This window comes from Pseudomonas sp. DE0157 (assembly GCF_007678615.1).
Taxonomy (GTDB): Bacteria; Pseudomonadota; Gammaproteobacteria; order Pseudomonadales; family Pseudomonadaceae; genus Aquipseudomonas; species Aquipseudomonas parafulva_B.
In genome coordinates this window covers 173,015-286,813 of the sequence record NZ_VEJN01000003.1, presented here as the reverse complement: position 1 = coordinate 286,813, position 113,799 = coordinate 173,015, and the positions used below count along the sequence as shown (strand labels likewise).

General features: G+C 62.3%; 104 protein-coding genes and 2 pseudogenes (1 of these 106 running past the window's edge). 58 read left to right on the top strand and 48 right to left on the bottom strand.

Annotated elements, in window-relative coordinates:
* Window positions 1-17 precede the first annotated feature (17 nt).
* Both FS777_RS06725 and FS777_RS06720 read left to right on the top strand, forming a co-directional pair.
* Complete coding sequence (locus tag FS777_RS06725; protein ID WP_100851348.1) at window positions 18-695, top strand: RraA family protein; 678 nt, start codon at window positions 18-20, stop codon at window positions 693-695.
* 70 nt (window positions 696-765) lie between these two features.
* A complete protein-coding gene (locus FS777_RS06720) occupies window positions 766-1,998 on the top strand; it encodes an MFS transporter (RefSeq protein WP_145254595.1) in 1,233 nt (410 codons plus the stop codon).
* A 50-nt stretch (window positions 1,999-2,048) separates the two neighbouring features.
* On the opposite strand, the gene cyoD is transcribed toward FS777_RS06720, so the two are convergent.
* From cyoD to cyoA, 4 genes are read right to left on the bottom strand one after another with little or no spacing between them, the layout of a single operon-like run.
* Entirely contained in the window at window positions 2,049-2,390 is a 342-nt protein-coding gene (cyoD, locus tag FS777_RS06715; protein WP_371921600.1) for a cytochrome o ubiquinol oxidase subunit IV, read from the bottom strand.
* A complete protein-coding gene (gene cyoC, locus FS777_RS06710; RefSeq protein WP_058639365.1) occupies window positions 2,387-2,998 on the bottom strand; it encodes a cytochrome o ubiquinol oxidase subunit III in 612 nt (203 codons plus the stop codon). The genes cyoD and cyoC overlap by 4 nt, the downstream gene beginning before the upstream one ends.
* 3 nt (window positions 2,999-3,001) lie before the next feature.
* Window positions 3,002-4,975, bottom strand: coding sequence for a cytochrome o ubiquinol oxidase subunit I (gene cyoB, locus FS777_RS06705; RefSeq protein ID WP_145254592.1), 1,974 nt, complete (start codon window positions 4,973-4,975; stop codon window positions 3,002-3,004).
* Between the two features lie 4 nt (window positions 4,976-4,979).
* On the bottom strand, window positions 4,980-5,861 hold the full coding sequence (gene cyoA / locus FS777_RS06700) for a ubiquinol oxidase subunit II (RefSeq protein ID WP_178091249.1): 882 nt from the start codon (window positions 5,859-5,861) through the stop codon (window positions 4,980-4,982).
* Window positions 5,862-6,130: 269 nt separating this feature from the next.
* Here cyoA and FS777_RS06695 point away from each other — a divergent pair, with 269 nt between their 5' ends.
* On the top strand, window positions 6,131-7,453 hold the full coding sequence (locus tag FS777_RS06695) for an APC family permease (RefSeq protein ID WP_145254586.1): 1,323 nt from the start codon (window positions 6,131-6,133) through the stop codon (window positions 7,451-7,453).
* Window positions 7,454-7,553: 100 nt separating this feature from the next.
* The gene (locus tag FS777_RS06690; RefSeq protein ID WP_058639361.1) at window positions 7,554-7,739 is read left to right on the top strand and encodes a DUF1289 domain-containing protein; all 186 of its coding nucleotides are present in this window, start codon (window positions 7,554-7,556) and stop codon (window positions 7,737-7,739) included.
* 123 nt (window positions 7,740-7,862) lie between these two features.
* Here the strand turns inward: FS777_RS06690 and FS777_RS06685 are convergent.
* The 7 genes and pseudogenes from FS777_RS06685 to FS777_RS06655 all read right to left on the bottom strand — a co-directional run.
* Window positions 7,863-8,372, bottom strand: a pseudogene (locus tag FS777_RS06685) (LysR family substrate-binding domain-containing protein); the annotation flags it as partial.
* A gap of 94 nt (window positions 8,373-8,466) precedes the next feature.
* Window positions 8,467-8,625, bottom strand: coding sequence for a hypothetical protein (locus FS777_RS21640; protein ID WP_230379465.1), 159 nt, complete (start codon window positions 8,623-8,625; stop codon window positions 8,467-8,469).
* A gap of 51 nt (window positions 8,626-8,676) precedes the next feature.
* Window positions 8,677-9,285, bottom strand: coding sequence for a His-Xaa-Ser repeat protein HxsA (gene hxsA, locus FS777_RS06675; RefSeq protein ID WP_058639360.1), 609 nt, complete (start codon window positions 9,283-9,285; stop codon window positions 8,677-8,679).
* Window positions 9,282-10,517 carry a His-Xaa-Ser system radical SAM maturase HxsC gene (hxsC, locus tag FS777_RS06670; protein WP_058639359.1) on the bottom strand — a complete coding sequence of 412 codons (1,236 nt, stop codon included), beginning with the start codon at window positions 10,515-10,517 and terminating at the stop codon, window positions 9,282-9,284. Before hxsC ends, hxsA begins: the two co-directional genes overlap by 4 nt.
* Window positions 10,517-12,004: a His-Xaa-Ser system radical SAM maturase HxsB gene (hxsB, locus tag FS777_RS06665; RefSeq protein ID WP_058639358.1), complete on the bottom strand. Its 1,488-nt coding sequence runs from the start codon at window positions 12,002-12,004 to the stop codon at window positions 10,517-10,519. The genes hxsC and hxsB overlap by 1 nt, the downstream gene beginning before the upstream one ends.
* Window positions 12,001-12,300, bottom strand: a complete 300-nt coding sequence (gene hxsD, locus FS777_RS06660) for a His-Xaa-Ser system protein HxsD (RefSeq protein WP_058639357.1) — start codon at window positions 12,298-12,300, stop codon at window positions 12,001-12,003. The genes hxsB and hxsD overlap by 4 nt, the downstream gene beginning before the upstream one ends.
* Window positions 12,301-12,646: 346 nt before the next feature.
* Window positions 12,647-13,561, bottom strand: a complete 915-nt coding sequence (locus tag FS777_RS06655) for a LysR family transcriptional regulator (protein ID WP_058605121.1) — start codon at window positions 13,559-13,561, stop codon at window positions 12,647-12,649.
* A gap of 204 nt (window positions 13,562-13,765) precedes the next feature.
* Between FS777_RS06655 and FS777_RS06650 the strand changes: the two genes are divergently transcribed.
* The 14 genes from FS777_RS06650 to ureG all read left to right on the top strand — a co-directional run bounded on the left by FS777_RS06650 (window position 13,766) and on the right by ureG (window position 29,140).
* Complete coding sequence (locus FS777_RS06650) at window positions 13,766-14,788, top strand: zinc-dependent alcohol dehydrogenase family protein (protein ID WP_145254583.1); 1,023 nt, start codon at window positions 13,766-13,768, stop codon at window positions 14,786-14,788.
* Window positions 14,789-15,402: 614 nt separating this feature from the next.
* Window positions 15,403-16,782, top strand: coding sequence for a hypothetical protein (locus FS777_RS06645; RefSeq protein ID WP_058639356.1), 1,380 nt, complete (start codon window positions 15,403-15,405; stop codon window positions 16,780-16,782).
* Complete coding sequence (locus FS777_RS06640) at window positions 16,782-18,110, top strand: GntR family transcriptional regulator (protein ID WP_058639355.1); 1,329 nt, start codon at window positions 16,782-16,784, stop codon at window positions 18,108-18,110. Before FS777_RS06645 ends, FS777_RS06640 begins: the two co-directional genes overlap by 1 nt.
* A gap of 131 nt (window positions 18,111-18,241) precedes the next feature.
* Window positions 18,242-19,891 carry a VRR-NUC domain-containing protein gene (locus FS777_RS06635; RefSeq protein ID WP_145254580.1) on the top strand — a complete coding sequence of 550 codons (1,650 nt, stop codon included), beginning with the start codon at window positions 18,242-18,244 and terminating at the stop codon, window positions 19,889-19,891.
* On the top strand, window positions 19,888-22,149 hold the full coding sequence (locus FS777_RS06630) for an ATP-dependent DNA helicase (protein ID WP_145254577.1): 2,262 nt from the start codon (window positions 19,888-19,890) through the stop codon (window positions 22,147-22,149). Before FS777_RS06635 ends, FS777_RS06630 begins: the two co-directional genes overlap by 4 nt.
* A gap of 243 nt (window positions 22,150-22,392) precedes the next feature.
* Window positions 22,393-23,307 carry a tyrosine recombinase XerC gene (xerC, locus tag FS777_RS06625; RefSeq protein WP_145254575.1) on the top strand — a complete coding sequence of 305 codons (915 nt, stop codon included), beginning with the start codon at window positions 22,393-22,395 and terminating at the stop codon, window positions 23,305-23,307.
* Window positions 23,308-23,587: 280 nt separating this feature from the next.
* Entirely contained in the window at window positions 23,588-24,421 is an 834-nt protein-coding gene (locus FS777_RS06620; RefSeq protein ID WP_145254574.1) for an urease accessory protein UreD, read from the top strand.
* 11 nt (window positions 24,422-24,432) lie between these two features.
* Window positions 24,433-24,735 (top strand): urease subunit gamma, encoded by a 303-nt coding sequence (locus FS777_RS06615; protein WP_003253929.1) that lies wholly within the window; start codon window positions 24,433-24,435, stop codon window positions 24,733-24,735.
* A 19-nt stretch (window positions 24,736-24,754) separates the two neighbouring features.
* Window positions 24,755-25,072, top strand: coding sequence for an urease subunit beta (locus tag FS777_RS06610; RefSeq protein ID WP_028687722.1), 318 nt, complete (start codon window positions 24,755-24,757; stop codon window positions 25,070-25,072).
* Window positions 25,069-26,772 (top strand): urease subunit alpha, encoded by a 1,704-nt coding sequence (gene ureC, locus FS777_RS06605; RefSeq protein ID WP_058639350.1) that lies wholly within the window; start codon window positions 25,069-25,071, stop codon window positions 26,770-26,772. Before FS777_RS06610 ends, ureC begins: the two co-directional genes overlap by 4 nt.
* A 10-nt stretch (window positions 26,773-26,782) precedes the next feature.
* The gene (gene ureE, locus FS777_RS06600) at window positions 26,783-27,268 is read left to right on the top strand and encodes an urease accessory protein UreE (protein ID WP_145254571.1); all 486 of its coding nucleotides are present in this window, start codon (window positions 26,783-26,785) and stop codon (window positions 27,266-27,268) included.
* A gap of 17 nt (window positions 27,269-27,285) precedes the next feature.
* Window positions 27,286-27,831 (top strand): HupE/UreJ family protein, encoded by a 546-nt coding sequence (locus FS777_RS06595; RefSeq protein WP_058639348.1) that lies wholly within the window; start codon window positions 27,286-27,288, stop codon window positions 27,829-27,831.
* On the top strand, window positions 27,831-28,505 hold the full coding sequence (locus FS777_RS06590; protein WP_058605132.1) for an urease accessory protein UreF: 675 nt from the start codon (window positions 27,831-27,833) through the stop codon (window positions 28,503-28,505). The genes FS777_RS06595 and FS777_RS06590 overlap by 1 nt, the downstream gene beginning before the upstream one ends.
* Window positions 28,506-28,516: 11 nt before the next feature.
* Window positions 28,517-29,140 (top strand): urease accessory protein UreG, encoded by a 624-nt coding sequence (gene ureG / locus FS777_RS06585; protein WP_027915537.1) that lies wholly within the window; start codon window positions 28,517-28,519, stop codon window positions 29,138-29,140.
* Window positions 29,141-29,209: 69 nt separating this feature from the next.
* Here the strand turns inward: ureG and FS777_RS06580 are convergent, their stop codons facing one another.
* The 11 genes and pseudogenes from FS777_RS06580 to FS777_RS21845 all read right to left on the bottom strand — a co-directional run.
* The gene (locus tag FS777_RS06580; protein ID WP_145254568.1) at window positions 29,210-31,411 is read right to left on the bottom strand and encodes an LTA synthase family protein; all 2,202 of its coding nucleotides are present in this window, start codon (window positions 31,409-31,411) and stop codon (window positions 29,210-29,212) included.
* Window positions 31,412-31,545: 134 nt separating this feature from the next.
* Entirely contained in the window at window positions 31,546-32,826 is a 1,281-nt protein-coding gene (locus FS777_RS06575; protein ID WP_058605135.1) for a hypothetical protein, read from the bottom strand.
* Between the two features lie 45 nt (window positions 32,827-32,871).
* A complete protein-coding gene (locus FS777_RS06570; RefSeq protein WP_058639346.1) occupies window positions 32,872-33,630 on the bottom strand; it encodes a hypothetical protein in 759 nt (252 codons plus the stop codon).
* Window positions 33,631-33,675: 45 nt separating this feature from the next.
* Entirely contained in the window at window positions 33,676-34,356 is a 681-nt protein-coding gene (locus tag FS777_RS06565; RefSeq protein WP_145254565.1) for a C39 family peptidase, read from the bottom strand.
* Between the two features lie 60 nt (window positions 34,357-34,416).
* Window positions 34,417-35,835 carry a hypothetical protein gene (locus FS777_RS06560; protein ID WP_058639345.1) on the bottom strand — a complete coding sequence of 473 codons (1,419 nt, stop codon included), beginning with the start codon at window positions 35,833-35,835 and terminating at the stop codon, window positions 34,417-34,419.
* Window positions 35,836-35,884: 49 nt separating this feature from the next.
* Window positions 35,885-36,463 (bottom strand): adhesin, encoded by a 579-nt coding sequence (locus tag FS777_RS06555; protein WP_145254562.1) that lies wholly within the window; start codon window positions 36,461-36,463, stop codon window positions 35,885-35,887.
* 1 nt (window position 36,464) lies between these two features.
* Window positions 36,465-36,899 (bottom strand): hypothetical protein, encoded by a 435-nt coding sequence (locus FS777_RS06550; protein ID WP_145254559.1) that lies wholly within the window; start codon window positions 36,897-36,899, stop codon window positions 36,465-36,467.
* Between the two features lie 299 nt (window positions 36,900-37,198).
* The gene (locus tag FS777_RS06545; protein ID WP_145254556.1) at window positions 37,199-37,753 is read right to left on the bottom strand and encodes an AAA family ATPase; all 555 of its coding nucleotides are present in this window, start codon (window positions 37,751-37,753) and stop codon (window positions 37,199-37,201) included.
* Complete coding sequence (gene pnuC, locus FS777_RS06540; RefSeq protein ID WP_058605142.1) at window positions 37,750-38,316, bottom strand: nicotinamide riboside transporter PnuC; 567 nt, start codon at window positions 38,314-38,316, stop codon at window positions 37,750-37,752. The genes FS777_RS06545 and pnuC overlap by 4 nt, the downstream gene beginning before the upstream one ends.
* Before the next feature lie 112 nt (window positions 38,317-38,428).
* Window positions 38,429-39,163, bottom strand: coding sequence for a methyl-accepting chemotaxis protein (locus tag FS777_RS21850; RefSeq protein WP_372239212.1), 735 nt, complete (start codon window positions 39,161-39,163; stop codon window positions 38,429-38,431).
* A 138-nt stretch (window positions 39,164-39,301) separates the two neighbouring features.
* A pseudogene (locus tag FS777_RS21845) lies at window positions 39,302-39,973 on the bottom strand (cache domain-containing protein); the annotation flags it as partial.
* Window positions 39,974-40,360: 387 nt separating this feature from the next.
* Here FS777_RS21845 and FS777_RS06530 point away from each other — a divergent pair.
* Both FS777_RS06530 and FS777_RS06525 read left to right on the top strand, forming a co-directional pair.
* Window positions 40,361-41,191 carry an undecaprenyl-diphosphate phosphatase gene (locus tag FS777_RS06530; RefSeq protein WP_058639374.1) on the top strand — a complete coding sequence of 277 codons (831 nt, stop codon included), beginning with the start codon at window positions 40,361-40,363 and terminating at the stop codon, window positions 41,189-41,191.
* The gene (locus FS777_RS06525) at window positions 41,184-41,597 is read left to right on the top strand and encodes a DUF1294 domain-containing protein (RefSeq protein ID WP_058639340.1); all 414 of its coding nucleotides are present in this window, start codon (window positions 41,184-41,186) and stop codon (window positions 41,595-41,597) included. The genes FS777_RS06530 and FS777_RS06525 overlap by 8 nt, the downstream gene beginning before the upstream one ends.
* Before the next feature lie 74 nt (window positions 41,598-41,671).
* Here FS777_RS06525 and FS777_RS06520 read toward each other — a convergent pair whose 3' ends face one another.
* Window positions 41,672-42,574, bottom strand: a complete 903-nt coding sequence (locus tag FS777_RS06520) for a LysR substrate-binding domain-containing protein (protein WP_058639339.1) — start codon at window positions 42,572-42,574, stop codon at window positions 41,672-41,674.
* Between the two features lie 129 nt (window positions 42,575-42,703).
* Between FS777_RS06520 and FS777_RS06515 the strand changes: the two genes are divergently transcribed.
* From FS777_RS06515 to FS777_RS06505, 3 genes are all read left to right on the top strand, one after another.
* Window positions 42,704-43,315, top strand: a complete 612-nt coding sequence (locus tag FS777_RS06515; RefSeq protein WP_058639338.1) for an FMN-dependent NADH-azoreductase — start codon at window positions 42,704-42,706, stop codon at window positions 43,313-43,315.
* Window positions 43,316-43,507: 192 nt separating this feature from the next.
* Entirely contained in the window at window positions 43,508-44,392 is an 885-nt protein-coding gene (locus FS777_RS06510) for an EamA family transporter (protein WP_058605147.1), read from the top strand.
* A gap of 131 nt (window positions 44,393-44,523) precedes the next feature.
* On the top strand, window positions 44,524-44,823 hold the full coding sequence (locus FS777_RS06505; RefSeq protein ID WP_058639337.1) for a hypothetical protein: 300 nt from the start codon (window positions 44,524-44,526) through the stop codon (window positions 44,821-44,823).
* Between the two features lie 41 nt (window positions 44,824-44,864).
* On the opposite strand, the gene FS777_RS06500 is transcribed toward FS777_RS06505, so the two are convergent.
* Entirely contained in the window at window positions 44,865-45,197 is a 333-nt protein-coding gene (locus FS777_RS06500; protein ID WP_058605149.1) for a hypothetical protein, read from the bottom strand.
* A 297-nt stretch (window positions 45,198-45,494) separates the two neighbouring features.
* On the bottom strand, window positions 45,495-46,637 hold the full coding sequence (ampC, locus tag FS777_RS06495) for a class C beta-lactamase (RefSeq protein WP_145254553.1): 1,143 nt from the start codon (window positions 46,635-46,637) through the stop codon (window positions 45,495-45,497).
* A 114-nt stretch (window positions 46,638-46,751) separates the two neighbouring features.
* Here ampC and FS777_RS06490 point away from each other — a divergent pair, with 114 nt between their 5' ends.
* The gene (locus FS777_RS06490; protein ID WP_058639335.1) at window positions 46,752-47,744 is read left to right on the top strand and encodes a bile acid:sodium symporter family protein; all 993 of its coding nucleotides are present in this window, start codon (window positions 46,752-46,754) and stop codon (window positions 47,742-47,744) included.
* 50 nt (window positions 47,745-47,794) lie between these two features.
* Here FS777_RS06490 and FS777_RS06485 read toward each other — a convergent pair whose 3' ends face one another.
* The 3 genes from FS777_RS06485 to FS777_RS06475 all read right to left on the bottom strand — a co-directional run bounded on the left by FS777_RS06485 (window position 47,795) and on the right by FS777_RS06475 (window position 50,056).
* Window positions 47,795-48,340, bottom strand: a complete 546-nt coding sequence (locus tag FS777_RS06485; RefSeq protein ID WP_027915556.1) for a cupin domain-containing protein — start codon at window positions 48,338-48,340, stop codon at window positions 47,795-47,797.
* Window positions 48,341-48,479: 139 nt separating this feature from the next.
* Window positions 48,480-49,007, bottom strand: a complete 528-nt coding sequence (locus FS777_RS06480) for a cytochrome b (RefSeq protein WP_145254550.1) — start codon at window positions 49,005-49,007, stop codon at window positions 48,480-48,482.
* Window positions 49,004-50,056: a catalase family peroxidase gene (locus FS777_RS06475; protein ID WP_145254630.1), complete on the bottom strand. Its 1,053-nt coding sequence runs from the start codon at window positions 50,054-50,056 to the stop codon at window positions 49,004-49,006. The genes FS777_RS06480 and FS777_RS06475 overlap by 4 nt, the downstream gene beginning before the upstream one ends.
* A 126-nt stretch (window positions 50,057-50,182) precedes the next feature.
* Here FS777_RS06475 and FS777_RS06470 point away from each other — a divergent pair, with 126 nt between their 5' ends.
* Window positions 50,183-50,704, top strand: a complete 522-nt coding sequence (locus FS777_RS06470; protein WP_058605153.1) for a sigma-70 family RNA polymerase sigma factor — start codon at window positions 50,183-50,185, stop codon at window positions 50,702-50,704.
* On the top strand, window positions 50,701-51,450 hold the full coding sequence (locus FS777_RS06465) for an anti-sigma factor (RefSeq protein WP_058639333.1): 750 nt from the start codon (window positions 50,701-50,703) through the stop codon (window positions 51,448-51,450). The genes FS777_RS06470 and FS777_RS06465 overlap by 4 nt, the downstream gene beginning before the upstream one ends.
* 32 nt (window positions 51,451-51,482) lie before the next feature.
* Here the strand turns inward: FS777_RS06465 and xthA are convergent, their stop codons facing one another.
* On the bottom strand, window positions 51,483-52,295 hold the full coding sequence (gene xthA, locus FS777_RS06460) for an exodeoxyribonuclease III (protein WP_145254547.1): 813 nt from the start codon (window positions 52,293-52,295) through the stop codon (window positions 51,483-51,485).
* Window positions 52,296-52,451: 156 nt separating this feature from the next.
* On the opposite strand from xthA, the gene FS777_RS06455 reads away from it, so the two are divergent.
* The 3 genes from FS777_RS06455 to FS777_RS06445 are packed head-to-tail and all read left to right on the top strand — an operon-like array spanning window position 52,452 to window position 58,565.
* On the top strand, window positions 52,452-53,099 hold the full coding sequence (locus tag FS777_RS06455; RefSeq protein ID WP_145254544.1) for a GNAT family N-acetyltransferase: 648 nt from the start codon (window positions 52,452-52,454) through the stop codon (window positions 53,097-53,099).
* Window positions 53,100-53,151: 52 nt separating this feature from the next.
* Window positions 53,152-54,894, top strand: coding sequence for an autotransporter assembly complex family protein (locus tag FS777_RS06450; protein WP_058639330.1), 1,743 nt, complete (start codon window positions 53,152-53,154; stop codon window positions 54,892-54,894).
* On the top strand, window positions 54,891-58,565 hold the full coding sequence (locus FS777_RS06445) for a translocation/assembly module TamB domain-containing protein (protein ID WP_145254541.1): 3,675 nt from the start codon (window positions 54,891-54,893) through the stop codon (window positions 58,563-58,565). Before FS777_RS06450 ends, FS777_RS06445 begins: the two co-directional genes overlap by 4 nt.
* Before the next feature lie 62 nt (window positions 58,566-58,627).
* Here the strand turns inward: FS777_RS06445 and FS777_RS06440 are convergent, their stop codons facing one another.
* The 4 genes from FS777_RS06440 to FS777_RS06425 form a co-directional block, all read right to left on the bottom strand.
* Window positions 58,628-59,227, bottom strand: coding sequence for a DUF2589 domain-containing protein (locus tag FS777_RS06440; protein ID WP_145254538.1), 600 nt, complete (start codon window positions 59,225-59,227; stop codon window positions 58,628-58,630).
* 85 nt (window positions 59,228-59,312) lie between these two features.
* Window positions 59,313-59,948: a DUF2589 domain-containing protein gene (locus FS777_RS06435; protein ID WP_145254535.1), complete on the bottom strand. Its 636-nt coding sequence runs from the start codon at window positions 59,946-59,948 to the stop codon at window positions 59,313-59,315.
* 57 nt (window positions 59,949-60,005) lie between these two features.
* Window positions 60,006-60,386 carry a Mor transcription activator family protein gene (locus tag FS777_RS06430; protein ID WP_078478675.1) on the bottom strand — a complete coding sequence of 127 codons (381 nt, stop codon included), beginning with the start codon at window positions 60,384-60,386 and terminating at the stop codon, window positions 60,006-60,008.
* 239 nt (window positions 60,387-60,625) lie between these two features.
* The gene (locus tag FS777_RS06425) at window positions 60,626-61,084 is read right to left on the bottom strand and encodes a hypothetical protein (RefSeq protein ID WP_058639325.1); all 459 of its coding nucleotides are present in this window, start codon (window positions 61,082-61,084) and stop codon (window positions 60,626-60,628) included.
* A 149-nt stretch (window positions 61,085-61,233) separates the two neighbouring features.
* On the opposite strand from FS777_RS06425, the gene FS777_RS06420 reads away from it, so the two are divergent.
* The gene (locus FS777_RS06420) at window positions 61,234-61,422 is read left to right on the top strand and encodes a hypothetical protein (protein ID WP_023533551.1); all 189 of its coding nucleotides are present in this window, start codon (window positions 61,234-61,236) and stop codon (window positions 61,420-61,422) included.
* Between the two features lie 31 nt (window positions 61,423-61,453).
* On the opposite strand, the gene FS777_RS06415 is transcribed toward FS777_RS06420, so the two are convergent.
* Window positions 61,454-61,828, bottom strand: a complete 375-nt coding sequence (locus FS777_RS06415; RefSeq protein WP_058639324.1) for a hypothetical protein — start codon at window positions 61,826-61,828, stop codon at window positions 61,454-61,456.
* A 246-nt stretch (window positions 61,829-62,074) separates the two neighbouring features.
* On the opposite strand from FS777_RS06415, the gene FS777_RS06410 reads away from it, so the two are divergent.
* Entirely contained in the window at window positions 62,075-64,378 is a 2,304-nt protein-coding gene (locus FS777_RS06410; protein ID WP_372239211.1) for an acylase, read from the top strand.
* 111 nt (window positions 64,379-64,489) lie between these two features.
* Here the strand turns inward: FS777_RS06410 and FS777_RS06405 are convergent, their stop codons facing one another.
* Both FS777_RS06405 and FS777_RS06400 read right to left on the bottom strand, forming a co-directional pair.
* Complete coding sequence (locus FS777_RS06405; RefSeq protein WP_078478673.1) at window positions 64,490-65,212, bottom strand: UDP-2,3-diacylglucosamine diphosphatase; 723 nt, start codon at window positions 65,210-65,212, stop codon at window positions 64,490-64,492.
* Entirely contained in the window at window positions 65,209-65,709 is a 501-nt protein-coding gene (locus tag FS777_RS06400) for a peptidylprolyl isomerase (protein ID WP_058639321.1), read from the bottom strand. Before FS777_RS06400 ends, FS777_RS06405 begins: the two co-directional genes overlap by 4 nt.
* 248 nt (window positions 65,710-65,957) lie before the next feature.
* Here FS777_RS06400 and FS777_RS06395 point away from each other — a divergent pair, with 248 nt between their 5' ends.
* Both FS777_RS06395 and cysS read left to right on the top strand, forming a co-directional pair.
* Entirely contained in the window at window positions 65,958-67,661 is a 1,704-nt protein-coding gene (locus FS777_RS06395; protein WP_058639320.1) for a glutamine--tRNA ligase/YqeY domain fusion protein, read from the top strand.
* Between the two features lie 9 nt (window positions 67,662-67,670).
* A complete protein-coding gene (cysS, locus tag FS777_RS06390) occupies window positions 67,671-69,053 on the top strand; it encodes a cysteine--tRNA ligase (protein ID WP_058605167.1) in 1,383 nt (460 codons plus the stop codon).
* A 1,169-nt stretch (window positions 69,054-70,222) separates the two neighbouring features.
* On the opposite strand, the gene FS777_RS06380 is transcribed toward cysS, so the two are convergent.
* From FS777_RS06380 to FS777_RS06360, 5 genes are all read right to left on the bottom strand, one after another.
* On the bottom strand, window positions 70,223-71,377 hold the full coding sequence (locus FS777_RS06380) for an HlyD family secretion protein (RefSeq protein WP_058639207.1): 1,155 nt from the start codon (window positions 71,375-71,377) through the stop codon (window positions 70,223-70,225).
* Window positions 71,374-73,023: an MFS transporter gene (locus FS777_RS06375; RefSeq protein WP_145254526.1), complete on the bottom strand. Its 1,650-nt coding sequence runs from the start codon at window positions 73,021-73,023 to the stop codon at window positions 71,374-71,376. The genes FS777_RS06380 and FS777_RS06375 overlap by 4 nt, the downstream gene beginning before the upstream one ends.
* Before the next feature lie 75 nt (window positions 73,024-73,098).
* The gene (gene uvrA / locus FS777_RS06370; protein ID WP_145254523.1) at window positions 73,099-75,612 is read right to left on the bottom strand and encodes an excinuclease ABC subunit UvrA; all 2,514 of its coding nucleotides are present in this window, start codon (window positions 75,610-75,612) and stop codon (window positions 73,099-73,101) included.
* Window positions 75,613-75,730: 118 nt separating this feature from the next.
* A complete protein-coding gene (locus FS777_RS06365; RefSeq protein ID WP_058639210.1) occupies window positions 75,731-76,309 on the bottom strand; it encodes a hypothetical protein in 579 nt (192 codons plus the stop codon).
* On the bottom strand, window positions 76,293-76,979 hold the full coding sequence (locus FS777_RS06360) for an HAD family phosphatase (RefSeq protein ID WP_058639211.1): 687 nt from the start codon (window positions 76,977-76,979) through the stop codon (window positions 76,293-76,295). Before FS777_RS06360 ends, FS777_RS06365 begins: the two co-directional genes overlap by 17 nt.
* A gap of 93 nt (window positions 76,980-77,072) precedes the next feature.
* Between FS777_RS06360 and lexA the strand changes: the two genes are divergently transcribed.
* From lexA to FS777_RS06340, 4 genes are read left to right on the top strand one after another with little or no spacing between them, the layout of a single operon-like run.
* The gene (lexA, locus tag FS777_RS06355) at window positions 77,073-77,690 is read left to right on the top strand and encodes a transcriptional repressor LexA (RefSeq protein WP_058639212.1); all 618 of its coding nucleotides are present in this window, start codon (window positions 77,073-77,075) and stop codon (window positions 77,688-77,690) included.
* Window positions 77,690-78,310 (top strand): translesion DNA synthesis-associated protein ImuA, encoded by a 621-nt coding sequence (gene imuA, locus FS777_RS06350; RefSeq protein ID WP_058604651.1) that lies wholly within the window; start codon window positions 77,690-77,692, stop codon window positions 78,308-78,310. Before lexA ends, imuA begins: the two co-directional genes overlap by 1 nt.
* Before the next feature lie 6 nt (window positions 78,311-78,316).
* Window positions 78,317-79,732, top strand: a complete 1,416-nt coding sequence (locus tag FS777_RS06345) for a DNA polymerase Y family protein (RefSeq protein ID WP_078478668.1) — start codon at window positions 78,317-78,319, stop codon at window positions 79,730-79,732.
* A complete protein-coding gene (locus tag FS777_RS06340; RefSeq protein WP_145254520.1) occupies window positions 79,732-82,812 on the top strand; it encodes an error-prone DNA polymerase in 3,081 nt (1,026 codons plus the stop codon). The genes FS777_RS06345 and FS777_RS06340 overlap by 1 nt, the downstream gene beginning before the upstream one ends.
* 21 nt (window positions 82,813-82,833) lie before the next feature.
* Here FS777_RS06340 and FS777_RS06335 read toward each other — a convergent pair whose 3' ends face one another.
* Window positions 82,834-83,655 carry an aldo/keto reductase gene (locus FS777_RS06335; RefSeq protein ID WP_078478667.1) on the bottom strand — a complete coding sequence of 274 codons (822 nt, stop codon included), beginning with the start codon at window positions 83,653-83,655 and terminating at the stop codon, window positions 82,834-82,836.
* On the bottom strand, window positions 83,643-84,548 hold the full coding sequence (locus FS777_RS06330) for a LysR family transcriptional regulator (RefSeq protein WP_058604648.1): 906 nt from the start codon (window positions 84,546-84,548) through the stop codon (window positions 83,643-83,645). The genes FS777_RS06335 and FS777_RS06330 overlap by 13 nt, the downstream gene beginning before the upstream one ends.
* A gap of 141 nt (window positions 84,549-84,689) precedes the next feature.
* On the opposite strand from FS777_RS06330, the gene FS777_RS06325 reads away from it, so the two are divergent.
* The 8 genes from FS777_RS06325 (at window position 84,690) to FS777_RS06295 (ending at window position 92,473) form a co-directional block, all read left to right on the top strand.
* Window positions 84,690-85,388: a CoA transferase subunit A gene (locus tag FS777_RS06325; protein ID WP_058604647.1), complete on the top strand. Its 699-nt coding sequence runs from the start codon at window positions 84,690-84,692 to the stop codon at window positions 85,386-85,388.
* A gap of 33 nt (window positions 85,389-85,421) precedes the next feature.
* A complete protein-coding gene (locus FS777_RS06320) occupies window positions 85,422-86,078 on the top strand; it encodes a CoA transferase subunit B (protein WP_023535443.1) in 657 nt (218 codons plus the stop codon).
* A 152-nt stretch (window positions 86,079-86,230) separates the two neighbouring features.
* Window positions 86,231-87,649: a short-chain fatty acid transporter gene (locus FS777_RS06315; protein ID WP_058639215.1), complete on the top strand. Its 1,419-nt coding sequence runs from the start codon at window positions 86,231-86,233 to the stop codon at window positions 87,647-87,649.
* Between the two features lie 321 nt (window positions 87,650-87,970).
* A complete protein-coding gene (eppA, locus tag FS777_RS21380; protein WP_167339149.1) occupies window positions 87,971-88,147 on the top strand; it encodes an EPS-associated small membrane protein EppA in 177 nt (58 codons plus the stop codon).
* Window positions 88,148-88,375: 228 nt separating this feature from the next.
* Entirely contained in the window at window positions 88,376-88,933 is a 558-nt protein-coding gene (locus FS777_RS06310) for a polysaccharide biosynthesis/export family protein (RefSeq protein ID WP_058604644.1), read from the top strand.
* Window positions 88,934-88,958: 25 nt separating this feature from the next.
* Window positions 88,959-90,074, top strand: a complete 1,116-nt coding sequence (locus tag FS777_RS06305) for a hypothetical protein (protein ID WP_058604643.1) — start codon at window positions 88,959-88,961, stop codon at window positions 90,072-90,074.
* A gap of 19 nt (window positions 90,075-90,093) precedes the next feature.
* Window positions 90,094-91,656, top strand: coding sequence for a Wzz/FepE/Etk N-terminal domain-containing protein (locus tag FS777_RS06300; protein WP_058639217.1), 1,563 nt, complete (start codon window positions 90,094-90,096; stop codon window positions 91,654-91,656).
* 10 nt (window positions 91,657-91,666) lie between these two features.
* Window positions 91,667-92,473 carry a CpsD/CapB family tyrosine-protein kinase gene (locus FS777_RS06295; protein WP_058604641.1) on the top strand — a complete coding sequence of 269 codons (807 nt, stop codon included), beginning with the start codon at window positions 91,667-91,669 and terminating at the stop codon, window positions 92,471-92,473.
* Between the two features lie 40 nt (window positions 92,474-92,513).
* Here FS777_RS06295 and galE read toward each other — a convergent pair whose 3' ends face one another.
* From galE to FS777_RS06280, 3 genes are all read right to left on the bottom strand, one after another.
* Window positions 92,514-93,491, bottom strand: a complete 978-nt coding sequence (gene galE / locus FS777_RS06290) for a UDP-glucose 4-epimerase GalE (RefSeq protein ID WP_058639218.1) — start codon at window positions 93,489-93,491, stop codon at window positions 92,514-92,516.
* Between the two features lie 106 nt (window positions 93,492-93,597).
* Window positions 93,598-96,195 (bottom strand): cellulase family glycosylhydrolase, encoded by a 2,598-nt coding sequence (locus FS777_RS06285; protein WP_145254517.1) that lies wholly within the window; start codon window positions 96,193-96,195, stop codon window positions 93,598-93,600.
* Window positions 96,192-97,727: an O-antigen ligase gene (locus FS777_RS06280; protein WP_058639220.1), complete on the bottom strand. Its 1,536-nt coding sequence runs from the start codon at window positions 97,725-97,727 to the stop codon at window positions 96,192-96,194. Before FS777_RS06280 ends, FS777_RS06285 begins: the two co-directional genes overlap by 4 nt.
* 95 nt (window positions 97,728-97,822) lie before the next feature.
* On the opposite strand from FS777_RS06280, the gene FS777_RS06275 reads away from it, so the two are divergent.
* The 12 genes from FS777_RS06275 to FS777_RS06220 all read left to right on the top strand — a co-directional run bounded on the left by FS777_RS06275 (window position 97,823) and on the right by FS777_RS06220 (window position 109,901).
* On the top strand, window positions 97,823-99,199 hold the full coding sequence (locus FS777_RS06275) for an oligosaccharide flippase family protein (protein ID WP_145254514.1): 1,377 nt from the start codon (window positions 97,823-97,825) through the stop codon (window positions 99,197-99,199).
* 40 nt (window positions 99,200-99,239) lie between these two features.
* Window positions 99,240-99,452, top strand: a complete 213-nt coding sequence (locus FS777_RS06270) for a twin-arginine translocation signal domain-containing protein (RefSeq protein ID WP_145254511.1) — start codon at window positions 99,240-99,242, stop codon at window positions 99,450-99,452.
* Window positions 99,449-100,915: an FAD-dependent oxidoreductase gene (locus tag FS777_RS06265; protein ID WP_078478663.1), complete on the top strand. Its 1,467-nt coding sequence runs from the start codon at window positions 99,449-99,451 to the stop codon at window positions 100,913-100,915. Before FS777_RS06270 ends, FS777_RS06265 begins: the two co-directional genes overlap by 4 nt.
* Window positions 100,916-101,019: 104 nt before the next feature.
* The gene (locus FS777_RS06260; RefSeq protein ID WP_027916342.1) at window positions 101,020-101,637 is read left to right on the top strand and encodes an acyltransferase; all 618 of its coding nucleotides are present in this window, start codon (window positions 101,020-101,022) and stop codon (window positions 101,635-101,637) included.
* On the top strand, window positions 101,630-102,583 hold the full coding sequence (locus FS777_RS06255) for a glycosyltransferase family 2 protein (protein WP_058639224.1): 954 nt from the start codon (window positions 101,630-101,632) through the stop codon (window positions 102,581-102,583). The genes FS777_RS06260 and FS777_RS06255 overlap by 8 nt, the downstream gene beginning before the upstream one ends.
* Window positions 102,584-102,589: 6 nt before the next feature.
* The gene (locus FS777_RS06250) at window positions 102,590-103,114 is read left to right on the top strand and encodes a serine O-acetyltransferase (RefSeq protein WP_058639225.1); all 525 of its coding nucleotides are present in this window, start codon (window positions 102,590-102,592) and stop codon (window positions 103,112-103,114) included.
* Window positions 103,111-104,097 carry a glycosyltransferase family 2 protein gene (locus FS777_RS06245; RefSeq protein ID WP_241493171.1) on the top strand — a complete coding sequence of 329 codons (987 nt, stop codon included), beginning with the start codon at window positions 103,111-103,113 and terminating at the stop codon, window positions 104,095-104,097. Before FS777_RS06250 ends, FS777_RS06245 begins: the two co-directional genes overlap by 4 nt.
* A gap of 9 nt (window positions 104,098-104,106) precedes the next feature.
* Complete coding sequence (locus FS777_RS06240; RefSeq protein ID WP_145254508.1) at window positions 104,107-105,111, top strand: DUF535 family protein; 1,005 nt, start codon at window positions 104,107-104,109, stop codon at window positions 105,109-105,111.
* Window positions 105,112-105,160: 49 nt separating this feature from the next.
* Complete coding sequence (locus tag FS777_RS06235; protein ID WP_078478661.1) at window positions 105,161-106,363, top strand: glycosyltransferase; 1,203 nt, start codon at window positions 105,161-105,163, stop codon at window positions 106,361-106,363.
* A complete protein-coding gene (locus FS777_RS06230) occupies window positions 106,360-107,547 on the top strand; it encodes a glycosyltransferase family 2 protein (protein WP_145254505.1) in 1,188 nt (395 codons plus the stop codon). Before FS777_RS06235 ends, FS777_RS06230 begins: the two co-directional genes overlap by 4 nt.
* Window positions 107,547-108,305: a WecB/TagA/CpsF family glycosyltransferase gene (locus tag FS777_RS06225; protein WP_078478659.1), complete on the top strand. Its 759-nt coding sequence runs from the start codon at window positions 107,547-107,549 to the stop codon at window positions 108,303-108,305. Before FS777_RS06230 ends, FS777_RS06225 begins: the two co-directional genes overlap by 1 nt.
* A gap of 174 nt (window positions 108,306-108,479) precedes the next feature.
* The gene (locus FS777_RS06220) at window positions 108,480-109,901 is read left to right on the top strand and encodes an undecaprenyl-phosphate glucose phosphotransferase (protein ID WP_078478658.1); all 1,422 of its coding nucleotides are present in this window, start codon (window positions 108,480-108,482) and stop codon (window positions 109,899-109,901) included.
* 32 nt (window positions 109,902-109,933) lie between these two features.
* Here FS777_RS06220 and FS777_RS06215 read toward each other — a convergent pair whose 3' ends face one another.
* Window positions 109,934-110,887: a LysR substrate-binding domain-containing protein gene (locus tag FS777_RS06215; RefSeq protein ID WP_058639231.1), complete on the bottom strand. Its 954-nt coding sequence runs from the start codon at window positions 110,885-110,887 to the stop codon at window positions 109,934-109,936.
* Window positions 110,888-111,033: 146 nt separating this feature from the next.
* On the opposite strand from FS777_RS06215, the gene FS777_RS06210 reads away from it, so the two are divergent.
* Window positions 111,034-112,410 (top strand): L-serine ammonia-lyase, encoded by a 1,377-nt coding sequence (locus tag FS777_RS06210; protein WP_078478657.1) that lies wholly within the window; start codon window positions 111,034-111,036, stop codon window positions 112,408-112,410.
* 12 nt (window positions 112,411-112,422) lie between these two features.
* On the opposite strand, the gene FS777_RS06205 is transcribed toward FS777_RS06210, so the two are convergent.
* A protein-coding gene (locus FS777_RS06205; RefSeq protein WP_078478656.1) for an acyltransferase family protein crosses the window boundary here: on the bottom strand, window positions 112,423-113,799 show its 3' portion. 543 nt of this gene lie beyond the right edge of the window; the window shows 1,377 of its 1,920 coding nt (coding positions 544-1,920); its start codon lies off the right edge, out of view; it ends in the stop codon at window positions 112,423-112,425.

The window sequence follows — 113,799 nt, the reverse complement described above, 5'->3', positions numbered from 1 at the left end:
CAAGAGAGGAAGGTCACATGAGCATTGGTTTCCAGGTGCTTGAACGCACGCGCAAAATCGGTGATGAATGGGTATCGCGCTACCGTGAGGTGCCGGTGGCCAACGTCAGCGATTCGATGAATCGCATGACGGCCGGTGGTGCGCGTTTGCGTCCCATGCACCGGGAAGGTGTGCTGTGCGGCGCGGCGCTGACAGTCAAGGCCCGCCCTGGTGACAACCTGATGCTGCATTACGCCATCGACATCGCCGAGCCAGGGGATGTGATCGTGGTCGATGCTGGCGGCGACCTGACCAATGCACTGATCGGCGAGATGATGGTGGCGTACGCTGTAAAGCGTGGTGTAGCCGGCATCGTCATCAACGGTGCAATCCGCGATGCCGGAAGCATCAAGGCCGGTGACTTCCCCCTTTTCGCTGCCGGTGTTTCCCACCGCGGCCCTTACAAGGACGGACCGGGTGAGATCAATGTGCCAATCGCCATCGATGGCATGGTGATCGAACCTGGGGACCTGATCATCGGTGACGATGACGGCTTGCTGTGCGTACCCTATGCCCATGTCGCAGAGGTTTACCAACGCGCCACGGCCAAGCACGCTGCCGAAACGGCGCAAATGGAACATATCGCTCAAGGTACCAATGACCGCACCTGGGTCCTGGAATCCTTGAAAAAGAAAGGCTGCCTGCTGCCAGGCTGAGGATCGACCCGCACGTGGTACGAGCAAGATCCTTCAATGGCGGCGGCTTCTCACCTGAGGACTTGCTCACTTGTCAGACCTGACGCCGCCCCCTCGTACCCGTTGGCCCTCTGCGGTACGCGCATTGGGCCACCGCAACTTCCAGGTTTACTTCGCAGGCCAGGGTGTTTCCACCCTGGGCAAGTGGGTCCAGCAAGTCGCGCTGTCCTGGCTGGCCTATCACCTGACCGGTTCAGCCGTATTGCTGGGGCTGATCACCTTCCTTTCCCTCGCCCCGCAGCTGGTCATCGGTCCTCTGGCAGGCGCCTGGATCGATCGCCATGACAAGCGCCGATTGCTGATCGTCGTCCAGTCGATACTGGTGGTGCAGTCAGCCGTGCTTGGGCTGGCCACCTGGACGCATTGGGTAGATGGCCCTTTCATCGCCGCCATGGCGTTGCTGCTGGGCTTGCTCAACGCCGTCGAAACGCCACTGCGCCAAGCCCTGATTGCTTCTTTCGTGGATGACCCGGCAGACCTGCCCAATGCGCTGGTGCTAAACGCGATGCTCATCAACGCGGCCCGCTTCGTCGGCCCGCCATTGGCCGGTGGCTTGATTGCCGTGGCAGGGGAGGCGGCGTGCTTTGCCTTGACCGCCGTTGCTTTCACCGCCTTGCTCGTTGGGTTGCTGAAGGTGCAAGCCAAAGCCAGCCCTCGGGCTACAGGTTCCACCGCCCAAGTGTTCCGTGAGGGCCTCGCTTATCTATGGCGCGAGCAAGGCGTCAGGCAATTGCTGTTCAACGTCATCATGGTCAACCTCCTGGCATCCTGCTATGCAGCGCTCTTGCCGATCCTGGCCAAGAGTGTGTATGCCGGTGACGCACGGGTGCTGGGCTGGCTTTGGGGCGCGGCGGGCGCGGGCGCGTTCGTGGCCACGCTGGTGCTGGCGGTGGGCGGAGCCTTGCCTCGCCTTCGCCAGTTCATCGAAATGGGCGCAGGGCTTTGCGCCCTGGCACTACTGGGGTTGTGCTGGGCAGGTCAGTTGCAGCTGGCATTGTTTGCCCTGGTGGTGCTGGGTTTCGGCATCACGCTGAGCAACGTGAGCACCAACATGCAGCTGCAGAGCCAAGCGCCAGGCCATTTGCGCGGACGTGTCATTGCGTTCTACATCGCCATGCGCTTCGGCTTCGAGGCACTGGGCGGAATGGCCGCCGGGCTGCTGGCTGCTCGGGTTGGCGCCCCGGCTACCTTGGGTGCAGCCGGGGCAGTGTTGCTGTTGGGTGTGGCGGGGACTTGTGCATGGCGCAACCGTCGGGCTGCATAAACGCGCCGGGCTGGCCTGCTGTTGGCAGACCAGCCTGAATGGGAAGAACGTCATAACCCGAGCATGTTGTAGTGCACGTAGTACATGATCCACAGCGACAACCCCACCAACAGCGTGATGATCACCACCGTGAACACCAGCGCGACCAGGTTCCAACGCTGCTCTCGTGCTGTGGTCAGGTGCAGGAAAAACACCATGTGCACCACGATCTGAACCAGGGCGCACACCAGCACAGCGATGAAGGTCAGGTGACGCGGCAGGCTGGGGTACATGGCCAGCCCGAAGGGGAGCAGGGTGAGCAGGGCGGCCAGGACGAACCCAGTGTTGTAGGAACGGTGGCTGCTCTGGCTAGCGCCGGCACTGCTAGGCACATGGCTTTGACGATTCATCAGATCACCCCGAACAGGTAGACGACGGTAAACACGCATACCCACACGATGTCCAGGAAATGCCAGAACAGGCTCAGGCAGCTCAAGCGTGTGGCATTGGCACAGGTCAGGCCGCGTTGATGGACCTGCATCATCAACAGGGCCATCCAGATCAATCCCACCAGCACATGCAGGCCGTGAGTGCCCACCAACGTGAAGAACGCCGTCAGAAACGCGCTGCGTTCAGGGCCTGCGCCCTCGCTGATCAGCTGATGGAATTCGTTGATCTCCATGGCGATGAAGCCCAGGCCGAGGAGAAACGTGACGCCCAGCCAGCGCAATACCCAGCGCTTGTCCCGACGGTGGTTGGCGAGCATCGCATAGCCGTAGGTGATGCTGCTCAACAGCAGCAGGAACGTCTCCACCAGCACATAGGGCAGTTCGAAGATGTCCGCCGCGCTGGGCCCACCTGCCACAGACTGGCCCAGCACCGCGTAGGTAGCGAACAGGGTGGCGAACAGAATGCAGTCGGTCATCAGGTAGACCCAGAAGCCGAACAGGCTCAGGGAGCCTGCGTCTTCGTGGCCATGCTCCTGCTCGCGGGCCGTTTCGTTGTGCACGACATGGGACATGATTCAGGCCTCCGCCAGCCGTTGGCGCCGCTCGGTTTCCATCCGTTCGACCTCTTCGGCCGGGATGTAGTAGTCGGTATCGGGGTCGTAACTGCGCACGATCAGGGTGGCGATGACTGTCAATGAACTGGCGATGACCAACCACCAGATGTGCCAGATCAACGCGAAGCCCAGCGCCGTGGACAGAACGCCTAGCACCAGGCCCAGGCTGGTGTTGCAAGGCATGTGAATCTTGCGAAAATCCATCTCGGCCAGGGTTTTCACGCCTTTCTCCTTCATGCCCCAGTACGCGTCGATGCCGCCCACGACCGGTTGTTCGGCGAAGTTGTAGAACGGGGGCGGCGAAGCGGTCGCCCATTCGAGCGTACGCCCGTCCCAGGGGTCGCCTGTGGTGTCGCGGTTCTCATGACGTTTGCGGATACTCACCACCAGTTGCATGACCTGGCAGGCCACGCCGCACAGAATGATCAGTACCCCGAGCATTTCCAGCAGCAGCAAGGGCCGCCACTCGGGTACGTCGAAGTGATTCAGGCGCCGGGTCATGCCCATGAACCCCAGGAAGTAGGACGGCATGAAGGCAAAGTAAAATCCAGCCAACCAGCACCAGAAGGCAGCACGCCCCAAGGGGTCGTAGAGCTTGAAACCGAAGGCCTTGGGGAACCAGTACGTCAGGCCGCAGAGGTAGCCGAAGACCGCGCCGCCGATGATCACGTTGTGGAAATGGGCAATGAGGAACAGGCTGTTGTGCAACAGGAAGTCCGCCCCAGGCACCGCCAGCAGGACCCCGGTCATGCCCCCGATGCTGAAGGTGACGATGAAGCCAACCGTCCACAGCATCGGCGTCTCGAAACGTACTCGGCCCCGGTACATGGTGAACAACCAGGTAAAGATCTTCACCCCGGTGGGCACGGCGATGATCATGGTCATGATGCCGAAGAACGCATTCACGTTGGGCCCGGCGCCCATGGTGAAGAAGTGGTGCACCCAGACGATGAACGACAGCACCGTGATGACGATGGTCGCCCACACCAGGGAGTAGTAGCCGAACAGCTTCTTGCGCGAGAACGTCGAGGCCACCTCCGAGAAGATACCGAACGCTGGGAGTATGAGGATGTACACCTCGGGGTGGCCCCAGGCCCAGATGAGGTTCACGTACATCATGGGGTTGCCGCCCAGTTCATTGGTGAAGAAGTGCATGCCCAAGTAGCGATCGAGCGTGAGCATGAACAAGGTGGCAGTAAGGATGGGAAAGGCAGCCAGGATCAGGATCGAGGTGCACAATACCGTCCAGGTGAACACTGGCATGCGAAACAGCGTCATGCCGGTGGTACGCATCTTCAAGATGGTGACGAAAAAGTTCAGCCCGGTGAGCAGGGTGCCGACCCCGGATATCTGCAGCGCCCAGATGTAGTAGTCCACCCCCACCCCGGGGCTGTACCCGATGCCCGACAACGGGGGATAGGCCACCCAGCCTGTGCGGGCAAATTCGCCAATGCCCAGCGAAAGGTTCACCAGTACAGCGCCGGAGACGAACAGCCAGAAGCTGACGGCGTTCAGGAATGGATAGGCCACGTCGCGTGCGCCGATCTGCAGGGGTACCACAACGTTCATCAGCCCGACCACGAACGGCATGGCCATGAAGAAGATCATGATCACCCCGTGGGCGGTGAAGATCTGGTCGTAGTGCTCAGGTGGCAGGTAGCCGGGCGAGCCGTCCGAGGCCATGGCCTGCTGGGTGCGCATCATCAACGCGTCGGCGAAGCCGCGCAGCAGCATCACCAAGGCGACGACGATGTACATCACGCCGATGCGCTTGTGGTCCACGGTGGTGAACCATTCTTGCCACAGGTATTTCCATTTGCCCATGTAGGTAATGGCCCCCACGACCGCCAGGCCCAGCAGCCCGACGACGGCCAGCGTGTACATGATGATCGGCTCGTGGAGGGGAATGGCATCCCAGGTCAGTTTTCCGAACATGGTCTTACTCCTTGCTGCCTTGGGTGCTCTCGCCCTGGGAATCGCCAAGCCGGCGCTCGACCTCGCGGGAGCGGTTGACGCCCTGGTACTTGTCGATCAGCGACTGGAACAGGTGCGGCTCGACCTGGCCATAATGTTCTACCGGGTGGGCAATACTGGGCTTGGCCAACTGCGTGTAGGCAGCCCCATCGAGCTGGCGCCCGGCAGCGCGTGTGCGTTTGACCCACTCTTCAAAGCCTGCCGGGTCGAGGGCCAGCGCCCTGAAGTGCATGTCCGAGAACCCCGGACCGTTGTAGTTGGCGGCGATCCCCGTGTAGTCGCCTGCATGGTTGGCGATCAGGTGCAGCCGTGTCTGCATCCCGGCCATGGCGTAGATCTGGCCGCCCAGGGCTGGGATGAAGAACGAGGTGATGGCCCCGTCGGAAGTCACCCTGAAGTCGACGGGCGTGTCCACAGGCATCGCCATCTCGTTGACCGAGGCAATGCCGAGTTCGGGGTAGACGAACAGCCACTTCCAGTCCATGGCGATGACCTGGACCTTGAGCGCCGGGGTATCGGATGCCAGCGGCCGGTACGGGTCCAGCGCATGGGTCGAGCGCCAGGTGACGACGCCCAGCACGATGATGATGGCCAGTGGTACGCCCCATACCACCGCTTCGATCAGCCGCGAGTGGCCCCAGTCGGGGGTATAGCGGGCCTTTTCGTTCGAGGCCCGATAGCGCACCGAAAACACCAGCGCCATGATCATCACCGGTACCACCACGATCAGCATGAGCAGGGTGGCGAGGATGATCAGGTTGCGTTGCTCGAGCCCCACCTGCCCCTTGGGGTTGAATAACACCATGTCGCAGCCCGAGAGCTGGAGTGCCACAGTGCCCAGCGCCATTATCCAAAGCAGTCGGCTTGCCGTTTTCGGTTCCCTGGCCATGTGAGCGTCCCATATTTGTTGGCAGATGTTTCGGCTATCACCTGTGAGAGGAAACCCGTGCTAGCAAGGTTTTTTGGAATGTTCGATTAGTCGACGAATGGCAGCGCAGGCCAGGGAACTTAAGTCCATGGGACGGTGGGGTTGGCGCGCCATTTGGGCAAGGGCACTGAACCTTGCGCGCGGGTACTCAGTCACAGCGCCATTGCCCAGACGAATGGAGCGCCATGATGGCCAGTGACGCAACTGCCTCACTCAAACGCGTGATCACCCTACCGTTGCTGGTGTTCTTCATCCTCGGGGACGTATTGGGCGCTGGCGTATACGCGCTGGCAGGCGCCATCGCCGACCGGGCCGGTGGCGCCATCTGGGCCCCGCTGGCCCTGGCACTGTTCTTCGCCCTGTTGACGGCGGCGTCCTACGCCGAGCTGGTCAGCAAATACCCCCGGGCCGGCGGTGCGGCCGTGTTTGCACGGCGTGCGTTCGGCTCGCCCTTGCTGGCTTTCTTGGTGGGGTTCGCCATGTTGGCGGCAGGCATCACCAGTGCTGCCGGGCTGGCGTTGGCGTTTGCAGGGGAATACCTGCGCGTATTCATCGACTGGCCTTCGGCGGTGCTGGCGCCCCTGTTTCTGGTGCTGATGGCCATGCTCAACGCCCGGGGTATCAAGGAGTCGCTAAGCGCCAATCTGGTCATGACCCTGATCGAACTCAACGGCCTGGTGCTGGTGATCATCGCGGTGGCGGTGTTGAGCGGCCAAGGGCAGGCCGAGCCTGCCCGCTTGTTGGACTTCGGTGATCAGGGCCCGGCAACTGCGATACTGGGCGGCGCCTTGCTGGCGTTCTACTCGTACGTGGGGTTCGAGACTTCCGCCAACCTGGCCGAGGAGATCAAGGACGTACGCCGGACGTACCCGCGCGCGCTGTTCGCGGCCTTGCTGGTGGCCGGCCTGGTTTACCTGGCTGTCGGCGCCGGCGCTGCGTTGGTGATGCCAGTGCAAGCACTGATCGACGGCAAGACGCCCTTGATGGACATCGTGCACAACGCAGAACTTGGGCTGCCCCACGGCGTATTCGCCATCATCGCCCTGGTGGCGGTGGCCAACGGCGCCATGTTGACCATGATCATGGCCAGCCGTCTGACCTGGGGCATGGCCCGCGATGGCATGCTGCCGCGCATGCTGGGCCAGGTGCTACCCAACCGCGGTACCCCTGGTTATGCGATAGCCGCGACCACGCTGCTGGCCATCGTGCTGACCTTTACTGGCTCGCTGGAAGTGCTGGCTGAAACCGTCGTGCTTTTGCTGTTGTTCGTTTTTTTGAGCACGAACGTGGCCGTGTTGGTGCTAAAGAAGGACAAGGTCGATGCCGAGCATTTCTCGGTGCATCCGGTGGTGCCTGTGTTGGGTATCCTGTCGTGCCTGCTGGTCCTGGGTCAGCAGCCCTTCGAAAACTGGCTGAGGGCAGGGGCGCTGTTGGGACTGGGTGCGGTGTTGCACTGGCTGGCGGGCAAGGGCTTTGGTCGTACCGTCAGCGAGGGGGATGCGGGGCAGTGACTGGAGCATGCGATCATGTGCGAGCTTTGGATGTCCAACCGCTATCTGGCGAACCGCGCCCTCGCGCAGACGTGTGCAGCCAATCATCAGGAACTCTTCAATGGCCAAAGAGATTGAAAGCCCTTGCGTGTCGAGCTGCAAGCTCAAGCATGAAGTGTGCACGGGCTGCGGGCGCAGCAAGGAGGAGATTAAAGGCTGGCGAAACATGAAGCGCTCTGAGAAGAAGGCGACGGTCGAGAGAGCAGCTGCTCGCTTGAAGAAGATCAAGAAGAAAGGGAAGGGTTGAGCGGTGTGCAGGGTTGGCTGAAAGCAGGTAACGGTCGGTAGATGCCATTCACTGGACGACCGATCCGCGAATATCAACCGGATAGTCTCTTGCCGCTTGGTCCCAGAATTATCAGCTGGCGCTCTAACTGACCTGAGCGGCCAGCATCCCCTCGAGCTGAGGAGCGACGTTGAAGTCGAGCATGGAAATGAAGCTGTCCATCAACGGTGATTCGTTGTGGGTGTTCCAACTCATGTACAGGCCGATGGCCGGGTTGGGGGAGGCGGTCACGGGGTAGAGACGGCGGAACACTACCTTGTCGCGCATGATCGAATTGGCAATCGACTCAGGCACCAAAGCAACGCCGAAACCGCAGGCCACCAGGCCCATCAAGGTATGAATCTGCGCGGCCTCCTGCACCACCTTGGGGTGAAAACCGGCGGCTTCACACAAGGCGGTCAGCTGGCTGTGATAGCCAGTGCCCAGCGCTTCAGGGGTAAATACGAAATCTTCCCCGGCAAAGTCCCTCAAGTCGATGTGCCCTCCCTTTGCCTTCGGGTGCTGGGCGGGCAGGGCCATCACGATCTCTTCGTCCAGCAACAAGCGTGACTCGACGTTTTCCGCCGAGATCGGCAACTTGCGCATGAAGACAATGGTTGGAGCTGATTTCCACAGCTTGTGCTTGGCCGAAATGATTGTTACCGGGGAGGTAGTCCAACGTTTGCTGGAAAGCTGCTCGAGTCAGCGCCTACTGCGAGTCTTCCGATCCGGTCTCAATCACAACGCGATTTGCATCAACAGTCGCGACACGGAAGCGGGCGCTACGCGACGGTGTTTGCATTTCCTTGCCTTGCGGGCGGCTGACCAATGCCCAGACAGTGTTGTCGACTTGAGTGATGCGCTGCATGGGATAATTCCTTCGTTGCTGAACGGACGCTAGCTCTAGCCTCAAAGCGACTTATGGAATCTTGATCCCCAACGCATTCAGCGAGGGCGTATCCATCCGACCATTCACGGTCAGCCCACTGTCCATCTGAAAGGCCATCAGCGCACCGCGTGTCGCTTTGCCCATCACCCCATCAACGGCGCCTTGGTAATACTGACGCACCATCAGCGCGGTCTGCACACGGGTGACCAGGTTGCTTTTCTGCTCATTGGTCGCGCGGCGCTTTGAAGTGCTCGAATTTGTCCCGCTGGTGGTGCCAGACGACTGATAAAGGCTGTTGCTGCTTGAGTTGCTGCTCGAAGCACTCGGCGCGCTGTAGCTTCGGGTATGGGTAGCGGGTGGGCTGTAGTAGCGCGGTGCGCTATAGCCACCCGAGCCGCTGTAGTGAGAACTGTGCGAACTGTGGGACCGGTGTGAACTGTGCGAGCGATGTGCTGCATAGATGTTCACGGTATCTGGCGCATTGAGCGTATCGGCAAATACCGGGGGCTGTAGCTTGTCGTTGGGTTGCCAGTTCGCATCGGCGAGCGACAGATGGCCCGCCTGGGCCAGGGTGGTACCTGCCATTGGCAGCAAGCTGATCCCACTAATCAGGACTTTCCAGCGGTCGAGCAGTTTCACTGTGCACTCCTTGCATAGGCGCTAAAGGCCTCGGTCGATAGTAATTGTACGCCGCGGCTTTGCCAGCGGTCGGTGTGGGATTTGAAGAAGCCAGAGCAATGGTTGACGGCAGCGCATTGCTGGCAAGTATCAATGAACAGGTTTTTCCAGTCCGAGATGCTCTGACGGGCGAAACGCGAGAGGTCGGCCGGAATCAGGCACAGGGGTAGGTTGTAGATCGAAACCGGCACGCCGCGGTTGAACAGGAAATAAACGGCCTGGCTCAACGACTCTTGATAGTCTAGCGGGTCAATCCACAATTCTTCGTAGTGCTTCCTGGCCAGGCCTGTACTTTCGATACCCATCAGCGCAACATGCCGCACGAAGGGCAGGTTCCTGAACACGTAGTGAGCGAGTTCGGGCAAGCGTGGTGTGGTCAGGCGATTGAGCACCACGCGTACCTCGATGATCTGGTTGGCGCGTGCCAGGTTGTAAAGACCTTGCAAGGTTTCGCTGAACGCGCCTGGAGCCTGTACCACATGGTCATGGTCTTCGGCATTGTCGGCATACAGCGGGATGCCCCAGCTCAACTGAGGGTGGCCGATGGCTGAGAGCGCCGCGATCCAGCTCGGGTCTTGGAACAGACGGCCGTTGCTGAGCACATGAATGGATTTCTGAGGCAAAACGGCTTTGCACTTGGCCAGGATTTCCAGCAGGCCGTCGCGATAAAGCGTTGGTTCTCCGCCGCTGATTCCCAGATTTTCCTCGCTCGAGTCCATCAGGTCGATCAGCCGTAGGTTCTCTTCGACATGCCAACGGTCATCGATATCTTTGGGGGGCTGCGAGCACATCAGACAGAAGCTGTTGCAACGATCGGTCATAAACAGCAGGTTGCTGTCTGAGCCTCGTCGATAGAGCACTCGCACCAACGTGTTACCTGGTGTGATGGCAATGACATCGCCGGGCTGCACGACATCAGCATCTTTGGGGGTGTGCAGATGTGGCCGCGCGCTGTCGAGGTCGCCGATCAATGGCTCCGGGATCAGGAATCCACCCACTGGTAATGAGAGCAGATGCGGGCTCCGTAGCCGTTCTTCGTTTGGCAACCAAAGCAGCAGGTCACCGAACTCAGCGCTTCCGGCACAAACAGCCAGGCCTTGTTCGATGAACTCATCCAGAGTGATGACCTTGAGTAGCTTCGGCTCATCCAGGTGATGGATTTCAAAGTGGGTATCTTTACGCAGCATCACCATCAGCCCCTGTAACCCGGGAACCGGACATCGTTGTAAGAGCGCTTGTTCAACCAAGACAGCAGCACCCTATGCACATTGTCGTCGCCATCGCAAAGCAGGCCGAAAAGATGCTTCAGCAGTCCCATGTTCTTCTTGCAGAAGCTACTGAATACTCGGTGTCCGATCGGGTCAGCTTGGCGGGCATAGTGTTCGACGGGGTCAGCACCACAGTACGGGACAAGTGCGCAGTCGGAACAGCCCGGCAGCGCTTCTGCCACGCCACTGGCGAACAACGCATTCATGACGGGCGATGCGAGTAATTCAGACAAGGGTTGCTGTACGGTGCCGAGCCTCAAGCCGTCCTCACCCATCTCCAGCAACATTCGGGCTTCGTCCGAGGGATAGACATAACCGTCATAGTTGTAAACCAGCGCCGCAGTGCCTGCGCCAGCAGGGGAGCGCAGGTCTACATAGCCAGAGGAGAAGGGTGTCAGGATATTCTTCAGCAACAGGCTCGTATAACTCTCTGACAGATATACACCCTGTTGGTTGATATGCAGCAAATAGGCCAGTGCCTTCTTGTAGAAGGCCAGGTATCGTTCAATAGGGTAATCAAGTCGATGTGCACTCTTGGTGGCAAACCCATAAGGGCTCAGAGGTCGAAGCGAGACGCTGGAGAAGCCCTGACTTACATACTCATCGATGATCGCTTCAGGTTGTTCGAGGCTTCTTGAAGTCAGCGTGGTCAGCGCGGAAACCGCATCATGGCCAAGGCGCTCACGGACCCACTGGATACCTTTTACAGTGCGTTCGTAGGAGTCTCGTGACGGGGTAGGGCGGTTGGCATTGTGTAAAGGCGCCGGCCCATCGAGCGAGGTCGAAAACTGGATGCGGTTTTGTTCTGCGAAGTCGAGTATTTCGTCCGTCAGATGGTGCAGCGTGGTGGTGATGACGAACTGGATATCCCTTTGTTCGACCACGTTCCGTTCAACGACCCATTCAACAATCTGGCGGACGCGCTCGAAGGCCAGAAGCGGCTCGCCACCCTGGAACTCCACAGTCAAAGCGGGAGCGTTAGATTCGAACAGGCGATCGACCGCCGCCTGTGCATCTGCTTCAGACAGGTCGTGGCCGGATCCTCCCAGAGGGGCCCTCGATACCTGGCAGTACTGGCAGGTATGGTTGCAGCGCAATGTAACTACGAACAAGTGCAGTGCAGGGCCCTGGAGGAGGAAGTCCTTTCGGCTCCGATATTGCGCGGCCATTTCCGGGAACGGGTCGTGGCGGCCTGGTTCGTAGATGAAGTGGCGGGCCAGCAGGTCCTTGTAAAAAGGTGTACTTGCTTTAACGTGGAACTGACTGAGGGCTCGTAATTGCGCGTCGTTCACGTGCATGTACTCACCGGTATCGGAGGTGAGCAGGATGTCACGGTCATTTCCCGTGTTCATGCGCATGAATCGAAAAGGTAGCAAGCGGTAGTGCTTGGCGTCTGTCGCGATCAGTGTCACTGAGAAATCCCACATCCAGCGAGCGCGGCTCGGGCCAGGACTTCGCGCAACCCTGCTGTTTCGCGGTTGATATGGTCGCGTAGGGCGAAGTCGTTCAGATGCTGGAGGATCAACGAGTGAGCTTGCTCCGAGGAAAGCGTTAGCCTTGCTTCAGCGGGGTGGGCCGTGAGGCTTATCTGATTGGCTTCAATACCGACCTGGATCGTGACAGTGTCGGCCAGGGAATAAGCGGCGCGTTGCACCACGCTGAGCGGGTAGGCTGCACTGTCGAGTTTCAGCGTGACTGGCCATGTCATCGGAACCGGTCCTTCAAATCTGTTGGGAGCATGTGGATTTTGCCGGCTGAAGAGGCATTATGCCATCATAATTTTTACATTTGCACGCATTTGTCCAGTGTGGCGGGTGGTGAGCTCGCTACGGCTCGGTCATTGAGGCGGGGTAGGGTCGCGGGTTCATATCTCCCTCAGTCCACCCATCACCATCTATAACCTGCTTGGCCTCAGGCTGGGGGCATCCTTTTCAAACCATTCATAGCATGCCCTCAAATATGCCTCCCAATGTAGCAATCCACTGGAAGTAAATAGAGCTCCATGGTTTGTGGAAAGGCAGGAATGATCAGCCGAACAGCCTATCCGGCGGCGACTAGAGACTCTCAGGATCCCCAAAAAACATCTGAATCCTAGACCTCAACCACCGCTCCGCCGGATCATTGTCCTGCGCCCCACGCCAGGCCATGTGCAATTCAAAACTGCGCACCTCCAGCGGCAGCTCTTCAGCCCGCAACCCACCGGCCGCTGTCAGGGCATCGGCCGTGTAATCGGGCACGGTGGCCACGATGTCGGTGCCGGCCAGCAGGCTGCCCAGGCCATTGAACTGCGGCACGGCCAGGACCACGTGGCGCTTGCGTCCAAGCGCCTGCAGGGCTTCGTCGATGAAGCCCGACAGGTCCCCGGCGAACGACACCAGGGCATGGGGCCTTGCGCAAAAATCATCGAGGCTGATGCTGCCCGGTACGCTGTCGGCCCGCAGCAGCTTCGGCCGGCTGCGGCGCAGCACCTTGCGTTTGGCATTGGCGGGCAGTTCGCTGGTGTAGCTGACGCCGACCGAAATTTCACCGGAGGCCAGCAAGGTGGGCATCAGCAGGTAATTGACGCGCCGTATCACCAGCACGATACCTGGCGCTTCGGCGCGTACGCGCTTGAGCAACTGGGGCAGCAGGCCGAATTCGGCATCGTCCGACAGGCCGATGCGAAACACGGCGTTGCTGGTGGCTGGATCGAACTCGGCCGCTCGGCTGACGGCCGTGGAAATCGAATCCAGCGCAGGCGAAAGCAGGGCGAAGATTTCGTTGGCGCGGGCCGAAGGCTCCATGCTGCGGCCGGTGCGCACAAAAAGCGGATCATCGAACAGGTTGCGCAGGCGCGACAGGGCGGCGCTGATGGCGGGTTGGCCGAGGAACAGCTTTTCCGCTGCACGGGTCACGCTTCGCTCGTGCATGAGCGTTTCGAACACGATCAGCAGGTTGAGGTCTACGCGACGCAAGTCGTTTCGATTCATCGGGGCGCTTCGCCAGAAAAGGAGCAGGGGTGAATATTAAGGCCAAAGGCTGGTAACCTGCACCCATCCAGGGGGCCAATTGCAGGGAAAATGCAGGGCCCAATCGATGACAGGCATGTCGACTATTAATGACCGCGGCTGGTCTGATGGGTAAAGCCCGGATAGAGTCAGTGGTAATTGATGTTTCACGAGGCGAGGTAGGCGATGTCCCGCATGATTCGGTTCCACAAGTTCGGCGCTGCGGATGTGCTCCGTTGCGAGGAGCAGGCCGAGCCGATGCCCGCCGCCGGTGAGGTGCAAATCCGCGTCGAGGCGATCGGTGTCAGCTGGTACGACGTGCTCTGGCGCCAGAACCTGGCGTCCTCCCGTGCACGGCTGCCAGCCGGTATAGGTCATGAAATGGCCGGCGTGGTGACGGCGGTGGGCGAGGCGGTCGACGACATCGTGGTCGGTGACAGGGTCGCGAGCTTCCCGGCCACCAGTGCCAACGATCACCCGGTGTACGGTGACGTCATCCTCTTGCCCCGTTCAGCCATCACCCGCTATCCCGAGGTGCTGACACCGATCGAAGCGAGCGTGCACTATACGCCGCTGCTGATCGCCTATTTTGCGTACGTCGATCTGGCCCGTGCAAAAAGTGGGCAGACGGCACTGGTCACCGATGCCAGTCATTGCGCGGGCCCGGCGTTCGTGCAGCTGGGCAAGGCGCTTGGGCTGACGGTGTTTGCCGCGACTAAGGATGGCGAGCAGCGTGACTATCTGCTCGGCCTGGGCGCTGACAAAGTGATCGTCACCGAGGAGCAGGACCTGGTGATGCAGGTAGGCAAGTACACCGAAGGTCGCGGTGTAGACATGGTGCTCGATGGCCTGGGTGGGCCACAGATGTCGTTGCTCGGTGATGTCTTGGCCCCGCGTGGCAGCCTGGTGCTGTATGGCCTGCAAGGCGGCAACCAGACCCCATTCCCGGCCTGTGCTGCATTCCAGAAGAACATTCAGTTCTACGTGCACTGTATTGGTAATTTCACAGGCAAGCCTGAATTGGGCATCAGCCAGGACCAGGTGGCCTTGCACAGGGCATTGCGCGACATCAACCAGTTCACGGCCGATAAGCTGCTCACGCCGCAGATCATCAAGGTGTATCCGTTCGAGCAAGTGGTCGACGCCCATCGGTACATGGACCAGTGCCCTTGCGGCGGGCGCGTGGTTCTGGACCTCACGCCAGCCTGACAAGCCACTTGCTGATGGCTCGCTTCACTGGGTGGGCATCTACAGGTCGCTGCCGGCCACATCTGGCTTTACCCGCACATACTCCTCCCAACAGTCAGCCGTCGCCGGCGTGATCCCCGGCGACGGCTGACTGTTCCTGGTTGTTTACTCGCTTCGACCCGTGGCCGGGGGCCTGTGCATGAATTTATAAAAGGATAAGTCCTACAATGGACGAAGACTGATACTACATAAAGTTTCAGTGTTCTCGAGTTGCAGAAATATTTCGCCTCTTATCTTTGATTGAAGTCTTTAAGTTTCAACGTCAAGCTGTCGTTTCATCACTGCTGACTACTTTTTTTCCCCTGATCTGTATCTTTAATTCTTCTGTTGCATATCGATAATGGCGCAATGACAGTTTACGCAAGGAGCGTGATATGAGCAGGGCTGAGCTGGCTGGGCAATGGCGTGAAGGTCCGGTGTGCCATGGGCATGCGGTGAGGGTTTCCGATGTGTGTCGACAGTGAAGGTGAACTTCGTTGTGCGTGAACTGTAACGACCTTTCGGAGTACCCCGGGCCGGTGGATGCCAAGTGCTTTGTGCATCGACTGACCGCATGAACTGGACGAGGTAATATCGTGACGGCTATTCACGATCAGGCTATGCATCATATCTATCGGCAAGTGCTGGAGCGCTTGTTGAATCATATGTCCCAATCACAACGTGCGTCCTTGCAGTTGTTGATTCAGCGATTGCTAATAGCTGCCGGAGGTGCTGAATATATCGGGACATTCCGTGTATTGGTCCTGCATGGCAACGACCGCCGTAGTGCAAGGTTACTGGCCATGCTTCGGGCTGCGCAATTGAGCATCGCCGCACGCGGGCCGGTCACCTTCCAGTTGCGCGTGTTGGTGATCAGTCAACCCGCTCCCAGTTTCAACACCCTGATAGCTCACGAGCGTGCGTTCAATGCCTTGTTCCTGCAGGATGATCCACGCGTTGAGTTGCTTATGGTCCAAGGCCGGGCGGTCAGACCCTTTTCGCGAGACTGGGTGCCCAGCAGAGACGACGCCCCTGCGGCCAGTACTGCCATGCTGATGTTGGGGCATCTGGCACGGACCAGGCCCGAGGGGGTGCTAGGCGCTTGGCTTTATCTGGACCTGGCAACCACATTCAGTGAGGCCGTGCAGTCCCAAACACCTGTCGACGTGATGATCACGGCAATACCGGCGCGAGAGCGGCATCGTTTTCTGGCCTGGTTCCGGCGCATCCTGCACCTTGCAGGCGAAATTGGCTTGCCCGAGGCGCAGCATTGCCTGGCTGCGTTGGCTGACGGCCTCAGTCAACTGTCACGGCGGCTGGAGGGTGCTGGCGGCCAGGAAACCATGCCGGCAGGCCGGGAGGTGCAGGCACGTACACCACTGCGAGTCATGGCGATCGATGAGCTTCTGGCTGACTTGCTTGAAGGGCAGAAACTCGAATCGATGCTCGGCAATGCGTGTGCAGTGCCAGAGGATGCCTATCCATTGGGGGCTTTCGTGGAGCCTGAGGCGTTGGCGCAGGTGCGTCAATTGCAGGGCCGCGCTGAGCAAACCCTGGGGTGCAGGCCTGCATTGTCGCTCAAAAATCAGGTAGACAAACCGGGCCGGGGCCGCGCCGCGCAGGCGGGCGGCGTGCTGGGTTTGAGTCACGATCAGTTGATTTGCCTGCTGTTTGCACCTTTCGCTCGCAGGGGTGAGCATTTGGAGCGCTACCTCAAGTGCCGGCATACCGACATGCTGGTGGCATTGCCCTATTTGCACTACGCCTTACGCGGCGAGCCTTGTCCACAGGCCGTGAAGGCTTGGCTCGTCAATGTCAGTGGCTTGCCTGTTGCACAGCTGCGGGCCGTGTATGAAACCAGCTTGCCTGCCTCGGCCATGCGCGTGTTGAGGCACCTGGCCAGGCGTGACATCAACCTGCGTCTGCTGTGTCAGGCGCCATTGCCGGCGCAGGGCAGTGACGTGGAGTGGTCGTGATGCCGCAGGCCCCGCATCGCGAGTTTGCCTACCGCAAGGTCTACCGGTACATCGAAGCACTCATCGATCAATCGCCGCCCGGCCAACGACAGCGTTTGCCCTCGCTGCGTGGCCTGGCTTCGAGGCTGCGGGTGTCGTTGGGCACTGTTCAGCATGCCTACAACCTGCTGGAGGAAGCCGGCCGTGTTCAGCGCCTGCCCAGATCGGGCTACTTCGTGCACGGTGCGTCAAGCAGCGAGCTGGCCATCGTGCCCCGGCAGCTGCCGGTATTCGAGCCATCGCTGTTCGAGCTGAACTTGCACAACCATGAACGCCGGCTGGCGCGTCAGCGGCTGCGAGCCGTGGGCAGGGGGCAGGATCCGGGGAGCGTGAGATTGCGTCAGGCGCTTGCAGAGCGCTACACCCATTCCAGCAGCCGTTACTGGTGCGCCAAGGATGTGCACGTGGCGCCGGACCTCACTGCGTTGCTCGATACGGTGTGGGCAGCGCTCGAACTTCGGCATGCGACAGTACTGGTTCATTCACCGTGCTGCTGGCAGCTACTGCAGGCGCTCGCCCGGACCGGGGTGCCCGTGCTGGAGGTGCCAGTGGATACTCGGGGTGATCTGAATCTGTATGCGCTGACCTGTCTGTTGGAAAGCGAGCCAGTGGGGCTTGTGGTGTTGCCCTCATGTCTGAGCACGCCACAAGGGCGGTTAGTGTCCTCGGCGGGCCAGCAGCAGTTGGGCCATCTGCTTTCACGCTATCGGGTATGGGTGCTGGAAAGCGACCTGGACAGCGAGCTCTGTCACGCAGGCCCGCCTGTCATACGCCAGCGAGACTGGGTGGATGTCAGGCAACTGTTGGTGGTGGGTGGGTTCGAGGCAGTGCTTGGGCCCGAGGCCCCGTATGCCTACGTACTCGGACCAACCGGTGCACTGACCAGAGGCTTTGGCGAACGGGCTTTCCGCTTGCCACCCTTACGCATGCAAGCGCTGGCCTGCATGTTGGACAAAGGGGAGGTGGACGCACAATGGGCCTGGCTTCGCCAGGCGCTGCAACGCCGTACCCGAACATTGGCACGCGTGCTCGCGTTACGCTTCGGGCCACAGCTGCAACTGCGTTTGCCCGACGGCGGCGGCTTGATCTGGGCAAGGTTGCGCCAGCCTGTGCATTGGGAGTCCATCAGCAAGGCGCTGGCAGGCACGTCGCTGCATGCCATGCCTGGCAAGCACTTCAGCTTGCAAAGCCGCTTTCAGCACCACCTGGCCCTGGGCTGGACCGGCGATGACCCGGTAGAGCTACAGATTGCCGTCGATCGACTGGCTCGGATCGCCGGGCATCCCTGATGACCTTACCAGCCGGCATCGGCCGTGCTGCCACGGTGCGAAGGTGCACGGCCCGACCCGCGGCACTTGTCACATGGGCCAATCTGTATGTATAACCAGTACCCCGTAAAGCTGCCGTCCGACCGATTTCCGTGATTGCCCATTCTGTCGAAGATCCCCTGTATTACCTGCATAACTTCCGCCAGGTCCTGTGCTGGGTGGGGCAGCGCTATGCAGACCTGCTCGATCTGAGCGAGCAGGCGTTCATCGCTGCGTTCGCCGAGTTGGATCCTCCTGCACAAGCGATCATGGTGCGCATGGTCATGCGCAAGGGTGAGCTGTTTCGCGATGATCGCCTGCAGTATGCCGAAGTCGGTGATACCGGGCAGGCTTTGGCACCTCTGATCGGCCTCGGCTGGGTGTGCGAGCCCGAGCACTTGACCCTCGAGCAGTTGTTCACGCTCTTGCGCAAGGATGAACTGGCGCAGTGCTTTGCAGCGCAGCTCAGCCGGCCGCGGGCGGCCAAGCATGAGCTGCTGGCCGAGTTGCAAGCATTGGAACTGGCTCCGCGGTCGCTGCGCCAATGGTTCGCCGACAGTGAGCTGCGTATCGTGCAGTGGTGTCGACAGCCGGTCTGTGACCGAATTCGGCTGCTGTTTTTCGGCAATCTTTATCAAGACTGGTCGGACTTCGTGCTCGCCGACCTGGGGGTGCTGCGCTTCGAGCAAGTAGCGTTCAGCGCTGACTCGCGGGCCTTGCACCAGCGCTCGGAGGTTGATCTGGCCCTGGCGCTGCACCAGTGCGCCGAGCGTCTTGAGGAGGGCGCCGATACCGCTTCGATCCTGGCGACACTGCAAGGCTTGCACAGTGGCAATGCATGGCTAGCCAGGCGCCGGGCGCGGTTGCTGTTCGCGCTGGGCCAGCAGTGCGAACGCAGGGGCGAGTGGGATCAGGCCATGGCGGTGTACGCCCAGTGCGCCCACCCCCAGGCGCGCATTCGTCAAGTACGCGTACTGGAGCGCACACAGTCCTGGGAGCAGGCCCATGCCCTGGCTCTGCAACTGGCAGCAGCGCCGGCCAATGCGCTCGAGGTACAGGCGCTGGAGCGCATGTTGCCGCGCCTGGCGCGCAAGCTCGGCGGGCCACCTCAGCGTCGCCAGCGCCTCAAGCCCGTCGAAGTGATGGAGCTGGAACTGCCCAGAGCCCACGCCGAGCTTGGCGTCGAGGAAGCGGTGCGACAGCATCTGGCTGCGGCGGGTGGGGAGGTTCACTATGTGGAAAACACTCTGTTCAACAGCTTGTTCGGCCTGCTGTGCTGGGAGGCCGTGTTCGCCCCGGTCCCAGGAGCCTTCTTCAACCCGTTCCAGTCGGCGCCACAAGACCTGCACGACAGCGACTTCCAGCATCGGCGCAGCCAAGTGTTCGAGCGTTGCCTGAGCCGGCTGGACGACGGGACACATCGGCAGGCCATTCTGGACTGCTATGCCACCAAGCGCGGCCTGCAATCGCCTTTCGTGTTCTGGGGCATGCTCAGTGAAACCCTGCTGGACCAAGCCTTGGGCTGCTTGCCGGGCGCCCATCTGAAGCAGTGCTTTTTGAGGTTGCTGCAGGACATTCGCAACAACCGCACCGGTATGCCGGACCTGATCCAGTTCTGGCCGGAGCAAGGCCGCTACCGCATGGTGGAGGTCAAGGGGCCAGGTGATCGCCTGCAGGACAACCAGCTGCGGTGGCTGGAATTCTGCCGCCTGCATGGCCTGCCGGTCGCGGTGTGTCATGTGCGCTGGAGCGAGGCGGCGTGAGCTACAGCGTAGCCGTACGGGCGTTGTGTGAGTTCAGCGCCAAGGTGGGTGACCTGGACCTGCGCTTCACGCCGTCGCCCACAGCCCAGGAAGGCATTGAAGGCCATCGGCGCGTGGTCGCCCGCCGGGGGGCGGGCTATGAGTCGGAAATCGCCCTTGAAGGGCAGTTTGAAACCCTGCGTGTTCGCGGACGCGCCGACGGCTATGACCCGGCCTGCAACCGCCTCGAAGAAATCAAGACCCACCGCGGTGACCTGGCCCGCCAGCCTGACAATCATCGCCAATTGCATTGGGCTCAGGCCAAGGTCTATGGCTGGCTGCTGTGTCAGGCGCGTGGCCTGTCAGCCCTTGATGTGGCCCTGGTGTATCTGGACGTCGACAGTGACGGGCAGACGCTGATCACCCAGCACTGCACGGCGACTGATCTGCAGGCCTTCTTCGACGACCAGTGCCAACGGTTTCTGGCCTGGGCTCACCGTCAGCAACGACGCCTTGCGCAGCGCGACCAAGGGCTACTGGCGCTGCGCTTTCCCTATCCGCAGTTTCGGCAAGGGCAGCGGCAGCTGTCTGAGACCCTGTACAAGGCCGTGAGCACTGGCCGCTGCCTGATGGCCCAGGCCAGTACCGGCATCGGCAAGACGCTTGGCACGCTGTTTCCCTTGCTCAAGGCCATGGTGCCGCAGCAGTTGGACAAGCTGTTCTTCCTGACAGCCAAGACACCGGGGCGCGCGCTGGCCCTGGATGCCCTTCGCCAACTGACCGATACCCAGGCCCAGCCCGGCTTGCGCACGCTGGAGCTGATCGCCCGCGACAAGGCCTGCGAACACCCGGACAAGGCCTGCCACGGGGAGTCATGTCCGTTGGCGGCGGGCTTCTACGACAGGCTGCCTGCCGCACGCGAAGCCGCCGCTGCCCAGCCCATGCTCGACCGCAGCAGCCTGCGCGCAGTGGCGTTGGCCCATCAGGTATGCCCTTATTACCTGGGGCAGGAAATGGCGCGCTGGGTCGATGTGCTGATTGCCGACTACAACTACTACTTCGATGCCCACGCCTTGCTCTTCGGCCTGGCCCAGGCCAACCAATGGCGTACTGCCGTTTTGGTGGATGAAGCCCACAACCTGGTCGAGCGCGGCCGCAGCATGTACAGCGCCAGCCTCGATCAGGGCCAGTTGCAGGCATTACGTCAACGTAAGCCGGCCGGGCTGACCACGGCGCTGGACCGTTTGAATCGGCAGTGGAATGCGCTGCACAAGGAACAGCGCGCGCCGTACCAGGCCAGTGACGCGTTGCCCCAAGCGCTGCTACGCGCGCTCCAGCAGTGCACCAGCCTGATCCAGGAGCAGATGAACCAATCCCCGGCGCATACCGATCCGCACCTGCTGCAGTTTTTCTTCAACGCGGTGCAGTTCAACCGGGTGGCTGAACTGTTCGACGAGCATTTTCTTTTCGACATCAGCGTGCGCAACGGCCCACGCAATAAGCGCTATTCCACCTTGTGCCTGCGTAACGTCAACCCGGCGCGGCTGCTCGCGCCCCGTATGCAGGCGGCCCGCAGCGTGACCTTGTTTTCAGCCACCCTGAGCCCCCGGCGCTTCTACCACGACCTGCTGGGCATGCCGGCGGACACCGCTTGGCTCGAGGTAGCCGCGCCGTTTCGCGCCGAGCAGCTGGAAGTGCGCATCGCAAGTCAGGTTTCCACGCGTTATCAGCAGCGCAGCGCCTCGTTGGCGCCGATCGTCGAGCTGATTGCGCAGCAATACCAGCGCCTTCCGGGTAACTACCTTGCTTTCTTCAGCAGCTTCGAATATCTGGATCAGGTGGCCGAGCTGCTGGCGCGCCAGCACGGGCAAATCCCCCTCTGGTCGCAAGCCCGAGGGATGGACGAGGGCGAGCGTCAGGCGTTTCTCGACCGTTTCGTCGAGGGCGGCCGCGGCGTAGGGTTTGCGGTGTTGGGCGGGGCCTTCGGTGAAGGGGTCGATCTGCCGGGGACGCGCTTGATCGGCGCGTTCGTGGCCACTTTGGGCCTGCCCCAGGTCAACCCGATCAACGAGCAGTTCAAGCAGCGGCTTGGTCGCCAGTTCGGCGCTGGGTTCGACTATGCCTACCTGTATCCAGGTGTGCGCAAAGTCATCCAGGCAGCAGGGAGGGTCATCCGGGGCGACCAGGACCGCGGGGTACTGGTACTTATCGACGAGCGCTTTGCCGAACCCCGTGTTCAGCAGATGTTTCCAGGCTGGTGGCCGCCAGCGATTGCTTGACACTGCAGCGCGGGCCCTTTGCCGCTACTGATGAAAAGGCAGCTTTAAGGCCCTGCGTTCGTTCTGGTGGGCCCTTTGCGGTAAGATCAGCGGCCACACCGTTCCACAATCCGTTGTATTTGAGGGCGGTTGAGCGTGTCAGGTTCGCAGTGGCTTGGCCCGTGCGCTGTCTCCGAGGCCTGAGAATGAGTAGCTTGCACTCATCGTCCGCCTGCGCTGCAACACGGCTACAGGATTTATGTTTTGTCCGAACTTTCGAAAAACCCGCTCTTGCAGTACATGGACCGGCTGGCGCCCTCCAGCCAGCAGACCATGCGCTATATCCTCCAGGACGCTGCCGACCGGCTAGGGTTCGTGGACTGCAACCTGGTCGATGTGCCGTGGCATCAGCTCGAGCCTGGTCATGTGATAGGGCTGGTCGCCGCGCTGCGCAGCGATGGTTTTGCGCCCAATAGCTCGTCGCTGTACGTCAACGCCATCCGCGGCGTGATGAACGAGGCCTGGCGACAGGGCCTGATCGACCACGAGCACCTGCTGCGCATGCGCGAGGTCAAACCTGCCACTGGCTCGCGACTACCGCCTGGTCGCAACCTGCGGCGCAGCCTGATTCGGGAACTGATGGACGTCTGCGCCGCTGACCCGCGCCCGCAGGGCGTTCGTGATGCGGCCATCATCGCCCTGTTGTACGGCACCGGCATGCGCAAGTCGGAATCGGTGGACATCGACCTGAATCAAGTGGATTTCGAGGCGCGCAGTTTGCAGGTGGTGGGTAAGGGCAATCACCAGCTGATCAAGTACGCACCGCCCTGGGCCTTCGAAAAACTGCAGGCCTGGCTTGACCTGCGGCGCGCTGGCTTGCCTGCCGGCGCAGAGGACGATCCGTTCCTGTTCAACCGAATTCGGCGGGGCAACCACATCACCCGGGCTCGCATCACCAAGCATGCGATCTACTACATTGCCCGCCAACGCGGTGCGCAGGTCGGTGTGAAGATCATGCCGCACGATTTTCGTCGCGCCTTCATCACGCGGGTCATCGAAGAGCATGACCTGTCCATCGCTCAGAAGCTGGCGCACCACGCCAACATCCAGACCACGGCCATCTATGACCGGCGCGATGACAACGAACGTCGGCGTGCCGTGGACCGTTTCGACTACTGAACACGCCTGTCCCTTGTCGCAAGACAGCCCACCCCATGCCTAGGCCCACGAGCACCTCAATGGCGCTCGTGCATGCCCTCGGCTAGTGCGCGCACCAACCAGCTGCCCAATGCGGGCGCAGCGCTTTGATTCAAGCATCTACCGCTGAGCTGCCGAATTGGCCCATTCCCTGCTATGTCCACCTCGAGAATTTGATCGAGTGGTCAGGCAGGAACGCGTAGTCGTCCCCGCCCGGTCCCCTCGCAACGGCCATCAGGCCACGCACTACAAGGGCTGCAGGATGATGCTCGCAGAGCCGCTAAAAGCATTGGACGACCCGACCGGGTGGAGCGCTTGTCTGCAATTGCGTTTTGTCGTACGCGAGGATGTGACCCGCCTTGGTGCGCGCCGGCATTTCGGACCTCTTTTGGTGCAGCGGCCTTTCTATCCGGAAGGCGCGCCATGCCACGTCTATGTCCTGCACCCGCCAGGCGGCATCGTCGCCGGTGACCGGCTAGAGTTGGACATCAGCCTGGGGCCCGGTAGTCACGCGCTGCTTACCATGCCGGGGGCGAGCAAGTTCTACCGCAGCGTGGGCCCGACGGCGCGCCTGACCCAGCGCTTTCACCTGGCAGCGGGCAGCACACTGGAGTGGCTGCCTCAGGACAGCATCTTTTTCAATGGTGCCAAGGCAACGCTCGAGAGCCGCTTCACCCTCGAAGCCGGCGCTCGACTACTGGCCTGGGAAACCTTGTGTCTGGGTAGGCCGGTCATGCAAGAGCGCTTTGAGCAAGGCGCGCTCGACAGCCTGCTGAGCATCGAGCTTGCAGACCAAATCGGCCTGCACGAACGCTTGCGGGTGCGCGGTGGACGTCTGGAGAAGCTCGGTGGTCATCCGTTGCTGGCAACGTTCTGCGCTGCGCCCGCCAATCAAGGCACGCTTGAGGCCATACGCCCGCATCTGGACGCGCTGGGTATCCCGGCAGGCCCGACGCTGCTCGGCTCGCTGCTGGTGATCCGCCTGCTCGATCACGACAACCAACACCTGCAACACACCCTGCAACGCCTTTGGCAGGTGCTGCGTCCGGCCATCCTGGGGTTGTCCGCCTGCCCGCCACGAATCTGGGCCACCTGAAGAGAGTACCAATGGAGCTGACCCCTAGAGAGAAAGACAAACTGTTGCTGTTCACCGCCGCATTGCTGGCCGAACGGCGCCTGGCCCGTGGCCTTAAGCTCAACTACCCCGAGGCGGTGGCGCTGATCAGCGCGGCGGTGCTCGAAGGGGCACGTGACGGGCGTACGGTCGCCGAGTTGATGAGCCTTGGCCGTGAAGTACTGACCCGCGAGCAGGTTATGCCCGGCATCGCCGAGATGCTGCACGACGTGCAGGTAGAAGCAACGTTTCCCGATGGCACCAAGCTTGTGACGGTGCATGACCCCATTGTCTGAAATCCCACCGGAGCCCCTGATGATTCCAGGTGAAATCCAGGTCGCCCTTGGCGACATCGAGCTCAACAGCGGCCGTGCCACCGTCAGCGTGAGCGTTGCCAACCACGGCGACCGCCCCGTGCAGGTCGGGTCGCATTACCATTTCTACGAGGTCAACGCGGCCCTGGTCTTCGAGCGTGGCCCCACCCGCGGGTTTCGCCTGGACATCCCGGCAGGTACCGCCGTGCGTTTCGAACCAGGCCAGGCCCGTACCGTGCAGTTGGTCGCCTATGCCGGCAAGCGCGAGGTGTATGGGTTTCAGGGCAAGGTCATGGGGCCTTTGGAGCGTGAAGCATGAGCCGACTGTCTCGCCAGGCCTATGCCGACATGTTCGGGCCCACGGTAGGGGACCGGGTACGCCTGGCCGACACCGAGCTGTGGGTGGCCGTCGAAAAGGATTACACCCTGTACGGTGAAGAGGTGAAGTTCGGCGGCGGCAAGGTCATCCGTGACGGCATGGGCCAAGGGCAGATGCTGGCCGCCGAGGCCATGGATCTGGTCTTTACCAATGCGCTGATCATCGACCACTGGGGCATCGTCAAAGCTGACATTGGCATCAAGCATGGCCGCATCGCCGGCATTGGCAAGGCCGGCAACCCTGACGTCCAGCCAGGCGTCACCTTGCCGATCGGCCCTGGCACCGAGGTGATTGCGGCCGAAGGCAAGATCGTCACAGCTGGCGGCATCGATTCGCACATCCATTTCATCTGCCCCCAACAGGTGGATGAAGCGCTCAACAGCGGCGTGACGACCTTCATTGGCGGTGGTACCGGGCCCGCCACCGGCACCAATGCCACCACCTGCACCCCAGGCCCCTGGTACTTGGCGCGCATGCTCCAGGCAGCCGACAGCTTGCCCATCAACATAGGGCTGCTGGGCAAAGGCAATGCATCGCGTCCCGAGGCACTGCGCGAGCAGATCGCCGCCGGCGCCGTGGGACTCAAGCTGCACGAGGACTGGGGCTCGACCCCAGCGGCCATCGACTGTTGCCTGGGGGTGGCCGAGGAGATGGACATCCAGGTGGCCATCCATACCGACACTCTTAATGAGTCCGGCTGCATCGAAGACACCCTGGCCGCCATTGGCGAGCGCACCATCCATACCTTTCACACCGAAGGGGCTGGCGGGGGCCATGCGCCGGACATCATTCGGGCAGCGGGGCAGGCCAATGTACTGCCGTCCTCGACCAACCCCACGTTGCCTTACACGGTCAATACCGTGGATGAGCACCTGGACATGCTGATGGTCTGCCACCACCTGGACCCGAGCATTGCCGAAGACGTCGCCTTCGCCGAGTCGCGTATCCGGCGCGAGACCATCGCGGCCGAGGATATCCTGCACGACATGGGCGCCTTCGCCATGACATCTTCCGATTCCCAGGCCATGGGCCGGGTCGGAGAAGTCGTGCTGCGCACCTGGCAGGTGGCGCACCAGATGAAAAAGCGGCGCGGGCCCCTGGCGCCCGACACGGCGTACAGCGACAACTTCCGGGTCAAGCGGTACATCGCCAAATACACCATCAACCCTGCAGTCACCCACGGCATCGCCCATGAGGTCGGCTCGGTCGAGCCGGGCAAACTGGCAGACCTGGTGTTGTGGTCTCCGGCGTTTTTCGCGGTCAAGCCGGCGTTGGTGATCAAGGGCGGAATGATCGTCACTGCGCCGATGGGCGACGTCAACGGCTCGATTCCAACGCCGCAACCGGTGCACTACCGACCGATGTTCGGCGCCCTGGGCGCGGCCCGCCATGCCACCCGCATGACCTTCCTGCCGCAAGCCGCAATCGACGATGGCCTGCACCAGGCGTTGAACCTGCGCAGCCTGATCGGGGTGGCCCACGGCTGCCGACGGGTGCGCAAGGCCGACATGATCCACAACACCCTGCAACCGGTGATCGAAGTCGATGCCCAGACCTATCAGGTCAGGGCCGACGGTGAACTGCTGGTGTGCGAACCGGCCACCGAGCTGCCGTTGGCGCAGCGCTATTTCCTGTTCTGAAGGAGCCCCGATGTTAGTTCTGTCCCGTCGTATCACCGACCCCGGCACCCATGCCGTAACCGGCACTGTCACCCTGGATGTGGACAGCCGCATCAAGAGCCGTTTGCGGGTAACCCTTGACGATGGCCGCGAAGCGGGCCTGATGCTCGAACGGGGGCACTTGCTGCGCGGCGGAGAACTGCTGACGGATGCTACCGGCAGCCAGTTGATCCGGGTGCAGGCCGCGGCCGAAGCAGTCTCGACCGTGCGGTGTGCAGACCCGCACCTGCTGGCACGCGCCGCCTACCACCTGGGGAATCGACACGTACCTCTGCAGATCGAGCCTGGCCTGCTGCGCTTTCAGCATGACCATGTGCTCGATGACATGCTGCGCGGCCTGGGCCTGACCGTGGAGGCCGAACAAGCGCCTTTCGAGCCTGAGGCCGGTGCCTACCAGAGCACACCCCATACCCATGGCCATGGTCACCCCTTCGTGCGCCTGCCTGCTCATTCCTGACCCTACTGGAGCTACCTATGAAAAAGACGTTCGCGCTGTTGTTACTGATGCTGGCGTTGCCCGCTTTCGCCCACCCTGGTCACGATACCCACCCGCTACAGGACGGGCTGTTGCACCCGTTGACCGGGCTGGATCACCTGTTGATGCTGCTGGGCACTGGCGTGTTGGCGGCGCTCACTGGCCGCACGTTGCTGCTGCCCTTGGCGACATTGGCGGCGATGTTCGCCGGTGCTGTAGGGGGACACTTGTTCGGCAATGTACTGGGCATGGAAACCCTGATTGCAGGCTCGCTGGTGGTGGCCGGTGCGGCCATGCTGCTGCCAGCACGGCAACTGCTGCTGGCGCTGGCCATGCCGGTGTTTGCGCTGTTCCATGGCTGGGCGCATGGGGTAGAGGCGACGCCCAGCGCGTTCTGGCAATTCAGCGCAGGCTTCGTTGCAGTGAGCGGGCTGTTACTGGCCTGTGGCTACGCAGCAGGCTTGCTGCTGCGCCGCCATGCACGGCTGCAGAAAGCGTTCGGCGGTGGGCTGCTGGCCGGCGCAGCACTGGTGCTGGCCGGTTGATGAGCACCGATCTGGCGTTGCTGCGGTTGCTGCAGCTGGCAAGCCCCGGCTTGCCGGTCGGGGGCTTCACCTATTCGCAAGGCCTGGAATGGGCAGTCGAGGCAGGGTGGGTCAAGGACACAGATGGTTTTGCCGCCTGGCAGCGCGAACAGATCCAGGACACCTTGGCGTACCTGGACTGGCCCGTGCTTGTCCGCCTGTACAACGCCTGCCTGGCCAGCGATGCCCAGGCCTACGCCCATTGGTGCCAGTTCTTGCTGGCCAATCGCGAAACGGCAGAGCTGCGCCTGGAAGAGCAACAGCGTGGGGCCGCCCTGGCGCGACTGCTCGACGGTTGGCAGCTGGCCCAGGTTCCGGCTTGGCGTGACAGCCTGGGGCTCACCCAGCTGGGTGGCATGGCCTGGCTGGCCGTGCATTGGGCGATCCCCTTGCGGCAACTGGCCATGGGCTACGGTTTCGCCTGGCTTGAAGGGGCGGTAATGGCCGGTGTCAAGCTGGTGCCGTTCGGCCAACAGGCTGCCCAGACCCTGCTGCACGCGCTGAGCAATGACTTGCCCGAGGCATTCGACCACGCCCTGACCCTTGGCGACGACCAGCTTGGCGGCGGCTTGCCACTGCTGGCCATCGCTTCATCGCGTCATGAAACCCAATACACCCGTTTGTTCCGTTCTTGAGGACTGCCTGAATGCAAAGCTATCAACAACCCCTGCGTGTCGGTGTGGGTGGCCCCGTGGGCTCCGGCAAGACCGCATTGCTCGAAGCGCTGTGCAAGGCCATGCGCGACCATTACCAGATCGCGGTGGTGACCAATGACATCTATACCAAGGAAGACCAGCGCATCCTGACCGAAGCCGGTGCACTTGAGCCTGAGCGCATCGTAGGCGTCGAAACCGGCGGCTGCCCGCACACGGCCATCCGTGAAGATGCGTCGATGAACCTCGCAGCCGTCGAGGAGCTGGCACGCAAGTTTGGCAACCTTGAAGTCATCTTTGTCGAAAGTGGCGGCGATAACCTGAGTGCGACGTTCAGCCCCGAGCTGGCCGACCTCACTATCTACGTGATCGACGTAGCCGAAGGCGAGAAGATTCCGCGCAAGGGTGGACCCGGCATCACCAAGTCGGATTTCCTGGTCATCAACAAGACCGACCTGGCACCGTACGTTGGGGCTTCACTCGAAGTAATGGAGCGTGACACCCAACGGATGCGGCCCGAGCGGCCCTGGACGTTCAGCAATCTGAAAAAGGGGGAGGGGTTGCAGGCGGTGATCGACTTCATCATCGAGCGGGGCATGCTGGGCGTGCGAACCTGACCCCCGCTTGATGGGCAATACCCAGCCAGGCGGGCATGCCAGGCTGGGTAGACGCGACCCGGCAGCGCATCAGCCTGAGTGCGCGACGTGCTCCGGCGTCAGCTCATCCTGGAAATCCTCCTCGCCAGGCAATGCGGTGATCACGCTGAAGTCACTCACCTCGACCTGCCCACCGCCATAGCCCAGCAGGTGGAAGGAGAAGGCCTTGCGCTCCACCGGGTTGTCGAAACCGAACTCCATCTCCAGCGGCTCGTCAGCGGTGACCCTGACTTCCTCGGGCAAGCCTAGCGGCACATCCTGCTCCAGTTGCTTGGCCTTGAGCTGGATATACGCGGCGTGCCTGGCGTCCAGCGCACGCACCTTGACCCTGACCCGCGTGCGCGAGCCCTCGGGCATTTCCAGGTACTGCGCGCCGATCAGGTTATCGGCCCAATCGTCATGGATGCGCTTGCGCAACTGGATGGGTGAAGGCCCGCCAAATTGATAGCGCAGGTTGAGGGGGCTTTGCATCAGCGACTGGTCCAGTACGCCGGCCAATGCCCCCATCTGCTGGCCCAGTGCGCTGTCGCCCTGGTCCAGGTAGCGGGCCTGATCGGCAATGAAACATTCGCTGGCGTAACGGCGACAGCGCTGCTGGAAATCGCACTCGGTAAACACGCCCTTGCCGTTGTGGTAGCGGAGCATGCCATTGGTGAACGAGATCATTTCACGACCGGTGTCGTAGTCTCGGTACATCGACCGCCCGCCAAGGGCCAGCGGGATGGGCAGCGCGAAATAGTCCAGCAGCGAAGTGGCCAGGTCGACATGCCCGTAGGTGCCGCCCTTGAGGTGAGGTAACTGGGCCTGATCGGGTGCGAGGGTCAGGTTGAAGCCCCAGGAAGAGGCCAGACGCACCCCATCGATGCCGTGGGATTCATCCGAGGTGATTACCACCAAGGTGTCCTTGAGCACGCCCCGGCGCTCCAGGTTATCCAGGAAGGCCCCCAGGGCATCGTCCAGATAGGCCACGGCGGCCTGCTTGGGCGTGTCGAAGCGCGCCAGGTAATCGGCAGGGGCGGAGTAGGGCTGGTGGGTGCCGACGGTGAGCAGGGTGAGCATCCACGGTTTGTCTTGCTTGCGCAGTTGCCCGACGTAATTCAGTGCGCCCTCGAAAAAGGCTCGGTCATCCTTGCCCCACGGGAAGTCCAGGTAATTGCGGTTGGCGAACCACTCCACGCCATGTACCGAATCAAAACCTATGTGGGGCATGATGCGGTCCTTGGCCATGAAACGCAGCCCAGCGCCCTGCAGGTAATGGGTGGTAAAACCAGCCTGGCGCAACTGTGCCGGCAGGCAGGCCTGGTTGCGCTCGGCCTGGGTCAGCAACTCCACGCCCTTGGGCGTACCGTTGGCCAGCTTGTCGTAGTCGCCACAGAGCATTGCATACAAGCCGCGTATGGTCTGATGGCTGTGCAGGACATAGTCCGGGGTGTTCATGCCCCGCGCTGCCCATTGGCTCAGACGCGGCATCAGGTCTTCGTCGAAGCGGCTGTGCAGCGCCTCGCGATTGGGGCGCAGGTAGGCACCCGGTATGCCCTCGAGCGTGATGACCAGCAGGTTGCGTGCGCTGCCTGGGCCATTGAGCAGGCGTTGGCCGTTGAGGTCCGACTGGGTGAGGCCGGCGCTCGGCAGGGGGGTGAACGGCGTCGCCTGGCCGCTCCAGCGTTGCACCTGGCGCTGCACATCGCCCACCGCCGCAGAGACGAGCTGATGGCCCAGGTTGTATTGACGCCACTGTTCGGCATCGGAGGGTGCCAGGTGTTGGCTGGCCCAATGCACGCCGAACAACGCCAGGACCGCCATCCACGCCTTGCGTGGCAGCGATCGGCCAGGCTGTGTACGCGTCTTCCACGCCCAGGCCAGCCAGGCCAGCAGCCCGGCACCCAAGGACCAAGGCAGCCAGGCGTGGGCCAGACCGCCCCCGGTGGAGTTCTCCATAAACTGCGGGTCGACCAGATAGGCGAGGTCTGCGCTGGTGGGCAACCGTCCCACCGCGCTGACCAGTTCGGCCGAGGCGACCCAGAGGAGGACCCACGCCAACAGCACCGGCAGCGCCAGCCACCAAGGCCGGCGGTGCAAAAGCAGCACCAGTGCGCCGCCCAAGGCCAGGTCGGAGAGATAGCCAAGCGGGTTGGACCAGCCCAACACGGCACGTGCGCCCAGAGGTAGCACCAGCACCAACACGGCCAAGGCGGCGAGCCGCTGGTGTGAGGGGTCTGAAAGGCTCTTCACAAAAATCTTTCCTTTGCCATTAAATCGTCATCAAACTGTGGCTGATGATAACAGGCCGAGGCCGGGCAAGGCGGGCGTGCAAAGCGCGGGCACACAAAAGGAGGCCCGCGTAAGCGGGCCCGGTGCGTCGTTCATCAGAAGTAGTAAGGGAATTTGAGGCTGAACGAGAAATCGGGCGCATCATCTGTCAGCCCAATGGACAGGTTGGGCACGATCGTGAGGTTGTTGGTCGCCGCAAACGTCATGCCGACGTTGAAGTTGGCCGCGTTGTAGTCGCTGTTGGAGACCGATTGCCAGTCACCACCGTCGGGCTTGATCTTGCTCTTGCGTCCGAACTGGTCGGAGACCGAGAACGACATGCTCATCTTCTCGTTCAGCGCGAAGGCAATACCCGCACCGATCTGCCACGAGTCGCCCAGCTTCACGTCACCTGGGACCTTGCTGTTGACCTGCGGGCTGATGTCGCTGAAGGAGTCTTGCAGGTTGTATGTGTAGGACAAGCTGCCGAACAGCACGGCCGGATCGAACGTCTTGACCAGCGAGATACCCGGCGTGATGGACCAGACCCCATTGCCGGTCGGCAGGCTCTCGGGCACGGAAAGATTGTCGTTGCCCGCCACTTCGCGCAGCTTGATCCCATAGGGGTCCTTGCCGGTCGGCGCCTTGACCCGCAGGGTGGCCACGGCGTCTGGCCAGGTCTCGGATTCGTCCAGGAACTTGTAGGCGACACCTACGTTGATATCGCCGATTTCCGGGTCCCGCGTGACCGTGGCGTCCGAGGTGCTCGGCCCGGCACCGCCTGCGCCGCCAGACGAATAGGTGGACTCGCGGTAGATGACCGGGACGTTGATGTCGAACTGCCAGCGCTGGTCCAGGTTGTAGCGTGCCGTCAGGTCCAAGGTCCAGTTGTCGGCCTTGATCCGGTCCAGGTTGATATTGCCCAGGAAGATCGAATCCAGCGCCAGGAAGCCGTTGAGGGTCAGGGCGCGGGTGTCGTAGTGGGTGTAGGTCAAGCCGGTTTCGAGGCTGAACTTGCCACCCCCGAAGAACCCGCTGGCCTCGTCGTACAGGTTGGAGACGCTTTGCGCAGGCTCGGAGTCTGCGGCCAGCGCCTGTCCATACGAACTGCCGGTGGTCCCAGGCGCCCCGGCAGCGACGGTCTGGGCCCCCTTGACCCGTTCGCTGGGCGATCGCACCAGGCGTTTTGGCGGGGGCGCGGCCGGGGTTTCTTCGACCTGGCGAACCCGCTGCTCCAGCACCATCAGCGCCTGCTGCTGGGCTTCATAGCGGCGCTTGAGTTCGGTCAGTTCCTGTTTGAGTGCTTCTACTTGCGGATCTACAGCGGCGTACAGCGATGTGGCGGGTGCCAAGGTTGTCAAACACACAACCGCTTTGAGTGCTAACGATCGTTGCATGAAGATGCCGTCCCTTCCGACTGCTGTGATGAGACTGAGCGTAGATCAGTATCCGACAGAGCGAAGCCCTTTGAGCTGGTCCAGGCTGCCATTTAGCGAAGCGGCAGTCGGCAGGTTCTGGCGCATGACCACGTTCAGGGAGGTGACGTTGTTCACCAGGTTGCCATTGCCAAGCACGGTGGTGTTCTGCATCAACCCGCCCTGGGCCAGGCGCTGCACGCTGCTGCCCTGGTTGGCGTTGGCGTCTATGTTCATTTGTACGCCCACGCCTGTGGACGATACGCTCAGCGCGCCGGCACCGTTCTCGGCCATCAGCGTCTGCCCAGCGGCCAAGACCTGGCCATGGGGCTGCACGGCGGGGGCCTGATCGGCCTTGGTCACGTTGACGTTTACAGTGTTGTACGCACTGTTGTCGTCGCCGGCCGCGCGGACCACCTGGGTCACCCCCTGGGTGGTGCCGAGCCCGGCACCGCCGCTCACCGTGCCGCTGCCTTGGGCGACCGGCTGGGCGCCTCCCTGGGCCGTCGGCGCGCCGTGCTCATCGATCAGCGAGACATAGAACTGCGGCTTGATCGTGGCCTCTTGCACCTGCAAGGTGCTGCTGGCGCCTATCACTTCACCGCGCGCGTTCTGCCAGGTGCTGCTCATGACGATGCCAAAACTCACGATTCGGCCCGGCATCACGTAGCGCCCACGCAAGCTCGCCAGCTCCTGGTCCTTGAGCTCGATGGGGTGCAGCACTTCAGCGTGGACAGGCAGGCAGGCCGTCATGCAGGCCAGCACCAACCAGGTAGGGGTCTTCATGCAATGCTCCCCGGCGCATCATGCACCTTGTTCTTGGAAGAGGCGTTAGAAGAAATCGCTTCGAATGAAGCCGTAGTCCAGCAGATCGGCATCCTTGACCGGCGTGAAGCCGTCCAGGCGGCCTTTGGCCGTCAGCGGCAACGGAGGGTCGAGCAGGGCGTTGTGCTTGTCGTAGCCCTGGCCGATCACCGCGAAGATGATGCCGTTCCAGCCCTTGAGGAAGTCCTCGGTTCTGTAGCGCTTGTGCCCCAACACCGGATCGCCGATGTAGACCCAGCCGCGGTCGACCTTCTGCATGACCACAAAATGCTTGTAGCCGCGGATGTCCATCAGCACCACCACCGGGATTCGTACGCTGTTAAGGGTCTCGGGTGTCACCCGGTATCCCCGGGCGCGCATGCCCAGGCTTTCCACGTAGCGCTTCATGTCGAGCATCGAAAACCCTTGGGTGCGGACCAGGTCCTGGTCGGCATGGGTCAGCATGCCTTCGATGATCTGGTGTTCGTCCACGTCCAGCCAGTAGGCCTGACGCAGGATGGTTGCCAGCGCGGCAGCGCCGCAGCTGAAGTCGGTCTTCTGTTGCACCAAGTCGGCGAACTTGCGTTCGCGCATGCTCTGGATGGGCTTGAACACCACCGCACCGCCGGGCAGGACGGACAGGGGCATCTGGGCTGCTTGACCCATGCTGGCCAGGCACAGCAGGAACGCCAGGGCGAATACGCGCATGATCGACGCCTTTGGATGCGTTGAAGATAGGCCCCCTGAAAGGGGGCCTTGGGTCTGGCATCAGAACGAGGTATTGGAGATAGCCAGCGAGTTGCTCTGCTGGTTGCCGACACCGGCCGCCACGTTCACGCCCAGGTTGCCGCTGCCGCCATTGACCGAACCGCTAAGGGTTGCAGTGTTGGTCACAGGGTTGGCCCAGCCGGTCGGGGTCAGCACTTGGAAGGACACGGTATTGCTCAAGTCGTAAGCGCTGCTTTCGCTGTAGCTCTTGGCCACGTCGTTGGAGGACTGACTGGAGGTTTCGCCAGACTTTTCAAACGCCGAAGCCGAAGCGTTCTCGTAGGACGAGTCATGGGACTTGGTGTACGACGAGTCCCGCGAATGGTTATAGGCCGACTCGCTCGACTTGTCGTAGTTGGAGTCGAAGGCTTTCTCGAACGAAGAGTCGTAGGCACTTTGCTGCGAGGTGTTTACCGAGGCATCCAGGGATGCATTGAGTGAACCGTCGACGCTGCTGGTGCGGGTGCGCTCGCGATCACCGTTGGTCAGGGTCAGGGTACGCGTGGCATCGGCAGCCGCTGCCAGGCTGGCACTGAGGCTGGCGCTGTTCGAAGCGCTGGCGCTGCCGCTGGCCGAACCGTTCATGCCCCAGCTGTTGGAGCCACTGGCACTGGCACTGTTGGAGCCGCTGGCGTTATTGGCACTCGAACCACTCGCATTCCAGCCGCTGGAGCCGCTGGAGCTGGCACTTTGCGAGCCCGCCAGGTTGAAGCTGGACGAGGCACTGCGGTCATCGGTCGAGTTCAGCGTACCTTCACGCGAGCTGGAACCGGTGGCCGAGGTGGTGAAGGTCAGGGTATCGACACGGTAAGTGCGGTCGGCCCCATTGTTGACCACAAGCCCAGGACCGTTCTGGTCGGCCTTGGCCGTAGCCGTGGCGTTGCCGATACCGGCATTGGTATTGGCGATGGCCATGCTGTTTTTCTGCTGGTTCAGGTCGCCGCCGGCAATGTTGATGCCTACGTTGCCCGAGCTGCCTTCGCCAGAGCCGCTCATCACCGCCGAAGACTGGGTCGACCAGTTGTCGACACGGTTGTTGTTGCTGTACTGGCTGACGTCAGCATTGGCTTGCGCGGTGCCGAAGACGAAACTGTTGTCCAGGGTAGAGTCGGCAGCGGCGTTGGCGATGGCCGACGCGTTGCCCTGCTGGTTACCGTTACCAGACGCCACGTTGACACCCACGTTGCCACTGGCGCCAGTTGCCGAGCTGCTCATTTCAGCTTCGTTCACGGTGCCCTGGTTGGTGATGGTGTTGCCGGTGCTACGCTGGGTGTCCAGCGCATCGGCCTTGGCCGAGATAGGCAGCCAGGTGGTGCTGTTGCCGTTGTAGCTGCGACGGTTCTGATCGGCTTGTACAGCAACGGCCATGACCGCAGCAATTGCGAAAACCAGAGGCTTGAGTGCCATCGAAGGTTTCATGGTGATTCTCCGTACTCTAAAGGTTAAGTGTCGTTCATGACTCAAACGGTCAGTCGGCGACTCGTATGCTCAAGGTGTTGGCCATGCGGTTTCCCACCCCGGCACTCTGATTCAGCTGAACCACGCCACGGCCACCGGTGAACGCCTGGTCACTGGTGGTGACCTGGCGATGACCTGTCGGGGTAGCAGCTGAGTCAAAGGTGTTGAGCAGCGTCACGTTCTGTTGCAGGAGGACGCTGTCGTCGATGCTTTGCGGTTGTGTTCCGACGCTGATGCGCAGGGCGTTGGCCTGCTGGGTGCCGGCACCGGCGCTCTGGTTGACGCCAAGCGCGCCATTACCGTGGCTGAACGAGGCGCCGCCAATGCGGGCTTGGGTATCCATGGGAGCGTGCGCAGGCGTATTGAGCCGTTGCCGGATCTGGGTCGTGGCACTGGCGCCGTGGCCAAGGGCGAAGGCCCGGGCATTGGCCTGCTGCTGCATGTCCCCGGCGGCCTGGTTAACCGTCATGTTGCCCTGATAGGCACGGCCGGCGTCGTCGATGGTGGCGCTGTTGCTGATGGCAGTCGGTGGCTGGGCCATGGCAGAGGCGCTGCACAGCAGGGTGATGACGAGCAGGGCAGGCTTCATGTCATTTGCCCCCCGTCAGGATCTGCAGGGGCGCGAGGCCTTTCTGCACGCTCGAATTGACCATGTTGGAGATCCCGTTGCCCGACCCTGCTCCACGCCCGCCAGAGAGGTTGGGCAACTGGCTCTGGTGGCCAAGGTTGCTGCCCAGGTGATCGGTGTGTTGTGTGATCAGGACGTTGATGCCTGAGCCGCTGCTGATGCTGGCGAAGTCGCCATCGCTCAACTCGTTGGTCTGGCGCAGCACATGATTGACCGGGTTGGCATTGACGGTGGTGGGTGTGGGGTCCGGACGCAGTGGGGGAATCACGGCATTGCGTGTCTGCACGTCGCGGGTAATGACGATGGTGCCATTGTCGGCTTGGGCGGTCGCGCTGAGCGAGTTGATCGCGCACCCCAGCAGCAACAGGTAACCCAGGCGTTTGTCGATGTTCCTCACGACGGCAATTCCTTCTTCAGCCGCTGGCCTTGTTCAGCGTTGCGCTAGCAAGAGCAGAAGCCGTGCCGCTTTTGAGAAGTCGTTGTATTTCAGGGGGTTAGCGCGATGAAAGCTGTCGTGTAGGGCTGCGTTGTGTCAGTGCTGATACAACGACTATTGACTGATGACCAAGCGGTCACCTCTAGGGCTGGGTTTGATTGGAATGACAGGCAGTGTATCGGTGGCGTGACACTTATCGGAGCTCACCGCGTAAGCCGCATGCTTGCGGGGTTGGCAACAGCCGGGGTGTGTCAGAGGCTTTACACCGGGTCAGAGCCCCGCAGCATCGAGGCGACCAGTTCCAGCGCCAGGTCCTGACGTGTCGCCCAGTCACCTTCGATGATGCGATAAGGCTGATCGTGGTCTTGCAGCCAGTGCAGGCTTGCCTCGAAAAACTGCTGGCGCTCTCGCACATCTGGTTGGGTGCGCTGGCCATCGGCAACCCAGGGTACGCCCTCTGGGCTGAGAAGCAGGTGCAGGTCGTAGTGACGATCGAGCAGAGCCTGCTCCAGCCAAGGTGGGCAATCGCCGAACAAGGTCTGGCTCCAGAGCATGTTGCTGAGCAGGTGGGTGTCCAGAATCAACAGCGACGGCGAGGCTGCGCGTGCAGCGTCTTCCCAGGCCAACTGCCCACGGGCGATGCTGGGGATGTCGGCGTAGCACGTGTCGCGGCAGTGCTGGTCGATGAAATGACGCACGTACTCACCCACCACCAGCCCTCCGAAACGCGCCTGGATCTGGCCGCTGAGCCAGCTCTTGCCACTGGATTCGGGGCCGCACAGCACCACAACCTGGGTGCTCGTGACAGCGCTCATGGCTTCACCAACGCCGGGTCCCGGTGCCATTCCAGCCATCCGCGCAGGGCAATGAGGGTGAGCACCGCAAACAGCGCCGCGGTGAAATACAAGTGCTGGTGCAGGTACTGCCCGACATAGATGATGTCCACCACGACCCACAGGGGCCAGCATTGCAAGCGCTTTTGCGCCATCCACAGCTGGGCCACCAAGCTAAAGCCGGTCAGGCTGGCATCCAGCCAGGGCAGGGCGGCATCGGTCCAGGTGGCCATGGCAGTACCCAATGCTGCGCTAAGCAGTACGCCCAGGCCCAGGTGGATGACCAGCGCGCCGGGCCGTAAGCTCGATACTTGGCGTGCCGCGTCTTGCCGTTCAGGGCGCTTCCACTGCCACCAGCCATACAGTTGTAACAGCGCATAGGCAACTTGGAGCAGCATCCCCGAATAGAGCTTGACCTCATAAAATAGCCAGGCATAGATCAGCACCATGATCAGGCCGAGGGGCCAGCACCAGGCGTTCTGCTTGACCGTGAGCCACACAGCGATGACGCCGAGGACGGCGGCGATGAGTTCAAGGCCGGACATCGGCGATCCTTGGAGATTTCAGGGAGGGGCGCGATTGTAGCGGTTAGCTCAAGGAAGGTGTAGAGCGTTGCCGGGATCAGGGCCGTCTAGCAGCCCTGAGCCGGTGTCGGCTTCAGACCCTGAACTGGCGCAGCAGTTGTTCCAGGTCCTGGCTGAGGCGGCCCAGCGCCACGCCGGCCTCACTGGACTGGCGTGCCGCCTCGGCCGCCTGCTGCGAGAGGCCTGCCGTGTCCAGCACGTTGCGGTTGATGTCTTCGACCACGTGGGACTGCTGCAGGGTGGCGCTGGCAATAGAGGCATTCAACGCTGTCAGGGTGTGCAGAGCCTGGTTGATCGCATCCAGGCTGGCGCCTGCTTCGCGGGCTTGCGTGACGGTTTGCCGTGAGGCCTCGCTGCTGGTGTCGATCGCCTTGACGGCGGCATCGGACTGGCTCTGCAAGTGTTCGATCATGATGTGGATCTCGGCCGTGGACTGGGCCGTGCGCTGCGCCAGCAGGCGCACCTCATCGGCTACCACGGCAAAACCCCTGCCTTGTTCGCCTGCGCGAGCGGCTTCGATCGCCGCGTTAAGCGCCAGCAGATTGGTTTGTTCTGCAATCGAGCGGATCACGTCCAGCACGCCGCCAATACGGGTACTGTGCCCGGCCAGGTCACGGATTACTTGCACCGCCTGTTCGATGGTGATGGACAACCGATCGATCTGGGCCAGGCTGCCATGGATCGCCTGCTGCCCATGGGCGACCTGTTGCTGAGCGCAGTGCATTTCCCCGGCGGCCTGCTCGGCGGTCTTGGCTACATCCTGCACGGCGTAGGTCACCTCGTTCACGGCCGTTGCCACCTGGTCCATCTGCAGGGATTGTTGGGCGCTTTGCTGTTGCGCCGCACCGGCATTGTCGCCTACATGGTCGGCTGATCTGGCCAGCGCATGCGCCGCACTTTGTAATTGCCCGATCACCCCTTGCAACTTGCCGTTGAAGCGGTTGAAGTGCTCGCCCAGCTGACTGAGTTCATCGCGCCCGTGGGTGTCCAGGCGCCGGGTCAGGTCGCTTTCGCCGCTGGCGATATTGCCCATGGCCTGCACGGCTTCCTGTAGCGGGCGGGCAATGCTGCGTGCGATCACCCAGACCATCAGGCCCATCAGCAGCGCGATCGCCATGCCCAGCAGCGAAGCGTCACGCAGCTGGCGAGCGAACTCGGTCTGTACGTCGTCAACGTAGACCCCAGAGCCGATGATCCAGCCCCAGGGCTTGAACAGCTGGATGTAGGATGTCTTGGCAACAGGTTCGCTAGCCCCTGGCTTGGGCCAGCGGTAATTCACGGGCCCAGCCTCCTGCTGGCGCGCCAGCGCGACCATTTCGTTGAATACGGCAAAGCCATCCGGATCGCGAATGCCCGAAAGGTCCTGGCCGTCGAGCTTGGGATTGGCCGGATGCATGATCATGCGCGGGGTCAGGTCGTTGATCCAGAAGTAGTCGTCATGGTCATAGCGCAACGCCCTTACCACTTGCAGGGCTTGTTGCTGGGCCGCGTCACGGCTCAAGGTACCGGCGGCCTCCAGCTGTTGGAAATGCGCCAGTACACCTGTGGCCGTTTCCACCACATGCCGGGTTTTCTCTGCCTTGGCTTGGTACAAGTCGCCGTGGATCTGGCGCAGCATCAGCAGACCAAGCACCAACAGCATGGCTATGGCCACTATCAGGATCAGCCATAAACGGCTGCTGATCGACATCGATCTTAGCGTCTTCATTGCGCATGCTCCATTTGTTCTTGTTCTCACCTGCATCCAAGCACGCCTGCGGCCATGGACCCACTCGACCAATGGCTAAGTGCCATGTGCCGTGGAGTCTGTTGCCTGCCACGTCATGACAGTGCAAAGGAGCTCTGCCAGCATTTCGGCCGCGCAAGATGAAACCTTTAGTAACCGTGAACTTTTCCACTGGCTTTGCGACCAACAGACGCTGTAAAACTGCCGGGCCGCGTGCGGCAATATTCAGGCAAATCAAGAACAAGGAGCTTGCCACGAGCAGGCTCCATCGGGGGAATGATGGATTTTTGGACGGCCTTTCAGGCAATCATACTGGGCGTGGTGGAAGGGCTGACGGAGTTCCTGCCGATTTCCAGTACTGGCCACCAGATCATCGTTGCCGACCTCATCGGTTTCACAGGTGAGCGGGCGATGGCCTTCAACATCATCATTCAGCTGGCCGCCATCCTGGCGGTGATGTGGGAGTTTCGCGGCAAAATATTCGATGTGGTCCGTGGGTTGCCGAATCAGCCCAGGGCGCAGCGCTTCACCGGCAACTTGCTGTTGGCCTTCCTGCCGGCGTTGGTATTGGGTGTATTGTTCGCCGACCTGATTCATGAGTACTTGTTCAACGCTGTCACCGTGGCAGCTGCGCTGGTACTGGGTGGGGTGGTCATGCTCTGGGCCGAGCGACGCCAACACAGGGTTCAGGTGACTCATGTCGACGAGATGCACTGGAGCCACGCGCTTAAAATCGGTTTCGTGCAGTGTCTGGCCATGATCCCGGGTACCTCGCGTTCCGGCTCGACCATCATCGGCGGCCTGCTGTTTGGCCTGTCGCGTACTGCCGCGACGGAGTTTTCCTTCTTTCTGGCGATGCCGACGATGGTGGGGGCTGCCGTGTATTCGGGTTACAAGTACCGTCATCTGTTCCAGCCCGATGATCTGCCGGTCTTTGCGCTGGGCTTCGTCACCTCGTTCATCTTCGCGATGATCGCCGTACGCGGTCTGCTGAAATTCATCGCCAACCACAGTTATGCAGCCTTTGCCTGGTATCGGATCGTCTTCGGCATGCTGATCCTGGCGAGCTGGCTGTTTGGCTGGGTCGACTGGACCGTCGCTCATGGATGAGCAGTCAGACCGCCAGCGCCCGACACGGATACGCAATGCCAAGTTCAAGGGAGTGCTGCTGGGGCTGCTGTGTGTGCTGCCGGTGTTGGGCGTCGCGTGCCTGGCCTACGACGCGCAGGCGTGGTGGCCGCTGGTGGTGTACCCGGTGATGAGTCTGCTCACTGTGTTGCTCTATTGGCGCGACAAGTCCCAGGCCCGCAGCCAAGCGCGACGCACCCCGGAGAAGCTGCTGCATGGTGTAGAACTGTTCGGTGGTTGGCCTGGGGCTCTGCTGGCGCAGCAGGTGTTCCGGCACAAGACACGCAAGGTGCCTTACCAGGTCAAGTTCTGGGCCATCGTGGTCGTGCACCAGGCCGCCTGGGCGTATTGGCTGTTCTTTCAAGGGCGAGCTGCAGCGTTGGGGTGAAGCCGCTGTATCACGAATGGGGGCGAGCGCCCCCTATTGAAGTCCCGGCCACTCGGGTTGGGCTCTGTGATGTGTCAGACGTAACGTTCCCCGCACGTTTCGAATGAGGCGGCCAAATGGTCGATCCATACCCGCACCGCAGGCGTGACACCGCGTCGGTGCGGGTAAACCGCCTGCAGGTAGCCGCCTGGCAAGGACCAGTCCGGAAGTAATCTAACGAGTTCACCGCGTTGGAGCTGCTCTTCACAAAACAGGCTGGGCAGGGCGGTGAAGCCCAGCCCAGCGCGTACAGCTGCATTACGTACCACGAAATCGTCCACTGACAGCCTGGGTTCGAGCGCCAAGGCGCGTTGTTGGCCCCCTGGCCCCTGCAGCCTCAGGTGTACCAGGCGGTCGGCCTCGGGTGCACCCAGCACCGGCAGGTCGGCCAGCTGCTCAGGCGTGCGCACCTGGGGGGCGAAACCGGGCGCGGCTACCAGTTGCATCTGTGCCTGACACAGTCGCCTGGTCACCAGCGTAGGGTCTTCATCGCCCAAGTCGCGCACTCGCAGCGCTACATCTATTCCTTCAGAGATCAGGTCCACTCTACGGTTGAGCAAGACCAGATCCAGCTGCACGAGCGGATACTGTTGCAGAAACCGGGTTACCACGTCCGGCAAGAACGCATGACCCAAGGCCACCGGGCAGGACACGCGTAGCCTGCCGCGTGGTTCACTGCTCATGCTGGCTACTGCCTCTTCAGCGGCTTCAGCTTCGAGGAGCATGGCTTGGCAGTGATGCAGGTAGCGTTCGCCCACGGCTGTCAGTTTCACTTGCCGCGTGGTGCGCTGTAGCAGGCGCATGCCCAAGCGATCCTCCAGTTCGGCGATACGGCGGGATAGCCTTGATTTCGGAATGCCGAGCTGGCGTCCAGCGGCGGCGAACCCGCCTGCTTCGACGACACGGGCAAAGTAAAACAGGTCGTTCAAATCCTGCATGGCACGGCTCATTGTTCCAGGGGTAGGACAAACTAGCGCGATTGGGCGCACTTATCATCCATTACACACTTAGGTAACATCCTTTTCATCGAATATATTCAGCCTTACCCCCTTTCACAGGAGTACCCCATGAAACTGCTGCACATCGATTCGAGCATCCTGGGTGACAACTCGGCCTCGCGCCAATTGAGCCGTGAAGTCGTCGCCGCGTGGCAGGCCGCTGAGCCGAACGTTGAAGTGGTTTATCGCGACCTGGCAGCCGATGCCATCGCTCACTTCTCGGCCGCAACCCTGATGGCTGCCGGCACCGGTGAAGAGCTGCGCGATGCGGCCCAGGCCTTCGAGGCCAAGCTCAGTGCCGAGACCCTCGAAGAGTTCCTGGCCGCCGACGCAGTGGTCATCGGCGCGCCAATGTACAACTTCAGCGTGCCGACCCAACTCAAAGCTTGGATCGACCGCATCGCCGTCGCCGGCAAGACCTTCCGTTATACCGAGGCTGGTCCAGAAGGCCTGTGCGGTGACAAGAAAGTGGTGCTGGTTTCCACGGCAGGGGGAATGCACGCCGATCAACCAACAGGGGTCGGCCACGAAGACTTCCTCAAGGTGTTCCTGGGCTTCATCGGTATTAGCGACCTGCAAGTGGTTCGGGCTCATGGCCTGGCTTATGGCCCGGAGCAGCGCACCCAAGCGATTGCTGCGGCCCAGGCGCACATCGAGAACGATCTGTTCGCCGTGGCATGAAGGCAGTGGAGACAGAGCGCAAGTTGAGGGTCGCCTAGGCGGCCCTTTTTCATGGGCGTACCAACCGCATGTTGCTGATGGCCGCACAGCTCACTGTTGCGCAACGCTAGGGCGCAACTGTAATGGTGGTTCATTGAGGAATAGCCTTATGCTGTAACGAAATATGTATAAGTGCTGAAGAAGGAAGCCGCAATGCCGCTCAAGGACCTGCTCATCGCTCTGGTGGTAATCATCGCCTGGGGCGTCAACTTCGTCGTGATCAAGGTCGGGCTCGATGGGTTGCCACCCATGTTGCTGGGGGCGCTGCGTTTTCTGCTTGTGGCTTTTCCCGCGGTGTTCTTCATCAAGCGGCCGAACCTGCCGTGGCGTTGGTTGATCGCCTACGGTGCGACCATCTCGCTGGGGCAGTTTGCATTTCTGTTCCAGGCCATGGCCAGCGGCATGCCACCGGGGCTCGCTTCATTGGTCCTGCAGTCCCAGGCCTTCTTCACCTTGGGCTTCGCTGCGCTGTTTCTGGGCGAGCGCTTGCGCGTGGCCAGCGTGCTCGGGCTGCTGGTGGCCGCCGGTGGGCTGGCGCTGATCGGCAGCGAAGACGGTAGCCATGTCCCCATGCTCGCGCTGGTACTGACCTTGTGTGGCGGGGCGATGTGGGGCTTGGGCAACATCATCACTCGTCGCTTCGGGTCGATAGACTTGGTGGCATTGGTCATCTGGGGCGGCTTGATCCCTCCGCTGCCTTTTCTGCTGCTCTCTGGCTGGTTGGAGGGGCCTGAACGCATCAGCCAGGCGCTCACGCACATCGGCTGGCACTCGATTGCCGCGCTGGCATACCTTGCATTCGTGGCCACCATTCTGGGCTACAGCCTCTGGAGCACGCTGTTGTCGCGCCATCCGGCCGGAAAGGTCGCGCCTTTTTCGCTGCTGGTACCTGTCATAGGCCTGAGTTCATCAGCGCTGCTGCTGGGCGAGCGCCTGACCGAAACCCAGGGTTGGGGTGCCTTGCTGGTTATGAGTGGCTTGTTGGTGAACGTGTTCGGCGCCCGACTCGGACAGCGACTCAAGGCTGCGAGGGCCTGAGTAATTACGAGTGCTACCTGTCTTTTTTTAAGCGTTGATTGACCAAGCTCATGATGTCGGTCAGTTACGGTCGCCTATCAGGCACGGATATGGTTCCTTGGTTGCGTTTTTTGTAAGGAGGACCGCAAACGATGCGAGTCAGGGACGAAACCTATTGGCAGTGGGCCGATGCACAACTGCACAGCCGCTGCCACGACGAAGTGCTGAGCGATGGCACCACCCTGGATGTGCAGGTGCGCCTGTCCAGGCAAGGCGCAACTCAACTGTTTCTCGGCCTTTACGCACGCAATGGTCAGGCTCTGGTGGAGGAGTATTATCCTGCGCGCTCTGGGGAAACCATGACCCGGGCGCTGGTTTGGGGTGTTGAGCGCGCTCGGGCGTTGGCCACAGGTGCCATGCCATTACCTAAAAACGCCAAAAGGCGCGCATGAAAAAGCCCGGCGCGGTGGCCGGGCTTGATACAGCGTGACGGTCAGTACTGCGCTTCGATCACTTTCACGGCACGTTGCGTACGTGCCTCTGGCCATTGCTGTTGCAGGGTTTGCAAGACACGGCCGACGAACTCGGTATCGGCAGCCGCCTTCTTGCCCACATAGCCCTGGCCTCGGCGATAGGCCTTGAATCGCGCACGCATGCTTGGCAGGTGCTCCTGGAATTCATCTTCGATCGTGTTGGGTGGCAAGCGGTCCAGGCGCACTTCGCCGCTTTGGCTCACCCACAACAGATGGTCATCAAGGCTGTCCTTGCGCGTGGCGAACAGCTTGGCCAATTGATCGATGGTCGGATTGTCGTTCAAGTTCATCATAAAGCCCCCATTACCCAGTTTCAGGTGATTTTCACAGTTGGCGCTATCGCGATGTAGCGCGTTTCCAAGGCTGCTACTGCAGCTTTGCAACAGGGGCTTTCTCACGCTGCCTTTTGGACAGTTCCCTCTCCACGGACCGCCTGCGTTACCGCGCAGGCGGCCTGGAACACCCTTGCCACGGCTCCCGATCAGGGAGACGGCCTCATCATGCACAAGCGCGATGAACGGCGTCAACCATTTTGTAGTGATATTTTCTGCTCACTACATTTTCGTAGAGTTGTTCGACAATCCTCGATTTCAAAGCCGTGAAAGAATCTCGTATGCCGCGCGCACGCGGGCTTCGTTGGGGTAGTTGCGGTTGGCTAGAAGCACGATGGCCAACCCCTCAGACGGGACGAACGCTGCGTAGGCACCGAAACCATTGGTGGAGCCTGTCTTGTTGTACCAGGCTCCCGCCAATGGGGCGGCAGGCGGCTGCAGCCGTTGTGCCGGCTGGGGGCCTCGTATCATCTGCGGGCCATTGCCGGCGATGAGGGTGCGCAGTGCAACGGGGTACGCATAACGCTCCCAGCCTAAGCCTTGTGTCATTTCACCGATCTGGGCGTAGCCGCTACGGGTGATGAGGGTGGCGCGGGCCAAGGGCGCAGGCAGACCGTCGGGCTGCATGTTCAAGCGCACATAACGCAGCAGATCGCTGGCACTGGTCTTGATGCCGTAGGCTTGCTGCGCATAAGGGCCAGGGTTTACGCGCACTGGCTTGTCGCTGGCATCGTAGCCTTGGGCATACAGGCTACGTGCATCACTGGGCACCTCCAGGTAGGTACTGTGCAGGCCCATGGGCTCCAGCACGTTGTGCTCAAGCAAGGTGGCAAACGGTTGGTGTTGGGCGCGGGCGGCCAGGTCGCCGAACAGGCCCAGGCTCGGGTTGGAGTAACACCGTTGGGCACCTGGCGTGCCTTTGGCCTGCCATTGGCGCAAAAACGTCACCACTTGCTGGGGTGTTTCCACGGTGTCGGGAAACTGCAAGGGCAGGCAATCGGCACTGTAGGTGCCCAGGTCCAGCACGGTGGCGTCGCCCAGGGGAGTGCCAGCCAGGGCCGGGTGATAGCGTTTGGCAGGGGCGTCCAGGGCAAGCTGGCCTTCGGCATTGGCCACTGCCACCAACGTGGCGGTGAATGTCTTGCTCAGCGAGCCAATTTCGAAGAGGGTGTCGCGGCTAACGGGCACGCCGCTGTCGCGGCTGGCGACGCCGTAGCTGAAGTAATGAGCGTGGCCATTCGCATACAGCGCGACCGCCATGCCGCTGATGCCCTGGGCCTGCATCAGGGGACCGATGACGGTGTCGACTTTGATTCGCAGCGGGTCATTGGCGTAGGCGGGTAACCAGGGGGCGCCGAGTGTGAGGGCGACCGCAAGGGCCACGGAGCGGGAGCAGATCATGAAGATTCCTTGGCTGACTGTCCGTTGCGCGATACCAGAAGGGGTTCCGGCGTTAGCGTCTGGGGGCGCTAGACCTTATCCTCCGTCCTTGCCCAAAGACAAGACGGAGCTGTGATGAAGTACCTGCGCATGCTGTTCGACAACTTCACCCTTGCCTTGCTGGCAGTGGTAGCGATCGCCACCGTGTTGCCTTGCTCAGGACAAGGGGCGGTGTATTTCGGCTGGCTCACCAACCTGGCGATCGGTTTGTTGTTCTTCCTGCACGGGGCCAAGCTCTCGCGGGAGGCAATCATCGCTGGAGCGGGGCATTGGCGCCTGCACCTGCTGGTGTTTTCCTGCACGTTCGTGCTGTTTCCGCTGCTGGGCATGGCGTTCAAGCCGCTGTTCCTGCCACTGGTAGGAGACGAGCTCTACTTGGGGGTGCTGTACCTTTGCGCCCTGCCTGCCACCGTCCAGTCGGCCATCGCGTTCACCTCGCTGGCGCGGGGTAATGTGCCAGCGGCCATCTGCAGCGCAGCCGCATCCAGCCTGCTGGGCATATTCCTGACCCCGGTTCTGGTGATGCTGTTGCTGGGCGCCAGCGGCGACACCGGCTCGGGTCTGGACGCAGTGCTCAAGATCACCCTGCAGTTGCTGGTGCCATTCGTGGCCGGGCAACTGGCCCGCCGCTGGATCGGTGCCTGGGTTAAACGCAATGCGCGCTGGCTGAAGATCGTCGACCAGGGCTCGATTCTGCTGGTGGTCTACACCGCCTTCAGCGAGGCGGTGGTCACGGGCTTGTGGCACACTGTTTCGCCGCAGCACCTGGCAGGCCTGTTCGCCGTTTGCGGCATCCTGCTGACCGTGGTGTTGGTGGGGACCAGCCTGTTGGGCAAAGTGCTTGGTTTCAACCTCGAAGACCGGATCACCATCCTGTTCGCAGGCTCGAAGAAGAGCCTGGCAACCGGTGTGCCGATGGCGCAGGTGCTGTTCGTCGGAAGCGGCATCGGCGCAATGATCCTGCCATTGATGCTGTTCCACCAGATCCAGCTGATGGTCTGCGCTGTGCTGGCCCAACACTATGCGAGCCGCGAGCAGGATGATATCGAGGTGCCGACGGTGCGATGACCCGGTGATGGTTGCAGCTCACGTGGTCTGCAACCATCACGTCGCCTGGGTCAGAAGTTCGCGGGGGTATTGGCGCTGATGATCTCTGCTTCGTCCTGGCCAATATTCTTGAAACTGTGGGGCAGGGTGGTAGGGATGTAGTAGCCATCTCCCGCATTGAGCACGCTGACCTGGCCATCGACCCACAGCTCGACGGTGCCTCGCGTGACGAGCCCGCACTCTTCGCCCTCGGCATGCACGATGGGCTCGCCCGAGTCGGCACCTGGGGCGTAAAGCTCGCGCAGCATGCGCATTTGCCGGCCCTCGACGCTGGCACCTACCAGCAGCATGCGCAATCCGTTGCGACCCAAGTCGGGCTGCTCGCCCGCCCGGAACACGAAACGCTCCTCACGCACGGGTTCATCGAAGCTGAAAAACTCTGCCAGGCTCATCGGAATGCCCTCCAGCAGCTTTTTCAAGGAACTGACCGATGGGCTGACGCGGTTCTGCTCGATCTGCGAAATGGTCGAGTTGGTGAGCCCGCTGCGGCGCGCCAACTCTCGCTGGGAGAGGTTGTTGCGTTCACGCACTAGTTTGAGTCGCGTCCCCGTGTCCATAGCCGCCTTGTAATAAGAGGTGTCAAGAATAATGAGCGAGGCGCATTAAAACACACTCTCAAGGCTTGCGCGCTGCGGTTTGCAGGTGCCCGCTGCCAGCGAGGCCGGACGGGCCATCGCCAGGCAAGATGCGGCGCCCTCAGTCCGCCTTTGATCCTGGCCACATGCTGCGCAGCACCCCATCACGGCGAACCCAGGCGTGCATCAGCGCAGCGCCCACGTGTACCAGTACCGTGGCGAACAACAGGTAGCCTCCCCAGCCGTGCGCCTGGCGCAGCATGGCATACAGCTGCAAATCATGGGGCACGATCGCCGGCAGGCCAAACGGGCGAGGGTACCCGCCGGCCGAGAGCATGGCCCACCCCAGCAAGGGCATGGCTAGCATGAGGCCGTACAGCAGCAGGTGCGAAGCGCCGGCAGCCAGGCGCTGGAAGGCTGGTAGGTCCTGGGGCAGAGGTGGATGGGGAATGCTCAGGCGCACGATGATGCGCGCTACGATCAGCACCAGCAGCGCAAGCCCCGTGATCTTGTGCAAGCTGACCAGTACGGGGTGACGGACCGACAGGTCCGTGACCATGCTCACGCCGATCAAGAGCATGGCCAGGATCAGGAACGCCATCGACCAGTGCAGCAGGCGGGCGACGGGATGAAAGGTGGTGGGTTTCATGGTCGGGCTCCCGTGCTCAAGGACTCGCGGCTACGACGGTTGAATGATTCCGAATAGGCCGCTGACCGGGCCGCGAGTATAGGGTCGGCGGAGGGTTCGATGCCGTGGGGCAGTATCAAGGGGTCAAAGTTGAGGTCGCGGCAGGCACCCTGTTCCGGTGCGTCGACCTGCTCAAGCACCAGGGTGCCTGCGTTGACGCTGCGCCGGCTCGCTGGCCAAGGCTTGGCAGGGTCGTCGATAGCGTCGTCCGGTTCGGCCAGTACCAGGCGCAGGGTCCAGCGCAACGGCCCCAGCGCCAGCCGTCGTCGCAGGTCATGTTGCAGGAACAGAGGGTCGTCCACCTTCGCCGGTAAGGCCGTATACGGCGTGAGCGGTTCAAGCTGCCAGCGCACCGGATGGGCATGGCCGTCGTGATCGATCAACTTGAATGCATTGATGCTGTGGTACTGGGTGTTGGCGAAGCTGTCGCTGGGCTTGTAGCTGGCTGCCCATTGCCTGAACGCGGCGCTCTCGGGGTGGGCTGCAAAGAAGGCCTGTACCTTGGCAGGGTCGGGCTTGCGCGTGGCCGGGTCCGGGGTGTTGGCCAGCACCTGCTCGTAGAACGCCTCGGCCGTACTTACCGCCAGAACGGGCGGGTTGTTCATGCCGGTCCTCCAGACTTGCCCATCGTCGGTGGCGAGTTCGATTGCCAGGCTGCGCACGGGGATGCCGGTGTCAGGCGCAAACGGGTTGGCACCACCAATGGCCAGGCGGCCTGTGACCGGCACATGCGCCTGGGTGAATGCCCGTGCCGTCGACAAGCTTGCCGCTTGCCCGCTGGCCTGGAAATAGCCGCTCACGCACAGGCCTTTAGCGTGGTTCTTGCGATAACCCGGGTAGTGCTCAGCCTGGGCCTCGAACGTGTCGATGATGCGCTGTGGTGTGAGCGCGGATTGGCCAAGCCAGCCGGCGCTGTAGGCGAAGCCCGCACCGGCAGCCAGCATCACCGCGCCGATTGCGGCAAGCCGCCAGGCCTTGGCCCGGCCGTGCAAAGGTTGGTTCATGGTCAGTCCCGTTGATTTCACGAAAAGTGCCAGTACGACGCTGCCCTGGAAAAGTTATTCCCCGAGCGGGAATAACTTTTTCTCCAACGCGTCTGTTCTCTACACTGCCCCATCATCGACCGGATATTTTCCATGCAGGACTTGGACGACCAACAATGGCGAGCGCTACTGGCCCGACTACGTCGCTTCGCCCTCTGGCTGACCCGCGAGGCGGGAAGTGCGGATGACCTCGTGCAGGCCACGGTCGAACGTGCCTTGAGCCGGCGTCAGCAGCATCAGGATCCCGATGCCCTGCGCGCCTGGCTGTTCACCATCCTTTATCGATTGTTTCTGGATGGCAAACGGCGAGAACGGTTGCATGCCCGCTGGCTGTCCTGGTTCGCCAGCAGTAGCGCTGCCGAAGAAACGGCCGGCGATAACCTTGAGGACATCGTGCTGGCGCAGGCGGATTTGCAGGCATTTGGCCGGCTCAAGACCGAGCAGCGCGCGTTGCTGTTGCTAGTGAGCGTTGAGGGCCTGAGTTACAAGGAGGCTGCCCAGACGTTGGGTATTCCAATCGGTACTGTCATGTCACGGCTGTCGCGGGCGCGCGATGCCCTGCGTGCATTGACCGAGGACAGCCCTCGACCACCGGCCTTGCGGAGATTGAAATGACCCGTCTTATTCCTAGCGAAGAAGAGCTTCACGCCTACGTCGATGACCGCCTGGACCCGGTGCGCCGTGCCGAAGTCCAGGCCTGGCTGGCCAATCATCCAAAGGCTGCGCAACGTGTGGAAGGCTGGCGCGCCGATGCGCGCCAGTTGCGCACGAGCCTGGCGGGCCTTGCGCAGCCGCTGGCGGGCCCGCGGGTTGACCGCGATCAGCTGCGCCAACAGGCGCGACACCGCCTGAAGCGTCGCTGGGCAAGTGCTGCAGCGATCGTCCTAGCCTTAGGCGTTGGGGGACTTGGCGGGTGGCAGGCGCGCGATGCCAGCTTTGCCGACGCAAAGCCCATGGCTGATGCCGTGCAGGCCCACCGATTGTTCGCCGACAGCCAAGCGCTGGATATTCAGGCGCGTGACCCCGATCAATTGCGCACCTGGCTGCAAGCGCACTTTCACCAGGTGGGCCAACTGCCTGATTTGGCAGGCTACGGGTTCGCCCCGGTGGGCGCCCGGCTGCTCAGTAACGAGCAAGGGCCGGCGGCGCTGGTGGTGTTCCAGGACGGGGCGGGGCGCCGTATCAGCCTGTTCCTGCGCTCACCCGGCGAGCACTTCCGGCGCATGCCGCAAGGGCAGCGAATCGATGGTCAGCTCCAGGCCCGATACTGGTCCCATGGCGCCTACAATTTCGCCCTGGTCAGTGCTGCCGATGATGGTCGCGGTGTGGGTATCGGCGAGGCCTTGCGCACGACGTTGTGAGCCGTACAAGGCCTCCTGCGCCCTAGGCTGGCTTAGCTGAGCTCTAGCCAGATGGGCGCATGATCCGACGGTTTTTCCATCGCGCGCAGTTCGTAATCCACGCCTGCAGCCTTGATCCTCGGAACCAGGCTTGCCGAGGCCATGATCAGGTCGATGCGCAGGCCACGCTTGGGCTCGTCCTCGAAGCCGCGGCTGCGGTAGTCGAACCAGCTGAAACGGTCGTCGACACCCGGGTGCAGATGCCGGAAGCTGTCCACCAGCCCCCAGCCTTTCAAGCGCTCCATCCACTCCCGCTCCTCTGGCAGGAAGCTGCATTTGCCGGTCCTGAGCCAGCGCTTGGTATTGTCTGGGCCGATACCGATGTCGCAATCCTCTGGGGATATGTTCATGTCGCCCATGACCAACACGGGCTGGTCACTGCGAAACTGGCTTTCGAGCAGCGCTTGCAGGTCCGCGTAGAAACGCTGCTTGGCGGGAAACTTGGTGGGGTGGTCGCGGCTTTCGCCCTGGGGGAAATAGCCGTTCATGACGGTGACGGGGTTGCCGTGGTGGTCGGCGAAGGTGCCCCAGATGAAGCGCCGCTGGGCGTCTTCTTCGTCCGTTGAAAACCCTTTGTGCAAGCTCAAAGGTGCCTGGCGTGACAGCAAGGCGACACCGTAGTGGCCCTTTTGCCCGTGGTAATGCACGTGGTAGCCCAGAGCCTGGACCTCGGCCAGTGGAAACTGATCGTCGCTGACCTTGGTTTCCTGCAGGCCGATGATGTCCGGCTGGTGCTTTTCGACCAAGGCGGCCAACTGGTGTGGGCGCGCCCGCAGGCCATTGATGTTGAAGCAGACGATCTTCATGCAGAGCCGATCCCGGTAAAAAGTCGCGATGCTAGCCGACATCGGCGTTGATCACCAGCATGAGGGCGCTTAGGCGCGGCTGACATGGCGCGAAGGTGAACGATGGGCGGCATTGTGCCTCCAAGGCCTATCAGCCAGCCCAGAAGGTTCCCCTCCATGTCTCAAGCCCCTGCCGCCGAGGCCCGCGTTTGCCTGCTCGACTCCGGTTATCGCCGCGAAACCCGGGCACTGCTGTACACCGTCTACCGGAACGACCCTACCTTCGCTTATCTGCTCGAAGCGCATCGCCCTGGTTATGAGCGCCGCCTGCGTACGCTGCTACGCGAGTGGGTACGCCAGCATTTCTACCTGCAACTGCCCGCCGTTGGCCTGCTGCTGGACGATCGCTTGGTAGGCGTCGCGCTGATTGTGCCGCCACTGCGGCGTCTGGGTGTGGCTGACAGTTGGGCCTGGCGCCTGCGCATGATGGTTGGCGCGGGGGTGCGCGCCACCCGGCGCTTCATGGCGTACCAGGCGGCTGTCTCGACATGTCGGCCTACCGATCAAGTGCACGTGCTGCCGCTACTGGGGGTGTTGCCGGCGCTGCAAGGCCAGGTGTATCCGACCCAGTTGTTACATGCGGTACAACAATGGTGTATGAAGAATGGGCAGGTCGAAGGGATCGTCGTCGACACGGGCAATGATGAACACGTGGCGTTTTATCACACGCAAGGCTTTGTCGAGGTTGGCGAGGTCGCCATTGGGACAGTGCGCCAACGCGTTCTGATGTATGACAGCGCTCAGGTCAGTGAACCCTTGGCGTGAATGGCGTTTCGGTTGGCTTCTTTTACACCCTTGGTCTGGTAGCATGCGCGGGATGACATATTCAGGAAGAGTTCGCTGGGGCCTGGTGATCTGGGCCGTCAGCTTTGCTGCATGGGGCCAGAGCGAATTGGTGGTGACGGTCAAGCCGGCCAACAAGGCGCTCAAGGCCAATGTCGAGGGCTATATCGGTAGCTTGGGCGACCGCGACGAGCAAGCGCTGCTGCGTTTCAGTCGCGGGGCCGAGGAGCAGGCGCGCAAAGCGGCCCAGGCGCTGGGCTACTACCAGGCCCAGATAAGTACCGACGTCAAGCCGCCCCGCGACGATGACGGTTCACCACGACTGGTGGTCAACATCGTGCCCGGCGAGCCGATACGCCTGCGCAACGTGACCGTGCGTGTCGAGGGGCCGGCCAGTGACATGACCGCGTTCAGAGTGCCTTCCGGGGGCGCGCTTCGCACTGGCGAGCAACTGAACCATGGTGTCTATGAGGATGCCAAGCGTGTCATTCAGAACCAGGCCTCACGCTATGGCTTCTTCGCAGGTCGCTTCAGCCAGCAGCGCCTGGCCGTCGATCCCCGCGCCGGGGTGGCCGATATCGACCTGGTCTACCAAAGTGGGCCGCGGTACCGACTGGGCGCGGTCACCTTCAGTGGCGATACGCCGTTGGACGACGATTTGCTGCAGCGGATGGTCTCGTTCAAACCCGGTACGCCCTACGATTCGGAGCTGATTGCCGAACTCAACAGCGACTTGCAGTCCAGCGGCTACTTCGAGGGTGTGCGCGTAGACGCCGCGCCCACGGCCGCAGTCGCTCAGAATATTCCGGTCGATGTACGCCTGGAAACCCGCAAGCCTCGCACATTGGGCTTGGGCCTTGGGTATTCCACCGACGTTGGCCCGCGCGGCAAGGCCAACTGGACGCGCCATTGGGTCAATCCCCAGGGGCACAGCTATGGCTGGGAAGCGGAGCTGTCGGCGCCGCGTCAAAACGTGGGGCTGTGGTACGACATCCCGTTGGACCCGCCGTTGACCGACAAACTGCGATTTGCCGGGGGGTACCAGAACGAAGAACTGGCGGGCACCGACACCCTCAGCAAGCTCTTGACGGTAGGCCCTGAATGGCACAGCAAGCTGCCCAGCGGCTGGCAGCGGGTCATATCGCTCAAGTACCAGCGCGAAGAGTACCGGCTGGGGGACGATGCGGGCCTTAGCAACCTGCTCATGCCCGGTATCAGCTATTCATTCCTGCGCAGCGACAACCGCATTGACCCCCATAATGGCTATCGCGTGCAGTTCGAAGCGCAAGTGGCAAAGGAAGGCCTGGGTTCCGATACGAACCTGCTGCGCGGCAACGTGCTGCTCAAAGGGCTCACCACGGTAGGTCAGAACCACCGGCTGCTGGGCCGCGTTCAGTTCGGCGGCAGCGCCACCAACGGTTTCCAGAACAGCGTTCCGCCTTCGCTGCGGTTCTTCGCTGGTGGCGACCAGAGCGTGCGCGGCTACGACTACCAGACCCTGTCGCCGAAAAACAGCGACGGGGATCGCATCGGTGGCCGTTACCTGGTGGCGGGCAGCGTCGAATACCAGTATTCCCTGACGGACAAATGGCGCCTGGCGACCTTCGTCGACCAGGGCAACGCGTTCAACAACTTCGAGTTGCCCAACCTGAAGACGGGGGTCGGCTTCGGCGTACGCTGGGTTTCACCGGTAGGGCCGCTACGCTTGGACTTGGCCAAGGCCTTGGACGACGACGGCGGCATCCGCCTGCACTTTTCCATGGGGCCTGAGCTTTGAAATCTGTCATCAAATACATGCTGCTGGGCCTGTTTGGGCTCGTGGCCGTCCTGACGCTGACCATCGCGTTGGTGATCGGCACCGAGGGCGGCAGCCGTTGGGCGCTGGGCAAGGTTCCCGGGCTGACCGTGGAGGGTTTCGCAGGACGCTTGGCGGGCACTTGGCAAGCCACTCGTCTTTCCTACGTCGATGGGCAGACCCAAGTCCAGACGCAGGCGCCGTTGCTGAACTGGTCCCCGGCATGCCTGCTGCGTGGGGCTTTGTGCATCGAGCAGTTGCACGCAGAACGAATCGACATGGCGTTCGCCCCCTCGACTGACGTCAGCGACGACGGCCCGCTGCAACTGCCCACATTGGACTTGCCGCTTGCCATCGAACTGGGCGAGGTGAAGATAGGGCAACTGCGCCTGGATGGCAGCGACCTGCTCGGTGATCTGCAACTGGCTGCGCACTGGACCGGTGAAGGCATGCGCATCGACAGCCTGCACCTGACCCGCGACGATCTGCAGTTGGGCCTGCAAGGTGATGTGAAGCCTCAAGGCGATTGGCCTGTGCAGTTGCAGGCCCAGGTGCAGCTCCCCGCCGTGGGGGACAAGCCATGGCAACTGGCATTGCAAGCCACGGGTGAACTGCAACGCTCGCTTGACCTGACCGGGACGAGCAATGGGTATCTGGATGCCACCCTTGCGGGCAAGGTCCAGGCATTGGCTGAACACCTGCCGGCCAGCCTGAGCATTCAGACCAAGGCGTTCAAGCCATCCGAGGCACTGCCCGACACCCTGCAGCTCGATGACCTGGTGCTGTTAGCCGATGGGAACCTTGAGACGGGCTATGCATTGACCGGGTCTGCCAACTTGCCAGCCCAGCAGTCGCCCATCGCCCTGGCTTTGTCCGGGATGGTCGACAGCAAAGGTGCCGTGGTCAAGGGCCTTGATCTCAACGCAGGCGATAGCCAGCAGGTGAAGCTGCAAGCCAAGGTCGACTGGCAGGACGGCCTGGCAGCGGACGCCCAATTGGCTTGGCAGGACTTTCCCTGGCTGCGCCTGTACCCGCTGGATACACCGCCTGAGGTGACGCTCAAACGCCTGAACGCGCAGGTTCGCTATCGCGACGGTCGCTACGAGGGCAGCTTTGATGGCGATCTGGACGGGCCTGCCGGCGCCTTCAAGGTGGCAAGCCCTTTCGAAGGGGATCTGGAGCAGGTCACTTTGCCAACGCTGGCGCTTACTGCGGGACAAGGCAAGGCGACAGGCCGTGTGGCCGTACGCTTCGCGCAAGCGCTCGCCTGGGACGTGGACCTGCAGTTGTCGGCGCTGAACCCGGCCTATTGGGTGGCGGAGCTACCTGGAACATTGGCCGGGCCGTTGCGTAGCAAAGGCCAGCTGCAGGGCGATGACCTGTCGCTCGACGCTCAGCTCGACCTCAAGGGGCGCCTGCGCGGCCAACCCGCTGTGCTCAACGTTCAGGCGGACGGGGCAGGGCAGCGCTGGACACTGGCAGCCTTGCGCGTGCAACTGGGTGACAATCGTATAAACGGAAGTGGCAGCCTGCAACAGCGCCTGGCCGGCAAGGTGGACATCGATCTGCCACGGCTGGGGCAGCTGTGGCCCGAGCTGCAGGGCCAGGTCAAGGGGCAACTGGACGTGGCCGGTACCCTGCAGGCGCCGCAAGGCACGCTGGCATTGCGCGGTACCGGGTTGGCACAGGCCGAGAATCGCTTGCAGCAACTGAATCTCTCGGCCCGTCTGGACGACCGGCAACGGGCCAATATCGACTTGAAAGTCACGGGTATCCAGGCGGGTGACACCGCCCTCGGTACGCTGCAGGCGGTCGGCAATGGTGACATGCGACGACAGGCATTGACGCTGGCGTTGAACGGCCCGCAACTGAAGCTGGACGTGGGTCTGGACGGGCAACTGGATAACGGTGACTGGCGCGGCCGCCTAGCCACTGGGCGGGTACAGGCTGGCGGGCAAGACTGGCAATTGCAGGCGCCTGCCAAACTGCAGCGCCTGGCCAGCGGTCAGCTGGATTTCGGCGCCCACTGCTGGCGTTCCGGGCAGGCCAGTCTGTGTGGTGATGATCAACGGTTGGCGCCTGAGCCGCGCCTGCGGTACCACCTCAAGCGCTTCCCGCTGGACAGCCTGGCGCAGTGGATGCCCAAGGATTTCGCATGGCAGGGCCTGCTCAATGCCGACATCAACCTGGACCTGCCCGCCAGCGGCCCAAAGGGCACCGTGGTGGTTGACGCCAGTGGCGGCACATTGCGTGTCAATGACGGTAACCGCTGGGTCGATTTCCCCTACCAGACCCTGCGGCTGGATAGCACCTTGGCGCCGCGGCGTATCGATACGCGTCTTGCATTCCTGGGGGAGCGCCTGGGGCAGCTGAATCTCACGGCGCGTATCGATCCACTGGGCAAGGACAAGCCGTTGTCCGGCGACTTCAACCTGGCCGGTCTCGACCTCTCGGTGGCCCGTCCCTTCGTGCCGATGGTTGAGCACCTGGCTGGGGAGCTCAAGGGGAGCGGACAGCTGTCTGGCACGCTGTTGGCGCCGCAAGTCAACGGCAGCATGAATTTGAGCGGCGGCCAGATCACCGGTGCCGAACTGCCGATTCAGTTCCAGGACCTCGGCCTTCAGGCCCGGATCGCGGGTGAACAGGTGCAGCTTGCCGGCACCTGGCGCAGCGGCACTGCAGGTCGCGGCCAGGTCGATGGCAACCTGACCTGGGGCCAGGCGCTGGGGATGAACATCCGCGTGCAAGGGCAGCAGTTGCCTGTCACGGTCGAACCCTATGCCACGCTGGAGGTAGCGCCGGACCTTACCCTGGAACTGATCGACGACAAGTTGGCAGTCACAGGCAAGGTGCAGGTGCCCAACGGCAAGATCACGGTGCGCGAGCTGCCCCCTTCCACGGTTAAGGTTTCCGACGACACGGTCATCGTCGGCAACCAGACCGAGGAGGGCAAGCCGCCGATGGCCATGGCCATGGATATCGATGTCGAGGTAGGCCGAGGCAAACTGTCGTTCAGTGGTTTCGGCCTGACTGCCAACCTGTTGGGGCACGTGCATATCGGTGACAACCTCGATACGCGTGGCGAGTTGAGCCTGGCCGATGGTCGCTACCGCGCCTACGGCCAGCGGTTGACCATCCGCCGCGCCCGGCTGCTGTTTGCCGGGCCGATCGACCAGCCCTACCTGGACATCGAAGCGATCCGCCAAGTCGATGACGTGATCGCCGGCATCCGCTTGAGCGGCAACGCCGAGCAGCCGACCAGTACGGTGTTTTCCGAGCCTGCCATGAGCCAGGAACAAGCGTTGTCCTACCTGGTGCTTGGCCGTCCGTTGGGGGCATCGGGTGAAGACAACAACATGCTGGCCGAGGCTGCCTTGGGACTGGGGTTGGCCGGCAGCGCAGGGATCACGGGTAATGTGGCATCCCGCCTGGGTATCGATGACTTCCAGCTCGATACCGAGGGCTCAGGCAACACCACCAGTGTGGTGGCCAGTGGCAACCTGACCGAGAAACTCAGCCTGCGCTATGGAGTGGGCGTGTTCGAGCCGGCCAACACCATCGCCCTGCGCTACAAGCTCAGCAAGAAGGTGTATGTCGAGGCTGCCAGTGGCGTGGCAAGCTCCCTGGACGTCTTCTACAAACGCGACTTCTAGTCGCCACCGAAGGTTGCCGGCTTGGTCCGACCGAGAGTCGGGTTAAGCAGGTGGTTTGGGAATCAACGTACCGTCGCCGCCTCGATGAATTCGTTGGTGGGCGAGGGTGGTGGCGCTGGAGCTGGAGCCGGAGCCGGAGCCGGAGCCGGAGCCGGAGCCGGAGCCGGGGCGCGAACTGGGATGATCAAGTTGGTGTATTCCTCGATCAGCCGGTTCAAGGCCTCGGGCGGTTCGCTTGCCTGGAACTGCATCCGGATCTGCACCTCGTCGGGGTCGCGGCTATCTCCTTGGCGCCCCTGGCCACCGATGGTTACCTTGAAACTGGCCGAGCGGCTTGCGTCGGCTGGGGTTAATGCTCGTTGTGCTTCGGTATTCTGGACGCGAACCGACAGGTCGACCTGCATCCGTTCCAGTGCCAACCCTTTAGGCGACACTAGCGCGAAAAGGGGCACGCGCATCAGGTGCTGCCCATCCATGGCCACCTCGACCATCTTCGCGGTCATCGGCGCGCCCAGCTCCTCGTGATTGCAGTCGAAAAAACGATCGAACAGTTCAATGTACTGTTGCGCGATCATGCTGTTGGCGGCGCTCGCAGCTTCCTGCAGGCCGCGAGTGATTTCGCGCAGGTCAATGGAGGTCATAGGGACAGGGCTCTTGTCCATGGGTTCGACTCATTGGGCCAAGTGGGTCCCCTGAAGAGCCTTCAGGGGGACAGTTCGCGCCGCGCCGTGACTGCGCTGGCAGTAGTCATGCCGTTGGGCTATCGAGCTCTTCCTGAGCCTGAGGTGGCGCACTCAAGGCTGGCGATTGCTGCGTGACATCCTTTGCAATAATGGGCTTGGTAGCCGCCTCCGTGAGGAAGTCGATCACCCTCATCATTGCCTCTGGTGGGTCCTGTCGCTTGAGGGTCGTGTTGAAGGCGTAGCGTGCCCGGGTGTCGGTCTTGCGCGTTTGCGAGGACTTATGGCTCACGCTGCCCTTGACGTTGAGCTTGAAGGGGCCCCAGCCCAAGGAGGCGGCGCCTTCTGCGTTCATGTCCCTGGCCGAAGTGGCTTCGGACATCTGATTGACGACCAGCTCGAATTCGACGGTGCCGTTTTCGATGGCGATGTTGGGGTGGGTGATCGCCGCCATTAGCGGCACTTGCAGCGTCTTTTTGACCACGCCTTGTGGTTGGCCCTGCTCGTCGACGATGGTCTCGTCATAGTCGAACTGGATGGCGACCGCCTTGCCGTCCTGTACGCAGACTTGCATGAGGAAGTCTGCGTAGGATTTGCTGGCGGTGACCTGGGCCTGGACCATGGCCTGCAACGGGCCCGCAATCATGCGGTCCATGGGCAAGGCATTGATGACGGACCCTATGAGGCTGTTGTCTATGGACATGCTGGGTTCTCTTTTAAATTTCAGGTTAAGGGTGTGTACGGGTTGAGGAGGCTTAGCTCATCGCAACGGCAAATCCTGACGGCGGATGTTGCCGATCTGGCGCAGGCTCAGGCCGTACTTGTCGGCCAACAAGCTGCGCGAGAATCCGCTGGCGCTTTCTTTCTGAATCTGGTGGTTGCGCAATTGACGGATAAAATGATCAGCCTTGGGAATCTCAAGCGCGACACCTGCAAAGCGCTTGATCAGGGCGTCGAGTGCCTCAGCCGGTAACACGTCAGCAAGTTTGGTTCGATCGCGGTGTTTTGGAATGTACTTAGGCCTACCGCCAAATGCGCAGGTCAGCTGGTACGCGTTTTCTATGCCTATGCACTCAATCAGTGCCTGTAGCGATTGCGGCAATTGGCTAACGTCGATGTGGCTCAAGTCTGGCGTTTCCATATGACGCTCCTTCGAAAATGGTAGGGGTCACCAGCGGCATAACGTCGAGGTGTGGCTAAATTCTCTGTGATAGCCGGCGGGACCCGCTAGGCGCCATTAGGGGTGAGGGCTGTAGTTTCGGTTACTAGCTTATGCAGGCAGCGCAGTCTCACGGTGTAGGAAAAAAACATGCAAGCGCTTGAAAAACGAATGTTCCCGAAGGGATGTGCGCAACGTATGGCACTTTGGGTATTAGCACCTCAGTCGCAGGGGTAGGCACTGAGTAGACTGGCACTGCCCACGTGTGCGTCTTGAAGACTTCTCGGCCCGGATGGCACGGACCTCCAGTCCACCTGCACGCAGAGCGCGTGCAGAGGCTGCCCGTTACGGGATCCGATAATCCGGTCATCGAAGGTCCTGCGGTAGATCGCGTGGGTCTCGGACACCGGCCGGACTTGGTCGGCGCGCGCCAGGGTCTGCTGCGCAAGTGTTGGCAATACAGCGGAGGGCACCTCGAATCGCAACGAAGTGTTGCCAGGATTCAGATAGCCAGCCTTTCGAACCCGTTGCCACAACTGTTGCCACTGGCTGCTCCCTGCTTGCTGGCTCAGCGTGTAACCAAGATCGAGCAGTCTTGCGCAAGGCACCTCAGTTGTATTGAAAGCATGCAGTGGCGTGGCGGTCAGGCACAGCATGAGTGTTAACAGGCGTTTGTTCATGGGGCTCCCCACACGTGTGATGAAGCCGAATGTTTTCAGGTTGGGGTGCTACCAGGCAGCAGGAAATGCAGCGCCGGGGCGTGCGAACGTTGTATCATCTGCGCGGCTTGAGCTAAGCCATCTGTCCCGGATGTAGCAAGGAACCGTCGATGACACACGTGCAGCGCCTCAAATATTCCCTCCTGATCATTCTGGTGGTCCTTGGGCTAATGATCGGCCTTTCCCATTTGCAAAAAGCGGGTACGATCAGCGAGCAGACCTTTCAGATGCTGGCTATCGCCATTGCCGTGGTTGTGGTCGTGATCAACGGCATACTGCGACGTAAAGTCAGGCGATGACGTTTGTCGGTCCAGTGGCCAACCCAGCTACTCAGGCTGAGGTGGGTCGCTCCAGCAGGGCACGTGCCTGCGGATCAAGGCTGTAGCATTTGTCAGCACCTAGCTGAATCACGCCTTCGGCACATAACCGTTTGAGCACTTCTCGTACGCTGAGAAATGACAACGGTATGTCCAACTGCTCCAGTTGCGCATGCACACCCCGCACGCCAATGCTTCTTCCATTTCGCTCTGCCGCGTGCAGGGCGTCTATCACTTTCAGCCGTATCAGGCTCGTACGCAGCCCGAAGCTGCGCAGCAACTCCCGTATCTGCTCGTTGCCGGTTCGTTCGTCGACCTGCGCGTCCTGCCCAGTCGGGGTGTTGGCCTGCGCCGTGTTGGCTTGCACTGGAGTTGGCGGGTTGTACATGTGAATGCTCCTTTTCTTGGACGAACCGAACGATGGGTGCCTCTTTGAATAAGACGAATGAGCGCCTGTAATCTGCAATGCAAAGCGAAAAAACCTTCATCAGTTGTTGTGGGCTCAGATCAGGCGGCTTCTTTTACCGTCACGCCTGGTCCCTGTACACGAGCGTCAGGCCTGAGCGTAAAGGCCGCCTAAACTCTTCTTGCGTTCGTTCGTTTCACCGGCATGAACCGTATTCGAGGAGTGTCCGTGTCCCCATTTATCCGCTCAAGCCGTTGTGCCGGTCTGGCCGCAGCGCTCATGGTTGCGGCCTTAACCGCACACGCTCGTCCCGTAGCGCCAGATGCCAGCGCCCAGATCCGTCGCACTACCTATGGCGTGCCACATATCGTGGCCAAGGATGAAAGAGGACTCGGTTATGGCATTGGCTATGCCTATGCCCAGGACAATCTTTGTTTGCTGGCTGACCAGGTCCTGACGGTCAGCGGTGAGCGCTCGCGCTATTTTGGTGGTCAAGGCCAGACCGTGGACCAGCGCGAGAACCTGGCCAGCGATGTCTTCTTCACCTGGCTCAACGGGCCGACACAGGTGCAGGCGTTTCTGGACGCGCAGCCCGCTGCCATCCAGGCTCTCTTGGCGGGTTATGCCAGTGGGTTCAATCGAGCACTGGCTGAGCGTCGTCAGCAGGGCCTGCCACAGGAATGTGGAGGGGGGGAGTGGGTGCGCGCCATCACCAGCCAGGACCTGGTCAAGCTTACACGGCGGTTACTTGCAGAAGGTGGGGTCGGGCAGTTCGTCGAAGCCCTGGCCGGCGCGCAGCCGCCCGAGAACGATGTCCGGCGGCCCGCCGTCGCTTACGGGAAAGCGCTGGAACAGCAGCAACGGTTTGCCACCCAGCGTGGCAGCAACGCCATTGCAGTGGGTGCCCAGCGTTCGGTCAATGGGCGTGGTTTGCTGTTGGCCAACCCGCATTTCCCATGGGTGGGAGGCATGCGGTTCTACCAGATGCAATTGACCATCCCCGGTGAACTCGATGTGATGGGTGCAGCATTACCTGGCTTGCCGATGATCAACATCGGCTTTAATCGCCACCTGGCGTGGACCCATACCGTCGACACCTCCAGGCATTTCACCTTGTTTCGCCTGCAACTCGACCCCAAGGACCCAACCCGCTACGTGCTCGACGGCAAGTCCCTGCCGCTGACCCGCCAAAGCGTCAGCATCATGGTCAAGGCCGCCGATGGCCGACTGCAAAAAGTCGAGCGTGTTCTGTATAGCTCGTCATTTGGTCCGGTCGTTCAGTGGCCTGGGCGGTTGGACTGGGACAGGCATACGGCCTACAGCCTGCGTGATGCCAACAGCGATAACGCCCGCGTGCTGCAACAGTGGTACCAGATCAATCGTGCCGACAGCGTGGCGGCGCTGACGCGTTCCATTGAGCAGCTGCATGGTATTCCTTGGGTCAACACCGTCGCCGTGGATGAACGTGGCAAGACGACCTACCTGAACCAGTCAGTGGTGCCTTACGTCGACCAGGCATTGCTCGATGCCTGCGGTGGCGAACAGACAGGCCCGCTGGTAGTGCTCGATGGTTCCCGCAGCCTGTGCAACTGGAAAGTCGACAGCCGCGCTGCCCAACCCGGTACGGTTCCGGCGCAGCTGATGCCCCGTCTGGAGCGCGATGATTTCGTGCAGAACTCCAACGATCCAGCCTGGATGACCAACCCTGCGCAGCCGATGACAGGCTACTCGCCCTTGGTCAGCCGCAGCGATCAGCCTCTGGGCATGCGTGGGCGCTTCGCGTTGGAACGTCTGCAAGGCAGGGCGCTGCTTGGTGTGGAAGATCTGCAGCGCTTGGTGACCGATGACAAAGTCTACCTTGCGCGTTTGCTGCTGCCGGATCTGCTGAGCTGGTGCAAGCGTGCCCCCACTGATGTCGAGCCCGTGTGCCGCAGCCTGGCCAGCTGGAACGGCAAGGCCAACCAGCAGAGCAACATGGGGCTGGTGCACTTTGAAAACATCTACAACGCAATCGAGCAACAACCGCAGGTATGGCGAGTGGCGTTCGATCGCAACGATCCTGTGCATACCCCGCGTGGTCTGGCGGTTGAGCAGGCATCGGTGAGCAAGGTGGTTCATCAGGCGGCCCTTGCCTCACTCCGGCAAGTGGCCGAGGAGGGCATCGACCCGAAGGCGCACTGGGGGCAGGTACAACAGGCCCATGATGGCACGCCAGTGCCGGGCGGGCCCCAGGCGCTTGGCGTGTACAACGCCATGTACAGTGTGCCGATGGGGCAGGGCAAGCGCTTGGTTGTCAGCGGCACCAGCTACCTACAGCTGGTCAGCTTCACCGATGAAGGCCCCAAGGCACGCGGTCTGCTGGCGTTCTCCCAATCGAGCGAGGCGGCCTCGCCCCATGCCAGTGATCAGACCAAGGCGTTCGCTGCCGGTCAGTTGCATGATATGCCGTTCACAGAGAAGCAGATAAAGGCCGATCCGGCGTACCGGGAGGTGATTATCCGTGAGCGAGATGAGCGGCTAGGCGCTCGGTGAGTATCGGAATGGGAGACAAGCCTTGCTCGTCTCCCGCATAAGTATCAGCCCGACGCCTGAATGTTGCGCTCAGGCTGGCTAGCCACTATCGAGCAAATAGCGCTCAAGCGCTCAGGGAAATTCGAACGGCGCCAGCTGAAACCCTTGCGCGTCCACTTGCAAGGCCCAGGCACGCTTGTCCCAGTCGCCCAGCACAATGCGCCGGGCAGGCTCCCCGTCCACCATCAGCTTGTGAATCGCCGGGCGATGGGTATGGCCGTGCACCAGTGTGCGCACGTCGTGCGCCGCCATGACCTTGGGCACTTCTTCGGGCGTAACGTCAACGATCTCCGTGGATTTCATTCGCGTCTGGGCGCGGCTTTCGCTGCGCAGCTTGCGTGCCAATTTCAGCCGAACTGACAAGGGAAGGTGCCTAAGCAACCAAAGGCTCAGGGGATTGCGCAGCAATCGCCGCATTTTCATGTAGCCCACGTCTCGGGTGCACAAGGTGTCGCCGTGCATCAGCAGCACCCGTTCTGCTTCCAGCTCCACCACACAAGGATCGCTCAGCAGGGTGCAACCTGCGGCCTCGCAAAAGGCCTGGCCGATCAGGAAGTCGCGGTTGCCGTGCATCAGGTAGAGCGCAGTGCCGCTGTCGCTGAGCCGTCGCATGGCTTGGCAGATCGACTGCTCAAAGGCGGTCATGGCATCGTCGCCGATCCACGCTTCGAAAAAATCGCCCAGTATGTAAAGCGCCTTGGCCTGGCGAGCCCGACCTTCGAGCAGATCAAGAAACGCCCGGGTAATGTCCGGGCGTTCTTCTTGCAAGTGCAGATCGGAGATCAGCAGTATCACTCAATGATCTCGGCTTTCTCGATGATTACGTCGTCCTTTGGTACGTCCTGGTGGCCAGCCTTCGAGCCGGTGGCAACTTTTTCGATGGCGTCGACGACTTCACGGCCTTCGATCACTTCACCGAACACGGCGTAGCCCCAGCCCTGGGTGTTTTTGCCGCTGTGATTGAGGAAATCGTTGTCAGACGCGTTGATGAAGAATTGTGCCGAGGCAGAGTGCGGGTCCATGGTGCGGGCCATGGCGATGCTGTACTTCGTGTTCTTCAGGCCGTTGTCGGCTTCGTTCTGGATGCTGGCGCGGGTTTTCTTCTGGGACATGCCAGCTTCAAAGCCGCCGCCCTGAATCATGAAGCCCTTGATGACACGGTGGAAAACGGTGCCGTCGTAGTGGCCGTCCTTGACGTACTGAACGAAGTTTTCGGTCGTCTGCGGCGCTTTCTCGGCGTCCAGCTGCAGGACGATGTCGCCGTGGTTGGTGCTCAGTTTGACTTTGGACATGCAGAAACTCGCTTTTTCAAGGCAATCGAAAATAGGAAGCGCTGGGCGCTGATTACTACCAGACGCGGCGTCAGGCGTTGGGGACACATGGCGCGCTTGCGCCATTTTGCCAAGGCTGCGGCAAAAAGGCGTGAGAAATCACGCGAGTTTGGCGGAGCCCGACTGTCGGCAGCTTGACTGCTTCGGCTATGATAGGCCCTTTGATTCATTCGGCCTACCCAGGCCGGCTACGTGCATTCAAGGATCCTATGAGCAAGCCCACTGCCGACAACGCGCCCAACGCCGCTGCCAAAGGCGCCCCCGCTGTCCCTGCGAACTTCCTGCGGCCGATCATCCAGGCCGACCTGGACTCGGGCAAGCACGCCAGCATCGTTACCCGCTTCCCGCCCGAGCCCAATGGCTACCTGCACATCGGCCATGCAAAGTCGATCTGCGTCAATTTCGGCCTGGCCAAGGAGTTTGGAGGTGTCTGTCACCTGCGCTTTGACGACACCAACCCTGCCAAGGAAGACCAGGAGTACATCGATGCCATCCAGCGCGATGTAAAGTGGCTGGGCTTCGACTGGGCCGGCGACGTTCGCTACGCCTCGAGCTACTTCGACCAACTGCACGCCTGGGCCGTCGAGCTGATCAAGCAGGGCAAGGCCTACGTGTGCGATCTCACGCCGGAGCAGGCCAAGGAGTACCGCGGCAACCTCAAGGAACCAGGCAAGAACAGCCCGTACCGCGAGCGCAGCGTGGAGGAGAACCTCGACCTGTTCGCCCGCATGAAGGCCGGTGAGTTCAAGGACGGTGAGCGCGTGCTGCGCGCCAAGATCGACATGGCTTCGCCCAACATGAACCTGCGTGACCCGATCCTCTACCGGATTCGCCATGCCCACCACCACCAGACGGGCGATACCTGGTGCATCTACCCGAACTACGACTTCACTCACGGCCAGTCGGATGCCATCGAAGGCATCACCCATTCCATCTGCACGCTGGAGTTCGAAGGACACCGGCCGCTGTACGAGTGGTTCCTGGACAACCTGCCGGTGCCTGCGCATCCGCGCCAGTACGAGTTCAGCCGTCTTAACCTCAACTACACCATCACCTCCAAGCGCAAGCTCAAGCAACTGGTGGACGAGCAACACGTCGAGGGCTGGGACGACCCGCGCATGTCCACCTTGTCGGGCTTCCGCCGCCGTGGCTACACCCCGGCGTCGATCCGCAACTTCTGCGAAATGATCGGTACCAACCGCTCGGACGGTGTGGTCGATATGTCCATGCTGGAGTTCTGCATCCGCGACGATCTGGACCGCACTGCACCCCGCGCGATGTGCGTGCTGCGCCCATTGAAGGTGGTGATCACCAACTATCCCGAAGGCCAGACCGAGCAGCTCGAACTCCCGCGCCATCCCAAGGAAGACATGGGCGTGCGCGTGCTGCCATTCGCACGTGAGCTGTACATCGACCGCGACGACTTCATGGAAGCGCCGCCCAAGGGCTACAAACGTCTGGAGCCTAACGGCGAAGTGCGCCTGCGCGGTAGCTACGTCATCCGCGCCGATGAGGCGATCAGGGACGCCGAGGGCACCATCGTCGAGCTGCGCTGCTCCTACGATCCGGACACCCTGGGCAAGAACCCCGAAGGCCGCAAGGTCAAGGGGGTGATCCACTGGGTGCCGGCCGAGGGCAGTGTGGAATGCGAAGTCCGGTTGTACGACCGTCTGTTCCGCTCGGCAAACCCTGAGAAGACCGAGGAGGGTGGCACTTTCCTCGACAACATCAACCCTGATTCGCTGCAAGTGCTCAGCGGCTGCCGTGCCGAGCCCTCGCTGGCCCAGGCGCAGCCGGAAGATCGCTTCCAGTTCGAACGCGAAGGCTACTTCTGTGCTGACCTCAAGGACAGCCAGCCGGGCCGCCCGGTATTCAACCGCACCGTCACCCTGCGTGACTCCTGGGGCAGCTGAGGAACCACCGTGCTCACGATCTACAACACCCTGACCAAGACCAAGGAGCCGTTCAAGCCGTTGGACGGCAACAACGTGCGCATGTATGTCTGCGGCATGACCGTCTATGACTACTGCCACCTGGGCCATGGTCGCAGCATGGTGGCTTTCGACCTGGCCACCCGCTGGTTGCGCAAGAGCGGCTACAACCTGACGTACGTGCGCAACATCACCGACATCGATGACAAGATCATCAACCGGGCCAACGAGAACGGCGAAACCTTCGATGCACTCACCGCCCGCATGATCGATGCGATGCACGAGGACGAACGCCGCCTCAACATCCTGCCTCCGGACCAGGAACCGCGCGCCACCGATCACATTGCCGGCATGCATGCCATGATCCAGACCTTGATCGACAAAGGTTATGCGTATGCGCCTGGCAACGGCGACGTGTACTACCGCGTCGGCAAGTTTGTGGGTTACGGCAAGCTCTCGCGCAAGAAGATCGAAGACTTGCGTATTGGTGCGCGAATCGAAGTCGGCGAGGCCAAGCAGGATCCGCTGGACTTCGTCCTGTGGAAAGGCGTCAAACCGGGCGAGCCCAGCTGGGAGTCGCCTTGGGGGCCTGGCCGCCCTGGCTGGCACATCGAATGCTCGGTGATGTCCACGTGCTGCCTGGGTGAGAGTTTCGATATCCATGGCGGTGGCAGCGACCTTGAGTTCCCGCATCACGAGAACGAAATTGCCCAGAGCGAAGCTGCCACCGGCAAACCGTACGCCAACGCCTGGATGCACTGCGGCATGATCCGCATCAACGGCGAGAAGATGTCCAAGTCGCTGAATAACTTCTTCACCATTCGCGACGTGCTGGAAAAGTATCACCCCGAAGTGGTGCGCTATCTGCTGGTGGCCAGCCACTACCGCAGCGCGATCAACTATTCAGAGGATAGCCTTCGCGACGCCAAGGGTGCACTGGAGCGGTTCTACCATGCTTTGCGTGGCTTGCCTCGTGTACCGGCCAGCGGCGGGGAGGCCTTTGTCGAGCGTTTCACTGCTGCGATGAACGACGACTTCGGCACGCCTGAAGCCTGCGCCGTGTTGTTCGATCTGGTCCGCGAAATCAACCGCCTGCGCGAGAGCGACGTGTCGGCCGCGGCTGGCTTGGCGGGGCGTTTGCGTGAGCTGGGTGACGTGCTGGGTGTGTTGCAGCTGGAGGCCGATGACTTCCTGCGTGCAGGCGCTGAGGGGAAGGTGGACGCGGCCCAGGTCGAGGGTTTGATCCAGGCGCGCTTGCAGGCGCGGGCGGACAAGAACTGGGGAGAGTCCGATCGCATTCGTGACCAGTTGACGGCCATGGGTGTGGTGCTTGAAGACAGCAAGGGTGGGACGACCTGGCGGTTGGCGGACTGATCTGGGGGAGGGCGAGCGGGATTGGGTTGCTTGCAACCCATGTCCAGCCCGCCTGTAACTCGGCGATGGCCAAGCGATTACCGTCGTCCTTGTCCGCGTCCTTACCGCCACGTGCTTTCTGCTTTTGCTTCTAAGCGCGCAATAGCTCAGGCGCCGCAGATCGCGACTTCAGGAGGCCGAGCGCAGGGCTTGCGGAGGGAGGTGACAGGCATGGATGCCTGTCAAGCGCTGGGCTCCAGGATGGGGCCTGCAGCGCGGTCCTCCCGGGAGCAAGCCCGGAGCGAGAGGACCCCGGAGCGCAGCGCAGGGGCCGGGTGATAGGAGCAGGCGGTTTTTGCTCACTTTTTGACAAGACAAAAAGTGAGCCGCCGTAAGGGCGCAAAGGTGACTGTGCGCCACCCGCGCCAATGAATACCAACTTGCCGTATGCGCCCACACTTTGAAGTTTGAAGTTTGAAGTTTCAGGCTTCAAGTTTGATTGCGTTGGCGTGGGTATTGAAAGAGAGCACATTCCATTTGCGATGGCCACGCTTAGTCACCTTTTCGCCATTACGGCGAGTCACTTTTTGTCAAACGCGACAAAAAGTAACCAAAAAACGCTGTGCTCCATTCATACGGCCCCTACGCTACGCTTCGGGGTTCCCTCACTCCGGTCTTGCTCCCGGGAGGACCGCGCTGTAGGCCCCATCCTGGGGCCCAGCGCTTGACAGGCATCCATGCCTGTCACCTCCCTCCGCAAGACCTGCGTTCGGCCTCCTGAAGTCGCGAAGATCAAAAGCAAGATCAAAAGCCAAAGCAAGATCAAGATCAAGATCAAGATCAAGATTAAGATTAAGATCGAGTATGAGTTTTATTGCTGGCTGTTGTTTGCCATTTCGTTTATGTACATATCCGGTGTAGGAGCGGCCTAGTGCCGCGATGGGCCGCGCAGCGGCCCCAGTATTTAAATCACAACAAACAAACTCCAAACTCGGGCCACAGCGCGCCCCATCGCGGCCGGTCCGGCGCTCCGGCCAGGCCGCTCTTACAAGAAATGGTAGGTAGTTTAAAGTTTTTTGAACGCAGCTACACCACTATGAAAGAGACTGATCTATAAGGTGCAACGTGATACCCAATTTCCATTCTCGCCAATAGGTGACCCACCTGAAAGACGTCCCTCCATCAATCCGCTAGCACCCAGATCCAACACAGGACCGCTGCTCCCCCGTATCGATGCTGACCACCACCGACATACCCGGCCGCAGCCGCGCAGCTTCTGGCTGCCCCGCATCCACCGTGATACGCACCGGTATCCGCTGGGCGATCTTGACGAAGTTGCCGGTCGCGTTGTCCGCCTGAAGCAACGCAAACTCCGAACCCGTAGCAGGGGAGATCTGTTCGATGTGCCCGTACAGCTTCAAATGGTTCAAGGCATCCACCGTGAAACTGGCCGGCTGACCGATGCGCACGTCGGCCATCTGCGTTTCTTTCATGTTGGCGATGATCCACAACGTATCGGGCACCAGCGCCATCAGCTGGGCACCTGAGTTGACATAGGCGCCCAGGCGCGTGCCGATCTGCCCCAGCTGCCCGTCCCTGGGCGCAGTGACGCGGGTGTTGTCCAAGTCGATACGGGCCAGGGCCACGGCTGCCTTGGCATTCTCGACCGCAGCCAGCAGCGCCGCGCGGTTGACGATCACCGACTCACGATCCTGCCGAGCGATCTCAAGCGCGGCCTTGGCCTGCGCAAGGCTCGCCGCCGCTGCCGCTTCGCTGGCGCGGGTAACATCCAGTTCGCGTCGTGACACTGACCCATCGCTGACCAGCGCCTGGTTACGCGACAGATCGGCCTTGGCTTTGGTCAACTGCGCGGCGGCGTCATTGATGGCAGCCTGGCGCTGGGCGATGGTCGCTTCGGCGCTCTTGCGCTGCTGGGCATTGTTGGCCAGCGCCGCTTCCTGTTGCTGCTGCTGGGCAATCGCCTGGGCCAGACGCTGGGTGTAGATGCGATCATCGAGCCTGACCAGCAACTGGCCTGCCTTGACGTACTGAAAATCCTGTACGGGCACCTCGACGATATAGCCGCTCAACTGCGGACCTATGATCGTGACCTGCCCGCGCACCATGGCGTTTTCGGTACTTTCGATGGCGCTGCTGAAAGGGGGCAGGCGCCAGGCATAAAGCACCACCAGCACGCCGACCAAGGCAACACAGCCGAATGTGATGGCAGACAGTATGCGCACCTTGCGGGTGCGTCCAGGTGAGGTCGGCTCGCTGGGTGGCGGTGTGCCTTCCGGCGCTTCGGCGATGGCGGTCGTGGTGGTGGTGCGGGATTCTTCGGTCATCGTGTCGGTGCGCCAAGGGATGGGTCGGTCAGGCGGGCCTGACGTTTGCTGTACCAGAGCCAGGTGCCGCGTATGCAGATCCAGATCATGGTGAGAATAGCGATAGCGCCAATGAGCATGAAGACATCGTTGTAGGCCAGCACATTGGCTTCTCGGGTGGCCGCGCTGGCCAGTTGGCGCATGCCCACTTCAGTACGCAGGGCAGGGTCGGCGATCAGGCGCCCGACGCTTGCACTACCACTTTGAACCCGGGCGGTGACCAGCGGTTCCACGCTGCCCAAGTGGTCCATGAGGTGGCTTGAGTGAAATTTTTCCCGCCAGATCTGGAACGTGCCCAGCAGCGCTGCGCCGATCAGGCCACCGAGGTTGTTGCAGATGCCGAACAGCACCGAGAAGCTCACCAGGTTCTGCGGATTGGCCCGGACATGGCCGATGCCCAGGGCCATGGAGGGGCCCAGGAAGAACGTACTGCCGAACGCCAATAGAAACTGGCTCAAGTACATCTGCGCAGGGCGGGTCAGGTTGCTCGACCTGCTGTCCATGAAGGCCCCTATCGCCATGGCCAGCAGGGAGATCAGCAACGGTAGGATCAGGTGGTTGGGATTGATGGTCAGGGCGCTGGTCGCCAGCCCGGCGACCGCGCCGAGCAGCATGATCCAGTACAGCGAACGCATCTGTTCGCTGGACATGTTGAGCATCTGCAGAAAGCCGACTGCGCCGGTGGATTGTTCGGAGGTGACCATACGGATGAGGATCACGCACAGCCCCAGGCGGATGATGGCGCCGCTGCCCAGCCACCGCGTCATCAGCAAGGGGTTCTCGCGGTTGTGCTCGATCGCCAGTCCACTGAGGATCAGGACGATCGAGCCTGCCAGCGCCATGCCGATCCATGGCGCATCCAGCCACCAGTCGATGCGACCAAGCGACAAGGCAGCGCAAAGCAGCGCCGTGCCGCTGGCCATCAGGGCGAAGGTAAGAAAATCCAAGGGCTCGAAGGTCTTGAAGCGGTCACCAGGTGGCAGTTTGAGCAGAAGTACGCAGCCCAGGGCTGTCAGCGCCAGCCCCAGTTCGAACAAGTAAAGCCCCCGCCATTCGGCGATCAGTAGCAGGTCTTCTGAAAATATCCGTGCCAGCGGCAAGGCCAGCTGGGAAGCACCAAGGCCCAGGACCATGGCCTTGAGCCGCCACTGCGCAGGAAAGGCCTGGATCATGTAGTACAGGCCGAGCGAGGTCAGCGCGGCGCCCACCATGCCGTGGGCGGCCCGCACGGCAATGGCCGAGTTGAGGTCGTTGACCAGCAGGTGAGCGAAGGTCACCAAGACATAGAGCACCAGGAACACTTCGGTGAAGGCACGCAAGCCAAATTGCTGGCGAAACTTGACCAGCAACAGGTTCATGGACACGTTGGTCATCACATAGGCCGCTGGCAGCCAGGCCATTTCCGCCGTGGTCGCGCCCAGTGCACCTTGCAGAAACACAAGGTTTGCGGTCACCAGCGCGTTGCCAAGCCCGCCGGTGATGGCGACCAGCAAACCGACCAGGCCATAGGCCAGGCGCTTGGCTGGGCTGTGCAGGGGCGTAGACGGCGAACCTGGCAGGGTCGGTTTCTCGTGGGGCAACCACTGGCGGGGTGCGTACTTGTCCATGAACCAGCCTATCTAAGGTGTTGAAAGCGGCCGTTGCTTGGCCGCATGCGCTCGCGTCGATGTCATCCAGCGCTGCTACAAAGCCCGTGCCAGGAAGGGGGCTGTACGGCTGTGCTCAGTCGTGGCTACCTGTTCGGGCGTGCCGCTGGCGACCACCTTGCCGCCGGCATCGCCCGCACCAGGGCCGATGTCGATCACCCAATCGCACTGGGCGACCACGCGCATGTCATGTTCGACCACCACCACGCTGTGGCCGTTGTCCACCAGGCGATTGAGCTGCACCAGCAAGCGGTCGACATCTTGTGGATGCAGGCCGTTGGTGGGCTCATCGAGCACGTACAAGGTGGCGCCGCGCGCCTGGCGTTGCAGCTCGGTGGCCAGCTTGATCCGTTGCGCTTCGCCCCCTGACAACTCCGTTGCCGGCTGGCCCAGGCGCAGATAGCCCAAGCCTATGTCTTGCAGCACCTGAAGCGCACGCCGCGCCGATGGCTGATCCTCAAACACGCTCAACGCCTGTTCCACGGTCAGGTGCAGCACCTCGGCGATATTCATGCCACGCCAGACAACCGCGAGGGTCTCTGGATTGTAGCGGGCCCCGTGGCAGGTCGGGCAAGGAGCGAACACGCTTGGCATGAACAGCAACTCGACACTGACAAACCCTTCGCCTTCGCACGTAGGGCATCGGCCCTTGGCCACGTTGAAGGAGAAACGCCCGGCATCGAAACCCTGGGCCTTGGCCTGTTCGGTACTGGCGAACAATTTGCGTACATGATCGAACAGACCGGTGTAGGTGGCCAAGTTGGAGCGAGGCGTGCGGCCGATTGGTTTCTGGTCTACCTGCACCAGCCGCTTGATGTGCTCAAGGCCTGCGCTGACGCGGCCCGTGCTCACCTGCTCTGGCTCATCTTCCAGGTCCGCCTCCTGAGTATCCTGTGAAGCCTCGACGTGGCCCAGGTGTGCGCCCACCAACTCCAGCAGGGCCTGGCTGACCAGGCTCGATTTGCCGGAGCCCGAGATGCCGGTCACCGCCGTGAAGCAGCCCAGCGGGAACGCTGCGCTGAGGTTGTCGAGGTTGTTACGGGTTATGCCTTCCAGGTGTAGCCATGCCTGGGGCTCGCGTAATGGGCGCGGTGTCTTGTCCTGTACCTGGAACAGATAGCGGGCCGTACACGATTGCTCGACCTGGGCCAGGTCAGCCGGCGGTCCGCTGTAGAGAACCTCACCTCCGTGCTCCCCGGCGGCCGGTCCCACGTCCACCAGCCAGTCCGCACGGCGCATGGTGTCCAGGTCGTGTTCGACCACGTACACCGAATTGCCCGCCTGCTTGAGGCGCTGCAGGGCTTCGAACAAGGCTTCACTGTCGGCGGGGTGCAGGCCGGCGGAGGGCTCGTCCAGCACATAGACCACGCCAAAGAGCTGCGAATTGAGCTGCGTGGCCAGGCGCAGGCGTTGCAGCTCGCCCGATGACAGGGTAGGGGTGCTGCGCTCGAGCGCCAGGTAACCCAGGCCGAGCTCGAGCAGCGTGTCGATGCGCACCAGCAGCTCACTGGCGATGCGTTGCGCGGCCAGGCGTTTTTCAACGGTCAGGTCATCGTCCTGGGTCAGGTACTCGGCTGCCGCCACCTTGCGCAGTACCTCGGCCAGGGCCTGCAGGGGCAGTTGCGACAACGCTGCGATGTCCAAACCTGCAAAGGTGACACTCAATGCCTCGGGCTTGAGACGTTTGCCCTGACACGTGGGGCAAGGACTTGGGCGCATGTAGCGGGACACGCGCTTGCGCATCTGCGCGCTTTGCGAGTGCATGAACGTATTCAGCACATAGCGCCGGGCGCCGGTAAACTTGCCTTGGTAGCTGGGCTCTGCCTTGCGCTTGAGGGCAGCGCGTGCCTGGGCGGGCGTAAGGCCCGCGTAGACCGGCACGGTGGGAGTTTCTTCGGTGTAGAGAATCCAGTCACGCTGCTTCTGGGGCAGATCGCGCCAGGGTACATCCACGTCATAGCCCAGGGTGACCAGAATGTCCCGCAGGTTCTGCCCTTGCCAGGCCATGGGCCAGGCAGCCACTGCCCGTTCCCGGATGCTCAGCGAGGGGTCGGGGACCATGGTCGCCTCGGTGACCTCATAGACCCGGCCGAGCCCATGGCACGCGGGGCAGGCGCCTTGAGGCGTGTTGGCCGAGAAATCCTCGGCATACAGCATCGGCTGGTTGGCAGGGTACTGGCCTGCGCGCGAGTACAGCATGCGGATGGAGCTCGATAGCATGGTGACACTGCCCACCGAAGACCGCGCACTCGGGCTGCCACGCTGTTGCTGCAGCGCCACCGCTGGCGGCAAGCCTTCGATGGCGTCCACGTCGGGCACACCCACTTGATCGATCAGGCGCCGAGCGTAAGGCGCCACCGATTCGAAATAGCGGCGCTGGGCCTCGGCATACAGTGTTGAGAAAGCCAAGGACGACTTGCCGGAACCCGACACGCCGGTAAACACCACCAATGCGTCGCGCGGTACATCGACATCGACATTCTTCAGGTTGTGCTCGCGCGCACCCCGTACACGAATGAAACCGCTGAAGGCAGGTGTGTCGCTTGGCATGTGGCTGTCCTTGCTTGGCAGTTGGGTCGGGAAGACATAGCAGGCAATCGATCACGTGTGTGGCCTGCGGTCGAATGGGGATCGCACGCTGTAGGACGCTTCAAGCGGCCAGGGAGTTCTACCGGGCAGCCTGCGAGCTGAGCGGAGCGTGGCCATCGACCTGGACGCACACCTGTCGGTCGCCCACCGTTTTGCAGGGCCAATGATCATTGATGTAAGCATCCGGGGTGAAACACACCCGGTCATCGTTGACCCAGAACATGTGGCCGCTCGATCCGGATAGACGCAATTGGGCGCACGGCCGATAGTCCTTGATCATGAGCGTTGCCGTGGTCACTGCAATCATCACCGGGGCCGCGATGCATATCGCCATGAGCGTGACCTGGAAGGAGCGGAGCTGGAAACGGTCAAGCCGGGACGCCCGCGGCGGGTCGAACTTGCGGCCGGTAAAAAGGCCGATAATGGCGGCGAGGACCACGATGGGCGTCAACGGAATCACACCGATCATGAAGAACGCCTTGAACGAAGTCTCGACTACCGGGGCGTTGCGGTACAGGCGGCCAAAGACCGGCAGCACATCCATCCAGATGGCATACATCGCCAGGCTGCACACTGCGACCATGCCCAATCCCAGCCCCAGGGCTACGCAGCGAAACAAAAGCGGGCTGCGCAGGTGAAGTTCAGCCCGCTGTTTCATCGATTCCCGCCGGCGCCCTGTCCGTGCCCAATAACGCCCATAGGCGCGCATCTTCGAAGTTATCGATGACCAGGCGCGCACCTGCCTCGATCAAACGTTGTGGCGTCTGGGTGGTGGCAAGGCCGACTGTGAAGATCCCGGCAGCGCTGGCTGCCCGAACGCCCGGCAGCGAGTCTTCAAACGCCAACGCCTGGTCGGCATGGGCCTGCAGCCGCTGCAGGCCGGTCAGGTAGGGAAGCGGGTCGGGTTTGGGCTTGGCCAGTTCATCGGCAATTACCACGTGGTCGAACCTGTCGCTCAACTTCAGGCCTGCGAGCATGTGTTCGGCATTGAGCCGTGGGGCGTTGGTTACCACGCACATGCCTACGCCGTGGGTGCTGGCGTGATCGAGCAGACGAATCAGCCCAGGCAGCGGCTCGAGCTTTGGCGACATTTCACGGAAAAGCGCTTCCTTGCGCTCAGCCAGTGCCTGGCACTGCGAGGCACTGGCGCCTTCGAACAACTCGGCGAACAGTTCGCCATTGGCCCGGCCACTGATTTGGGCATCGAACTGGTCCTGGCTCAATTCGCGGCCATCGTACTCATGCAGTAGCTGGCGAAAAGCCTGTAAATGGAGGGTATCGGTGTCTGTGAGGGTGCCATCGAGGTCGAACAGCAAAGCATTGAACATCAGGATTTCCCAGTCAGGTACGGGGTGGCCAGACGATGATAACCAATGACGACGACGAAGGGGGCTGGTCAGCGTGCTCCGGAAAGAGTACAAATGTGCTCCATGGACACTCTAACCCCTAAGCGCCGCGCCATTTTCGATTTCATTCGCGAGCGCATCACCGAACAAGGCCAACCGCCTAGCCTGGCCGATATCGCCACGCGCTTTGGTTTTGCCTCACGCAGCGTGGCCCGCAAGCACATCACCGCGCTGTGCCAGGCAGGCTACATCGACGTCACCCCCAATCAGGCCCGCAGTATTCGCCTGGCAAGGCCGTTACGCCGGCCTGAAATGCTGGAACTGCCGGTCCTCGGGCAGGTCGCGGCCGGTGCGCCGATCGGGCCAGACCTGGACATCCACGAGCAATTGCTGCTCGACCCCAGCCTGTTTCGCCGCACCCCCGATTACCTGCTCAAGGTGCGTGGGGACTCGATGATAGGTGACGGCATCCTCGACGGCGACCTGGTCGGCATCCGCCAGCAGGGCGATGCGCGGGACGGGCAGATCGTGGTCGCTCGGCTGGACGGCGAGGTGACCATCAAGCGCCTCCAGCGCCTGGGCGAGGGCTATCGGCTGCTGCCGCGCAACCCGGCTTACGCGCCGATTGACGTAGGGCCGGACCAGGATCTCTTCATCGAAGGCATCTTCTGTGGCCTGGTGCGGCGCGACTGATGGGCGCGGTCGTCGATCTGGACAGGCTGCTCGACCAGCGTCGGGTGTGGCGCGGCCGTCAAGCCCAGGCCCGGCCACTGGGCCTGCAACCGACCGGGCATGCCAGCCTGGACGAACGCCTGCCCGAAGGCGGCTGGCCGGCAGCGGCCCTCAGCGAATTGTTGCTCGCCCGCCCTGGCAGCGGCGAACTGCAACTGCTCTGGCCCACGCTGGCGCGCCTGAGCGGCGAGGGCGGACGCGTGGTGTTGGTATCACCTCCCTTCATCCCTTTTGCACCAGCCTGGCAGGCGGCGGGCATCGACCTGCGCTGGCTGTTCCAGGTCGACGCGGGCACCACCGACACCCTGTGGGCCGCCGAGCAGTGCCTGCGTTCGGGCAGTTGTGCCGCTGTGGTGTGCTGGCCAGAACGCGCCGACGACCGCGCCTTGCGCCGCTTGCAGGTCGCGGCGGAAACCGGGCAGGCCCTGGCGTTCGCCTGCCGCGGGCAAGCGGCCCTGCACAATCCGTCGCCTGCGGCATTGCGCCTGGCCATCGACGTACGCCCACCCCAGTGGCGGGTGCTCAAATGCCGTGGCGGCATGCCGCCAGCCCAACCGATCGCGTGTTCAAGGCAGGGATGATGGATCATGTTGTGGGCCTGCATTCTATTTCCGCAGTTGGCGCTGGACAGCCTGCTGCGCGAGCGCGACGACCGTGACGCACCCCTGGTGCTGCTGGGTGGTCCCAGTCAGCGCCGGGTCCTGCAGTCGGTCAACCCAGCGGCCGCCGCCCTGGGGCTTCGCGCCGGTCAAACCCTGACGGCAGCCCGTGCCCTGGCTGACGGCTTCACCTGCCTTGAAGTCGACCCCAGGCGCATCGATGCGTTGCAGCAGTTGCTGGCCGCCTGGGCCTACCGTTTCAGTGCCCAGGTCAGCTTGCACTACCCGCGAACTTTGTTGCTGGAGGTAGGGTCCAGCCTGCAGTTGTTCGGGCCGTGGCCAGTATTGCAGGCGCGCCTGCGCCAGGAACTGTCTGCGCTGGGCCTGCGTCAGCGCATCGTCCTGGCCAGCAACCCGGTGGCTGCGCGCATGCTGGCCAATGCTCACGACGGGTTGGCGTTGGAAGATGCCGCTTCGACCCGTGCAGCGTTGGCCGAAATGCCCATCGACCGGATCGGTCTGCGACCGGAGGATGCCCAGGCCTTTAGCCGCATGGGATTGCGCCAGCTCAATCATGTGCTGGCGCTGCCGCGTGATGCACTGGCCAGGCGCTTTGCTCCCCAGGTGCAGTTGCACCTGGATCAGTTGCTGGGCATGCGCAACCTGGGCCTTGCGTTCTTCGAACCGCCCGATCGTTTCGACGCGCGGTTGGAGCTGAACTTCGATGTGGAGTCGCATCAGGCGCTGTTGTTCCCATTACGTCGCCTGCTGACCGACCTGGCCGCGTTCCTGGCGGGGCGCGACTGTGGTGTCCAGCGTTTCAAGGTGTACATGGAGCACGCGCAGGGCTCTGACACCCAGCTCGACGTTGGATTGTTGGCTGCAGAACGCGACCCGGCCATGTTGCTGGAACTGGCCCGTGGCAGGCTGGAATCGGTGCGCCTGAAGGCGCCGGTGCGTAACCTGCGCCTGGTGGCCGAGGATTTGCCACCGTTCGTACCTCAACACAAGGCGTTGTTCGACCCGCGTGCCCAGCAGGCCCAACCGTGGGAACAACTGCGCGAACGCTTGCGTGCACGCCTGGGTGACCAGGCCGTGACGGGGCTCAGTGCCTTGGCGGACCATCGTCCTGAACAAGCATGGCAGGCCAATGAAATCGGCCAGTGGTCCAGCCTGTGCGTTGCACCCGGAAGCCGTCCTGGCTGGCTGCTGGCAACCCCCACGGTGCTCGAAGAGCAGGCGTACCAGGTTCAGGGGCAGGCCGAGCGCATCGAGTCCGGTTGGTGGGACGGCGGGGACGTGCGCCGTGATTACTATCGCATCGAAACCCGTGAGGGCCTGCGTGGGTGGGCCTACCGCGACCTCGGCCAAGGCGGCCCGCTGTGGCTGCAGGGCTGGTTCTGATGAGCGGCGTTGGCTACGCCGAGTTGCATTGCCTGAGCAACTTCAGTTTCCAGCGCGGGGCTTCAAGCGCCGATGAGTTGTTCCGCCGGGCTCGCGAGCAAGGCTACCAAGCCCTGGCCATTACCGACGAATGCACGTTGGCTGGCATCGTGCGCGCATGGCAAGCGGCGAAAGAGCAGGGTGTACGGCTGATCGTCGGCAGCGAAGTGCAACTGCAGGACGGGCCCAAGCTGGTGCTGCTGGTGCAAGACCTGCAGGGCTACCAGAACCTTTGCGCCTTGATCACCCGTGCGCGGCGTCGGGCGTCCAAGGGGAACTACCAGCTATTTCGCGAGGACCTGCCTGCGCACAGCCCGGGCCTGTTGGCATTATGGGTGCCTGACGATATGGCCGATCAGGCGGTGGGCGAGTGGTTGAGGGAAGTCTTCGAGCACCGCCTATGGCTGGCCGTGCATCTTCACCGCGGTGTCGATGACGACCAGCGCCTGGCGCGTCTGCGCGCATTGGCGACGGCCTTGGGTGTGCAGGCGGTGGCGTGCGGGGACGTTCACATGCATGTGCGCGGTCGGCGCGCCCTGCAAGACTGCATGACGGCCATTGGCCGACGGTGCCAAGTGGCTGAGGCAGGGCGCTTTCTGTACGCCAACGGCGAACGTCATTTGCGTACCCCTGCCCAATTGGCCGAGTTGTATCCTGCCGACTTGCTGGCCCAGACCTTGGTGATAGCCGAGCATTGCCGTTTCGACCTCGCCGAGCTGCGCTACCGCTATCCCGAAGAACTGGTGCCCGCCGGGCATACCCCTGCCAGTTGGTTGCGTCAGCTGTGCGAACAAGGGTTGCCGCTGCGCTGGCCCCAGGGCCCGAGCACCCAAGTCCGCCAAGCCCTCGATCGAGAGCTGGCCTTGATCAGCGAGCTGGGCTACGAGAGTTATTTCCTCACCGTCCACGACATCGTGGCCTTTGCCCGTGAGCAGCACATCCTGTGCCAGGGGCGCGGCTCTGCAGCCAACTCGGTGGTGTGCTTCGTGCTGGGGATCACCGAGCTGGACCCCATGAAGCATCGCTTGCTGTTCGAGCGCTTTTTGTCACGCGAGCGCAACGAGCCGCCGGATATCGATGTGGACTTCGAGCACGATCGGCGCGAGGAAGTCATCCAGTATGTATTCAGGCGCTATGGTCGACACCGCGCGGCGTTGACAGCGGTGGTCAATACCTACCACGCCAGTGGGGCGGTACGCGATGTAGCTCGCGCATTGGGGCTGCCAGCCGACCAGGTGGACGCCCTGGCCAAGTGCTGCGGCCGCTGGAGCGACCGCATCCCCGATGAGCAGCGTCTGAACGAGGCGGGGTTCGATGCAGGCAGCCCGGTGGTGCGGCGCATCCTGGTGCTGGCCGGTGAGCTGATCGGTTTTCCCCGGCACTTGTCGCAACACCCAGGTGGCTTCGTCATCTCGCAACAACCCCTCGATCAGCTGGTGCCCGTGGAAAACGCGGCCATGGCCGAGCGTACCGTGATCCAGTGGGACAAGGATGACCTGGACATGGTCGGCCTGCTCAAGGTCGATGTGCTGGCACTGGGCATGCTCAGTGCACTGCGTCGCTGCTTTGCGCTGGTACAGCAGCACCGTGGGCGACACTTGACCCTGGCCACCGTCCCTGCCGAAGACCCGGCCACGTACGCCATGATCAGCCGCGCCGAGACCATGGGCGTGTTCCAGATCGAATCCAGGGCGCAAATGGCCATGTTGCCGCGCCTGCAGCCCAGGACCTTCTACGACCTGGTCATCGAGGTCGCCATCGTGCGTCCCGGTCCCATCCAGGGCGACATGGTCCATCCCTACTTGCGCAGGCGCCTGAAGCAGGAACCGGTGACGTACCCATCGCCCAAGCTCAAGGCGGTGTTCGAGCGCACCCTTGGCGTGCCGCTGTTCCAGGAGCAGGTGATGGAGTTGGCCATGGTCGCGGCGGACTACAGCCCCGGTGAGGCCGACCAACTGCGCCGCAGCATGGCCGCGTGGAAACGCCACGGCGGGCTGGAGCCGCACCGCGAGCGGTTGCTCGACGGCATGCAGCGCAATGGTTACGAACTGGCGTTCGCCGAACGCATCTTCGAACAGATCAAAGGCTTTGGCAGCTACGGATTCCCCGAATCCCACGCCGCCAGTTTTGCACTGCTGTGTTATGCCAGCAGTTGGTTGAAGTGCCACGAGCCGGCCATCTTCACCTGCGCGCTGGTCAACAGCTGGCCGATGGGGTTCTACAGCCCCGACCAACTGCTCCAGGAGGCTCGCCGCCAGGGCATTGAGGTGAGGCCGGTGGACGTGTGTCACAGCCAGTGGGACTGCACGCTCGAGCCAGGGCCTGGGGGTGAACTGGCAATCCGCATGGGCTTGCGCTTGGTCCGCGGCCTGGCCGAAGCCGATGTGCGCCGGCTCGAACAGGCAAGGGCCATGCAGCCTTGGCGAGACGTCGAGGACCTGTGCCTGCGCTCGGCCCTAGATGAGCGCGCCCGGGCTCGTCTGGCGGATGCAGGCGCCCTGGTCGCGCTGGCCAGGCACCGGCACCAGGCACGCTGGGAAGTGGCGGCGGTACAGGCGCAGCTGCCTTTGTTCGCCGACGTGCAGGCGGCCCCCGAGCAGCCGGTCGAGCTGCCGGCGCCTACCGTCGGCGAGGATTTGGTAGCCGACTATCACGCCATGGGCACGACCTTGGGGCCGCATCCATTGACCTTGCTGCGGTCCCGTCTGCGGGCACTGGGTTGTCGCAGTTCCGGCGAGCTGCAAGGTGTCGAACACGGCGACGCCATCGCCATGGCCGGGCTGGTGGTGGGCAGGCAGCGGCCACAGACCGCCAGTGGTGTGACCTTCGTCACGCTCGAGGATGAGTTCGGCATGGTCAACGTGGTGGTGTGGCGGGACCTGGCCGAACGGCAGCGGCGTGCGCTGGTCGGCGCCCGGCTGATGAAGGTCAGTGGCCGCCTGGAACAGGAAAATGGCGTGCGCCACCTGGTGGCCCGACGCCTGGAGGATCTCAGCGTGCTGCTGCAGGGGCTGGACGTACGCAGCCGGGATTTCCACTGACCCCCTGCAGCACAGCCTCGCTTACACCATCGCCAGGCGCTGCTTGCGGGTAGGCGCCTCGAATGCCTGGTCGATGGCGTTCAGGTCATCGGCGGTCAAGTTCAAACGCGTTGCCTCGGCATTGAGCCTGACATGCTCGGGCGTCACGGCTTTGGGAATGGCGATGACGCCGTTGTGGCGCGTGACCCAGGCCAGGCAGACCTGGGCCGGAGTAGCACCATGGTCGTTGGCGATTTGCTTGAGCACTGGGTGTTGCAGTAAACGCCCTGCCTGGGCCAGGGGGCAATAGGCCATGATGGGCAATCCATGCTGCACCGACCAGGGCAGCAGGTCGAATTCGATCCCTCGTTGCGCAGGGTTGTAGAGCACCTGGTTGGTGGCACAATCGGCGTTGTCCAATTCGCGAAGGTCATCCACGTCGAAGTTGGACACGCCCCAGTGCTTGATCTTGCCAGCCTCGCGCAGCCGCTCGAAAGCGTCCACGGTTTCGTGCAACGGGTACTGGCCGCGCCAGTGCAGCAGGTACAGATCGATGCAGTCGGTACCCAGGCGCTTGAGGCTGCGCTCGCAGGCGGCCTGCGTGCCGTGCTGGCTAGCGTTGTGCGGGTACACCTTGCTCACCAGAAATACCTCGTCCCGACGCCCGGCGATGGCCTGGCCCACCACTTGTTCCGCGCCACCTTCGGCATACATCTCGGCGGTGTCGATCAGGCGCATGCCCAGGTCGATGCCTTGTTGCAAGGCGGCGACTTCGGCCGCCCGACGGCTCGGGTCTTCGCCCATGTACCACGTACCCTGGCCGATGCTCGGCACGTTGGCGCCTGCCAATTTCACGTCACGCATGTTACCTCCGGTGGGTGGGTATTGTTCAGTAGAACATCCAGCAGCGCCTGGGCTGCCGTGGACAATGTGTGCTCGCGCAGGGCTATCACGCCAATGCGCCGTTCGACGGCAGGCTCGACCAGGGGGATACAGCGGGCCCCCAGCTCCTGCATCTGGGTAATGCAAAGCGCCGGTACCGCGCTGACGCCTAGACCGCTCGCGACCATGCGGCCAACGGTTGCAAGCTGATGGCTTTCGAAAGCCACAGCCAGTTTGCCGTGCTGCACCGCCACGTTCTGCTCAAGCAACAGGCGCACGGCAGAAGGACGCTGCAGCGCCACGAAATCCTCGGCAAGAAGCTGCGCCCAACTGATTTGCGCAAGCCGGGCCAAGGGCGAGTCAGCCGGCACGACTGCAACGAACCGGTCGAGGTACAGCGGGTGAAAGTGCAAGCCCTCGACATTGTCTGGCTCAAAGCCGATGCCCAGTTCGACGCGCCGATGCCTGACCAGTTCCTGCACCTGTTCGTTGATCACGTCGTGCACGGTCACGTTGACCTTGGGGTAGCACTGACGGAAAAGCTTGAGGGCCCCTGGTAACAGGTTGCCGGCAAAGGAGGGCATTGCCGCGATGGCCACCCGGCCCAGTTGCAGGGTGAAGCGCTGGCGCAGCATTTCCTCGGTGTCGTCCCAGTCAGCCAGCAGGCGACGGGCCAGCGGCAGCAGTACCTCGCCTTCTGCCGTCAGGCTGACGCTACGTGTGGTCCGGCTGAGCAGGGCGCCGCCCAGGTTCTCCTCCAGCGCCTTGATGGTCAGACTCAGTGCGGGCTGTGAGATGTGCAGGTGCTCGCCGGCCTGGGCAAAGCTCTGGAACTTGGCCACGGCGACGAAGGCGCGCAGTTGCTTCACATTCATGGGAATCGCCTATGCTTTGATTTGAAGTGCTTATCAATCGATCATAAAAACAAAATTAACAAATCAGTGAACAGGGGAGAAGATACCCCCACACGCTTACCGACGCCCCGTCGGCTCAACAACTACAAAAGGCGAACCAGCATGGCCGGATTGGACAAACGCGTAGCTACGTACGAACAGGCCCTGGAAGGGCTGACCGACGGCATGACGGTACTGGCCGGGGGGTTCGGCCTGTGCGGCATACCTGAAAACCTGATCGCCGAGATCAAGCGTCGCGGCGTCAAGGGCCTGACCGTGGTCTCCAACAACTGCGGCGTTGATGGCTTCGGCCTTGGCGTGCTGCTCGAAGACCACCAGATTCGCAAGATGGTCGCTTCCTACGTGGGGGAAAACGCCGAATTCGAGCGCCAGCTGCTTAGCGGGGAGCTTGAGGTCGAGCTCACGCCCCAGGGCACCCTGGCCGAAAAAATGCGCGCTGGCGGAGCGGGCATTCCTGCATTCTTCACTGCCACCGGTTATGGCACCCCGGTCGCCGAGGGTAAGGAAGTGCGGGAATTCAATGGTCGCAAGTACATCCTCGAAGAAGCCATCACCGGGGACTTTGCCATCGTCAAAGGCTGGAAGGCTGACCATTACGGCAACGTGATCTATCGCAACACCGCCCAGAACTTCAACCCTCTGGCCGCTACAGCCGGCAAGATCACCGTGGTCGAAGTCGAGGAAATCGTTGAGCCTGGCGTGCTGCTGCCCAGTGAAATCCATACCCCAGGCATCTTCGTGGACCGCGTCATCGTCGGCACCTTCGAGAAGCGCATCGAAAAACGCACCGTCAAGGCCTGAGCGCCCCTACAGAACAACAAAGAGATCCTGACCATGGCACTGACCCGCGAACAGATGGCCCAACGCGTTGCACGTGAACTCAAGGACGGTTACTACGTCAACTTGGGTATCGGTATTCCCACCTTGGTCGCCAATTATGTGCCGGCCGACATGGACGTGATGCTCCAGTCGGAAAACGGCCTGTTGGGCATGGGGGAATTCCCCACCGAAGCGACCCTTGATGCTGACATGATCAACGCGGGCAAACAGACTGTCACCGCCCGCATTGGTGCATCGATCTTCGACTCGGCGCAGTCGTTCGCCATGATCCGCGGCGGTCACGTCGACCTGACCGTGCTCGGTGCCTTCGAAGTGGACGTGCAGGGCAACATCGCTTCCTGGATGATCCCGGGCAAGCTGGTCAAGGGCATGGGGGGCGCCATGGACCTTGTGGCCGGTGCGGAAAACATCATCGTCACCATGACCCACGCCTCCAAGGACGGAGAGTCCAAGCTGCTGCCCCAGTGCAGCCTGCCGTTGACCGGCGCGGGCTGCATCCGCAAGGTGCTCACCGACCTGGCTTATCTTGAGATTGAGGACGGTGCATTCATCCTGCGCGAAACCGCGCCCGGTGTGAGCGTCGAAGAAATCGTCGCCAAGACGGCCGGCAAGCTCATCGTGGCCGATGATGTGAAGGAAATGACCTTCTAACCCCACATGCAATGTCGCCCTGCTGCGACGAACCCGCTCGTCCAGGTTGCCGCCTTCACCACGGTACCTGGCGGGCGGGTTGGTTGGCGCAGGGTTCGCGCGTTTATGCGCGGCCTTTCATCTACCTATAAAACCAATAAAAGGACGCTTCCGTGGCCGCTGAACTACAAGACAGCCGCTCTGCACGCTTTGCCCTGCGCTGTTCCAACTGGGCCGAGCGCTGGTTCCCCGACTCCTGGGTATTCGCCGCCTTGGCAGTGCTGCTGGTGTGCCTGGGCGCGTTGGCCATGGGCGCCAAGCCCCTGGACACCGCCAAGGCCTTCGGGGATGGATTCTGGAGCCTGATTCCGTTCACCATGCAGATGGCATTCGTGGTCATCGGCGGTTATGTGGTCGCCAGTTCGCCGCCTGCCGCGCGGCTGATCGATCGTTTGGCCCGCATTCCGCGCAACGGTCGCTCAGCCGTTGCGTGGGTAGCCCTGATCTCGATGCTGGCGTCACTGCTCAACTGGGGCTTGTCCCTGGTCTTCGGTGGCCTGCTGGTGCGCGCGCTGGCGCGTCGTACCGACCTCAAGATGGACTACAGGGCTGCCGGTGCGGCGGCCTACCTGGGATTGGGTGCCGTTTGGGCGCTGGGGCTGTCCTCTTCGGCGGCTCAGTTGCAGGCCAATCCGGCCAGCCTTCCGCCCTCGATCCTGTCGATCACCGGCGTCATTCCATTCACCGAAACCATCTTCCTCTGGCAGTCAGGCGTGATGTTGGCGGCATTGGTCGTGGTATCGCTGGTCATCGCCTATGCCACGGCGCCGGGTCCCAACAGCGCGCGCAGCGCCGAGGCCTGTGGCGTGGACCCAAGCTTCAGCGCCCCGCCGGCACCGGCGCGTACACGCCCCGGCGAGTGGCTGGAGCACAGCCCAGTGCTGATTTTGTTGCTCGTTGCACTCGCCGCAGGCTGGCTGTATCAGGAGTTCGCGAGTAAACCCGCCATTACGGCCATCTCCGGCCTGAACACCTACAACCTGCTGTTCATCATGCTCGGCGCACTGCTGCACTGGCGGCCGCGCAGCTTCCTCGACGCGGTGGCCCGTGCCGTGCCCACCACCACCGGCGTGCTGATCCAGTTCCCGTTGTACGGCTCCATTGCCGCGATCCTCACCCAGGTCAAAGGGGTCGACGAACAGACGCTTGCCCATCACATCTCGCTGTTCTTCACCCAAATTGCCACCCACGATACCTATGCCCTGTTGATGGGTGTTTATTCGGCAGTACTGGGCTTCTTCATCCCGTCAGGCGGCGGCAAGTGGATCATCGAGGCGCCCTACGTGATGCTGGTGGCCAACGACCTGCAGTATCACCTCGGCTGGGCCGTGCAGATCTACAACGCAGCCGAAGCGTTGCCCAACCTGATCAACCCGTTCTACATGTTGCCGTTGCTGGGTGTGCTTGGCCTGAAGGCGCGCGACCTGATCGGGTTTTCCTTCGTGCAGCTGCTCGTGCACGTCCCCCTGGTGCTGTTCCTGCTGTGGGCCTTGGGCACCACGCTGCAATACACGCCCCCGGTCATGCCGTAGCGGCTGCTGATGACCACAGCACTGCGTCTTGCTTTAAGGTGAGGTGCAAGGCTGTGGTCAAGGTGCTTTCTCTCAGCCGACCCTTGGCCCGCGAATAGCAACAGGCTCCCACCGCCTTGAATTCACCAGGCCACATTCCCACCACCTGCACAACTCAAGCGACGTTTTTTTGACTTATTTGGACTAAGCCCATTGAGATTTATTATGGTGTCGGTTCATTGACGTAATGTCAGAGTGCCCATAAGCTCAAGTCAATACCGCAACACACCCCGCATCATCGCGCCACTTACTCATTGATTATCCTGGTTGAAAGGACGGCGTATGCGCACGACTCTGATTGTGAAATCGATCTTTTTGTTGGTGCTGCTAAGCGGTGCCGCCCGCGCGGCTGATTCGTATATCAACCAGAGCAGTATCATTCCTGTTGCAACCGCGGGTTGGTTCTTCGCATTTGCAGTCGTGGGTTTTGTCGCCGTGGCCAATCGAAGAAAAATTTGAAAGACCGCTGTTACAGTCACTCAGGTAAGACCGCTTGAGTTGGCTTGTGAATTCGTCAAGCGTTGCTATATTGCCATTACCCTCTCGAAGTCTGGTCAACAGGGTTCGACGTGCCGCCTAGCGGCCGGCAGAGCGTGGCGCTTGCGGTGGTGACTGCGAAGTGGAGCGAGAGTTGGTGTGTTGTTCTCTTCAATGCTCTAGTCGGGCCATTTGGCCGGAGGGACCCTCATGGTGCGTTCATTGTTCGCCGTCGTTGGCCTGGTTGCAATGTGGTCGGGTCAGTGCGCTGCCGCGCCCTCGGAATCGGCCTACCGCCTTAATCCCGGCGATGTGGTGATGGTCTCGGTCTGGCAGGAGGACAGCCTCAAGCAGGAGGCAACCGTGCTCCCCGATGGCAGCATCACGTTCCCACTGGCGGGCCGCATAGATGTTGCAGGGCTGGATGTGGCCTCGGTTGAAAAACAAGTGGCCAGCAAACTTGAAAAGTTCTTGCCCGACCCGAACGTCAGCGTGGTGGTCAAGAGTAACGCGGGCAACTTGGTGTATGTCCAAGGCAAGGTCATAAAGCCCGGCCCTGTGCAAATGTCAGGCCCCACGGCCGTGCTGCAGGCGTTGAGCATGTCGGGTGGGCTGGACAAGTTTGCCGATGAAAGCGAAATAATGGTCGTGCGTGGCACTGGCACGTCCCAACGAATCTTGCCCGTGCGATACAAGGACCTGGTGACGGGCCGCGACATGTCTACAAATTTCCAACTTCAGGCCGGTGACACGCTGGTCGTTCCTTGATCATGCCTTTTAATAAGTAGACTTGATGCCTCTTCCAAGAACAACACGCATTGCCGCGGCAATTGTTGTCTTGCCACTTGCGCACTCAACCCAGGCCGCTACCTGGCAGTCGACGGTGGTGGTACCGACTTCGGTCGAACACGACAGCAACCCGCTGTTGCTATCGTCGGGCGAGAAAGGGGTGACACGCACCCTGATCGCACCTGACTACACCCTGATCGGCAGTTTCGGCCGCGATGAACTCCGGTTGGGTCTGGGCCTGGACATTCTGCGCTCCTCCGACACCAACGTCGTCGACGACCGCGAAGACCCGGACATCAGCCTGGGCTGGCAACGCACCACCGAACGAGGGCAGTTCGGGCTCCTGGCACGCTACAACGAAACCTCGACGCTGTCGGGGACCGTACTTGATACGGGCGTAGTCACCACCGATGGCACGCAGAAGCTGTACACCTTGACGGGTAACTGGCGCCAGGCGATCACCGAACGCAGTACCCTGAGCAACGAAACGACCTATAACCGCGCCCGTTACGATATCAACAGCCTCACCGGCTACGACGAGCTGGCCAATACCCTGACCTGGACCTATGCCTGGAGCGAGCGCGCCGACGTTTATACCCGCTTCGGTGCTCGGCGTTATGAACCCGATGACGACCTGACCGCCACGGCCTCCAACAGCTACAGCCCGGCGGTGGGCATCAAGTACCAGTTCTCCGAGTCACTGAGTGCCGATGCGCACCTGGGCGTCAACAAGGTGTCGGGCAGCCAAGGGGGCCGGCGCGGTGAGGGCGGCGTGGCGCTGCTGTACACCGGGGCACGCAGCGATGCCAGCCTGACGGTCGAGCGCAGCACCGTGGCCAGTGCCCAAGGCGGCTTCGCCCAGCTCGATCAGGTGCGTGGGGTCTGGAGCTATGCCCTCGACCCGTTGACCCGGGTAGGCGCCGACGCCGCCTGGCAGGACAGTAAGGGCCAGATACCCAATACCTTGCAGATCTACAGCCTCTGGGCCAGCCGCCAATTGTCCCCCTATTGGGACGTGCGCCTGGCGCTGACCTACAAGGAGCGCAAGCAGGACCTTGACGGCGATGCGACCGCCACGATCGTTGGCTTGACCCTGACATACCGCTATCCCGACATCTGAACCGCTTACAGGTGGCCCCATGAAGTCCGATTACGAGCTCTCCCTCAGAGATTACATCGCCATTATCAAGGACCGGGCCGTGGTGTTGGGGGTCAGCGCAGCCGTCATCCTGGCCGCCACCGTCGCCGTGGCGTTGATGGTGCCACCGATCTACCAGTCCACCGGCACGATCCTGGTGGAGTCCCAGCAGATCTCACCCGAACTGGTGTCAACCAACACCACCAGCTTTGCCGACGAGCGCATCGAGGTTATTCGCCAGCGGGTGATGACGCGGGAAAACCTACTGCGCATCATCGACAAGTACGGACTGTTTGCTGACAAGCGCTTGAGCGAAAGCGACAAGATCGACCAGATGCGCAACGCCATCGCGGTCCAGACATTGACCACGTTCGTGCGTGGACGCGGCGAGGCGACGGTGGCCTTCAACGTGTCCTTCGAACATCGTCAACCAGAGCTGACCAAAGAAGTCGCCGATGAACTGGTGACACTGTTTCTCAATGAGAACCTCAAGCAGCGCACGGAGCGGGCCAACGAGACCACCGAGTTTCTGACCCAGGAGGCGAACAAGCTGGGGGCAGAGCTGGCCAGCCTGGAGAACCAGTTGGCCGACTTCAAGCAGGCCCATGCCAACGCGTTGCCTGAGCATCAGACGCTGCGCATGAACATGCTTTCGCGGGCAGAGCTCGAGTTCCGCGAGGTAGACCGCGACTACAAGGCGGCCCAGGAGGAACTGCGCTACCTGGAGCTTGAGCTGTCCGCCGCCAATGCCGGCCTTGGTACCAAAACCGGGGAGGGCGCGCGTCCAGCGGGCGCGGATCAGCCTCAGGACCTGGCCAGCCTGAAGGCCGAATACGCCCGCTTGTTGACCCGCTACAAGGAAGCGCACCCCGACGTGGCCGCGGTCAAACGCAAGATTCAAGCGCTGGAGGCCAGTGGCCAGACCGGTAGCGTGGCCTCGACGGTGAGCCTGGATGCGGCACGCGTAAGGGCCAAGATGAGCGCCGCACAGGTGCGTATTGCCTCGTTGGCCGAGCAGAAGCGCGAGTTGACCCGCAAGATGGAAGGGTACGAAGCCGAGATTCTCGAAGCGCCGCAGGTTGAGCGCGGCCTGGTGACGCTGATGCGCGACCATGACAACGCGCGCAAGAAATACGAGGAGATCCGGGCCAAGGAAATGGGCGCCAAAATCACCGAGAGCCTCGAGCAGGAAAACAAGGCCGAGCGTTTCGTACTGCTCGAACCGCCCTTGATGCCCGAAAAGCCTATCAAGCCCAACCGCAAGAAAATCGCGGCACTGGGGCTGGTGCTGGCGCCGGCAGGTGGTGGGGCGCTGGTCATGTTGCTGGAGATGCTCAACCAACGGGTGCGGGGCGTGGGCGCCCTTGAGAACCTGCTGGGCAGGCGCGTACTGGTGGCGCTGCCTTACATCGACACCCGCGCCGACGTGGCCAGGCGCAAGCGCTGGCGCAACGGCCTGATTCTGGCAGCGTTGTGTCTGGTGGCTATCCTGGTAGGGCTGGTACACCTCTTCTACATGCCGCTGGATGTGCTGTTGCTCAAGCTCACTTCCAGGTTTGCATAGGAAAGCAGTGATGGACAGGAATACACCGGCTTATGGCAATACCCTTCACCCGGTCACTCCAGGTACGCCCCAGGCCGTGACCCCGGCACCGGGCACCGCGCTTGCCGAAGTCCCGGGGCAGTTCGACTACGTCAATACCAAGGTGGTGGCGCTCAAGGCCGACCACTTGGAACGTCATCGCATCGTTGCCTACAACAAGAACTCCAGCATGAACGGGCCCATTGACCTGCTGCGCACCCAGGTGCTCAGGACCATGGAGGAAAATGGCTGGCGCACCCTGGCCATTACGTCCCCCACCCCCGAAGCGGGCAAGACGGTACTGGCTATCAACCTGGCCATGAGCATTGCCCATTACACCACCCGCACGGCCTTGCTGGTGGATTTCGACCTGCGGCGCCCCCGCGTCGGCAGAAGCCTGGGGCTACCCATGGACTGCTCGTTGAACGAGTTTCTCGATGACCAGGCGCCATTGCAGGATTGCCTGGTGAACCCGACATTGCCTCGCTTCGTCGTACTGCCGACGCGGGTGCCGGTCCCCATGTCGACTGAAGTATTGTGCTCACCCAAGGTCACCCACCTGGTCAGCGACCTGCGCAATCGCTATGCCTCGCGTATCTGCATCTTCGACTTGCCACCGCTGCTGAGCTCCGACGATGCGATCACCGTGCTGCCCACGTTCGACTGCGTGCTGTTGGTGGTGGCCAACGGCATGAACACCAAAAAAGAGATCGAGGACTGCCTGCACCATCTGGGCACGGCGAACCTGATTGGCACCGTCCTGAACAAGGCCGACGAAAAACCGCAGCCCTACTACTGAGCGCGTGCAGGGGCGCCACCACGCAGGCCCCGGCAGACGCTCAACGCCACGACATCGCAGGCCACGGGTACTGCCGCTCCCATTGCCAGGCGTGGGCCACGATCACTTCCAGCTCCGCGTGCACAGGCCGCCAACCCAGCACCTGCATGGCCTTGCTGGCATCGGCCACCAGTCGAGGCGGGTCGCCTGCGCGGCGCGGTGCATCCAGCACGGTGATGGGGCGGCCCGTCACGGTCCTGGCCGCATCAATGACCTCCTGCACCGAGAACCCTTGGCCATTGCCCAGGTTGAACACTGCACGCTCACCGCCTTCGAGCAGGTAGTCCACGGCCAGTGCATGGGCGCAGGCCAGATCAGTCACATGGACGTAATCGCGGATGCACGTGCCGTCCGGGGTGGGGTAGTCCCGGCCGAACACCGTGACTGCCTCGCGCCGGCCCGAGGCGGCCTGGAGGATGAGCGGGATCAGGTGTGTCTCCGGCTCATGGCGCTCGCCGAGCAACCCGGCCGGGTCGGCGCCTGCGGCATTGAAATAGCGCAGGCACACCGACTTGAGCCCATAGGCCCGATCGAAGTCCTCAAGAATCTGTTCCACCATCCACTTGCTCAGCCCATACGGGTTGATCGGCGACTTGGGATGGGCCTCGTCGATGGGCACGTACTGCGGATCCCCATACACAGCCGCCGTGGAGGAGAAAATCAGGCACTTGATACCTGCGTTGACCATCGCCTGCAGCAGCGACAGGGTAGCGGCGACGTTGTTCTGGTAATACTTGCCCGGTGCGCTGACCGATTCGCCGACCTGGATGAATGAGGCAAAATGAAACACCGCGTCGAACGTGCACATGCCGAACAGCACGTTTAGCGCAGCTTCATCGGCGATATCCAATCGGGCCCACTGAACGCCCGGCCCTGGCGATACCAGGTCTGCTACAACCACTGAATGCCCGGCAGCCAACAGATAGCCGACCATGTGCGAGCCAATGTAGCCCGAGCCCCCCACCACCAGGTACCTCATCCACACCTCCACGAAGCCGCTGTCGACAGACACCGTGAACCGTCCCTGGAACATGCAGGCGGGATGCTCGGCTAACAGGTGCCCTGAGCGTAGATGGCCATCTGCCCTATTTCAAGAACAGCCAATTGGACATGTAGGTGCCGTCCAGGATGATGTGATAACGCCCATCTCGGTAGCTGGCGGGCAGGGGTTTGAGCTGCGCCTGGGCATCGCGGGCGAACAGTTTCAACCCAGCAGGCGCCTTGATGCTCAGCTCGGCCTTGAGCGGCTCGACATGAAAGCGCGTGTTTTGCTCAGGCTGGGGCACCGCTCGTGTGCCCAGGGACACCAGCATGCTGCGCGACTGGCCTAGCACGACCCCGTCAAGGCTTTGCACGGCGACACTGGCGTAGGGCGTGCTTGCCTGCACCTGGACATCAGCCAACGTGATCGTGCGCCCGCCCAGCCAGCCCGTCACCGCTTGGGTGAGCGGCGTGTCGATGGTGTAGAGGCCCGACTGCCAGTTGCGCTTGAGCTCGCCGGTATCGCTCACCGACTCAGTCGCGTCTGCCGGCAGCAACGCCTGGGCAGGGTCGTGCAACACGGTAGCTCCGTCAGCGATGGCAGCAGGTTTGAGCCAGGGCAACTCGGGCGTGGCAGGCAAGGCGATCTGCAGCTGGCCCAGACCTACCGCCGTGCGCAGCAGCGCCGAAGTACGCGGGGTGATCTCCTGATTGAACAAGGTATCGGGGCTGGGCGCGAATACGTACTGGGTACTGGCGGGTTGAACGTCCCCGCGCCGATACATCAGCGCCGCAGCCGGCAGGGTGGCAAGCAATGCCGGATCATTGTAGGCATGCCAGTTGTCTGCCGTGCGCCAGCCGGGGTTGAACGCCTGTTGACTGTAGGCGTACTGCAGCATGGCGTCCCAACCCTGGTGGCTGGCGGTGCCGGCGATATACAGCGGCAGGGAGTGCCGGTCAGGCAACGGGAATGGCTCGGCGTTCCATTCACTGACCGTCAACGGCTTGCCCACGACCTGGGCGGCGGCCAGCCAGTCGATCAAACCATCACTGGTCAGCGGGTTCTTCTCCAGCTGGCCGCTGGCACCGTAGCTGTGGGCATCGATGACATCACCCACCGTGAGGGCGGGCAGGGCACTCAGCCCATTGCCTCCCCAGGTGCTGGTGGTGGCGATCGGCACTCTTACCGCCAAGGCGCGCAGGTGCGCGATCATGTCGGCATTGAAGCGCTGCTCGAGGTCGTTGAGAAACAGCTTGGAGGGGCCAGGCTGCCAGGCCCGCCAGGTCAGGTCCGCAGGCAGGTCGTGCTGGCTGGCGAACGCCTTGGCAGCGGCCATGTAACGCTGACTGTGGCGGGGCACGTCCTTGTCCGGGAGCAGGGCGTTGCCGTAGTGCTGGGTGATGTCGTTCTCGTTGGTGAGCAGGATAGCCGCGATGGCGGGGTCATCTTTGTAAGCCAGCCCTGTCAGGGGATTTACATGGCCTAGGTACTGAGTGGCAAAGCGTTTCATCGCCTGCTGGATGCTGGCGTTGACGTAGGCGTAGCCCTTCAGGTCGACCCGCGCTTCGCCCTTGGCCAGTTCGCCAAAGTCATCGATACCGTCCTGGGTGGTCAGGGCGCGTTGCACGTGCAGGTCCAGCCAGATGTAGATGCCCTCGTCCTTCAGCGCCTTGATCCAGAGGTCAAGCTTGCGCATGGACTCGGCGTCCACCTGTTGGGTGTTGCGTACCAGCGTACCGTCACCAAACACATTGGGGCTCACCCAGGGCGAGTCGTGATGGTGCAGCCGTACAAGGTTGAAGCCCAGCGCCGACAGGCGTTTGGCCTGCTGGACAATCTCCTCGTCAGGGCTCTTGAACAGGGAGTAGGCCGACAGGTTGGTGCCCCAGAACCGCACGGGCGTGCTGTCCTCGAACACCAGTTGTTCACCGGACGCCTTGACGAAGCCGTGTTTGCCGGCGGGTTTTTGCTGCGCATTGAGAAACGACAGGTCCACCGGTGATGTGCGCCAGTCCAACTGGTCCAGTGGCCAGGTCTTTGGGTCCACCAGGCCGAAGCGCTCGGTTGGCGTGGGCGCCAGTGCAATGTCCCCCGTAACGTTCAGCGTGGCCTTGAGCTGTTGCTTGCCGGGGGCGATGTCGTCTTTGTAGAAGAAGGCGCGCAGCTCCGAGGGGTTGCCGCGCTCGAAGTAGACCTTGGCCAAGGGTGGGTCGAAACGCATCTCTACACGCCGGCCCTGCTCGGCACCGCCCCAGGACCACCCGCGGTTACCGGCCAGCAGTTGCGGGGCACCCATGGGCCCTGCGATCTGCGCCGGGTCGAACTGGAACACCATGCCCCCGCCTATCACATCGCGCTGGCGGCTATGGGCATCAAGGTCGAAGTCCCACGCCAGGGTTTGCGGTTGCACCTGGGTGATTGCCGCCTTGAGCTCGAAATCCAGATCCTTGTTCTGCCCCTGCAAGGTGTAGCGTGCCGGGCCATCGACGCTCAGGGCCGTCTGGAAACCCGTCCAGCTCCAGTCCTGCCCCCAGAAGTCGAACTTGGCGCTCATCACCGGCCCGCCGCCCTGTGTCACCACCGGCAGGCCGTTCTGCTCATCGATGCTGACCTGCCACGCCTCGGCCTGAACGTTGATGGGCAAGGCCAGGGCGCACAGGGCGGTCAGGCTCAGCAGGGCACGCATGGCAGGCAGGGTCATGAAAGGCTCCTGGGTTGCGCAGAGGGGATGTCGTAAGCGGGCGTAGCGAGCGCGTGCTGCCGGCGGACCATGTGGGTGTAGGCCACAGCCAGTCCGGCGATGGACCAGTACACCACCGGGATGAAGGTGATGCTGCTGACGGTGAAGATGATCACCAGGATGCCGATCAATGTCGCCAGCAACACCCGGCCAAGCTGGCGACGTTCGTCATCCTTGTCGTCGAAGCTGCGCATGGCCTTGTAGAGGCCGCGCAGCACCACGGCAAAAAAGGCCACGAACAATCCAAGCCCGACCAAGCCGACGTGCAGGGCCAAATTGATGTAGGAATTGACGATATCGATGATGCCTTCTCCCTGGATCATCGACTGCATTTCGGGCGTGTTGCGAAAATCGAACGAGCCGAACAACGGATTGCGCTGAATGACGATCCAGGCATTGTCCATGAGCCGCTCGCGGTAGGTGATGTTCTCTTTTTCAAGGTTGCCAATGAACGGCAGCAGGTCCAGCACTTTATCGCCACCGGGTATCACGCCCAGCAGCGGCAGTGCGAGCACCCCCGCCGTAGCCAGCAGGGCCAGGCGCCGCACGGCACCCCTGCCCAGTGCCACGAACACCACCACGATCACCGCAGCGCCGATCCAGGGCCCGCGTGAGAGCGGCGCGAACAGACCGGCAGCCAGCAACAACGCGCCCATCCAGCGGTGCAACGGACGGCGCAGGTAACCTTGCACGAACAGGAACAGACCAATGGCGACGCTCATCACATAACCCAGCACGATGGCCTGGCCCGTGGTAACGCTGGCCCGCAGGGCCCCGCCGCGGCTCAGGTAGCCTGACAGGCTCCAGGGCACACCCATGGCGTCGATCAGGGCGCTGTACAGCAACCAGTGGCGTACGTACTCGGCGACCCCGATCAACGCCAGCAGGAAACCGACCAGCACGAAGGCCAGCATGGCGTCCTTGAAGTCGCTGACCTGGCGCAACCCACGGCTGGCCACGTAGTAGGGCAGGAACACATCGACATACAGGTACAGCGTCTGGCGTAGGGTGTCGGTGGGCGTGGTTTCGCGCAAGTAGAGCACACTCATCAACACCAGGCTCGCTGCCAGCAGGCGATCTGGCCAGGTGCGGCCGAAGCGCAGCGTGTCCGGCTGCCGACGCAGGGTCAGTGCGGCCGGTAGCAGCACGCACAGCGTCAACAGGCGGATGTGGTTGAGGTCGACCAGGTAGTTGACCACGCCGAACCCCGGTACCTGCGCCGCCGCCGGTGGGATCAGGAACAGCAGCAGGTAGAACAGCGCCATGGGGTTATGCTCACGGCGCCCGGCCAGGTACAGGATAAGCCCGCCTGCCGCCAGGTACAGCCAGAAGCTGTGGGAGACGAACGCCAGTACCGTCAGCAAAAACCACAGGTTGCGCCGGCGCTTGAAATCGCGCAGCGGGATCAGGTCGGTGGCAGGACGCCGAGCCAGCACGAATACCACGCTGGCCAGGAACAGGATGACGATCAACGCGCGAAAATGTTCAGGCATCAGCTATTTACACCTTCCTTTCGGTGGGCCACGGCTAGCATCATGGCTAATTGAAACTATAGTGACTTTTAGCCATTCAGTCAGAGATTGAACCCATGCCGTCGATTGAGGTGTCAGCCACCCCGAGCCTGCGCTCGCGGGCCTTGCGGGCGGGTTCATGGAACCTGGTCTCGCAAGTGGCTTCCCAACTGATGCGCCTGGGCGGCAACCTGATCATGGCGCGTATCCTGGTCCCGGAGATGTTCGGGGTCATGGTCATCGCCACCACGGTTTCGGTACTGCTTCACTTGCTCTCCGATGTTGGCCTGCGCCAGAACATCATCCAGAGCCACCGGGGTGACGACCCCGTTTTCCTCAACACGGCCTGGACCGTGCAGATCATTCGCGGCTTCATCCTGTTCGCCTTGACCTTGCTTCTGGCCCTGGGCGCGTGGCTGGCGCAGGTGGCTGAGCTATGGCCTGCGGACGCGACGTATGCAGCACCCGTGTTGCCGGCGGTACTGGCCATCACCGGCCTGTCTGCCGTGATCTGGGGTTTTCAGTCCACCAAGATAGACGTGGCAGTGCGAACCTTCCAACAAAAGCGCGTGGTGCTGGTCGACCTGGCGTCCCAAGTCGCGGGCCTGCTGGTAATGCTTGTGGTGGGCTACCTGACCCATTCCATCTGGGCGCTGGTCAGCGCTGGCCTGGTCTCTGCCCTGGCCTGGACGGTACTGGGCCACACTGCGCTGGAAGGCCCTGGCAACCGCCTGCACTGGGACCGCGCCGCCCTGAACGAGCTGATCGTGTTCGGGCGCTGGATCCTGCTGTCTTCGATGGTCGGGGTGCTGGCCATGTATGGTGACCGTATCTGGTTCGGTGCCAGCATGACGGCGGCGCAGCTGGGGGTGTACTCCATCGCCGTGTTGATCCTCGGTGCGGTGCAGATGGCCATTATGAAGGTGGTCGGCGCCGTGGCGCTGCCAGCGTTCAGCGAGGCAGCGCGTGCTGACGATCGCGAACGTCTGGTGGCCCTGTATCACCGTTTCCGGCTGTTGGTGGACCTGCTGGTGCTGTTCACCTGCGGGGGGTTTCTGACCGCCAGCCCGCTGCTGATTGGCTGGATGTACGACGAGCGGTACCGTGAAGCAGGGCCGATGCTCGCAATTCTCTCGCTGTCCTTCCTCACATTGCGCTATACATTGGCCCATCAGGTCTGGATCGCCTTGGGGCTGACCAAGTACCAGGCCATGGACAACATCATCCGCCTGGTGTCGTTGTGGGGGTTGCTGCCGGTACTGCTGTATTTCGGTGGGGTGGACTGGGCGATTTGGGGCGTTGCCCTGCACACGCTGCCCACACTGGTGTTGATCGTTTACGTGAACAGCAAACTGGGTATGTTCAGCCTCAAGCGCGAGCTTGCAGTGTTGCCGGCCCTTGTGGCCGGGGCGCTGTGCGGGGCTGGGCTAACCGCGTTGTTCGAGTGGATCTGAGCGCTACCTGTCGGAATTTTGTGAGGATGGCCAGGTGATCATGGGCAAGCAGAGCGTGTGTGCGTCACAGGTAGGTCGCAGGAGGTTTCTCAAGGGGTGCGCGGTGGTAGGGGCGACAGGCGCCGTGCTGGGTCCGATGACGGCGGTCGCCGGCCAAACGCTGCCACGGCACACCGCTGACACCAGCGAGGCGTTCGTGGTCATCAATGGCTGGGTATTGCCGTCCCAGTATTTCAAGAGCCCGTCGGCATGATCACCGATTTTCAGGAACACAAGACGCTGCGCGACAGCTACGACGTGTGCATCATCGGCGCCGGCCCGGCCGGCATCACGCTTGGGTTGCGCCTGGCGGCGGCTGGCTGGAGCGTGTTGCTGGCAGAGGGGGGTGGGCATGACTATGCACCTCGCTCTCAGGAGCTGTACGCCTGCACCTCCAGTGGGCTGCAACTGTATGCCGAACAGACCCGGCTGCGTTACCTGGGCGGTACTTCAAACCATTGGGCAGGCCGCTGCCGACCCTTTACCCCGTCCGATTTTTCCATCGCTCCGCCAGGCGACCTGCCAGGCTGGCCCATTGCCTACGCCGAAATCGCGCGCTACCTGCCCGCCGCCATGGACATCGTCGATTTGCCCGCCGGTGCGGACTTTCACGCCATCAACACGGGCCTGGACGGCGACGAGTTCGAACCGGACCGCTTCCTGCTCAGTACCCCAACCCGATTTGCCCAAAAGTACGCCACCGCCCTGGAACAAACCCCAGGGCTGGACGTGTTCATCAATTGCAACTGCGTAGACCTGGAATTCGACCCCGCCTCTGGTCGGCTGGCAGCGGTGCTGCTGTCAGACTACGCCGGCAACCGCCAGCGTCAGGTCGCGCGGCAGTTCATCCTCGCCGCAGGCGCCATCGAGAACGCGCGGCAACTGCTCAACAGCACCTCCCTGGCAGCGGCCGGGGTGATCAGCAAGGACGGCTTGGTGGGCCGGTGCTTCATGGAGCACCTGAACATCGACATGGGCACGTTCATCCTCAAGTCGGGGCTTGATCCCGATCCGCGCGAGTACTACACCACCGACGCCTTCATCGAGCATTTCAAGATCGGCAAGGGCAATGTGCGCGCGGCCCTGCTGGCCGATGTGCAAACCTACGGGCGTACCGCCGAGGTCAAGTACTTTTTGGAAACCTTGGCCTGTGACATGGGCGTGGCCAGCAAGGTGGCCTTCGTCGCCAGCTTCAGCTGCCCAGGCGATGGCATCATCAGCACCATGATCGAACAGTTCCCAAGCCTGCACAGCCGGATCTCCTTGCTCGACGAGAAGGATGCGCTGGGCGTGGCCAAGGTCAACGTCAACTGGGTACTCGACGAGCAGGACCGGCACACGATCAAGTGCATCGGCACCGAGCTTGCGACCCAGTGGGCCAAGCAGAACCTGGGGTTCGTCAAACTCAACGACTTCGTCTACGACACCTCGGTACCGCTCAGGCTGTCGCCGCACGCCCACCACATGGGCACCACGCGCATGGCCGCCGACGCCCGTCATGGCGTGGTGGACCGCGACTGCAAGGTGTTCGGCACCGACAACCTGTATGCAGCCGGCAGCAGCATCTTCGCCACCGGCGGTGCCTCCAACCCGACCATGCCACTGTTGCAATTCGCCGTGCGCCTGGCCGAACACCTCGATGCCCGCATGAGCGCCCAGAGGAGCGCCGCGGCGTGATCCACCCGCTTTAGGAAAAGGGGTGCGGCGGTCAGCACACACAAGAATGAGACCGGCGGCGCCCAGGGATAACTCAGGTTGCATCGATTGCGAGGCCAGGCAGCATGATGGGATGGATACGCAGAGCCGTAATGCAGTATGCCCACCGCACGGGACGGGCGCGCGGTTTGTACAAGAAGATGTGCAACCCTGCGGGGCTGGAATGGGGCACCTACCTGGCCCGCTGGGGCGGTTTTCACTCCGTGGGCACCAACGTCTACATCAACCAGGGTTGCAACGTGACCGATCCATCGCTGGTGCGCATCGGCAACAGCGTGGGCTTGTCCGATTGCACCCTCATCGGCCATGACGGCGTCGTGCTACTGATCGAGCACCGCTTCGGCAAGCACCTGGACTCGGTCGGCTTCATCGACATCAAGGACAACTGTTTCATCGGTCACGGCGCAATCGTCATGCCACGCGTGACCATCGGCCCGGACTCCGTCGTGGCCGCCGGGGCCGTGGTGACCAAGGACGTGCCGCCTGGCACCGTCTACGGGGGTAACCCCGCGGCCTTCATCTGCACCACCGACGCGCTGATCAAACGGGTGGAAGCCCGCTGCGAAGCCTATCCCTGGATCGACATCGTCAAGCAGCGCAAGGGCGCCTTCGACCCGCAGGTGGAGCCCATGCTGATGGCCCAGCGGCGCCAGTACTTCTTCGGGGACAGCGACAATGGCTAAGCCGGTGGATGTGATGGTGGTCAATTTCAACACGGCCGGTTTGCTGCAGCCCATGTTCGATGCCTTGCGCAGCGCCGACAGTGAGCATCTGGCGCGCTACCTGGTGGTGGACAACGCCTCGGCCGATGACTCACTTGCACGCCTGACCCAGGTCTGCCCTCAGGCAGTGGTGCTGAGCAACCCGAAGAACGTAGGGTTTGGTCGTGCCAACAACCAGTTGCTGGCGCACCTGCAAGGCCAGTACGCCCTGCTGCTCAACACTGATGCTTTCATCGCCCAGGACGCGCTGCACAAAACGCTGGACTACATGCAGGCGCATCCGGAATGTGGCGTGCTCGGTGTTCGGCTCGAAGGTCGCGATGGCAGCCTGCAACCGAGCTGCCGGTATTTTCCGACGCCGCTCAACGTGTTTCTCGCCCGCACCGGGCTCGAACGCTTCGTCCCCGGCGTACAGCGCGTCGACGACATGAGCTGGGACCATGGCTCGGTGCGCGAATGCGATTGGCTGCCTGGATGTTTCTACCTGGTGCGCCGCGAAGTCCTTGACCAGGTGGGGCTGTTCGACCCCCGTTTCTTTCTGTATTACGAAGAGGTCGACCACTGCAAGCGCGTCAAGGCCGCGGGCTGGAAGGTGGTGTTTTACCCGCACACCACGGTGGTGCATATCGGCGGCGAGAGCTCCAAGTCGGTGGCCCAGCTCGAAGCCGCGAGCCGACAGATCTCCACGTATCAGATCGAAAGCGAGCTGCTGTACTTTCGCAAGCACCACGGCCGCGCGGGCCTTGCCCTGCATATGGGGCTGGTGAGCCTGGGTGACGTGATACTGGCGCTCAAGGCAATGATCAAGCGGCGCGGGCGGGAGGCCTTGAAGGCCTGCTGGCTGCATAGCCGCACCACGTGGGCATTGCTGTTCAAAACCCGCTACGCCACCCAGCCGACAAGGTAGCGCGCCATGTTCGAGAATATTCGTGCCGATCTGCGGGCCCACGGTGGCGACTGGGGAGCCCAGGGGTTCTGGGTGATGTTGGTCTACCGGTTCGGTCGCTGGCGCTATGGCGTAAAGCCTGCGCCACTGCGCAAGCTCTGTTCGCTGGTCTACAAGGTGTTGTTCAAACTGGTACAGATCCTGACCGGGGTCGAACTGCCTTGCGAGGCGTTGGTGGGTCGCAATTTCGTCATCGATCACTTCGGCGGCATCATCGTCAGCGGCTACGCCCGGTTCGGTGACGACTGTCGCATTCGCAACGGCGTGGTGGTGGGGCTCAAGCAGGTCGATCGGCCTGTGGCGCCCGTGTTCGGTAACAATGTGGACATTGGTACCGGCGCCAAGATTCTGGGCGACATACGCATTGGCAACAATGTGGTGATTGGCGCCAATGCCGTCGTGCTGGTCGATGTGCCGGACAACAGCATTGCCGTGGGCGTGCCGGCGGTGGTCAAGCCCAGGCGCAGCCCTGCGACGCAGGTGATGCCGTGAGCGCACACCTGGAGAGCATTGGCGTCGTGGTGATTGGCCGCAACGAAGGCCAGCGCCTGGCGCGCTGCCTGCGCGCGCTGGTGACCCGTGTCGATACGGTGGTGTACGTGGATTCCGGCTCCACCGATGGCTCGGTTCAGCTCGCGCATCAGTTGGGTGTACACGTCCTGGCCCTGGACTTGAGTATCCCATTCACTGCCGCCCGCGCGCGCAACGAAGGCTTCGCCAGGCTGCACCAGTTGCAGCCTGGTCTGGACATGGTGCAGTTCGTTGATGGCGACTGCGAGATCGACGCCCAGTGGCTGCCCACTGCCCACGCCTTCTTGCAACAGCACGCCGAGGTTGCGGTGGTTTGCGGGCGGCGGCGTGAGCGCTTTGCCCAGCATAGCGTCTACAACCAGTTGTGCGACCTGGAGTGGGACACCCCGGTTGGCCAAGCCGAGGCCTGTGGCGGTGACGCATTGATGCGTGCCCAGGCATTCGCCAGCGTAGGCGGCTTCCGGGCGGGGCTGATTGCCGGCGAGGAGCCGGAGCTGTGTGTACGTTTGCGAGCCGCGGGCTGGAAAATATGGCGCCTGGACGCCGAAATGACCCTGCACGATGCAGCCATGACGCGCTTCGGCCAATGGTGGCGACGCAGCATGCGCGCCGGCTACGCCTATGCCGAAGGCGCCTGGTTGCATGGTGCTGCACCCGAGCGGCACTGGGTGCGTGAGTCCCGCCGTGCCTGGGTCTGGGGGCTGGGGATCCCGCTGCTGACACTGGCGGCATGCCTGCTGTTCGGGGCAGGGGGGCTGGCGCTCTTGCTGCTGTACCCACTGCAAGTCCTGCGGTTGGCCAGGCGCGGCGGCCTGGCGCCCCGGCAACGCAGGTTGCAGGCCTTGTTTCTGGTCCTGGGCAAATTCCCAGAGGCAGTGGGGCAACTGAAATTCTGGCGCCAGCGGCTGTTGCCCGGCAAATCAGCGCTGATCGAGTACAAGTGAGATGACCCCATGATGCTTGTCCGCCTCTTGAGCAGCCTATCGACGTTGCAACCCGGTTTCACCCCGCGAGCCTTGAAGAGCAAGTACGCGCTGGCCGTGCTGATGGTGAGCCATCGCCACGCGCTCGAGCATTTCATGGGGCGCATGAGGACTGCACTGGGCCCCCAATGGCGGCAGCGCGTAGGGGACGACGCGCTGGGCATGGTGCAATGGCCCTACATCAGCAGCGGCTGGAACGTGGCCCAACGGCTCGACACCGTGGCCTCGCATTTCGAAGTGGTGACTGCTAAAGCGCCGGTGCTGCTGATCACAGGCCGCGATGAGCGCCGCGTGTTGTGCGATTTGGGGGACCATTCACCGGCCTGCAGCCTGGTGCTGGACCGGCCGATCTGGTTCAAGCGCGAAGGCGAGTTGGTCCTGAACCTGTTTCAGGGCGAGCTGCGGGTCGCGTCACTGGCCTTCACCCTGTGTAACGACGGGAACAGGTTGACGCTTTTCATCGGCGCCGTGCAAGGCATCCACAAAGGTATCGACAGTGAAACGTCCTTGGGCATCTACCGCGACCTGACCAAGCATTTCGAAGGCCTGCGCCCGCGCAGCCTGGTGCTCGAAGCGCTCAAGTGCCTGGCCCGCTCGCTCTCGGTCGATCGCATACTGGCCGTCAGCGACGGCTGCAGGCACCACCGTCATCCCTATTTTGGCGCCGACACCGCCCGTGAACTGGCAGCCGACTACGATGCTATCTGGCAGGAGCACGGCGGCCAGCCGACGCCCTGCAACGGTTTTTTCGAGCTACCCCTGGTGGCTGCACAGCGCGCCGAATCGGACATTCCCGCCAAGAAACGGGCGATGTACCGCCGCCGGCAAGCTTTGCTCGACAGTGTTTTCACGCGCATGCACAAGGCTTTGGCAGGCGCTGCCGGCAACCATGAACTACAAGAACTACAAGGGGATGCATGCGCTGGGCATGCATCGGCAGTGGACGCTCCGCCCCTGACAGAAGGCCGTACATAAGGCTTGTCGGGCGTGGTGTGTCATCAAGCGGGTTTGGATCTGGATTCGTATGCGTATTGCTTACTTCGTCAATCAGTACCCGAAGGTGAGTCACAGTTTCATACGGCGCGAAATCCTGGCGATTGAACGCCTGGGCATTACGGTTCAGCGCATTGCCCTGCGCGGATGGGACGCCCAGTTGCAGGACCCTGAGGATGTCTGCGAGAAAGCCAAAACGGTGTATGTGCTGCAGCATGGGCTGGCGGGTTTGCTCAAACCGCTCTGGCGCGTGCTGCGGGCACAACCACGGCGTTTCTGCCAAACCCTGAGCCTGGCCTTGCGCATGGGATACAGGGCGGACCGCGCCTGGCCGTATCACCTGGTATACCTGGCTGAAGCCTGCCAGGTACTGCTCTGGCTGCAGCAAAGCGGAGCCTCCCACGTTCATGCCCACTTTGGCACCAACTCCGCTGAAGTCGTCATGCTTGTCCACGCACTGGGTGGGCCGCCGTTCAGTTTCACCGTCCACGGACCGGAGGAGTTCGACAAGCCGCAGTTCCTGCACCTGGGCGACAAGGTCGACCGTGCAGCGTTCGTAGCGGCTGTCAGTGCCTACGGACGCAGCCAGCTATATCGCTGGGTGGCCCACGCCAACTGGCCGAAGGTCAAGGTGGTGCATTGCGGTCTGGAACGCGCGTTTCATGAGGTGCCCAGCGTGGCGATACCCCAGGCCCCGAGACTGGTTTGCGTGGGCCGCCTGTGCGAGCAGAAAGGCCAGTTACTGCTGCTGGAGGCCGCGTCCCGGCTGGCGGCGCGTTCCATCGCCTTCGAACTGGTGCTGGCCGGTGATGGCGAGATGCGTGGCGAGATAGAGCGGTTGATCGCCCATCATGGCTTGCAGCAACAGGTATGCATCACCGGCTGGATCGGCAGTGAGCAGGTGCGCGAGCACATGCTTGCGGCGCGTGCCTTGGTGCTGCCCAGCTTCGCCGAAGGGTTGCCCGTGGTCTTGATGGAGGCCATGGCGCTGCGTCGTCCTGTGCTGAGCACCTATGTGGCAGGTATCCCCGAACTGGTGCGCCCTGGCGAGAACGGCTGGCTGGTGCCAGCGGGGGACGTCGAACAATTGACCGAAGCCATGGCTGACTGCCTCCGGCAGCCGGTCGAGGCGTTGCAGCGGATGGGCGCAGCCGGCCATGCGCGGGTGTTGGAGCGGCATGATGTGGACACTGAGGCGGCCCGGCTGGCCGAGTATTTCAAGGCAACGGCATGATCACTGTATTGACGTTCTTACTGGGGGGGCTGGCGCTCCTAGTCTCGGTTCCGGTGCTGGTGCTGCTGGGGCAGGTGTTGCTGGCCTACCTTCCCGCTCGTGCGCAACCCGTCGCTGCCCGGGCGCGCCCGCAGGTTGCCGTGCTGGTCCCGGCCCATGACGAGGCCAGCATCATCGCCGCCACGCTCGCGAGCCTGGTGCCGCAACTGCAAGCCGGTGACCGCCTGCTGGTCGTGGCCGACAACTGCAGCGACGACACAGCGCGACGGGCCGAGGAGGGCGGTGCTGAAGTGGTTGTGCGTCAGGATGCCTTGCGCCGGGGTAAAGGCTATGCGCTGGACTTCGGTATGCGTCACCTGGCCGCCGACCCGCCCCAGGTGGTGATCATCGTCGATGCCGATTGCCGTGCTGAGCAAGGGGCGCTCGAACAACTGGCCCTTCGCTGCGCGCAGAGCGGCCGGCCGGTGCAGGCGCTGTACCTCATGAAGGCGCCGGCAGGTGCCGGTCTCAAGGTGCAGGTGGCCGAGTTCGCCTGGCGGGTCAAGAACCTGGTCCGGCCCCGTGGCTGGGCACGGGTGGGCTTGCCCTGCCAGCTCATGGGCTCGGGCATGGCGTTCCCGTGGCAGGACTTGGCCGCCGTGGACCTGGCCAACGGGCATCTGGTCGAAGACGTGAAATTGGGCCTTGACCTCTGCCAGCGGGGCACGCCGCCGTTGTTCTGCCCGCAGGCGCTGGTCACCAGTCAGTTCCCGACCAGTGAGCAAGGCCTTAACAGCCAGCGCACGCGTTGGGAGCACGGGCACCTGGGGCTGATGCTGGCCGATGCGCCCCGTCGCGCCTGGGCTGCCTTCAGCCAGCGCAACGTGGCCTTGGCCGGTTTGACGCTGGACGTGCTGGTGCCTCCGCTGGCCCTGCTGGTCCTGATGTTGCTGGGGCTCAACGCCCTTACCTGGGTGGCCTACGCCGTAGCAGACGTGGCGACACCTGCCTGGATGGCGCTGAGTGCGTTGCTGCTACTGGCGCTTGCCGTGCTGCTGGCCTGGGCACGATTCTGCCGCGACGTGATCCCGTTCTCGGTGCTGCTGTATGCGCCGTTCTACGCCTTGCGCAAGGTGCCGGTTTACGTGGGCTTTCTGATCAAGCGCCAGGTGGAGTGGGTGCGCTCCCGCCGGGAGGACGATTGATGGCCGCAAAGCAGTGGCCAGCACGGTGGCACGCGGTGATCGACCAGCTGCAGGTGGTCGAGGATAGCGAGGCTGCTGAGCGCCTGCTGCACGCCTTGGCTGCCCCTGTAGCCCCGACCGTGCTGGGCTTCGTCAATGCCCATGCCATGAACCTGATCGTTCGCGATGACGCCTATGGCGAGGCGCTGCTGGGCGCCGATGTGCTGCTGCGCGATGGCTCGGGCATGGCGATGCTGTACCGTCAGCTGGGGTTGGCGCCAGGGTTGAACATGAACGGGACGGATTTCATTCCTCGGCTGGTGCACGCCTACGCAGGCCGCCGCGTGGCCTTCTGGGGCACCCGCCAGCCTTATCTGGGGCAGGCTGTTCAGTGCTGCGTTGCCACCTATGGCGTCACGCCGGTTTCGGTGCATGACGGCTTCGCCGACGTGTCGACGTACCTGCACCTGGCGACCGAGCATCGGCCGGATCTGATCCTGCTAGGCATGGGCATGCCCAAGCAGGAGGCCGTGGCGGCTGCGCTCAAAGGCACGGGCCTTGTGTGCACGATCGTTTGCGGCGGCGCCGTGTTGGACTTCATGGGCGGCAAGGTCCATCGCGCACCGGCCTGGGTCAGGCGGCTGGGTGCAGAGTGGCTGTACCGCTTGCTGTGCGAGCCCCGGCGGCTGTTCATGCGCTACGTGGTGGGCAACCCGCTGTTCCTGTTACGCGCCCGGCGGTTCGCCCGGGCAGGGCGAGCGCTGCATCCTGGCGGCTGACGACATGGCGCGGTCGCCCGAAGTTACCGCGCAGCCAAGGACGGGCTGCTACAGTGATATCACCGCTACAGACACCCGCGCGCGCCTGCTGCTGTACCGGTTTCGCCAACGCTGTCCTTCAGTATCAAAGGGCGATTACAGGCCCTGGCCATGTACCCATCGATGAGGTCTGAAATGGTGTTCGAACCCCGAAGCAGCCGGTCTTTGCTTCAGCGCAGAAGCAGCGTCAGCAACGCCGTGCAAGCCGGTCTGGATGGCGTGGCGGTGACCGGCATTGCCTGGTACCTGATCTACGACCAGTTCGGCTACATCACGTCCGACTACGTCATCATGTTGCTGTTGCTGATCGGGGCACTGGCGGTCATCTACGATCACTACGCCATCTATCGCACCAACGTCGGGCTGTCGATCAAGGCGTTCCGGCTGTTCAAGGCATGGTCGGCAACGTTCTGCTTTCTGGTGGTCATGGCCTTTCTGACCAAGCAGAGCGAAACCTATTCACGGCTGTTGGTGGTGGAATTGTTCGTTATCGGCTACATCGCCCAGCTGTTTCTGCATGTTGCCGTGCGTGAACTGCAAAAACGCTTTACCGCCCACGCTCGCCTTGAGAACGCCCTGATCATCGGCGACGGTGACCTGGCTAATTTCCTCTATCAGAAAATCAGCAGCAACCCCTGGTTCGGGGAACGGGTGGTAGGCTGCGTGTTGACCGCAGAAGCCGCGCCGCTCGGCGACGACGTCGAGCACGGCAAGCAGCGCCTGCCGGTGCTGGGGCATATCAGCGATTTGGACGGCATCGTCGCCCAGCATGGCATCCGCACGGTCTACCTGGTGACGCCACTGGGAGGCTCGCAAGTCATCAGCGACGTCTATTTCAAACTGCTCGACAAGTGCATCGCAGTGAACTGGGTGCCCGACATTTTTTCCCTACGCCTGATCAACCATAGCGTGCGCGAAATCGCCGGTATTCCTGTCCTGACCCTGTCTGAAACCCCGTTGACCGGCATGAGCCTGTTCCTGAAGAACCTCGAGGATCGTGTCCTGGCGGCACTGATTCTGCTGTGTGCATCGCCGGTGTTGCTGGCTGTGGCCCTGGCGATCAAGCTCGACAGCCCAGGCCCGGTGTTCTTTCGCCAGGAACGCACGGGCTGGACCGGGGAATCGTTTCGGATCTGGAAATTTCGCAGTATGCATGTTCACCAGCCCGAAGCCGGGCAGATCAAGCAGGCACAGAAAAACGACCCGCGCCTGACCCGGGTCGGCGCCTTCATCCGGCGCACCAGCCTCGATGAGCTGCCGCAGTTGTTCAATGTACTAACGGGCGAGATGTCATTGGTTGGCCCCAGGCCCCATGCATTGCAGCATGACACCTTGTACTCCCAGGACATCGTCGACTATTTCGCGCGCCACAACATCAAGCCAGGCATGACCGGCCTTGCCCAGGTGCGGGGCTTCAGGGGTGAAACTAAGGACATCGAGCAGATGATCCAGCGTGTCGATTCGGACATCGAGTACATCAACAACTGGTCCCTGTGGCTGGATTTCGTGATCCTGGTGCGCACCCTAAACGCCTTCACCGGCAAGCAGGCGTACTAGCGACCCAAGCCAGACAGGCTGGGTGTTTTGCGCTACAGATCTTGCGGTGCGCCAGTCAGGGGATGCAATTCTCGAAACGCCTGCGCTTCTGCCACCAGCCAGTCGTGTACCGCACGTGCGCCGGGCTGGTTCAACCCGCCAGGCGGGTAGTGCACCACGTAGCGCTTGTGGTTGGGGATGGCGACCCCGAATGGCACGATCAGCGCGCCACGCTCCAGTTCGTCGTTGAGCAGGGTACGCCGGGCAATGGCCACGCCAAGGCCCGCAATGGCCGCCTCGATGGTCAGGTGGTTGCGGTTGAAGGTGTGGCCACGCCGTACGGCTTGCGCAGGCGCACCGATGCCTTCCAGGTAGAACTCCCATTCGGCATATTCCGAGCTGCCTCGCCAGGCCGTGATGTCGTGCAGCAACGGGTAGTGCACCAAGTCCGCTGGCCCGTGCAGCGGGGGACGCCCACGCAGCAGGGCTGGGGAGCAGACCGGGAAGATCTGCTCGGCCAGAAGCGGCGTCGACAGCATGCCGGGGTAGCTGCCGTCATTGAGGTCGATCGCCAGGTCAAAATCCCCAGGCGTCAGGGCCTGTGCGCTGTCCTCGGCCACCAGCCGCAGCTCGATGTCTGGGTAGCGTTGCTGGAAACGTGACAGCCGCGGGGTCAGCCACTTGGCCAGGAACGAGGGGATCGAGCGCACCCGTACGGTGCCGCGTATTTCACCTGCATCCAGGCGCACCAGTTCTGCCTCGATGCTGCCATAGGCGTCCGCCACCGTCTGAGCCAGGCGCTGGCCTTCGGCGCTCAGTTCCACGCCACGGGCGCGGCGCAGGAACAGCCGATAACCCAGGCGCTCCTCCAGTTGGCGCATCTGCTGGCTTACGGCCCCGGGGGTGATATGCAGCTCTTCGGCGCAGCGGGTGAACGACAGGTGACGGGCGGCACAGGCGAACACGTGCAGCCAGACGAAGGATTGCCCTGTCAGTTGGCGTCTCATGGTTTAGTCCTGCTAAAGGCTGGCTTAGGAAGTTTCGTTAGTCATTTGTAGCACAGGGGCGCAGTATCTCGCGAAACGGGCCTGTGCGCCTGAGGTTTTCAAGTGTTGGGCGTTTTGGCAGCAGCAACCGCCCGTCAGGTATTAGCATGGCTATCAGTGTTTTCGACCTTTTCAAAATCGGTATCGGCCCATCCAGTTCGCATACGGTCGGCCCCATGCGCGCCGCCGCCACGTTTGCCCAAGCGCTGCGCGAGCAAGGCTTGCTCAACAGCACCCAGCGTGTCGAAGTACGCCTGTATGGTTCGCTGTCGGCCACTGGCGTGGGCCATGCCACTGATCGAGCCTGCCTGCTGGGCCTGATGGGACAATGGCCAGACCGCATCGACCCTGCCAGCATCGATGCGCGCATCGGCCAAGTGTTGCAAGAGCATTGCCTGATGCTCGACGGCAGCCATCCTGTGGCGTTCGACTACGCCCGCGACCTGCTGCTGCTCGATGAAAACCTGCCCTATCACCCCAACGCCATGCGCCTGGAGGCGTTCGACCAGCATGCCAGCCTGCTGCACCAGACCTACTATTCGGTAGGCGGCGGGTTCATTGTCGAGGAGGCCGAGCTGACCGCGCCGGTGGGTCTGTCGCCAACCGTCACGCTGCCTTACGAGTTCGACAGCGCAGCCGAGCTGCTGGCGCTGTGTAGCCAGCATGGCCTGAGCGTTGCGCAGTTGATGATGGCTAACGAATGCGCGTGGCGGCCCCAGGCGCAGGTGCGCGACGGGCTGTTGCGCATCTGGGCGGCCATGCGCGAGTGCGTCGACAATGGGCTGCGCAACGAGGGCGTATTGCCGGGCGGCTTGCAGGTCAAGCGCCGGGCGGCCAAGCTGCACCGCAGCTTGCAGGAGCTGGGCAAGCCCAACGTCATCGGCTCTACCTTGAGCGCCATGGAGTGGGTCAACCTGTTCGCCTTGGCCGTCAATGAAGAGAATGCCGCCGGTGGGCGCATGGTCACCGCACCCACCAATGGCGCGGCCGGCATCATCCCGGCCGTGTTGCACTACTTCATGAAATTCAACCCCGGCGCCTGCGATGACGACGTGGTGGATTTCCTCCTGGCGGCTGCGGCCGTGGGCATCTTGTGCAAGAAGAATGCGTCAATTTCCGGTGCCGAGGTGGGCTGCCAGGGCGAGGTGGGCTCAGCGTGCTCGATGGCAGCCGCAGGCCTGGCGCAGCTGCTGGGCGCTACGCCCCCGCAGCTGGAAAATGCCGCTGAAATTGCGTTGGAGCACAACCTGGGCCTGACCTGTGACCCGGTCGGCGGCCTCGTTCAGGTGCCCTGCATCGAGCGCAATGCCATCGCCGCGGTCAAGGCGATCAACGCTGTGCAGATGGCGCTGCGCGGTGACGGGGAACACTTCATTTCCCTGGACCGCGTCATCCGCACCATGCGCGACACCGGTGCGGACATGCACGCCAACTACAAGGAAACTTCTCGCGGCGGCCTGGCCGTTGCGTTCGTGGAGTGTTGAGCACCCTGCGCTTCAGCGCAGGGCAGTCGAACCCGGGCTGCTGTGCATGGCCTGTTTGAACAGGCCCTTGAGTTGTTCGTTGCCCGCGTCAATCAAGTGGTTGTCATCGAAATACAGCGGCCTGCCGTCCTTTGAACCCATGCACTTGCCGTCCGGGCAGAGGTAGGGCACCGGGTCAACGATACCTGCGTGGCAGCGTTCGGCCGCCGTCTCGATGGCTTCCAGGGCCAGGCGGTTGCGCGCCTGGTAATCGCTCACAGGCGTGACGATGTCGCTGTTCATGCCTAGAAGCCGGTGCTGCAGGGTCAGGCCCTTGTAGACACTGAACGGCATTTCCGGCACCGGCTTGACGATGTACACCGGGCGATTTTGTGCCAGCATGCACACCGTTTGGGTGTAGGTCTGGATGAACTGCTGCTCGAATTGCGGGCCGCTTTGGTGCTTGTCGCCGTTGAAGTAGACGCTATAGCCACTGTGCCGGCGCTGGTCGGTATACAGCGCTGCGCGGCTGAACAGGAACAAGGGTACGCCAGGGTAGTCCGTGGCCAGTTGGGCGAACTTGTCGGCGTTGAAGGCTTTGCAGTGCTGCTCGACGTCCTTGTCGCCCATTTCGAAGTCGATCAGGGTAGGGCAGCCGGCCCGTGCCCAGCCCATCGCCGCGCCGGGGTTTTCCAGCATCAAGGCCGCGGCGGTGGATTGGGCATGGCTGTCGCCCAGCAGAAGGGCCGAGATATCGCCGGTGCCCAATACGCACTGTGCGGCCCCGTACGGGTTGGTGTCGCAGTGCTGTGCGTACAGCTTGCTGTCGTACTCCGGCTTGCCGTCATCGTGGGCCCAGCGCAGTTGCGGGTTGTGCTTGATTGCCGAGGCCACGGCCCCTGCCGCCGCCACCCACACCAGGCCCATGCCTGCGTAACGGGCAAGGCCCAGTACCGGGCGCTTGAGGGCGCGTGTCCTGCTTTCGATCAACCCATAGGACGCCGCGCCCAGCGCAACCGACAACAGCACCGCACAGGTCACCGCGCGCCAGTCTTGCAGCAGCCCGCAGGTATAGAGCAACACCACCAATGGCCAATGCCAGAGGTAGATCGAATAAGACGTCTTGCCCAGAAATGCCAGTGCCCGGTTGCGTGCGAACAGGCTGTTGGCATTGGCGTGGATCACCAGCAGGGTGCCGATCACCGGTATCAGGGCCAGGTAACCCGGCCAGGTAGCGTCGTGGGGCAGCAGTGCCAGGGCGCCTGCAATCAGTGCAAGGCCCAGGGCTTCGCACAGTGCCGCCGCCCTGGGCGAAAGCGCGAGCGGATACAGGAACACCAGAGCACCGGCGAGCATTTCCCAGGCTCGGGTAGGCAGCAGGAAGAACGATGCGACCGGATGGCCTGGGCT

Excerpts from the sequence above, each read along its gene's own strand:
- FS777_RS06725 (WP_100851348.1), top strand. The coding sequence starts at position 18 with ATGAGCATTGGTTTCCAGGTGCTTGAACGCACGCGCAAAATCGGTGAT.
- cyoC (WP_058639365.1), bottom strand. The coding sequence starts at position 2,998 with ATGTCCCATGTCGTGCACAACGAAACGGCCCGCGAGCAGGAGCATGGC.
- cyoB (WP_145254592.1), bottom strand. The coding sequence starts at position 4,975 with ATGTTCGGAAAACTGACCTGGGATGCCATTCCCCTCCACGAGCCGATC.
- cyoA (WP_178091249.1), bottom strand. The coding sequence starts at position 5,861 with ATGGCGCTGGGCACTGTGGCACTCCAGCTCTCGGGCTGCGACATGGTG.
- FS777_RS06695 (WP_145254586.1), top strand. The coding sequence starts at position 6,131 with ATGGCCAGTGACGCAACTGCCTCACTCAAACGCGTGATCACCCTACCG.
- FS777_RS06690 (WP_058639361.1), top strand. The coding sequence starts at position 7,554 with ATGGCCAAAGAGATTGAAAGCCCTTGCGTGTCGAGCTGCAAGCTCAAG.
- FS777_RS21640 (WP_230379465.1), bottom strand. The coding sequence starts at position 8,625 with ATGCAGCGCATCACTCAAGTCGACAACACTGTCTGGGCATTGGTCAGC.
- hxsC (WP_058639359.1), bottom strand. The coding sequence starts at position 10,517 with ATGGTGATGCTGCGTAAAGATACCCACTTTGAAATCCATCACCTGGAT.
- hxsD (WP_058639357.1), bottom strand. The coding sequence starts at position 12,300 with ATGACATGGCCAGTCACGCTGAAACTCGACAGTGCAGCCTACCCGCTC.
- FS777_RS06655 (WP_058605121.1), bottom strand. The coding sequence starts at position 13,561 with ATGAATCGAAACGACTTGCGTCGCGTAGACCTCAACCTGCTGATCGTG.
- FS777_RS06650 (WP_145254583.1), top strand. The coding sequence starts at position 13,766 with ATGTCCCGCATGATTCGGTTCCACAAGTTCGGCGCTGCGGATGTGCTC.
- FS777_RS06640 (WP_058639355.1), top strand. The coding sequence starts at position 16,782 with ATGCCGCAGGCCCCGCATCGCGAGTTTGCCTACCGCAAGGTCTACCGG.
- FS777_RS06620 (WP_145254574.1), top strand. The coding sequence starts at position 23,588 with ATGATGCTCGCAGAGCCGCTAAAAGCATTGGACGACCCGACCGGGTGG.
- FS777_RS06615 (WP_003253929.1), top strand. The coding sequence starts at position 24,433 with ATGGAGCTGACCCCTAGAGAGAAAGACAAACTGTTGCTGTTCACCGCC.
- FS777_RS06610 (WP_028687722.1), top strand. The coding sequence starts at position 24,755 with ATGATTCCAGGTGAAATCCAGGTCGCCCTTGGCGACATCGAGCTCAAC.
- ureC (WP_058639350.1), top strand. The coding sequence starts at position 25,069 with ATGAGCCGACTGTCTCGCCAGGCCTATGCCGACATGTTCGGGCCCACG.
- ureE (WP_145254571.1), top strand. The coding sequence starts at position 26,783 with ATGTTAGTTCTGTCCCGTCGTATCACCGACCCCGGCACCCATGCCGTA.
- FS777_RS06595 (WP_058639348.1), top strand. The coding sequence starts at position 27,286 with ATGAAAAAGACGTTCGCGCTGTTGTTACTGATGCTGGCGTTGCCCGCT.
- FS777_RS06590 (WP_058605132.1), top strand. The coding sequence starts at position 27,831 with ATGAGCACCGATCTGGCGTTGCTGCGGTTGCTGCAGCTGGCAAGCCCC.
- ureG (WP_027915537.1), top strand. The coding sequence starts at position 28,517 with ATGCAAAGCTATCAACAACCCCTGCGTGTCGGTGTGGGTGGCCCCGTG.
- FS777_RS06575 (WP_058605135.1), bottom strand. The coding sequence starts at position 32,826 with ATGCAACGATCGTTAGCACTCAAAGCGGTTGTGTGTTTGACAACCTTG.
- FS777_RS06570 (WP_058639346.1), bottom strand. The coding sequence starts at position 33,630 with ATGAAGACCCCTACCTGGTTGGTGCTGGCCTGCATGACGGCCTGCCTG.
- FS777_RS06565 (WP_145254565.1), bottom strand. The coding sequence starts at position 34,356 with ATGCGCGTATTCGCCCTGGCGTTCCTGCTGTGCCTGGCCAGCATGGGT.
- FS777_RS06560 (WP_058639345.1), bottom strand. The coding sequence starts at position 35,835 with ATGAAACCTTCGATGGCACTCAAGCCTCTGGTTTTCGCAATTGCTGCG.
- FS777_RS06555 (WP_145254562.1), bottom strand. The coding sequence starts at position 36,463 with ATGAAGCCTGCCCTGCTCGTCATCACCCTGCTGTGCAGCGCCTCTGCC.
- FS777_RS06545 (WP_145254556.1), bottom strand. The coding sequence starts at position 37,753 with ATGAGCGCTGTCACGAGCACCCAGGTTGTGGTGCTGTGCGGCCCCGAA.
- pnuC (WP_058605142.1), bottom strand. The coding sequence starts at position 38,316 with ATGTCCGGCCTTGAACTCATCGCCGCCGTCCTCGGCGTCATCGCTGTG.
- FS777_RS21850 (WP_372239212.1), bottom strand. The coding sequence starts at position 39,163 with ATGGACCAGGTGGCAACGGCCGTGAACGAGGTGACCTACGCCGTGCAG.
- FS777_RS06530 (WP_058639374.1), top strand. The coding sequence starts at position 40,361 with ATGGATTTTTGGACGGCCTTTCAGGCAATCATACTGGGCGTGGTGGAA.
- FS777_RS06525 (WP_058639340.1), top strand. The coding sequence starts at position 41,184 with ATGGATGAGCAGTCAGACCGCCAGCGCCCGACACGGATACGCAATGCC.
- FS777_RS06520 (WP_058639339.1), bottom strand. The coding sequence starts at position 42,574 with ATGCAGGATTTGAACGACCTGTTTTACTTTGCCCGTGTCGTCGAAGCA.
- FS777_RS06515 (WP_058639338.1), top strand. The coding sequence starts at position 42,704 with ATGAAACTGCTGCACATCGATTCGAGCATCCTGGGTGACAACTCGGCC.
- FS777_RS06510 (WP_058605147.1), top strand. The coding sequence starts at position 43,508 with ATGCCGCTCAAGGACCTGCTCATCGCTCTGGTGGTAATCATCGCCTGG.
- FS777_RS06505 (WP_058639337.1), top strand. The coding sequence starts at position 44,524 with ATGCGAGTCAGGGACGAAACCTATTGGCAGTGGGCCGATGCACAACTG.
- FS777_RS06500 (WP_058605149.1), bottom strand. The coding sequence starts at position 45,197 with ATGATGAACTTGAACGACAATCCGACCATCGATCAATTGGCCAAGCTG.
- ampC (WP_145254553.1), bottom strand. The coding sequence starts at position 46,637 with ATGATCTGCTCCCGCTCCGTGGCCCTTGCGGTCGCCCTCACACTCGGC.
- FS777_RS06490 (WP_058639335.1), top strand. The coding sequence starts at position 46,752 with ATGAAGTACCTGCGCATGCTGTTCGACAACTTCACCCTTGCCTTGCTG.
- FS777_RS06485 (WP_027915556.1), bottom strand. The coding sequence starts at position 48,340 with ATGGACACGGGGACGCGACTCAAACTAGTGCGTGAACGCAACAACCTC.
- FS777_RS06480 (WP_145254550.1), bottom strand. The coding sequence starts at position 49,007 with ATGAAACCCACCACCTTTCATCCCGTCGCCCGCCTGCTGCACTGGTCG.
- FS777_RS06470 (WP_058605153.1), top strand. The coding sequence starts at position 50,183 with ATGCAGGACTTGGACGACCAACAATGGCGAGCGCTACTGGCCCGACTA.
- FS777_RS06465 (WP_058639333.1), top strand. The coding sequence starts at position 50,701 with ATGACCCGTCTTATTCCTAGCGAAGAAGAGCTTCACGCCTACGTCGAT.
- xthA (WP_145254547.1), bottom strand. The coding sequence starts at position 52,295 with ATGAAGATCGTCTGCTTCAACATCAATGGCCTGCGGGCGCGCCCACAC.
- FS777_RS06455 (WP_145254544.1), top strand. The coding sequence starts at position 52,452 with ATGTCTCAAGCCCCTGCCGCCGAGGCCCGCGTTTGCCTGCTCGACTCC.
- FS777_RS06450 (WP_058639330.1), top strand. The coding sequence starts at position 53,152 with ATGACATATTCAGGAAGAGTTCGCTGGGGCCTGGTGATCTGGGCCGTC.
- FS777_RS06440 (WP_145254538.1), bottom strand. The coding sequence starts at position 59,227 with ATGGACAAGAGCCCTGTCCCTATGACCTCCATTGACCTGCGCGAAATC.
- FS777_RS06435 (WP_145254535.1), bottom strand. The coding sequence starts at position 59,948 with ATGTCCATAGACAACAGCCTCATAGGGTCCGTCATCAATGCCTTGCCC.
- FS777_RS06430 (WP_078478675.1), bottom strand. The coding sequence starts at position 60,386 with ATGGAAACGCCAGACTTGAGCCACATCGACGTTAGCCAATTGCCGCAA.
- FS777_RS06425 (WP_058639325.1), bottom strand. The coding sequence starts at position 61,084 with ATGAACAAACGCCTGTTAACACTCATGCTGTGCCTGACCGCCACGCCA.
- FS777_RS06420 (WP_023533551.1), top strand. The coding sequence starts at position 61,234 with ATGACACACGTGCAGCGCCTCAAATATTCCCTCCTGATCATTCTGGTG.
- FS777_RS06415 (WP_058639324.1), bottom strand. The coding sequence starts at position 61,828 with ATGTACAACCCGCCAACTCCAGTGCAAGCCAACACGGCGCAGGCCAAC.
- FS777_RS06400 (WP_058639321.1), bottom strand. The coding sequence starts at position 65,709 with ATGTCCAAAGTCAAACTGAGCACCAACCACGGCGACATCGTCCTGCAG.
- FS777_RS06395 (WP_058639320.1), top strand. The coding sequence starts at position 65,958 with ATGAGCAAGCCCACTGCCGACAACGCGCCCAACGCCGCTGCCAAAGGC.
- FS777_RS06380 (WP_058639207.1), bottom strand. The coding sequence starts at position 71,377 with ATGACCGAAGAATCCCGCACCACCACCACGACCGCCATCGCCGAAGCG.
- FS777_RS06375 (WP_145254526.1), bottom strand. The coding sequence starts at position 73,023 with ATGGACAAGTACGCACCCCGCCAGTGGTTGCCCCACGAGAAACCGACC.
- uvrA (WP_145254523.1), bottom strand. The coding sequence starts at position 75,612 with ATGCCAAGCGACACACCTGCCTTCAGCGGTTTCATTCGTGTACGGGGT.
- FS777_RS06365 (WP_058639210.1), bottom strand. The coding sequence starts at position 76,309 with ATGAAACAGCGGGCTGAACTTCACCTGCGCAGCCCGCTTTTGTTTCGC.
- FS777_RS06360 (WP_058639211.1), bottom strand. The coding sequence starts at position 76,979 with ATGTTCAATGCTTTGCTGTTCGACCTCGATGGCACCCTCACAGACACC.
- lexA (WP_058639212.1), top strand. The coding sequence starts at position 77,073 with ATGTGCTCCATGGACACTCTAACCCCTAAGCGCCGCGCCATTTTCGAT.
- imuA (WP_058604651.1), top strand. The coding sequence starts at position 77,690 with ATGGGCGCGGTCGTCGATCTGGACAGGCTGCTCGACCAGCGTCGGGTG.
- FS777_RS06345 (WP_078478668.1), top strand. The coding sequence starts at position 78,317 with ATGTTGTGGGCCTGCATTCTATTTCCGCAGTTGGCGCTGGACAGCCTG.
- FS777_RS06340 (WP_145254520.1), top strand. The coding sequence starts at position 79,732 with ATGAGCGGCGTTGGCTACGCCGAGTTGCATTGCCTGAGCAACTTCAGT.
- FS777_RS06335 (WP_078478667.1), bottom strand. The coding sequence starts at position 83,655 with ATGCGTGACGTGAAATTGGCAGGCGCCAACGTGCCGAGCATCGGCCAG.
- FS777_RS06330 (WP_058604648.1), bottom strand. The coding sequence starts at position 84,548 with ATGAATGTGAAGCAACTGCGCGCCTTCGTCGCCGTGGCCAAGTTCCAG.
- FS777_RS06325 (WP_058604647.1), top strand. The coding sequence starts at position 84,690 with ATGGCCGGATTGGACAAACGCGTAGCTACGTACGAACAGGCCCTGGAA.
- FS777_RS06320 (WP_023535443.1), top strand. The coding sequence starts at position 85,422 with ATGGCACTGACCCGCGAACAGATGGCCCAACGCGTTGCACGTGAACTC.
- eppA (WP_167339149.1), top strand. The coding sequence starts at position 87,971 with ATGCGCACGACTCTGATTGTGAAATCGATCTTTTTGTTGGTGCTGCTA.
- FS777_RS06310 (WP_058604644.1), top strand. The coding sequence starts at position 88,376 with ATGGTGCGTTCATTGTTCGCCGTCGTTGGCCTGGTTGCAATGTGGTCG.
- FS777_RS06305 (WP_058604643.1), top strand. The coding sequence starts at position 88,959 with ATGCCTCTTCCAAGAACAACACGCATTGCCGCGGCAATTGTTGTCTTG.
- FS777_RS06300 (WP_058639217.1), top strand. The coding sequence starts at position 90,094 with ATGAAGTCCGATTACGAGCTCTCCCTCAGAGATTACATCGCCATTATC.
- FS777_RS06295 (WP_058604641.1), top strand. The coding sequence starts at position 91,667 with ATGGACAGGAATACACCGGCTTATGGCAATACCCTTCACCCGGTCACT.
- galE (WP_058639218.1), bottom strand. The coding sequence starts at position 93,491 with ATGAGGTACCTGGTGGTGGGGGGCTCGGGCTACATTGGCTCGCACATG.
- FS777_RS06285 (WP_145254517.1), bottom strand. The coding sequence starts at position 96,195 with ATGACCCTGCCTGCCATGCGTGCCCTGCTGAGCCTGACCGCCCTGTGC.
- FS777_RS06280 (WP_058639220.1), bottom strand. The coding sequence starts at position 97,727 with ATGCCTGAACATTTTCGCGCGTTGATCGTCATCCTGTTCCTGGCCAGC.
- FS777_RS06275 (WP_145254514.1), top strand. The coding sequence starts at position 97,823 with ATGCCGTCGATTGAGGTGTCAGCCACCCCGAGCCTGCGCTCGCGGGCC.
- FS777_RS06270 (WP_145254511.1), top strand. The coding sequence starts at position 99,240 with ATGGGCAAGCAGAGCGTGTGTGCGTCACAGGTAGGTCGCAGGAGGTTT.
- FS777_RS06265 (WP_078478663.1), top strand. The coding sequence starts at position 99,449 with ATGATCACCGATTTTCAGGAACACAAGACGCTGCGCGACAGCTACGAC.
- FS777_RS06260 (WP_027916342.1), top strand. The coding sequence starts at position 101,020 with ATGATGGGATGGATACGCAGAGCCGTAATGCAGTATGCCCACCGCACG.
- FS777_RS06255 (WP_058639224.1), top strand. The coding sequence starts at position 101,630 with ATGGCTAAGCCGGTGGATGTGATGGTGGTCAATTTCAACACGGCCGGT.
- FS777_RS06250 (WP_058639225.1), top strand. The coding sequence starts at position 102,590 with ATGTTCGAGAATATTCGTGCCGATCTGCGGGCCCACGGTGGCGACTGG.
- FS777_RS06240 (WP_145254508.1), top strand. The coding sequence starts at position 104,107 with ATGATGCTTGTCCGCCTCTTGAGCAGCCTATCGACGTTGCAACCCGGT.
- FS777_RS06235 (WP_078478661.1), top strand. The coding sequence starts at position 105,161 with ATGCGTATTGCTTACTTCGTCAATCAGTACCCGAAGGTGAGTCACAGT.
- FS777_RS06230 (WP_145254505.1), top strand. The coding sequence starts at position 106,360 with ATGATCACTGTATTGACGTTCTTACTGGGGGGGCTGGCGCTCCTAGTC.
- FS777_RS06225 (WP_078478659.1), top strand. The coding sequence starts at position 107,547 with ATGGCCGCAAAGCAGTGGCCAGCACGGTGGCACGCGGTGATCGACCAG.
- FS777_RS06220 (WP_078478658.1), top strand. The coding sequence starts at position 108,480 with ATGGTGTTCGAACCCCGAAGCAGCCGGTCTTTGCTTCAGCGCAGAAGC.
- FS777_RS06215 (WP_058639231.1), bottom strand. The coding sequence starts at position 110,887 with ATGAGACGCCAACTGACAGGGCAATCCTTCGTCTGGCTGCACGTGTTC.
- FS777_RS06210 (WP_078478657.1), top strand. The coding sequence starts at position 111,034 with ATGGCTATCAGTGTTTTCGACCTTTTCAAAATCGGTATCGGCCCATCC.